This window comes from Flavobacterium silvaticum, assembly GCF_012911565.1.
Taxonomy (GTDB): domain Bacteria; phylum Bacteroidota; class Bacteroidia; order Flavobacteriales; family Flavobacteriaceae; genus Flavobacterium; species Flavobacterium silvaticum.
This window is the reverse complement of the sequence record NZ_JAAMPU010000108.1, coordinates 173,015-288,357: the sequence shown is the minus strand read 5'-3', so window position 1 is coordinate 288,357 and position 115,343 is coordinate 173,015. Positions and strand designations below refer to the sequence as shown.

Below are 115,343 nucleotides of genomic sequence, written 5' to 3'. Positions count from 1 at the left end.
GCAGATATGGAATTTGAGGTTGTTCAAAAATCTGATCGATCATCGCATCAGATTTGAATGCTGCTGTTTTTCCCAGATAAGTAAAGGGTTCATTGTCGGCCAATAAAGGCCTGTATACCGCAGTCTCATCTCCCGGAGTGAGGCCTGCGAGTCCTTTGGCGCCGTTTTTTATGTCGTCTTCAGAATAATTGCCAATGCCTAACGTAAACAATTCCAGCAATTCACGACTCAGGTTTTCGTTGAGTTTGCCGCGGCGATTGTCAGTATTGTCCAGATAATGGACCATAGCATTCGATTTCACTACTTTTTTGGTCAGCTCACGAAAGTTTCCGAATGCATTTTCACGCAACAAGGAATTATATTGAAACAGCCAGTAATTGACCGGTACTTTGGCGGAACTGACCACAAAATGATTCTGCCAGAAACCGACCATTTTTTCCCTAAGCGGATAATCTGCGGCGACCATTTTTTCGAGCCACCACAATTTTACTTCGTTGATTTTGTTAATTTCCCTGAGCAATTCGCGTTTGCGGGTTTCGGGGTCAGATTCCTTGATTTTTTTTCGGAACTCTTTCCATTCCTTTATTGATTTGGGCTGATCCTGTAAAAAATCGGGCAGGCTGTTGTCAAATGATGATGAAAAAGAATCTTCAAGGAATCGCTTCAGGCCAGCCGATTCGATTTTTTTTGCTTCGGCCGATGAGAATCCAAGCCGTAAAGACCACAAAACAGAAAGTTCCATCAATTAATTTTTTTGGTCGGCTTCATAGAAGCAAGGCAAGGTAAATGGTTTAACGGAGTCTTTGGGTTAGAATTGTCTTAAAATATAAAGCCCGCTGTAAAAACGGGCTTCACGATGTTTCTATATTTTCAGGTTATTGATTCAGGTCGTCCGCAGAAAAATCTGTCTTTCTCAAAAGTTGTTTGTAAAAGATACCGCCGAGAATCGCACCCGCAATCGGAGCTACAATAAATAGCCACAACTGTTCAAGTGCCCAGCCTTGTACAAAAATCGCCTGACTGATGCTTCGGGCAGGATTGACCGATGTATTGGTGACAGGAATTGAAATCAGGTGAATCAGCGTCAGGGCAAGGCCAATCACGATACCCGCAAACGCTTCACGGCTGCGGTCTCTTTCAGTCGCCCCAAAAATGACTACTATAAAAATAAACGTCATTACGAATTCGGTTACAAAAGCCGATGTCAGATTGAATCCGCCCGGAGAATGTTCCCCATAACCGTTGGCCGCAAATCCGCCAATGTCGCTTCCGTTTCCTGTCGCAATCACGTAAAGAACGGCTGCTGCTGCAATTCCTCCAAGAATCTGAGCGGCCACATAAGGTAGAATCGTTGAAGCGGGAACACGTCCGCCGGCCCATAAACCAATCGTGACGGCTGGGTTCAAATGAGCTCCTGAAATACGACCGATAGCATAGGCCATAGTCAATACGGTTAAACCGAAGGCCAGGGAAACGCCCACAAGTCCAATCCCGATAAAGGGTTCCGATGTGAAATTAGCCGCAAGTACGGCACTCCCACAACCTCCGAGCACTAGCCAGAAGGTTCCGATGAATTCTGCTGCAAATGTTTTCATGTAGTTTGTTTATTTTGGTTTGACAGGACCGAATGTCCTGATATAAAGCTAGTTATTTTATTGGTTGTCAGGCATAAAAAAACCTGCTTCTTTTGAAAGCAGGTCTGTAAGAAAGATGTAAAAACTTTATTTAATCAGTTGGAAGCTGCGTTTTACAAAGGCTGTGAGTTCTTCTCCTTTTAGCAGGTTCTGAGATAATTTTGCCAGGTCAAGAGCCTGACGAACCAAACCGGTACGAACTTCGGCATCTTGTTCAGCGAGGATATTCGAAGCCAGTTCTGAATTCGAATTCACGACCAGGTTGTACATTTCCGGGAAATTTCCCATGCCAAACATACCGCCGCCGCCCGAAGCGCTCATTTCTTTCATTCGCCTCATGAATTCCGGCTGTGTTATGAGGAATGGAGCCGAATCTGAATCCATCGCTTCAAGCTGTACATTGTAATTTGTAGATGGGACTACTTCCTGGATTGCGGTTTTGAGTTTTTCCTGTTCTTCATCTGACAATTTCGATATCGCCGTTTCATCTTTCTGTATCAGTTTATCAATGTGGTCTGAATCGACACGGACGAATTGCAGGTTTTCATTATCACTTTCCAACTTTTGTATCAGGTGCGAAATAATCGGTGAATCGAGTAACAGCACTTCATAACCTTTTGCTTTTGCCGATTCGATATAACCATGTTGTGCCTCTTTATCCTGGGCATACAGCACGACTAACTTCCCGTCTTTGTCGGTTTGGTTGTCCTTGAATTTTTCTTTCAGTTCTTCGAGTGTGTAGAATTTATCGTCAACTGTCGGATACAAGGTAAATGCACCTGCTTTTTCATAGAATTTAGGTTCAGACAACATTCCGTATTCCAACACGATCTTGATGTCGTTCCACTTTTTCTCGAAATCTTCTCTGTTTTCGTTGAATAAAGATTTAAGCTTGTCCGATACTTTGCGCGTGATATAATTCGAAATTTTCTTCACGTTTCCATCGGCTTGCAAATAGGAACGTGATACGTTGAGCGGAATATCCGGAGAATCGATGACACCGCGAAGCATGGTCAGGAATTCAGGGACGATGCCTTCTACGTTATCGGTTACAAAAACCTGATTTTGGTATAATTGGATTTTGTCTTTCTGGATTTGAAGGTCACGCGACAGTTTCGGGAAGTATAAAATTCCGGTCAGGTTGAACGGATAATCTACGTTGAGGTGGATGTTGAACAACGGATCTTCAAACTGCATCGGATACAATTCGCGGTAGAACGACTCGTAATCTTCGTCTTTGAGTTCCGTCGGTTGTTTGGTCCAGGCCGGGTTTGTATTGTTGATGATATTATCGACCTGAATCTCTTCCATCTTTTCTTCTTCACCAACGCCAAATGCTTTTTGCTCTGTTTTCGTCCCGAATTTAATCGGCACCGGCATAAACTTGTTGTATTTGGTCAGTAACGATGAAATTCTGTGGTCTTCAAGAAATTCTTCGGAATCGTCGGCAATGTGAAGGATGATTTCCGTTCCGCGATCGGTTTTGTCCGATGGCTCCAATGTGAATTCCGGACTTCCGTCGCAAACCCAATGCGCTGCAGGTTCGTCTTTATAAGATTTGGTAATGATCTCGACCTTTTTGGCAACCATGAATGCAGAGTAGAATCCGAGGCCGAAATGCCCGATGATTCCGGTGTCTTTAGCCGAATCTTTGTACTTGTCGAGGAATTCCTCGGCTCCGGAAAAAGCGACCTGGTTGATGTATTTCTCTACTTCGTCCGCAGTCATCCCAAGGCCCTGATCAATAATATGCAGTGTTTTGTTTTCCTTGTCGATTTTAACTTCTATAACCGGATTGCCGTATTCGACAGATGCTTCCCCAATTTGTGTCAGGTGTTTGAGTTTGAGTGTTGCATCGGTGGCATTGGAAACGAGCTCACGCAGGAAAATTTCGTGATCGCTGTAAAGGAATTTTTTGATGAGAGGAAAGATGTTCTCAACCGAAACATTAATTTTTCCTGTTGTCATATGTAGTGATTTTTGTTAAATTTATTTGGGCCTGCGTTTGTCAAATGAAGTACCAATACTGCCGTTTCTGACAAATTGGCGGAATGTTAATTTTACAATAAAAAAGCTGGATTGTAAAGTAAATTGGAATGTCTGGATTGTATTTTTATCTCATAAACCAAAAAGCAAATCAGAATGAAAAAGTTATTTTTATTAGGTGTTTTGGCACTGATGGCAATCGGATGCAAATCCACATCGGCTACCACGACCAAACTCGACAGATCGTCACAGGTCAATATCAAAGGAACATGGACGGTCAGTTCCGTTTCTTATCCGGGATCAGAATATATCAAGGTGAATTCTTTCGGTTTGGCCGATTCCAAATGTTTTGTCGGAAGCAGCTGGAAGTTCATCTCAAACAATAATAAAGGCGATATGTCCTTGAACTCGAGCGGAGATTGTCCGTATTTCAGTTCTCCGATAACCTGGTTCGTCAACAAAGATGGGGAATTTGTCCTCAAGATCCTCAACGCAGGCGAAAAGGCTAAAAAAGTCCGCGACGGATACGTGTTGCGTGTGGCCAACCAGAGCGAAACATCGTTCCAACTCCTTGACAAAATTGACGTTGGCGGAAGCATGACAGATGTCGTTTACCAATTCAACAAAACAAATTAACCCTGAATCATCATGAAAAAAATAAGTAAAATAGCATTGATTTTCGCCATTTCGGGCGGAATTGCACTTGGAAGTTGTGAAGCGGTACAAAATACGAACAAGACCCAACGTGGTGCAGCCATCGGAACTGCTGGAGGCGCCGTAATCGGCGGGATTTTGGGGAATAACATTGGTAAAGGCGGCAATACCGCTTTGGGAGCCATCATAGGTGGTGTCGTTGGTGGGGTTGCCGGTGGCGTAATCGGTAATAAGATGGACAAACAGGCCCGCGAAATCGACAATGCAATTCCCGGAGCCGAAGTGGAAAGAGTAGGCGAAGGCATCAAACTTACGCTGAAGGAAAATGCGGTTCGGTTCGATACGAATAAATCCACTTTAACTGCTCAGGCCCAAGCTAACCTGGATAAGTTGGTTCCGGTTTTTAAAAGCTATCCGGATACCAATATCAAGATCTTTGGGTATACAGACAGTACTGGTTCGCCGGAATATAATCTGACACTTTCCGGGCAAAGAGCTGCTTCCGTCCAGAGTTATCTGTCTTCCAAAGGAATCAGCAGCAGTCGCTTTTCAACTGTCGGAATGGGAATTGCAGATCCGATTGCCACAAACGATACCCCTGAAGGTCGTACCCAAAACCGTCGCGTTGAGTTTGCCATCGTCGCAAATGACAAAATGATCCGGGACGCACAACAAGGAAAGTAAGAATTTGACGAATAAATCGATTTCGTTAAAAAACTTTGAATAATATTTAACAAAACATTCGATTCCTTTTAGGAATTGTAGAAATATCTTTGCCATGTGAATGTTTGTCACCACGCCCGACCGGGCAGTCTTTCATTCGCGAAACATTAGTTTGTTTATTTATTGGTTAGGTTGGCAAGAGCGTTTTCTTTTAGATCACGCTCTTGCTTTTTTTATGAAGTTTCAATTTTTTTGTTCTGATTTTTAACTTTTGTTTTCCAACGGATGTAATGCTGAACCTTACCTTTACGACTCAACTCAACTATCATGGCAGTAAAGAAAAATGTTGCAGGAACCAAAGCGCCGATAACTGAAACGACTATTATCGGGTGGTACGTACAATCGGTACTTGAAAATAACGGCACGCCACAGAATGTATATTCTTTTTGCAAGCAGAACGGAATCGAAGAAACTGATTTCTACAAAATTTTCGGGTCTTTCGACGCATTGAAACAAAGCGTGTGGAATGCATTTTTGAACAACGCGACACAGGCGATGCAAAACGAACCTTCCTACGCCACCTATACACCCAAGAACAAATTACTGTCACTATATTTCACCCTTTTTGAAATCCTGACATTGAACAGAAGCTACATCCTGTATTCGCTCAAAGACAATGGCGAAGGCCTCAAAAATCTTCAGGATTTAAAACAATTCCGCCGCCAGTTCAAGGATTTCGTGACCACATTGGTCCAAAACGCAAGTCCTGTCAGTGAACGCATCCAGAAAATAAAAGAGCCGGTTTATGCCGAAGGCGCGTGGGTTCAATTCCTCTTCATCCTTAAGTTCTGGATAGACGACAATTCGCCTGGCTTTGAAAAGACCGATATCGTCATAGAAAAATCAGTAAATACGGTTGTCGATCTTTTTGACACCAAACCGCTTGAAAACCTGTTCGACCTTGGTAAATTCCTTTGGAAAGAGGCTAAGATGAGATAATCATTTCCTCAAGACATCACCATGAAATCACTCGATAAAATTCCGACGGGTAAAATAGAACGCGCCAGCCAACTTGTAAAAACCGGTATCAAAGTCGGCGGAAATTACATAGCATATTACGGGGAGAAAATCGTCAATCCGTCGCTCAACAAAGACAAGCTCAACGAGAACAATGCCGAAGATATATACGACGGCCTCAAGAATCTCAAAGGTTCCGCCCTTAAAGTCGCCCAAATGCTGAGCATGGACAAAAGCATCATGCCTCAGGCGTATGTCGAGAAATTCTCATTGTCGCAATTTTCGGTTCCGCCTTTGTCCGCGCCACTTGTGAGAAAGACGTTCCGAAAAAGCTTTGGCAAATTCCCCGAAGAGATTTTCGATACGTTCACGGCTGAATCAGTCAACGCCGCAAGCATCGGCCAGGTCCACAAAGCCACGAAAGACGGAAAGAAACTCGCCGTCAAAATCCAATATCCGGGCGTTGCGGACAGCATCAGTTCTGATCTGGCTTTGGTTAAACCGTTTGCTATCCGGATGTTTAATCTCAAAGGCAATGATTCCGACAAATATTTCAAGGAAGTCGAAGATAAATTGCTCGAAGAAACCGATTACAAGCTCGAACTGAAGCAAAGCGAATCTATTGCCGCCGCCTGTTCCAAAATCGAAAACCTGCGTTTCCCCAATTATTACAAGGCGTTTTCATCAGATAAAATCCTTACGATGGATTGGATGTCCGGAGAACATGTCTCAGAATTCGCTGGCCATAATACCGACAGGGCAAAAGGCGACAAACTCGGCCAGGCGCTGTGGGATTTTTATATGTTCCAAATGCACGGATTGAAAGCTGTCCACGCCGATCCGCATCCGGGGAATTTTTTGGTCGATTCAGACGCCAACCTTATTGCGATTGATTTTGGTTGCATCAAGCAGGTTCCGGATGAATTCTATATTCCGTATTTCGAGTTAGCTCGTCCCGAAAATATAGACGATCCCAAAATCTTCCGCGAAAAATTATTCGAACTTGAAATTTTACTGCCAACGGATTCTGCGGAAGAATCGGCTTATTTCTCCAAAATTTTCCACGAATTGCTGAGCCTTTTCACCAAGCCCTTCCATGGAGATTTCTTTGATTTTTCAGATGAGGAATTCTTTGGTGCGATTGCCAATATGGGCGAGAAGTTTTCCAAAGACAACCAATTGAGAAAAATGAACGGCAACCGCGGCTCGAAGCATTTTCTCTATATCAACCGCACGTTTTTCGGATTGTACAATTTGCTTCACGATTTAAAAGCCCGGGTGAATACGAACGATTATCAAAAATATTTGGCCCGATAACCCAATCGGAACTTGTATTTTTGCCGCATGCTTGAAATTCGCGACATCTCATTTTCTTACGATCCGGATAAACCTACTGTAACTGGTTTTTCACTCAACGTCGAAGCCGGAAAACACGTGGCGCTGATTGGTGAAAGCGGCTCCGGAAAAAGCACCATTCTCAAGTTACTTTACGGACATTACGATTTGTCGTCGGGAAGTATTTCATACAAAAGCGATGCGATTACAGGCCCTAAATTCAACCTGATTCCGGGTGATGTACGATTCAAATACCTGGCCCAGGATTTTGGACTGATGCCGTACATTACGGCTGCTGAAAACGTCGGCAACTTTCTGTCGAATATCTACAAAGACAAGAAGAATCAACGGGTTTCCGAATTGTTGGAATTGGTTGAAATGACCGAATTCGCCAATGTCAAACCCAAATTCCTTAGCGGCGGGCAGCAACAGCGTATCGCTCTGGCAAAAACGCTCGCACTTGAACCCGAAGTCGTTTTGCTCGACGAACCGTTCAGCCAGATTGGGGCTTCATTGGCCAGTTCACTCAAACGCGATCTTTTTGGTTATTTCAAACAGAACAATATCAGCTGTATCGTGGCGACGCATGACGGAAACGACGTGCTGGCCTACGCCGATGAAGCCGTGATCATGAAAGACGGAACCATTGTAGAAACCGACAGGCCTAAAGCGATTTATGCCAATCCCGGTTCGAAATACATCGCTTCCTTATTCGGGGAAGCCAATGAAATCGCAATGCGCTTCTTTTCTGCAGGACAAGACGGCACGAGGCTGGTTTATCCGCATCAACTCAAAATTTCGGGTTCCGGAATTCGCGCTATTGTCAAAAAATCATATTTTCAGGGCAGTCATTACCTTATCAAAGCCGAATACGAAGCCGGGACGTTGTTTTTTGAAAACCGTGTCGCCATTATGGAAAATGAAGGCGTGTTCCTGGCCTTGTCAGTCTAATTGGTTTTTCCTTTCAGGTATTTCTCAAGAAACTGATCCTGTTCCCAAAGCAGATGCAGGATGTTTTCACGAGCTACATAACCGTGTGCTTCTTTTGGCAATAAAACCATTCTTGCGGGAGCGCCAAGTCCTTTCAAAGCCTGAAAATAACGTTCGGTTTGGAGGGTGAAAGTCCCCGGATTGTTATCGGCTTCACCATGGACGAGCAGTAAAGGCGTCTTCATTTTTTCGGCATTCATAAAAGGTGACATCTCATTATAAATATTCGGGACTTCCCAATAATTGCGTTGTTCGCTCTGGAACCCGAAAGGTGTCAGTGTCCGGTTGTACGCGCCGCTTCTCGCAATGCCACAGGCAAATAAATTCGAATGCGTCAATAAATTCGCCGTCATAAAAGCGCCATAGGAATGTCCGCCGACAGCCACTTTTTTACGGTCGATATATCCCAGATTGTCCACGGCATCGATCGCCGCCGCCGCATCATCGACCAATTGCGTGATGAACGTATCGTTCGGTTCCGTTGTACCTTCACCGATTATCGGGAATGAGGCATCGTCTAAAACTGCATAACCACGCGTGACCCAATACACGAAAGAGCCATAGTTTGGGAACGTAAAATCATTCGGGTTTTTCTGGCTTTGGCCTGCGCTGGCTTTGTCTTTGAATTCTTCGGGATAGGCCCAGATCAGAAGCGGCAATTTTTCTTTTTTGGTCCTGTCGTAACCTTTCGGAAGATACAATGTACCGGATAAAGCCACGCCATCCTTGCGTTTGTAATGGATGACTTCTTTGTACACATCTTTAATGCTCGCGAACGGATTCTCGACAAACGTAAGTTGCTTCAAATCGTTTTTCTTTTTGTAATTGCGCAGATAGGTATTCGGATAATCGGTGGCCGATTGGATCTGCACCAGCGCAATTCCTTTTTTGAAATCTTCTATCGAATAGATTTCCTCTTTTTTATCGGTGTATTTGGACTGATACAAACGTGTCGATTTTTTTGTCCCAAGGTCGATTTCATCAATAAACGGAAACTGTCCTTTTTCAGTAAACCCATCACCAAGCAGGAATGCGTGGTTGTTTTCCAGCGCCAGCACATATTTTCCATAGGAATTGCGGATGGTTTCAAAATTTCCGGGATCGGAATAGACATCCTGAGAGTTTCGGTCGAACAACAATTTCGGTTGCTTGTTTGGTTCCGACGGATCGATTACGAACGTTTTGGTATTGCGCGTATCGTACCATTCTTCCGACAAAATTGCCGTGTGTTCATCGCCCCAAATGATACGGTCGAAGCGTTGTGCCGTTTTCGCCAATGATACTGCCGTTTTGTTAAACGGCGCGTCCCAACTGAACAATTCATCGCGGAAATCCACTTTATTCGCCGGATCGCCATTGTCAAGTGCGACTACATAAGACAGTGTCGCAGGTTTGTCGTTCCGCCAGTTCATGTAGCGTTTTCCGTTGCGCACGGCCATGAAGCCTTTGGGCATGATTTCGGTCAACGGTACGTCATTGACTTCGGAAACCTGTTTTCCGGTTTTGTCATAGACGACGGTTTTGTTCGGAAAACGATTATATGGAACGATATAGGAAAAGGGTCGCGAAAGGGTTGAAATCAGCACATAATTCCCATCGGGCGAAAAATTTTCACCAACATACAGTCCGGCAGATTTAAACAGGTTTGCCTTGCCCTTAAGGTCTACCAGATAGAGTTCAGATGTCAGGACCGTTTCGAAATTCTGTTCGTCAATTGGGTTTTTGATCATGTCCGGATACGTCCGGTTTTGTGATTTCGTGCCGTCGGCTACAGAAATGGTCGGGCCTTCTGGCAATGCATTTTTAGTGTCGATGAGCTTCCTGCGGTCTTTCGGCAACATTTTCACCAACAGCGACTTACTGTCTGCCGACCAGGAAAACGGACTTCCGGCTACAGCGTTGAGGTTATCTTCTGTAAGTTTTGTGGCTCTCGCAGATGCAACATCCAGTATCCAGAGTTCGACGCCTTTTTCGGTTGTATTCGTGAAACCGATTTTAGACTGATCCGGCGACCATGACAAAAATGCGAGCTGCGGATTTTCCGGAAGACCGCTTACCTCCATTTCCTTTAATGTAGAAATTTTCTTGATTTTGAGATTGTTGACAAACGTAGTCGCACTGGGCATATTCGTAACCGGATTGATACGCAGGCCGCCAAGGCGCAGTTCTTCCTGGTTCAAATCGGCAAGGGTTTTATACGTGGGCCGATAACTGAGCAGCATGTATTCGAGTTTGCTGTCGGTTTGTGCCGATGGCGGGCGTACATAATCGGCAAGGTCCAGAATATTCTTGGGTGGAAGTTGGTATTTTAAATTTTCCTGCGCGAATGCAGGAACACAAATGAAAAGCAGAAACAGGTTGATTACTCTCATAAAATGATTTTTGATGAGCTTACAATATACAAAATCCAAAAGGGAAGTCAATCAAACGTGGTTCTTGTCCGTATTTTTGAAAGTTGCCAAAAACCAGTATCTTGTGCAGGTATTTTTTGCCGATTCGTTAAATGTCGGCTTCATTTTTTTAGAATTCCAGCTATGTACAACTCTCGCATCTCAGGCCTCGGATTTTACGTTCCGGACAATATCGTCACCAACAACGACCTCACCAAAATCATGGAAACCACAGATGAATGGATTGTCGAGCGCACCGGAATCAACGAACGCCGCCACATCACGAAAGGTGAAGATACCACGACTTCGATGGGTGTAAAAGCGGCAAGAGTAGCTATGGAACGTGCCGGTGTTTCTGCCACTGAAATTGATTTTGTAGTGTTCGCAACCCTGAGTCCTGATTATTATTTTCCAGGGCCCGGCGTTTTGGTCCAGCGTGATTTGGGGCTGAACACCGTTGGTGCACTCGATATAAGAAACCAGTGTTCCGGGTTTGTATACGCGTTGAGCATAGCTGATCAGTATGTGCGTTCCGGAATGTATAAAAACATTCTGGTCATTGGCTCTGAAGTGCATTCACAGGGATTGGACATGACAACGAGAGGTCGCGCCGTATCGGTGATTTTCGGCGATGGGGCAGGAGCGGCAATCGTTTCCAGATCTACCGATGATTCCAAAATACTTTCTACCCATTTGCATTCAGAAGGCCAGCACGCCGAAGAACTCGCCGTTACAGCCCCCGGAATGGGCGGACGCTGGGTTACCGATATACTCGCAGAAAACAATCCGGAGGACGTAAGTTTCTATCCGGTCATGAACGGCCAGTTCGTGTTCAAGAATGCGGTCCAGCGATTCTCTGAAGTCATCATGGAAGGATTGAAGCAAAACGGATTGCAGGTGAGCGACATCGATATGCTGATTCCGCATCAGGCGAATTTGCGTATTTCCCAGTTTATCCAGCAGAAATTCGGATTGACCGACGACCAGGTTTTCAATAACATCCAGAAATACGGCAACACGACCGCGGCTTCAATTCCTATCGCATTGACCGAAGCTTGGGAAGCCGGAAAAATCAAGAAGGGCGATGTGGTTGTGCTTGCGGCTTTCGGAAGCGGGTTTACGTGGGCAAGCGCTATCATTAAGTGGTGATTCATTATTTATTCTATCGACCACATAGAGATTTATAAAAGTGAGCGGCTAATGCTGACTTATAAAGGGACCGAACTTTTCAAAAGGTACCGGATTGCGCTTGGCAAGCAACCTATTGGTGCCAAGGAAATCGAAGGCGATAATAAAACGCCCGAAGGCACGTACTTCATCATTTCAAGAAATGCGAATAGCCGTTTTCATAAAAATCTCGGGATTTCCTATCCGAACGAAGACGATTTGGAACGTGCAGCCCAATTAGGTTTACCGGCCGGAGGCGATATAAAGATCCACGGAATCCGCAACGGACAGGGCTGGAAAGGCCGATTCCACAGACTGCGCGACTGGACTGCAGGCTGTATTGCCGTAACAAATGAAGAAATGGATGAATTGTTTGAGATGGTGGCCGATGGGGCGACGGTGATTATATATCCGTGACCAATTAGGTTTTTCGACGACAAAATTTCTACAGAAAAATTTATCTACAGTTGTTGATGGCTTGAGATTCACAACACAGAATGACTACTTTGGCTTTATTGATTATTAGAAAGGCTCATTATGAACTGGAAGATTATCCTGGGTATTTTATTGATTTTTGGAGCTTCCAAAGAAATGATTTCAATTATTGCCGACTATTCTTCAGGGCAACTGGAATTTTGGCCTTTTGGTGCCGATATCGCTTGTATTGCCGTGATTGTATTGGGATTGTTTCTTATTCGGAGCGGACGAAAAAACAAGACATAGATAGTCTCTAACTAAGTTAAATATGGATTTTACGCCGTCTGGGATTCTTTTTATACCGATTGGATGGATGTACTTGTGGATCAGGTATCACAACAAACAGAAAATTGAAAAGGCACTCGTAGATAAATACGAAAGCAGTTATTGCGTTGCCGGAACTATGGTGGTTCTCAAATTGTTTGGAATACTCTTTCTTTGTTTGGTAGTGTCATTGATAATAGCTGCAATCATCGGAATATTCAGGTTTGGAATTTCATAGCTGATCGTATTGCAATAATAAAGGCCAAAAAGCTGCAACTGAAATTTCTGTTGAAACTACTGCCTAGCCCCGATGCGAGCGGCTAGCCCGGAAATACAAAAACCTGCTTTTTGCCAAGAGCCGCAGCGACCAACGGAAGCTCGCGGCACGACGGCTAAAAAGCGGTTTTTATATTGAGGACTAAAAGCGGCAGCGGGAACAGCTTCCCTATATTTCTATAACCGGGTCTGAAATCCAATCCATAAAAAAAGGGCCTCCTCTCACATAGAAGCCCTTTAGGGGAAATAGTTAAAATTAGTTTGGGGTTTTATCGTTTGAGCGAGAAATGCGCCTTGAATTCCTTGCGGGATCCGTTCTCGTCATAGTCTACGGTGAACCAGTAATCTGTTGACGGAAGCGGTTTTCCGTTCAGCGTTCCATCCCAGCCGCTGCCTGCAGGCCTGATCTCGGCGAGGTATTTCCCGTATCTGTCAAAGATTTTGATGATCGATGTTTCCTGCTGGTACAAATCGGTGATGTTCCAGGTGTCGTTGTATCCGTCTCCGTTCGGCGTGAAATAATGCGGATAGTTCACCAACAGTACGTTTATGGTCGCATTGTCACATCCGTTCAGGTCACGAACAGTCACAATATGCACACCTGATCCCATTCCTGCAAAATCAGGACTTGACTGCCAGGCGCCTCCGTCTATGGAATATTCATAGTTTCCGGTTCCGATGGCATGTATCGTCAGGCTTTGGTGTTCGTTGAACGAATCGCTTGTGCTGAATGTCAGCTCGGCAGGTTCAGATCCTGTAACCGTGATTGTAACGGGCAACGATGAACATCCGGTTGCATTGTTAACGGTAAGCAGCATATAATCTCCAGGCAACATAGCTGTGTAAGTGCTTCCGGTTCCGACCAAAGCTCCAGTCGAATCATACCATTCGAAGGTATGTGTCGAGGCACTTAGTCCGCTGTGGATGATATACGGGTTCAAAACCGTCTGCGTTTCCTGGTCGTAACACATGTAGCCATTTACAGCCGTAGGTTCGGGAAGACGATGAACGATCATCTGTATTGGTCTGACAGCATAACAATCCGGAGCAAGTGAATTCACTACCTTGGCATATACGATCGGCTCGTGGCTGATGGTGATTGCATTGGTTCCGGCGTTGGCATCGGCCATTGAATTGTAATACGTCACTGCGAATTCAGAACCTGTCTGTGTTCCGAGAACAGTCGCATTCAATTGTGTGAAATTGAAGTCCATAGCGCCGTCGTTGTTTCCGTCTTCGTCACAAAGCGTAACCAAAGATGGGCTTACGGCGTTAGCAACCGGTTGTGGCACGATGGTCACTTCAAAAGAACTCTCGTCATAACAAGCCGGGTTGAATGGCGATTGTGCATACACATATACAGTCCTTGATGTCGTGATCAATCCTCCGACCGGAAAATGAACTCCCGTTCCAAGTGATGAGGCATAATAGCCGCCAGCCGGAAGTGCCGGAAGCGCATAGCTTGAACACGATACCACGTCTGGCAATTCAGCCACATTGAAAATAGTTATGTCAAGAATGGCCTGATCTGAACAGTTTCCGTTTTCGGCATATATAAAAAGTGTCTGACTTGAGGTAAGGATATCTCCGGCATGCATCAGGGTTCCGGTTTTGTCGGCACCTGTGTAGTAATCGCCGAGTGCCAATACAGGCAATTCATAAGAATCACAAACCTTTACAGGGGCAAAAGCCGGAAGGACAGGTGATGCCGTAATGGTGATGTCGAATGTATTTTCGTCGAAACAATTCAATCGGTCACCAGATTCGGTGTAGACATATAATGTAGTGGTTGCCGTAATAGCATCTCCCGCATGTTTTTGTACGTTTCCTACTGTGGATGGCCCACCAGATAAAGTGTAATAATTTCCGATAGTCAACGCAGGCAATGTATAGGAATCACACTCGCTTACCGGAGCCGGGGCATCTGCCTCGAGCGGGAAAATATCGATAAGGAAACTGTTCTCGGCCGGACAATGTGCCTCATCGCCCGGAGCATAGATGTAAATGGTCTGGGTGGTGTGGATGATGTCACCTGCAAATAAAGCAGTTCCTGTTCCGCCCGGAGCGCTGAAATAATTACCCGCGGCAAGAGGTGTAAGGGTATAAGCGTTACACGGAGCAACGTTTGCACGCGATTCGATTTCGGCCGGTGGTTTCACCGTTACGATGAAATCGCTTTGGTTATAACAATCTACGCCTGCAGCACTGTAGATATAAATGGTTTTGGATTCTATGATAAGATCACCTGCATTCAGGGAGTTTCCTGTACCTTGAGGCCCATCGTAATAATGTCCGTTCGTTAGGGCAGGCAATTGATAGTTCCCACAAACCGTCTGGTCATCGAGTGAATCGATTGGCGGCTGTGCTATGGAGATATTGAAGTTAAGGCTGATGATGCAACCACCATTACCTTCAATGTAAACATATACCGTTTCGTTTCCGGTTATAGGCGTTCCTGCTTCGATTGGGGTTCCTTGTCCGCCCGGCTCGGTAAAATAACCACCGGCAGGAAGTTGCGGAAGTACATATGGCTCGCATTGTACGATATCGGTCGGGTTTTCGAATCCGATGACTACGTTGAAGCTGTCTGAATCGGTACAATTTGGGGTCGATCCTGTTTCTGCATAGACATAGATAGTCTGTGTTTGCGTGATTACGGTTCCGGCCTCTATTTCGCTTCCGGCCCCATTTGCCTGGTCATAATACTTACCGACTGCAAGTGGTGGCAACGTATAGGAAGTACAGTCAAAGATGTTCGGATGAGTACCTACTTCGATTCCCGGAACAATGCTTACCTGGAACGAACTGTCAACAATACAACTCGGTTCCGTATCTGTCTCGAAATAGTAATAAACGGTTTGGGTGGCAGGTATCACGGTTCCGGCATTTATGACAGTTCCGGCACCACCTGGTTCTGTATGGTATTCACCATATTCAAGCGCTGGCAACGGATAGCTTGAACAACGTGTTACATCGCTTGGAGTCATGTCTTCTGGCTTGACAACCGTAACTTTGAAGTTGCTGTTTCCGGCACAATTTGGTTCCGTACCTGTTGAGTTGTAAATGTAGATAGTGGCTGTTTCGGTAATCACATCGCCGGCATGCATTGGGTTTCCACCACCATTCGGTGCCGAAAAGTAATTTCCGTTTACAAGAGGCATCAACGTATAGCTATCGCATACAACCACGTCTTCAAACGAGTCAACAGGAGGAAGCGGTATAAGGTGAAGTGTAAACGAAGAGGTTACATAACAGTTTGTATCGGACGCATTCTGCACGCGGACATAGATTACGGTATTGTTGTTTCCTACGTAGCCTACACTCGACAATGGACTGGTTCCGGATTGTGCATTCGCCAATGAGGTATAATAAGAAACTTGCGTAGTTGCCGACGATTGTCCGTTCAGTATTATTGGTGTCTGGTCGTTAAAAGAGAAGATGCCATTGTGAAGCGTATAAGAGCGTTCACAGGCAGTCATATCCGGAGCTTGGGCAGCAGTAGGTCCTGTAGTGGTGTCCAAAACGAAAGATTTAACGATATAACAACCCGTAGTGGCATTCTTGATACGGACATAAACCGTTGTGCCCGGAGCGGCATTATAGTTCAAAGGTAAATTGCCTGTCCCTAAGTTGGCATTGGCTTCTGAGGCATGATAGGTGACTACCGGCGCAGGTGACAAAGAACCGGAAACGACAGGCGTATTCAAAGCAAGATTATAGGAATACGTTGCAGCTCCTGTACCACAACGGAACAGGTTGACTGGGTTAGGGGTTGTCATCGTCGGATAGTACTGTACCGTGATAAGGTCTGAAACCGGCGGACATCCGTCAGTAGTATTGTCATATATGACTTCATAGGTTCCGCCCTGCGTAATGTCAAGCGTAGATCCTGTCTGGCCGCTGATCAGTACATTGTTGCGTTTCCATGTAAATGTATATGGGCCGGTTAATCCTGTATCCAGCGTGGCGGTTTGCCCGGGGCAGATAGCTCCACCGTTGGCGATTGTCAAATCGTTACCCAAAACATCCTGTCCAATGTTGAAACTGTCAGATGCGATGAATATGGCAGAATCTGATTCATAGTCAGTCCTGTCTGCAATGACCAGCTTGATGTGGTAAGGCACATTTGGTGTAAGTACTGCCGATGCATTCATCAAAACCGTCTGTCCGTTAAAGTTTGTCGCCGATCCTGCTGCATTGGAGCCTCCGTTAAAACTTCCGAAGTACTGTGCATTGGCAGACGGGCAAGAAGAATTGTATAAGAAATCACGAATGGTAACAACAGATATAGGCGAATTACTGCCCGGAACTACTGCAAGGTTTGTGGTTATTCCGGTGTTGACATTGGTCAACAAAAAAGCAAACGCATCTGAAAATTGGCATTGGTAATTTCCGTATTCCTCAGAGGCGAACACGAAATCAAAGCTGAATTGTGCCGACATAGGCGTAAAGTCGAATTCCAGAACCGTTGCATTAACAGAGTTCATCGCAATACCTGAAGCGGCCAATGTGTTTTCCAAGCTGGTATCACCCGGCCAGGAGTTGTTTCCGTCGCTGAGCAAGGTAGTGTTAGGACCCGAAGCATTGGTCGCACTTCCCGTAGAAAGTACAACACCGGACTGAATTGGAAATCCGGCATTGGTATTCTGGAAGAACCCGATACCGTTTGTCGTACCAAAATTACTTCCGGTGCTCCAGGTCACATTCGTTGCTGAAACGCAGGGCGAATTGATAAGGACGCTGTTCACGAGTTGGGGAACCGTGTAGGAATCTGTGCTCACCGTTATAGGTTGAGACAAAACTGGCAAGCAAAACCCGACAGTTAGTAGGAGTAAGAATTTTTTCATAACATCTTGGCGATTTGAGGCGGTGCCGCGTGTTTTAAATTTGATTTATTTTTGACGAGGCAAATATGCGTGCGTAAATCGATTAAATGCAAATAATATCGATGAAATGCATAAAATAAATTAATTCACAAATAAAATTCTTACAATTTAATATTGAGTTAATGTTTGAGAAGGCACTACTGGATTATCAGATTTTCAGAAAGTTGGTATTTTTTTATCAGATTATCTGCTCCCGTTTATTTGTAAAAAAAGCAGCAACCATCCCGATTGTGCTTTTAAGCTTTGTCATGACAATTACGGCTCAGGTCGAGACTTTTAAGGCATTACCTAAGCTTTTACTATTTTCTGTCCAAGTTCTGATTCATACTTAAAATCTTACTGTCTTAAGGATTTTACCTCAAACTTTATGATTTAATATATTTTTCCTGTACCCAGCTTATCTCTGGAACTTGTACATTTCTACTGGGGAGGGGACAATGGTGTTCCCTACAAAATCCCGAATTGCGTCTGTTACATTTTTTATGTACTTTTTGTTAAATCTTTCAAGCTTTTTAAGTACCAGCCTTTTTTCTATTGCTAACAATTCCGAAGTCCGACTTCAAATAAAATTGGTTTGCCTGCATCCCAAGTCTTAACTTTCAAACTTTCCGTCTTTCCCAACTTTGGCTTCGCTCAGCTCCCTTCTTCTCATGTCCAAACTTTCTGAACTTTTCCGACTTTGCTGACTTTCCCGACTTTTCTGACTTCCAAACTCCCGAACTTCCAATCTCCCAACAAATAACCTATCTTTGCACGCTTAAATTTTGGAATCACCATGTCAACCCTTCAGTCGCTGCTGACAGCCAACGTAAAACAGGCCGTTTTGTCCCTGTATGGAATCGAAGTCGAAAGTCTTGAATTCCAAGCAACCAGACGTGATTTCGAAGGTGACATTACGTTAGTGGTTTTTCCGTTGCTCAAAGTGATTAAAGGAAATCCAATGGCAATCGGGCAGGCGATAGGCGATTATCTTGTTACCCATGTGGCCGAAGTGGTTCGCTACAATATGGTGTCAGGCTTTCTGAACATTGTGATTGTGGACAGTTATTATATTTCAGAATTCGGGCAGATTCTGGCCAATCATGAATTCGGTAGAAAACACGCCGATGCTTCTTCCAAAACAATACTCGTGGAATTCGCCTCGCCCAATACCAACAAACCGCTGCATTTGGGACATGTCCGCAATATTCTTCTCGGATATTCAGTGGCAAAAATCCTCGAAGCGGCCGGAAATAAAGTCGTCAAAACCCAAATCATCAACGATCGCGGCATCCATATTTGCAAGTCGATGCTGGCGTGGGAGAAATCCGGAAAGAACGAAACTCCGGAGTCGACCCATTTAAAAGGCGACAAACTTGTCGGCAATTATTATGTGGCTTTCGACAAGGCGTACAAAGCTGAAATCGATCAGCTTAAACTGAACGGATTGTCAGAAGATGATGCGAAGAAAAATGCCCCAATCCTTTTGGAAGCCCAGCAAATGCTGCGTCAATGGGAAGCCGGCGACCCTGAAACGCTCGTGCTCTGGAACAAGATGAACCAATGGGTTTACGATGGTTTTGCCGAAACCTACAAGTCACTTGGCGTTGATTTCGACAGTTATTATTACGAAAGCCAAACGTATCTTCTGGGTAAGGAAACCGTCCAATATGGCCTTGACAAAGGTGTATTTGAAAAAGACCCTGATGGTTCGGTATGGATCGACCTGACAGATGAAGGCCTCGACCGTAAAATCGTACTTCGCTCAGACGGAACTGCTGTTTATATGACCCAGGATATCGGAACCGCAATCCAGCGTTCCAAAGATTATCCAAACACAGGCGGAATGGTTTACACCGTCGGGAATGAACAGGATTATCACTTCAAGGTGTTGTTTCTGATTCTCAAAAAACTAGGTTTCGACTGGGCTGAAAACCTGTATCATCTGTCTTACGGAATGGTCGATTTGCCTTCCGGAAAAATGAAAAGCCGCGAAGGTACTGTGGTTGATGCAGATGACCTGATTGATGAAATGACGCAGACAGCCCAAACGATATCGGAAGAACTCGGCAAGCTTGAAGGTTATTCCGATGCCGAAAAGCAAAAGCTGTATCACGAAATCGGGCTTGGCGCACTCAAATATTACATACTTAAAGTCGATCCAAAAAAGCGTATCCTTTTCAATCCGGAAGAATCGGTGGATTTTGCCGGAAATACCGGGCCTTTCATTCAATATACCTACGCCCGTATCCAATCGATCCTGAGAAAAGCGACTGAGCCACAATCTGCCGGGTCAGCGGTTTTGGAATTGCACGAAAAGGAAAAGGAGCTTCTCAAAATAATCGGACAATATCCACAAATCATACAGGAAGCCGCGGCTGCACATTCACCGGCTCTGGTTGCCAATTATGTCTATGAGCTCGTCAAGGAATACAATTCATTTTATCAGTCGGTACCTATTTTGGGAACCGAAAATGAAAAAATCCGTGATTTCCGCGTGCGTCTTTCGGCAATCGTCGGTCGAGTCATCGAGTCTGGATTCGGATTGTTGGGGATTGAAGTTCCTGAACGGATGTAGGCTCAATTAATAATTAACAATTAATAATTAACAATTGGGGGCATCACCTAAATCATATTTCTTCTCATCTTTCCTGATATTGCTGCTATCCGCGGTGTTTTTCCTTGGGATCAAGCGTGTTTTGCCGGATAAGATTTTCTCGGACAAAGCCGGAACGACCAAGAATGTCCTGATTGACAGTATGCTCATCGATGCCTTTGAAGCGGCGCCGGATTCAATCGATAAGACACCGGAAGCGACTACAGGCGATCCGCTTGACGATCAGCCCGTAACGTATTACGAAACAAATGGGGTCACGTTCCCAGACGAGAAATTCGAAGATTACAAAGGCAATCAGTACCTGATCCCGTTTTTTGAAAAGTTGTACCAACTTGAAAACTCGGGTGAGGGCAATGTCCGGATTGCATATTATGGCGATTCGATGACCGATGGCGATATGATTGTTCAGGATTTCCGCAATGATTTACAGCAAAAATTCGGTGGTGAAGGCGTCGGTTTCGTATCGATTACATCTGAATCTGCGGCCTCTCGAAACTCCATCAAACACGATTATTCCGCAAACTGGAAAATGCAGTCGTACTTGAACGTCAAATATCCGAAGCGTCCTTTCGGCGTCAATGGCCATGTGTTTTTTGCGAACGATACGGCGCATACGGAATGGGTCCGTTACCAGATTGGTCGCGGAAAATTCAACAAAAGTTTAGGCAAAGCGACGCTGTTCTACGGAAGATCGGGCAACGATAAAGCAACGGTTTCCTATGTTTCCGGAAAAGACACCATTTATAAAAAGCTGACGATGTCCGGGCTTTTGAATACCGTCAACCTGCTCTCCGGATCATCGAAAGCCATAAAAGTCAATTTCAACCAGGCCGATTCGATTCCGGTCTACGGTTTTAATTTCGACGACGGAAAAGGCGTACACGTGGATAATTTCTCCCAACGCGGTAATTCCGGAATCCCGATTTCGATGTTCAATGTATCGCTCATGAATGCATTCCAGGCCAAACTCGGATACGATTTGGTCATTCTCCACTACGGAACCAATGTGCTCAATTACGGCACAAAAGATTACAGCTGGTACGAACGCGCAATGACCAAAACTGTCAAAAGATTGCACGACTGTTTTCCAGGAGCTGTGATCCTTGTGGTATCGACTGCCGATAAAGCCAGCAAATACGGAACGGAAATGAAGACCGATTCCGCTGTGGTCCCTTTATCGAATTCACAGAAACGTTTCGCCTTAAAGACACAATCCGGATTCGCTAACCTGTACATGCTCATGGGTGGGAATGGTTCCATGGTCAAATGGGTCGAGGAAGAACCAGCGATGGCCGGAAAAGATTACACACACCCGAATTTCAAAGGCGCTAAAAAAATCGCTTCGTTGTTGTACGGCCAACTGATACAAGCTTACGATCAATATAAAGAGTTGCGTAAAGCGGCCAAACCGGAAGTCGTTAAACCAGAATCGGCAGACACGATTTCAAAAAACACGGCCGATGAATAAGTTGTGTCTGTCACTTTTGCTTTTGTGTTTTGTCCCGATGATGGGCCAGACAGATACTACTTTGGTGGCTGTCGATTCCGTTTCGGTCGATACGACAGCCGTTGAGGTTTTGCCAGCCAATCGTATCCAATTCGCCGATAACATTTCATCGTTCTACGAAAAACTTGCCCAGCTTGAAGCCAGTAAAAACACGAAGGTCAATATTGTCCATATTGGCGATTCGCACATCCAGGCCGATCTGATGACCGATAAAGTCCGCAAAGTCCTTCAATCCCACTTTGGAAATGCCGGCCGTGGCTTCGTTTTTCCACACCGACTTGCCGGAACGAACGGTTCGTCTGACTACAAATTCACATCGAATGCCAACTGGAACGGCTACCGAAACATCAACACGCCTAACGGAAACCCGGTTGGGTTGAGTGGCAATGCGTTGACTACAAAAGCCCGTGATTTCGTAATCGAGTTCGATGCGAAGACTGATATAAATGCATTCAATACGGTCAAAGTGGTCACGCCTGACAACAAAAACCTATTCGATATTGCCGTTGCCAAACGTACCATTGTGCTGGAATCGACTGTTCCGAAAAAAATCACGCACCGCATCAAAAACGGGGAAGTGCTTGGAAGCATCGCTGAGAAATACAACGTCAGCATTTCGGCAATCAAAAAAGCTAACGGCCTTAAGAACGATCGTATCCGCGCCGGAAAAACACTAAAGATCCCGACGAATCAGATGGAAGCCAAAAAGGTCGAACGGTCTGAATTCATTCCACTCGTGATGGAAGCCGCGCCGGATTTCCATTTTTACCACAGCGATCCGGCTTTGGATAAAATTTACCTGCTTCCGGCAACTGGGGCTTCAGATTTCGCTTTGAGCGGATTGGTCCTTGAGAACGATTTGCCCGGACTGATCTATCACAGCATCGGTGTTAACGGGGCCAAGTTTTCAGATTATTCAAAGTATCCGGCATTTTTTGAAGAGCTTAAAGCGTTGCAGCCGGATTTGGTCGTATTGTCGCTCGGCACGAATGAATCGTTCGATAAAATGTCTGCTGCCGACTACATGATCCAGCTCCAGAGCTTTTTGCAAAGTGTCAAAAGCCAGCTGCCACAAGCGGTCTTCCTGATTTCTACGCCGCCGCCATCTTTATTCCGTCGTCGTTATGCCAATACGTTTGCCGAAGATTACGCTAAAAAGATCATCGAAATGGCTGCGACATCTGGTTATGCCGTTTGGGATTTATACGATTTGTTCGGCGGATCCAAAGGCGTGATGCGTAATGCGGCCCGGGGAATCATCGGAGGCGACCGCGTGCATTATACACACAAAGGCTACGACAAACAAGGCACCTTGCTGTCTGAAGCGATTTTAAATGGCTATAACGACTATAAAACCAACAAACCATGATGAGCTGGAATGACATAATGGTTTGGCTGTCGGCACATTACCAGGATTGGTTTGTCTTCAATCCAAAGGAACCGATTTTATTCAACACACCGGTTTTCCTGGGTATGTTCCTTGTTTTCTACCCTATTTATGCCTTGACGTTAAAGTCAAAGACACACGCGTTGCGTAATTTCTATGTCTTTGCTTTCTCGTTGTTCTTCTATTACAAATCGAGCGGATTGTATTTTTTCCTGCTCATTGTTTCAGGTGTCACAGATTACAATCTGGCTAAATTGCTGTATCAGGAAACCCAGCAGGCGTACAGGAAGTTTTACCTGGTTCTCAGTGTTGTCCTCAATCTGTGTTTCCTCGGATACTTCAAATACACCAACTTCCTCATCGAGAATTACAACGGTATTTTTGACGGCAACATCCCGTTCCATAAGATCATTTTGCCGGTCGGAATTTCGTTCTACACATTCCAGTCGATGAGTTACATCATCGACATTTACCGCAAGGAACTCCAACCGACGAAGAACGTTTTGGATTATATGTTCTTTGTGTCTTTCTTTCCGCAATTGGTCGCAGGGCCAATAGTCCGGGCTTCTGAATTTCTGCCGCAGATTTATAAAAAAATTACGCTGTCAAGGGAAGAAGTCAACTATGCTTTGTTCCTGATTATAGGTGGATTGCTTAAAAAGACAGTCATTTCCGATTATATATCGGTCAATTTCGTCGATCGTGTTTTCGATGCACCAAAGTTATATACGGCTTTTGAAAACCTGATGGCGTCGTATGGATACACCATCCAGATTTACTGCGACTTTTCAGGTTATTCAGATATGGCCATTGGTATCGCGATGCTCATGGGTTTCAGGTTGTCGACAAACTTCCGAACACCATACAAATCGGCTTCGGTCACTGAATTCTGGAGAAGATGGCATATATCGTTATCGACATGGCTTCGCGATTACCTGTACATTTCGCTTGGCGGAAACCGGAAAGGAAAATTCCGCACCTATCTGAACCTGTTCCTGACCATGCTTTTGGGAGGATTGTGGCACGGCGCATCCTGGAAATTCGTGATTTGGGGCGTGTTGCACGGGTTGGCCTTGGTCATTGAGCGTTTGTTCAAAGGCATTGTCCGCTGGCCGAAAAATCTGGTTTCACATGCATTTCAGGTTGTCCTTACGTTTCATTTTGTGGTGTTCTGCTGGATATTTTTCCGTGCCAAAGATTTTGCTACGGCCTTTGATGTGATTGGTATGATTGGTAAACTACAGTTCCATCCTGACGAATGGCTCACCGTGATTTCAGGTTACCGGAATGTATTTATTGTGATGCTGATAGGCTATTTATGGCATTTCCTTCCGTCAAAAGTGATCGATTTGATGAAGAATTCGTTTGATAGATTGCCTGTTGTCGGAAAAGCCATTGTGCTCTCATTGACCTATTGGGTTGTCTATGCTACGGCTACAAGCGGGCCTCAGCCGTTTATTTATTTTCAGTTTTAAAGGAGCTGAAAAGTTTGATGTCGGAAGATCGGAAGTCGTATATAAACCGAAAAAAACGGAATAATCTTTTTAACATTTAAGGTGGTTTTTCTGTATCTGACTGATTTCAGGAAGAAGTATCTTGCAACGGGGAGGGGCCGGTGTTGTCCCTACGAAATCCGGAAATAATATAGATACATTTTTTCTGTATCAAATGTTAAATTGAAATTTCAGGAAGAGTTGTAGAAGTCGGAACACGAGCCGAAGACGAACTGAGCGAAGCTATAGTCGGGAAAGTCGGGAAAGTCGGGAAAGTCGGGAAAGTCGGGAAAGTCGGGAAAGTCAGGAAAGTTAACGAGGTAGTTATAGAAAAATTCATAAAGGCGTGAAACAAGTACCGAAAACGAACGAAAGACATCAGACGGAAAAGTTCAATGGCTTTCAAAATCTTGACCTGGACAAATCTGCAATGCGAATCAATCAAATAGAGAATTTCAAGCTTATATTCGGCGTTCTCCCGAGTGAGTACGTATCAATACGTTCTATATTTTCAGTATCGTCCAATCTGTAATATCTGTTGATGACACATCTTGTATTCAAAAGGTTCATGATCGAAATGCCTGCCGATAGCTGACCTTTTCCTGAAAGTTGCCAGATATGCGTAGCTGATAAATTCATCTGGAAATAACTCTGCAACCGCGATGAATTTGGCAATTCGTAAAGTATGGTGCCATTATCGGTGCTTTCTCCAATCGGATATGTTTGTGGCTTGCCGGTAAACCATTTGGCGCCCAAGGCCACTTTAAATTGTTTGCTTTCGTAAATTCCTGCACAAGTGGCTGCATTCGCCAAATGGAAATTGTTCGGGAATTGTTGCGGATTGTACGTCTTGAAAGTATAATCGTTATGGTTTATTGAATAACTGAGCCAGCAACGTATTTTCCCCCATTGGCGTTGTGCGAGTATTTCGGCCCCGATAATATCATAGCGTCCTATAATCTTCTCGAATTCCAATTGATTCTGGAACGATTGTGTCCCGCTGTAAATTCCCGTCACCCGTTTGTAGTAGGATTCAACCGTGAACAGCCAGTTTTCCGGTTCATAAATGAGTCCTACGGAAGCCTGCATGCTTTTTTCAATCGGGATTTCCTGTTGATTCGACATCACCCACCGCCGTTTTTCAAGTCCGAGGAAATCCTGTTGTAAATCGATGATCTGGGCCGCACTCTGGCTTTTGAATTCGCCCATAAGCTCAAGACGCAATTTATTCTGGATTTGGTAGGATGAATTCAACCTCGGTTCCATCCGGAATAATCTGGCCCGACCGAAATAATTAAGTCGAAGTCCCGGACGCACAATCCATTTCCCAGACTCTGAAATCCAATTTGCCTGGCCCGACAACGCTTGTGAACGCATGACCCGTTTTTCATTGCGCTCAAAATCCGGTAGGGTAGTACTGTCATAATTTTCCATCGATGTTTCGGAAAATTCATAAGTAGCTGTTGCCGAAAGCGTTTCGCTGAATCTGTGATTGCCATGGATTTGCACATCGTTGCTCAACACCTCGTTTTGCTGGGAAAGCGATTGGTCGTTCTGGACAGAAGTATTTACCCCGTTCAGTACAAAATGCGAAAGCGCCCATTGTGCCCCGATTTCCGTATTTTCATTAATAGTGTAGGTGTATTTTGCAGCCGTTCCCCAACTCGATTGCTGCAAAACGCTTCTGCCGCTGAGTATGGTTCCATCCTGATAGCGGCGCTGGTCAATGGCGAGTTCGTTTTCAATAAGGATTCCGCTGAGGATAAAATCGTGCTTTTGGGCTATTTTCTGGTGTAGCTGAAGCGACAGGTCGTAAAAATAGAAGTCCTTGTCGGTTTCATAAGTGATGTTTTCGTCGTTTTGCAGATTTGTGACGACGGTATTCTGGAACACACGATCTGAATAACTTTTATAAGCCGGCGAATCGAAAAAATCGGTAAGCGATCGTCTTCCTGAAATCGTCACGGCTCCATTTTTCCACAATTTTGCCCTGACGAATGCCTGTGCCGCAATCATGTTCGCCCCGATTTCGGCCATGTCAGGAGCATTCAAATCGGTCTGGGTGACAATATCCGCGGTTCCTGAAACACTTTCCCCAAGACTGGCGGGTGTTCCGTTTTTATAGACGGTAATTTTTTGGGGAATCGTCGGATTGAAAGCCGAAATCTGTCCGAAGAAATGACCCGTCTGGAACATCCGGATTCCGTTCCATAGAAATAAATTCTGGTCGTGTGTGCCTCCGCGGATATTGATGTTCGAAATGGTTTCGTCAACACTTGTGATTCCGGGAAGTTGCTGCATCGTCTGCAAAACATCGGCCTCCGTAAGACCGGGAAGCAACCCGAATTTTGGAGGTGAAATTACTGTCGCTCCATCTTGTTTTCGACTGATCCCGCTTGTAAGGTATTGATGCACAACGACCTCTTCGAGTTTTTCAATCCGGATGGAATCTTTCTGTTCGGGTGTAAAGACAATTGGTTTGGTGATGGTGATGGATGCCGGCGAACTAAAGTCGAACTCAAGCCCGGTCTGGACGCGCAGCCATTGTATTTTGGCGCCAAGTGATAGTTTTGGATCAGGTGGGATTGCGAAAATTCCGGCAATGGTTTGATCCAGATAACTGAACCGGACCTTATGGTCAATCTCAATTTCAGCAATGATGTCAAGAAGTGGAATTCGTTCCTTGTTGCCGTGTTGGGCATGTAACCCGAATGCGGCAAACAACAGGAAAATCAGCCAGATCCTGAATTCATTCATTCCCCGAAAGTACCACTTTATTTTGAACTGTCCGGGCGTTTAGGTTGTAGGTTTTACAAAGAATCTGAAGTGCTTTTTCGAGATCGTCGGCTGGGAGTGAACCTGTAAAAGGGACGTCCGATTGACGTGAATTATCGGTGATTTCGATACTGTAGATACGCTCCAGTTCAGAGACGATGTCGCGTAATTTGCTTGAATTGAATCTGAGTTCGCCACGCATCCAGGAAGGACTCCCGGCCGAAGTCGGATAGGCGTCGACCTGTTTTCCGTTTTCATAGACCACGATCATTCCTTTGGTAAGTAAAATGCTGTTGTTGCCCGAAGCTACTTTGACTTTTCCTTCAAAACACTCTACTTCCAGTCTGTTGTCGCGTTCCCTTACATTGAATTGTGTTCCGATTACAGAAATAGTTCCGATAGAAGTCACTACATCGAATCGTTTTCCTTTGGCTACTTTAAAGAACGCTTCTCCGTCAAGAGTGAGTTTGCGGTGTTTGTCCCAACTTGCAACATCGTATTTGATTTCAGAACCTGAATTCATTGTGACGACAGAAGCATCGGGCAGGGAAATTTGTTTCTGGTGGCCGTTTGCCGCAATCGCATCGACGGATTTTTCTGTCGGATACAACGCAAAAACGCCCAGGCTAATCACAAGGATTGCGGCCGCAGCGTAGATCCAACGCATCGGGCGAAGTTGGCGGACAGGCGTCTCGATTGTTTTTTCTGACGAATAGATTTCCATCAGCCTTTCATCTTCATTGAAATCCGGCGCTTTTAAATGGGCGCTGGCCTTCGCGATCCTGTCATAGGTTGCATAACCTTCAGATTGCTCGAAAGCCGTACGTTCTGCGTCGGTCATTTCGCCTGAAAGCCATTTGGCAAGGTCGTGTTGTGATTCCATTTTCATATCTGTTTCGAACTTTTAGGGCAAGTTCATTTTATAAATTCTATTTCTCTTCTCAAGGCAACCAAGGCGCCACTGATTCTTTTTTCTACCGCTTTGACCGAGATTTCAAGCATCACCGCTATTTCGTGATACTTTTTTCCATCGATCCGGTTCAGCAAAAAAGCCGTCCGTTGTGCTTCGGTCAAATTCCCGATCGCTCTTTGCAATTTGTCTTCGAACTCAGATTCCTCTAAAATGAAATCCGGACTTTCTGCAACCTTATTCTTCATGGAACTTGATTTTTCAAAGGCAAGTACCACTTTGTCATGCGCAATCTTGTTCAAAGCTGCGTTGTTTGCCACGGTATACAAAAAGGATTTCGCCTTTTCTTTGGGCACATTCGCACAGTTTTCCCATAATTTCAAAAAGGCTTCCTGAGATAAATCATTTGCCTTTTCCTCGTTGCCGAACTTATAAAACAAATAGTTGCGCAACGTGCGTGCATGCGTCCTGAATAAAGACGAAAACACAGATTCTTCGCAAACACCGGTAACGGAACAATGGGCATCCATAAACGGAATTGCTGCTTTTTGTTGGTTATGGAACAGTTGGAAATCAATTTACCCTACCTTTGTGGCAGTTGTTCGTTTGGGCAGCAGTACAAAATTAGCTAATCGCAGTAGGGTTTTTCCATTCCTTTGTGTTTTTAACCAGGAAAAGCCAGCGGGAAAGTATGGGAAAGACAGGTAAAGGCTTCATTTTTAGTTTGATTGCATTGATTTTTCTTTCGTGCCAGGAAGAAGAAACTACTATTGTCGAAGATCCGTCGACACTTCAGCTTACATCCAACCTGACCGATCTGCTTGTCCATGTCACCATGAGCGAGACGTCTGTGGATAACGTGATCGACAGCAGCAATTGTGTCGAAATCCAGCTTCCGTACAGCGTCAGTTTTAACGGACTGCCAATCGAACTTACCAATACCTGGGCCTATTCGGAATTCGATTCGATTCCCTCCGGATTTTACACCGGGCTTGTTTTTCCGGTGACATTGGTTCGACCCGATCATTCAACCCTTATCGTAAACAACCAGCAGGAATTTGATGCCGCAGCTTCTGATTGTTCCGGCATAGACGATTCCGTCGACTGTATCAACCTCAATTATCCGATTACGGTTTATGAATACGACAGCAACAATCAGCTTCTCGATAATTATGCATTCACAAATGACGCGGAATTCTACTCCTATCTGACCAATCTCCAGGAAGGTTTTTATTTTTCGCTTGAGTATCCGATGTCGGCAACATATGGCAACGGAGAAACTATCGAGGTCAATTCCAACGAGGAACTTATAGCCGCAATAAACACGTCAGGTTCGCATTGCGAAGTTTCGCCAGATCCGGAACCATGCATTCCCATATATCTTCGTTCAGGCCTGATTGCATTTTACGGTTTCAGGAACGGAAGCCTTAATGATGAAATAGGCTCCATGGATTTGACAAACAGCGGTTCCGTTGTGTCTGCTCCGGATCGAAACGGGAACCCGGATTGCGCCATGCTGTTCAATTATGTCACGCAAACGTATCTGTCATCATCAAACACAACTGCGCTGGACAACCTCACCGGATTAAGCCTTTCGCTTTGGTATCAGCCGGCTACAGATTTGACCGATTATGAAGCGCTCATAAGCCGGGGCGAAGGATTGCAATGTCCGGACAGGTTCGGGCAATGGTCTGTTGGATTGTATGATAACCGTCGTGCTGTTTTCGGGGCTTACAATTCGGCCTGGTCCAACGTGCTTTCACAACAAAATACGTGGTATTATCTAACAGCAACCTGGACACAGTCAACCGGAAATATGTCCATCTACATCAACGGACAGCTTCAGCAAACGGTTACCGGATTAGCCAATTGCGGTGCTTCACCGGTGACGGTAGAAGATATCGGTAACTTAATTATAGGCAGAAATTATACAGGAAAAATAGACGATGTCGCCATTTACAACCGTGCGCTGATTCCATCTGAAATCCAGGCTTTATACGGATTATCGCCTTGCTGTGGGCAATAAATAAAAAATAAAAGCCGGTCTTACGATCGGCTTTCTTTTTCATTGCTTCGATAAAAATCAAAGGCTTTTAGCAATTTTCCCCGTTCCATTCGTGGCTCCGTTGGTTCCCGTCCTGTCCGATGCCGTTCCTTTGATGGATGAACTGCAGGCGGTAAGTAACGTTATGAATAGTACCACAAAAGTGGTCAGAAGGGCTGTCTTGAGTGTGATTGACGATTTCATGGCCAATGGTTTTTCTGTTCGATGTAAAACTACCTACAACGCGATTGGCTTGCCGTATAGCATTTTACGTAATTCTTACAGGATTCATAGCCATTGATCAATCACTCCAGGACGAAAGTGGCCAAAACAGAAACATTTTCAGCTACTTTACTTTTAACGACCGATGGAATTTCAATGTTAAAATCGGCCGGTTTTATTTTGAAATCGGATGTCAGTTTTGTTTTTCCCGATGCAGATGACAGTTGTACTTTGGTCTTGAGTTTCTTCGTTATGCCATGGATCGTCAAATCGCCTTCAAAGTCGAATAATACAGGAGCCGAGCCAATTTTTGACTTATCGAAATTCTTGATCGTTCCTTTGATCGTCGCCTTGGGGAATTTGTCCGATTCCATATAATTCTCGTTGAAATGCTCTTCCATCAACGGGACTTTGAATTTGAAGCCTTTGATGAGGACAAGTGATGCAAAATTCCCGCTATCGGTTTCCAATACGGCCGATGCGGTGTTGTTCTTCGCCGCAATTTCCTCAAACGCAGGCATGGAAGCCTCAAAATTAACCTGGCCGGAACGTGTACTGATTTTTTGTGCCGATGCAAGGACCGAAAAGCCACAGATCAAAGCAATAATCATATTTTTCATAACTGATATTTTAAGGGTTGAAGCCGGTTTGGGCCCAAATGGTAATAAGGTCAATCTGCGGCTGCGGCAACCGTAAATCCTGAGGCATTCCCTGGCCTGACGGAGCCGCGATCTGGTCGAGCAACCCGTGTTCTTCCACCGCATGCTTTACGTTTTCGTAGGTTTCAAGATTCGGTTCCTGATTGTCCGTTGCGACGCTGTGGCAACTGAGGCAGCTGTTTTCTATGATGGGTCTGACGTTGGCCGAATAGGTGACGACTTCCGGAACTTCCGGGGAAATGTCTTCGTAAGTCGCCGGATCACAACCCATAAATGCCACTATTCCGATTGCTGTAAGTATAATGCTGATTTTTTTCATGGTACGATTTAAAAAACACGGTACATATTGAATCCAAAGAAAATTCCGCCACCGTCGAGTTTGGAAGCCGGATTTGCAAAAACACCCACATCGTTCATGAGCTGCGTATTTGAGAAAACGAGCTGGAACACATGTCCGCCGGTTTCAATATCGATTCCAGCCGTGAGCGGATTGTGTGTGATGGAACAATACGGATTGTCGATTTGCCAGCCGTATTCGAGGTTGATGCTGATGCGTTTGGCGACTTTCCAGCGTCCGCCGGTTCCAATTACGAATTGCTTCTGGTTTTCGATTGTAGGATCATACAGGTTTTTGTAGATGAACATTGGCGCAACTTCAAACGAAAGCTTTTCGCTTACTTTTCGTGAGATCAGCAATTGGGTCGAATAGGCGAACCGTTGGCTCGATTTGAGGTTCGGATACACATCCGTATCGAGTTCGGAATTGATGTCCATAGTATTGTAGCCCACGATCGTTACCGGAAAACCATCAATCTTTTGGCTCGCAAACCGATACTTCACGGCGAGTTCATAAACCTTTCCGGCCGTATGACGAGTCGCTGCAACCGAAAGCCAATCGGTAATCCCATAAATCGCCCCGAGTTTAGTATTGGCATCGTCCAATCCGAAGAAATTATCGAAGCCCTGGGTCAAGTCCCCGAACCGGTGCGAAATGATTACATACCATTCGCCTTTTGCCGTGAGTTTCGTCGATTGCATATTGCCAATCTGCAGTGCTTTGAATGCGGCGATTTCGACTTGCTTTTCAGCCGGTTTCACGGTGTCGAGTTGTTGCAGCAAGTCTTCCTGTGCAAAAGCTGCGAAATTGAATAATAGTAGTATCAGCAGAATCCGGTGCTTCATGGTTGTTGGTTTTCTAGTGCGCATTGGTCAAGTCGTATTTCGTTCATTAAATCGTCATAACCCACCACACGGCCTTTTATGGTTATTTTGGCACCTGTTTTCAGGTTTGGCGCTGTGCTGAAACTGCAGATGACGTTTCCGCCAACAGTTACATCAAGCGTATTGATTGCAGTAATGGTTCCGCTGACGGAAATAGGTTTTTCGAGGTATTTTTTATTGGCTTCATTGGCATTAGTGGTGAATTCGGCCAATAAGGTTTCGGGTGATATGGAATATGCCGATTCTTCGGATGCAATGTCGCGCCGGCCTCCGTTCATCATATAATAATAGCCTGTTGCGCCGGCAAGTACGACAAGCAGTAAGCCAATCAGCAGTAACAATGTTCTTCTATTCATATTATTCGATAAGGATTTTCCTGACGGTTTTATCTGATTCGTTCGAAATCTCAAGAAAATAAAGACCTGGATTCAAACCTGTCAAATCCACGGATTGATTCTCCTGATAGCTTAGGCTTTTTACGAGTTTAGCGTTGATGTCATATACGTTCAGGGCTGAAATTGGCGTCCGTTCATTTTTTGAAATCATAAAAATTCCTGTCGATGGATTCGGGCTGATGGTGACAGAACTTAACAGGTTAAAGTCTTCACCTCCCAAAACATTCGTAAACGGAGCGTTCAGGTTCCCGAAATTATCACCGTGCCCGTTGAGCGTATATCCCGATGTATTGCGGTGTGAAAAAATCAGGTTGATGGATGTCATGGCATAGGTAAAAGTAAAATCGGAAGTTTCTGCCACAAATGGACGGGTAGCAATCACGGTTCTTGTAGTGCCGGAAGTGGTGTTGCTTTGGATAGTCCAGTTATTTACCGCATCTGCCGCAGGGGCGAAATGACCGCCGGGAAGTTTCATATCAGACAAGATTGTGGCGCTTGTCATCACGACACAATCCGTATTGGCCGACATTTGGGTCGCGTTGAAGCCAAGCGCAAAAAACCGATTGGACGGCCCGGTCAAAGTAAGTGTGACCGTAGAAGTAGGTTGGTCCATATCGATTTTTGCGGTCATGGCATTGATCAGGGGTACGACTCCCGTGGTTTTTTGTTGTGCCATCAATAATGTCGGAATAGCGAGGACGATGTTAAGGCAGATCTTTTTCATAGCTGTGTTTTATTGATCGAGCAGAATTATCAGGTCGGTGTTCTTGTTGTATTGGGCGATATCGAGGGCACTTTTTCCGTCTTTGTCCTTGAGGTTTTTATCGGCACCTGATTTTACCAGCAGTTGGGCAATCTCATTTTTGTTGAAGAAAACAGCATACATCAAAGCGGTTTTTCCATGTACGTCGGTAAGATTGAGATTGGCTTTAAGCGAAATCAGTTTTTGGAGAACGGCTATATCTGCAGACATTACGGCTGCCATCACAGCCGTTCCATAACCGCTGTTGTAATCGATGTTTTTGACTTTATCTGCCAAAAACAAAGCGACGGCTGTGTTCCCAAGGTAAGTGGAAAGGATAAGCGGACTCGATTTTTTATCATTTACCGAATTGATGATTTCGGGTGTTTTTTCATATAACGTCCGCATTTGTTCAACGGTGCCTTTTCGGGCAATATCGAATACATCCGTTTGCTGGCTATAACTCCCAAAAAAAGTAAACAGTAGTGTTAAAATGAAAATGATTTTTTTCATGTCTGGCAGATATTCGTGATTTTTTATAATGGAATTTCTTAATTCACGATACTTCTGTTCTGGGTCAGAAAAATCGTTCACCTTGGGTAAAAGTAGAATTCCGCTTACTTGAAATGAGAAGCTATTGAGTAAAACCGCCATATGAATTAGAATTAGGAAACCTCAATCCTATTGCAAACAGCGCTTGATTGCTGCGCCTTCTTTTGTATATTTGCAGCTTCATTTTTATCTTATGTTCGATAATTTATCCGATAAGCTCGATAAAGCATTCCATATCCTTAAAGGCCACGGTAAGATTACCGAGATCAACGTAGCCGAAACCCTTAAAGAAGTCCGTCGTGCGTTGCTCGATGCCGACGTCAACTTCAAGATTGCCAAAGATTTCACGACCCGTGTCAAGGACAAGGCAATAGGTGAGAACGTACTTACCACACTTCAGCCGGGTCAATTGATGGTCAAGCTTGTCAAAGATGAGCTCACGGAACTTATGGGTGGCGACGTAGCCGGAATCAACCTTTCAGGAAACCCGACGGTTATTTTGATGTCCGGTCTGCAAGGTTCAGGTAAGACGACATTTTCCGGAAAACTTGCCAACTACCTCAAGACCAAGAAAAACAAGAAGCCGCTTTTGGTTGCGTGTGACGTGTATCGTCCGGCGGCGATTAACCAGCTGCATGTGGTCGGGGATTCGATTGGTATTGAAGTCTATTCGGAACCGGAGAACAAAAATCCGGTCGAAATTGCACTCAACGGTGTCAAGCACGCAAAGGCAAACGGATTCAATGTCGTGATTGTCGATACGGCCGGCCGTTTGGCTGTCGATGAAGAAATGATGACCGAAATCGCTAACGTCCACAAAGCGTTACAGCCACAGGAAACGTTGTTCGTAGTCGATTCGATGACCGGACAGGATGCTGTCAACACGGCGAAAGCGTTCAATGACAGGCTCAACTTCGACGGTGTCATCCTGACGAAACTCGACGGTGATACGCGTGGTGGTGCGGCCCTGACGATAAAATCCGTAGTCAACAAACCAATCAAATTCGTCGGAACAGGCGAAAAGATGGAGGCCATTGATGTATTCTATCCGTCCCGTATGGCCGACAGGATTCTCGGAATGGGCGACGTAGTTTCGCTTGTGGAACGCGCACAGGAACAATTCGATGAAGAAGAAGCGCGTAAACTCCAGAAGAAAATCGCGAAGAATGAATTCGGGTTCGACGATTTCCTTACCCAGATTCAACAGGTCAAGAAAATGGGTAACATGAAAGACCTCGTCGGCATGATACCCGGCGCTTCTAAAGCCATGAAAGATGTAGAGATCGAAGATGATGCGTTCAAGCATATCGAGGCGATCATTTACGCGATGACACCAAAAGAAAGAAGCAAGCCGTCCATTATAGATGTAAAACGCAAAAACCGTATCGCCAAAGGATCGGGCACCAAAATAGAGCAGGTAAACCAACTCATGAAGCAATTCGACCAGATGAGCAAGATGATGAAGATGATGCAAGGCCCGGGCGGGAAGCAAATGATGAAGATGATGGGTAAGATGCCTGGAATGAGGTAAAGCAGTAAGACGTGTGTGAACGCGTCTTTTTTATTTACAGATTTTAAAAACAAACAACTACATATGAATCTTCTCGACGGAAAAAAAGTCTCCTCTGACATCAAAAACGAAATAGCGGCTGAAGTTGCCAAAATGAAAGCCAACGGTGAAAAAGTGCCGCATCTGGCAGCTGTAATCGTCGGTAATGATGGCGCGAGCCTGACCTATGTAGGAAGCAAAGTGAAGGCCTGTGAAATGGTCGGGTTTGAATCGACGCTGGTCAAGATGCCAAGCACGACTTCCGAGACCGAATTGCTCAAAAAAATCAAGGAACTCAACGAAGATGACAATATAGACGGATTCATCGTGCAATTGCCGCTTCCGGAACAAATCGATACGCAAAAAGTCATCATGGCGATTGATCCGTCTAAGGATGTTGACGGTTTCCATCCGGAGAATTTCGGTAAGATGGCACTTGATATGAGTACGTTTATTCCTGCGACTCCGTTCGGGATATTGGAACTTCTCGAACGTTACGGCGTTGAAACCAAAGGAAAGCATACTGTTGTAATCGGCCGAAGCCATATAGTTGGAAGACCTATGAGTATTCTGATGGGGCGAAAAGGCTTTCCCGGAAACTCGACGGTTACATTGACGCACAGCTATACTAAAAACATTGCTCAGATTACCACTCAGGCCGATATCATTATCTCTGCCCTCGGCGTCCCGAATTACCTCAAAGCCGAAATGGTTAAGGACGATGTAGTCGTAATAGACGTTGGCATCACGCGCGTCGCCGATGAAACTTCGGAAAAAGGCTATAAAATTACCGGCGATGTGGATTTTGAAAACGTGAGTAAAAAAGCGTCTTACATCACGCCGGTTCCGGGTGGCGTCGGACCCATGACAATTGCCATGCTGCTCAAGAACACCTTACTGGCGCGCGAACAGAAACGCGAATTGAAAAAGTAATAGATTAAAGGCCCAATCGGGTCTTTTTTTATATCCTAAAATTTTCGCCTCCCGACCATTGGAAAAGGTAAATTGTTACATTTGCCGCAAAGCAACGCTTTCATTTTTAATGCTATGAATAGAATTCTACTTCCCATTATCCTGTTGGTTTCGGTTATCGGTTTCACGCAAAACCGCAAGGGACAATTTCATTTGCAAAAACCTGATGCCATGCATGATTTGTATGTGGCATTTGAGCCAAGTGATGTACTTTCTGCAGGCACACTGACGCAAACTCTCGTTTACCAGTTTCCGGAACTCGAATCGCTTCAGGCGGAATATCAGTTTACATTTGAAAAAGGTATTGCCATCAATAACCAGAAATTGTCAGAAATGGAAGCCGATGCCAAAAGATTCAAGGGCAATGCATCGGCTGTACACGTATTGAGGGGAATTTATAAAATCCATATGGCCAATGCCGATAATACCGAATTATTGGCACTTGCCGAAAAACTCGAACGCCTGTCAGCCGTAAGATATTGTGAACTGGTATCGAAACAACCCATTGTTCCTCCGGCAGATATCGCTCCGGCAACGCCGGATTTCCGTCCGCTCCAAACGTATTATGAAGCAGATCCTGGCGTCAACATGCAATATGCACACGATATGGGACTGACAGGAACGGGAATCAGGATACGCGATGTGGAATACGGCATGAACAAGCAACACGAGGAATTCGTGGACGTGGCAGCAGTACAGCTCGGACCGGACATGACTATTTCATCTGACGCGACTCCGGCTTACGTAGATCATGGAACTGCCGTAACCGGAATTATGTGTGCCGATAACGGAACCTACGGAATCACCGGATTGTCATACAATGCAGCTGAATTCCTGATGTTTCCGGAATGGCAGGAAACAGGCTATAATCGTGTTTTCGCCATAAGCCAATCGATTGAAAATTCAGTTGCGGGCGACGTTATCATTTTTGAAATGCAGACAGGCGGCCAAACCTCGACGGCTTATGTCCCGGAAGAATTCAATCAGGTTTCCTGGGATTTGGTCAAAGCAGCTACCGACAGTGGAATTACGATTGTAGCCGCCGCAGGAAACGGAAACCAGAACCTCGATGCTACATTTTACCAAAATTATATGAACCGCGGAGACAGCGGAGCCATAATCGTTGGTGGTGGAACGCCTAACACAAGCCACAATAAAATTTCATACAGTACGTACGGCAGCCGCGTCGATGTCCAGGGTTGGGCGAGCAATGTCTACGCGACAGGATACGGTGATGCGGCCGAAATAGGTGGCGATTATAATCAGCAGTATACCATTTTCAGCGGAACCAGTTCTGCGACTCCGGTGGTTTCCGGTTGTGTAGTCGCTTTGCAGCAATATTATTTTGAGCAGACAGGTTCCTATATGCTTCCACAAGATATCCGTACCTTGTTGAAAGACACCGGAATCGCACAGGGAAGTGGCGGAAACGTTGGTCCATTGCCAAATATGGAAGCGGCTATAACGGCATTACAGGAACAATTAGGGTTGAAGTCGGAACACGAAGTCGTGTTTTCGGTCTATCCGAATCCGGCTTACGAAACAGTTAATGTCCACGGTATTTTTTCAGCTTCAGCAAAAGCGGAAATCTTTACGGTTACCGGCCAGAAAGTCATTGAATCGAATCTTGGTTCACAAAATCAAATTGCTATTCCAGGTCTCGCTTCCGGTATGTATATCCTGAAGATTACCAATGGAAACGCGGTTACTTCCAAAAAGATCATCGTCCGTCAGTAATAGATCCACAACAGGATTTTTTTATCAGATGAATCAATGATAGGCTCGAGTCGTTTAAAGAATTTGGTGCTTACCATCGGGCATCCGAAACTTAAATAGACCGGATCCGTATTTTCTTCAGATGGCATGTCTTCATACGCATGCAGTACAATATTGCGGTCGAATGCATTGCTGTTTGTCTCGTCAAGTCCGTGAAGTTTATATGATTTTCCATATTTTCCCACATAGCTTACCCCAACTGAATACTTACCCAGCGATGTACAATGGGAATTGTTTACGTTGCTGAAAACCAAGTCACCATTGTCTTTATGTGATCCGTCTCCATGCGCGACAAGACCTAAATCAACGACTTTTTGCTGTTTAAGATTATACACAAAGAATCGATTTTTACGAATAGGAATTTTCATGTCGATCAAAAAAACCAACGAATCATTGTAGTCTTTTTTTCCGGTCACGAATTTCAAAGCTTTTGCCGCATTGTTTTGTAACCGTTGTTTGGCAACGTCCTCGATTTCGTGTTTTTTCACAGGTTTTTCCGTCAGCCGTAACGAAACAAACGCAACAGCAACAATAATTAAAACAGCCGAAAATTTAAGTAACGTATTCATAGGAAAAGGGTTATATTGGTGCAATAGTGTGTTTTTAGCGACAAGCATAGCTTGTTACTTTTGAGGATTGTCCGTTTCGGGACTATGATATTTAAATGGGATTATTCTTTATAATCGATGCGTACGCCGAGTGTTCCGGTTTGTTTGTTCAGCAATAAGACATAATCGTGTGAAGCCGATGAACCGGATCGGAAATACAGGTTTTCAGCGTTTCGCAAATCCGGATCGGTGAAAAGCGCAGTGGCTTTTTGGGCAGCGCGTTGGTTTAGCTTTAACCGATTCCGCTTTACATATTGGTCCATATCGACCACGGCGGTTGAGATATGGAAAAGGGAAGTCTTTTGCTTTTGCGTATCGTCATAATTGCAGTCACAATCGCGTATGGCCGGAATGTTTATGCGTGCCCTTAATTCGATATGATCGATATTGGCCCATTCGCAACTGCGGTTCGTATATATTTTTTTGGTAAAAGCCCGAAAGCCCATAATTCCGGCGAATCCGAAACTCACAGCTATGGCCGTCGCGCCCAAAGCAATCAGGGCCGTTTTCTTGATGTTCATGTTGGTCAGGTTGATTAACCCATGAACGCGAACTGTCTGTAGGATATTGTCTTACAGCTCGTCTTTGCCTTTGTAACGCGGATCGTCTTTTTTGATGATTTCAAAACGCTTTGGAGTTGTAAAGGTTTTTGGGCGTTGTTCGTCACGGGGTTTTGATTCGTCACGTTTGAATTTCTGGCGGTCATTATCGCCTTCATTGCGGCGAGGCTTACTGTAGTCTTTCGGTGCCGATACATCACGCGGTTTTTCGTCACGGTTGAATTTCGGACGGCTTCCGTCACTATTTTCAGTGCGTTTTGGACGGATGTAATCTTTCGGGGTCGATGCATCCCGAGGCGTGTCGTTTCTTGAAAAATTACGTTTTGGAGCATCGGAATCCGGTTTTTTGAAATCCCGTTTCGCCGGATATTTCTCACGTGGTTCCCGTTTGGTGAATTCTTTTGCCCGAGTCGTTTCCACTTTTGGCAGGCTCGCTTCTTCGGTCATGGAAGATGGCTCGATCAGCGTCTGCAATTCCGTGATTTCAGCGTCGGTCAGTTCGCGATGACGGCCCAATGGCAAGTCAAGTTTGATATTGATGATACGGACACGCTGTAACTTTTCAACTTCGTAATCCAGATATTCACACATTCTGCGGATCTGACGATTCAATCCCTGTGTCAAAATAATGCGGAATACGAATTCACTGATCTGTTCCACCACACATTTACGCGTCACCGTATCCAGGATTGGGATTCCGTTGCCCATTCGCGTAATGAATTTATTCGAAATGGGTTTGTTCACCGTCACGATATATTCCTTCTCGTGGTTGTTGCGCGCGCGAAGGATCTTGTTCACGATATCGCCGTCATCTGTCAGGAAAATCAGGCCTTCGCTGGCTTTGTCGAGACGGCCGATAGGGAAGATACGTTTGGGGTAATTGATATAATCGATGATATTGTTGCGCACATCCTGGTTCGTGGTGCATTCGATTCCGGGTGGTTTGTTGAATGCCAGGTAGATTGGTTTTTCATGACGTTCCTCAACCAGTTTCCCATCAATCCGGATCTCGTCTTCAAAACTCACCTGCATCCCCATTTCTGCAGGTTTTCCGTTTACGGTCACACGACCTTCGGTTATGATTACGTCGGCTTCGCGTCGTGAACAGCGGCCGGTTTCTGCGAGGAATTTATTGAGGCGTTTTTGCATGGGGCAAAGGTAATTAACAATGAACGATTAACAATTAATAATTGGGTTAACAGTTAACGGGTAACAGTTAACAGTTAAAGGTTATTTGGGCACAGAATAAAAAATAAAAATAATAATAAACAATAATTCAGGCCAACTGGCTTCATAATTCCCGAATTTTGTAGCCCTAAAAAGCCCGTCATGAAAACCAAAATAGATAAAGCCACCTGGAACCGAAAAGATCATTTCGATTTTTTCTCCCAATTCGAGGAACCGTTTTTCGGACTGACGTTTACAGTAGATTGCACCATTGCCTATGGAAAAGCCAAGGCTCAGGGCGTTTCGTTCTTTTTGGTGTATCTGCACAAGACTTTGCAGGCTGTGAACGCCATCGAAAATTTCCGATATCGGGTCATAGATGGCGAAGTTTTCCTGTTCGATGTGGTCCGCGCTTCATCTACTATTGCACGACCTGACGGCACTTTCGGTTTTTCCTATATCGACTACTACGAAGAAAGTGGATTGTTCTATGAAAAAGCCCTCAAAGTGATAGATGAGGTTAAGAATTCAACAAACCTGTTGCCTGCGGGCGGAGGTGACGATCCCATACATTTCTCCGCGATTCCGTGGGTCGATTTCACGAGTCTTTCGCACGCCAGGAGTTTTTTGAGAAAAGACAGTTGCCCGAAGATTTCAGTAGGGAAGATGATGGAAAAAGATGGAAAGAAATCCATGCCGGTATCAGTTCATTTGCATCATGGCCTGGCCGACGGCTATCACATTGGGCTGTTCGCAGAAAAATTCCAGCAATTGCTCAATGAGTAATCAGCGGGAATCGATCCGTACCACAAGGCTTACTTGCTTTCTTTGAAGTTCATGGGCAAGTTGATTCGCCGAAAGTGATTTTATATCCGGCAGAGACTTATTTCTGTACACAAACAAATAGTAGCCATTATAAGCTTGCCGCCCAAACCATTCGTTCAGTTCTTTTTTTTCGGAACCGGAAACCACGAAAACCAGCCCTTTTTCAAAAAGTAAAATGCCTGTTTTTCCGTTGGTGTTGTTCACAATGACATCGCCCGATTCCCCATCAAAATAGACTTGCTGTAAATCGCCATACTGATCTTCAACCTGCATCAGGTGATAATTATACAGCAAAAAAAGTGAGGTCAGAAAGGCGAGAATTCCAGAGGCGAAAAAGAGTATCCGCACGTTTTTCATATTGGTCATGACTTAATCAGGTTTACAAAAATCGTTCGTTGATCATTAAGAAATTCAATGCTTCGGTACTTACTTTCAGCATTTGTCTTTTGGACGAATCGGATGGAAATAGCAGAATCTGCTATGTTTTGATGGGTGTAATCGATTTCAGCGGAACCTCTGGACTGATTAGAAACCTCAAATCCGGAATCGTTTGCCATCTCGGTCTTTAAGCTGATGAAATCGGTTTCCGATAACTTTATTTGCGCACTTGAACCGTAATCTCCATGAAAATCCGGATAACTGGAATCTTTTGATATAAAGGCTGCTGATTGGGGTAATTCCCGGTAAGTTATGGTTTTGAATTCCTGTCTGTAAAAATCATCCGATGGAAAGATAGCTTCAAAAATTATAAAGATTTCGAACAATATAATCAAGGAAATATAGATCCTGCCGATTGTCTTACCATTTTCCGAAGTGATTTTTCCCGTCTTTAAAAGCAAGTTCCTTATGGGCAGATAAGGTAAATATAGCAAGAACCCAAAAGCAATGAACAGGCAACCGACGATAAATAGAAAAGCTAGAACTAGTACCATAAAGGATAAAATTTCCATTGCTCACCTGAGATTTAAAATGGCCGGCAAAACAAATTCAGTCATCATCCGGTCAACCTGCGAATGTGCGTAAGGCCTGTTGTAAGCAGTCGCCGTAATCACGACAGTCAAGGGCAGATCCTTAAAGATGAAAATTTTGTTGCCACCATTTCCGGCGCAGTAAGACACTTCGTATTCCTTTCCGTAGACTTTATAGGTTTTATTCCAGAACAGAAATCCGTAGAATTCATTGTCGCGATCCGGAATCTGTAATTGTCGGCTCAGTGATTTTTCAATCCAGTTTTGAGGCACAAGTTGTTTGCTTTTCCAACTGCCTTTGTTTTGATACAGTTGACCGATTTTGGCAAAATCAAGACTGCCCATTTTCAAGCCGCCAGCCGTATTCACCACTTTTTGGGGCGTGTATTCCCATTGGTACTTTGTAATTCCAAGCGGTTTGAACAGTTTCTCTTGTGCATATTTTTCAAGACCTCCCGGAATCGATTTATCGAGGATGTCACCTAGCAAAATGACTCCTGCCGTGAAATAATCCCATTGGCCGCCGTTCACTTTGGTTGCGTCAAGCGGCAAATCGAGCGCGAATTTTACCCAATTTTCGGTCGGGTACATATTTTCCTCGTTTCCGGGCGAGTCGCTTTTTTTATCGGAACCATCGAACGAAGAACTCATTGTCAATAAATCCCGAAGTTTGATATTGGCTTTATTGTCGGAATAATTGGCGAATTGTTTGAGGTCATAAAATTCACCCAATGTCTGGTTTTCGTCTTTTATGAAACCATCTGAAATAGCCATTCCCATCAGGATCGACGTAAACGATTTGCCGACCGATCGCGTGTCGTGGATTGTTTTCCGGTCGGCTCCGTTGAAATATTCCTCGATTAAAAGGTTGTCGTTTTTGATGACGGCGATGCTGGTGATCTGTCGGAATTCATCTGAAATAATCTTCTTATTGAGTTCGCGGATTTTTTTTTTATCGTACCATTCATCTGAAATGCCAAAACCGGATGCTGGTGGAATCGGCTGGATCGCAAGCTGTTTTTCAGTGATTTTCGGGGTTTTGATGACAAGTTCCAACTGACCTTTCGCAATCAAATCACCCACGATTGTTTTTTCACCGAGTTTTAAATATGGCCTGAGTTCGACCCGAAACCGGTGTCTTCCATCGGTCAGCGCTTTCTTTCCGCCATTATCCTTAAATCTGTCAAATAAATAAATAGACCACCAATCGCCACCATTGGTATCGGTAAACGGAACGCGGAAAGTTGTCGTTGTACTTTTTCGCAGACCGCAACCATAATGGATGTTCTCGGAATAAATAGGCTTATCATCTACAAAAAAGGAGAATTGGTAATTGCCGCTCACGTTCAGTTCTTCGGCAGATAGATTTGGCGCGAGCCGATGCTGGTAATTAATGACCGAATTATCCATAAAAACCCGAATGTTGAGGTTGGATTGCTTATTCAGGTCATATGTTTTGAGAAAATCCGTTTCAGACAAACTGTCAAGCGGGATGTTGCGGGAAAGGAACACGATTTTTCCAATGTTGTTTTGGTGGATTGGTGTAAAGATGCCATCGGTCTGGACCAGATCCGGAATTTGTGATACTACTGTGTTCGAAGCCAGCAGCATCAGCATGTATTTTATGATTTTCATGATTGTTTTTTTAGTTGATTTTTTTCAGATGCCACGATCAGCAAGCATCCGATGGTATAACAAAGCAGGTCATTCCACGAAAAGGAAGTTCCAATTACGGTTCGCGCCAAAGGTGATTCCGACAATCCGAGTTTATCGACAATGTTCAGGTATTGCAGGAATTCGACACAAAAAGCAAAGGCTAAAACACAAACGACAGCTGTGATTACTGGAAGTTCGATGAAACTTTTCACAAAGCCGTAAATCAGCATGACGACCAAAACATCGCCCACATACGGCCTGATAAAACCGTCATGGACAAATAGCGCAATACAGGCCTCGATGGCAAAAAGCACCACGAAAATGGCGAAATAGTTTTTACTGAAACTCATGCCCAAAAGTCTTTCATTTTCATGCGTTCTTTCGATAAAGGCGTCACAAAAAAGAACTGGTGCAATTCCCAGAACCAGACGCGTTTTCCAATTCTACTGTACCAACGCATGGCACTTCGAAGCCGTGCATCTCTGTGGAAAAATAACCGGATCAATGCTTTTGGTCGTGTCTGCATAAAGATTTCGATGGCTTTCACGAACAAAATTACGAGCCACGGCTTTACGAATCGCGTCGAAATCACCTGATGTTTGTAATCCCATTTTCGCTGATCGGTCAGGATGATTTCCTTGTCGCGTACTTCCTCGAAATAAGGCGTCCATTTGTGTGGCGTGGCGTATAAAAGCTGCACCTGATCTGGGTCGTAGGACAAAAGTTGCTTCAGGCTGTTGTAGAAATCACGCGGTTTTTCTTCGCCGAAACCTACAACATAAGTCGCCATGGACAAAATATTGTGTTGGCGTAAAAGCTGGATCGCTTCTTTGTCTTTTGAGATTTCGCCGGCTTTCTTGATGTTTTCGAGAATGGCTTCGTCGTAATTCTCAATGCCGAGCAGGAACCGTTCAAAACCTGCCTTTTTGTATAAATGCAGATAGTCGGCATCACGCACGATATTATCGGCGCGGATGGAAGCCACAAGGATCAGTTTCAGGTTCCGGCTGACCAATTCCTGTAAAAATTCGCGCCATGCTTTTGGGTTTGACGATGGGTTTTCATCGGCGAAATTAAAGACGATGACACCCATTTTTTTGTGTAGCATTTCCATTTCGTCTACGAGGGATTTTGCGCTTCGGTGCCGCCATTTTTTCCAGAAAAGGCTTTGCCCGCAGTAGGTGCAAGGATACGGACAGCCTCTTGAAAACTGGATGACAACGGCTTTTCGTTTACCCCAATAGGTGTAATGGTAGCCGTCCATCAATTCCCAGCCGATTCGAAAATCGTCCAGGCTTTTAATGGTAGCTGCAGGTGGCATTTTGATGATTTCACGGCTGTTCCGATAGGCGATTCCACGAATGTCATTAAGTTCCGATTGCTGTTCGATAGCCGATACCAATTTTGTAATGGTTTCTTCGCCTTCGCCACAAACAATATAATCTATTGATTCGTTTTTCTGCAGGATTTCCTTCCAGTGATAGGTCGGGAAAACGCCGCCAATGATGATTTTGAGTTCCGGATTCCGGAGTTTGACCATTCGACTGATGTCTTCTATTACAGGTTGTGCCGATGTAGAGCCCGAATGTCCCATGAGCAGGACTTCAGGATTTACTTCTTTGATTTTTTGAACGACAGATGGAATGCTGTCGTTGAAATAATCGGAATCGAGAAGTGAAACTTCGTGACCGGAATCAATCAAAGGCCCACCAATCGACAACAACCCGAGCGGAGGCAAATGTTCACCGGCCAATCGGCTTCCGATTGAAAGATGAGGCGGATTTACAATCAGGATTTTCATTAGAAATAACTGGTTTCTATTGCCTGTAAATTGGAAATATGGAATTCGGGTTGGCCTTTGGAAACAGGTTGTTTGACCCGACCGAAGTTTTCGTTGAATTTGACCGACATGGCTTTCAGGAATGATCCAAACGTGGGTGTTCCTTGTTTCAAAACCTTTTGATGCCCGAACCAAACCAGGCTTGAAGTCACGAAGTAAAAACAGCGATAGATTTCAAAGCGGATAGGTTTGAGCCAGTTTGGTGTAAGCTGGAAAATGGTGTGCATTCTTTCGGTCTGGAACTCGATGTGGAAGGCTTCATCTATCAAAATGTCCTCGCATATTTGCCTCAATAACTTACAATCGGAACTGTCGTGAAGCGATTGATAGAATAATTGAGCCGAACTTTCTACGGTGATGACGGCAAGCGTCCATAATTCCATGCTGGTGTTGAAGTACCTGATTTTTCGGAATAAGGTATCGCCCCAATCTTTTTCGATTCGTTTTTCGTCAATCAGGTCGAGGTATTTTCCCAGGTTGTTTCCGTGTTTTTGTTCTTCGCGTATGAAAAGTTCTACGGATATGGGATAGATGAAGTCGTTTATTTTGAATGCGTATTTTTTTGAGGCGGCCAGTAAGTGTGCGCCGTCCGAGGTTTCGCCGAGTTGCCACGCTTGGAGCGATTTAAGAATCTGATTTTTTTGGCTGGTTGTCAACTTTGGTCTGAGGCTCCAGTCCACACGGTGGTTTTTGGCATTTTGGGTGAAATGGCTGACCCAGTTTTCGGATGTGTTCATGGGATTGATTTTTTAGGATTTGATGCAGAAAAAATGTACTTGGGGCGTTGGTAGGATGGTTACCTTGCTAGGGTGGGAGGGACAACCTCTTTTTTTTGGCAACGCGTGAAAAAGGAGGCAAATCAACTTTTGACCATGCGCGTGCGTGAAGGATGGCGGGACTGTTGGAGCTCTTTTGACAACCTTCTTTAGGTTGCCAAAAAGCGACTCCCGCCAGCCTGACGGCGGAATAAGATGTGCAAAAGGATCTGGTGTTTATCTAATCTATTTGCTCCATAAAATCCCTAACCGCCGGCACGCCCAAATCATTTAACTGTTATTCGTTACCTGTTAACCATTAACTCAACTCCATTCCATTTTTCTCGAAACCCACATCACGCCTCCAAGTATGGCGAACAATCCGATGCTTCCGAACAAAAGCGCATAATCTTCCAGTTGGATGATGACATAAATGAAGCTATACAACACGGTCAGTGATATTCCGATAAGCGCCGGAAACTTGCGGTTTTTAAGAATCGAGATGGAATACAGCGAAATCATGGCGATTACCGCTGCCGATGCGACAAGATAAGCGAACATAAAACTGCTGTGTTCGGTTATGGAAATGAGCAAGGTGTAGAACATGATGAGTGCGAGGCCAATCATGGTATATTGGAAAATATGGATCTTGATTTTGCTCTGGACCTGAATCAGGAAGAAGATCAGGAATGTCAGGCCAATCATAAGGGAACCGTATTTTGAGGCGCGTTGGTTCTGTTGGTATTCGTCTACGGGAATCACGAATTTGACTCCGAATGCGAACCGCGCCAAATCTGGCAGGCTGCCGAAAGTTTGCTGGCCGAACGGACGGTTTACATGAAGCACTTTCCAGTTGGCGGTAAAACCTTTTTGGGTGATTTTCTTGTCGTCTGCCGGAAGGAAATTTCCGGTAAAGCTCGGATCCGGCCAGTTCGATTGCATGCTTACGGTGGTAGTTTTTCCAATCGGGACAAGCAATAGCTGACAGCTGCCGCGGTAGGTCATTTTGAATTGGAAGGTGCTGGCTGATTTGAGTTGGCGTGCATCAAAATAGCCGGTTTCAAGTGCGTCGACGCTGTCATTTTCGGCATTGTTGAAAACCGGTTCGAATGTCAGGTTTGAATCGCCAAGTTTGAGACGGACTTCATCACGGATGCTTTTAAGGTTTGTAGTTTTGATTACGACCGATGCCTTGTCCCATTGGATGTCTGCATCGGCAATATCACGCGAAGAAAAATCAGGCGCAGAAAATTTCCCTTTAAAGTCCATTCTGGAAGTATAAACGACAGATTCATAATTGCCATAATTGCGTTTATCGGTTTCGACTTTTGAATCGTTCTGCAATTCTTCCGGAAAGAAATAGGCGTATTCAGTGCTTGCGGTGCGGCTTGTTACGGTTTCTTTTGTTTTTTGGTTGACCGATACTGATTCTTCATAAACCGTGTATGGAATCCTGACGATAGGACCATATAAATACACATCTGTTCCCCATTTGTCGCTAATTTCCTTGACGACCTGCTGCTTTCGTTGGGATCTTTCCCATATGAGATTGTCGACGAGAAGCAATGGAATCAGTAAGATCAATGTCAATGCGCCGACCATTAAAAGACGTGCGGTTGTAGATTGCCAGAAAGGAGTTTTCGGCTGAAATTCCTGAGATTGGTTTTGTGGGTTTTCCATGATTATAAAAGGTTAGGGTTGAACAAATAGCAGAAATAAAAGAATGCGACCGGAATATTAGCCAGTACTATCAGCATACGGACAGAGAGCTGTTGCCGAAGCCCGGGTTTTATCCAAGCCAGGAAAAGTAAATGGAGTAAAATCAATGTGTTGGCAAATGCGGCGATTATCACGTAAATAAAACCGGCAATAAGAATGTTGTCGTCGGGAGATAGAATGTAGCCGAGAAAAAAAACAGAACCGATTACAAAAGAAGCAACGGCGACAGCTGTTGAATATTCACCGGAAAATGGCGGATTATATTCCTGTGTTTGAGTGAGTGTTTCCATAAGTATTGGATTTAAAATGTGATTTGATAAAGAAATAAGCCAGGTAAAACAGAAGCCCGAAACCAAGAGTAACACCGACACTTCTGGCAGTTATACAGAGTCGAATGATGTCAAATGCCAGAGAAAACGGATTACTTATCACATCCCAGCTGTTGTATCGTTCGAATCGGCCGAGGTAAATGCCAAAGCCTGATAAAACCGCTGAGAAGAATATCAGTATATCCGCCTGTTTTTTACCGATTCTCGAGTTCAGTATTTGCTGCATCCGAAACAAGGCGACAAGCCCGAAAAGCAATCCACTAATAGCGAAAGCCGACAGCAGCAATACATCGAACCAAGCTGTCATGTTTGCCGTGTGCCTGAAATGCAATAGATCTGTAATGAGATAAGGTGCGTTTGGCAGAAACAGCAGCCAGGTGATAAAAGTCAGTATGAGCTTGATTCCTTTAATGTTGCGTCGGTTTATTAAATAGTTGACAATGACAATCGGCACCCACGCCAGGAACAGATTCCAGATCAAAAAAGCGTAATGATGTGTCATTGTGAAACACATTCGGACAATCAAAAGGAGGAAGCAGAACAAAATCAGCAGTAAAATGCTGTCCCGAGAAGAATCGTTGAATCTGGAATTTATCATATAAAGTACTTTGTATTTCAAAGTTTAAAATCAAAAAAAAAGTTAGCTTTTGCGTATCAGTTTTTCGATAGCATCAATGTGGGCTTCAAATGCTTCCCGACCCGATTTTGTGGCCTTGTAACTGGTATTTGGTTTTCGTCCGATGAATTGTTTTTCCACAACTATGTAATTTTCGACTTCGAGTGCTTTTGCGTGTGAAGCAAGATTGCCGTCGGTCGTTCCCAGTAATTCCTTCAACGTCCCAAAATCGGCAGATTCATTCACCATCAAGATAGACATGATGCCTAATCGTATCCGGTGATCAAACGCTTTGTTTATATTTTGGATGATGTTTTTCACAGGGTCAATTAACAATGAATAATTAATAATTAAAAATTACAATCGATATAAATAAACTTCTGTACCAAGTGTTGTTCATTATTAATTATTAGCTCTCTTAAGATCATATTTATAATACATGATGCTTCCGTAAATGATATGGCATACACCAAAGCCCAGTGCCCAAAAGTATAAACCGTAACCTGAAAATTCGGTGCAGATGAGACCCAAAATAGTAATGCTGAGGCCAAGATAGCGAACATCTCCCATGGTATATTTACTGGCATTCACGCAGGCCAGGCCATAAAAGATCAGCGTAACTGGTGCAATCAAACCGTACACCTGGTGCCGTAGTAACAACAGGCAAAAAATGCCTCCGGTTCCAAGCGGAATCAGGAAGTTGAGCAACAATCGTTTAGAGGATGTGTTCCAGAAACTTTCGTTATTCTTTTTGGCTTTGGAAAAAGTCAGTGCCATGGCTGTGACGATGGAAAGGACAAGTACACCAAGTGCGATAAGTACGATATTACGGAATGTGGTGCTTTCCAGCGTGACGTAATAACCGCGGTGTTCATTGAGGATTTGTTTGGCGACAAAGGCACCAATCAAAGAGTAGCAGCCTGCAAGTATGCCTGCCAATCCGCTTAGGGAAAGGAATTGCGTACTCTGGTTCATCATGCGTCTGATGTCTTTGAGGTCGTCGAGGTACTGATTGTTTTCCATATTAAAGTACTTTGAATTGCAAAGTATGTAAATTTGTTTTGAATGGGCAAATTTTTTGGATTTTTTTTCTGACTGTATTTGTCTCGCGATAAATCAGATTATTTTACCCAAAAGTTACTTCGCGTGCGTGAGGGATGGTGGCATTGTCGGAGCTCTTTTGGCAAGCTCCTTTAGCTTTCCAAAAAGTGACTGCCTCCAGCCCGGCCTTCAGGACACGCCTAAAAAATTATTAATTATTAACTATTAATTATTCATTATTAATTGCTGATTATCTTTGCACCCATTTCCAACCCATCCCTATGTTGTTAATTTTACTCTGCGTTTTCATTGCCGTCGTTTTTATCCAACTCATTTATTACGTGTTGATTTTTGGAAAATTCGCCTATGCAAAGCCCCAGAAAAGTACGCCTAAACGCATCCCGGTTTCAGTGATCGTATGTGCCAAAAATGAAGAAGACCACGTTCGGGAATTCGTGCCGATGCTGGCCACCCAGGATTATCCCGATTTTGAAATTGTATTGATTGATGATGCTTCGAGCGATGGGACACTGGATTTATTCGAAGAATTCGAAAAGCAATATGCAAACGTCAGGCTTGTAAAAGTCGAGAACAACGAAGCGTTCTGGGGAAATAAGAAATTCGCTATGACGCTTGGAATCAAAGCCGCAAAAAAACCATATTTATTGTTTACCGATGCCGATTGCCGTCCGCAGTCGAACCAATGGATCATGGAAATGACATCTCATTTTACGCAGACGAAAACCATTGTCCTGGGTTATGGGGCTTACGATAAACTGCCTGGATTTCTCAATAAACTGATACGTTTCGAGACATTGCTTACAGCAGTCCAATATTTTTCATGGGCTAAAATCGGGAAACCTTACATGGGCGTAGGGAGAAACCTCGCGTATAAAAAGGAGGAATTCTTTAATGTCAACGGATTCATCGACCATATGAAAATACGTTCGGGCGATGACGACTTGTTTATCAACCAGGCGGCAACCGCTGCAAATACCGCGATTTGCTGGGCCAAAGAAGGTGTTACCTATTCCGAACCCAAGAAAACCTGGAAAGAATGGTTCCGTCAAAAGCGTCGGCATGTCTCAACTGCCAAGCACTATAAATCATTCGACAAATTCCAACTCGGGTTGTTTTATACCGTTCAATTATCTTTCTTTCCGTTGTTCGCTGTTTTGCTGGCGTTCCAGTTTCAATGGATTATCGTAGTTTCGATAATTGCTTTCCGATATCTTTTCACTTGGCTGACCATCGGATTAGCTGCGGGCAAACTCAAAGAAAAAGACACGATCTACTTTTTCCCGATTATGGAAATCGTCCTAATTTGGGCACAATTGAATATCTTTATCAGTAATATTTTCTCAAAACCAGTGCATTGGAAATAGGTGAGTACATCGAAAAGGCAAAAACAGGTGACCAGCCGGCCTTTACGTATGTGCTGAATTATTACTGGAACGAGGTGTACGGCTTTATGATCAAGCGCACCGAAAACGAAGCTGATACCGAAGATATCGTCATTGAAACCTTCGCGAAAGCCTTCGACAAAATTTCAACCTACAATCCGGAATTCCAATTCAATACCTGGCTCATCGCCATTGCCAAGAATGTCCATATCGACATGCTGCGCAAACGCAAAGCCCATTTTCTTGACATTGGTAATGACGACGACAATCCGGCTTATGACGTGGCTGATACAGAACCATCGGCCGAGGATCAACTCATCCGCAGCGAAAATCTTTCCAACCTGCTGCATTGCATCAAGCAGCTCAAACCGCATTACCAGGAAGTCATCCAGCTTCGTTATTTCCAGGAACTCAGTTATCAGGAAATCGCCGATGTGCTGGGTGAACCACTTACGAACGTTAAAGTTAAGTTGCTTCGGGCCAAGAAACTGCTGGCTGAGGTTATTGAGAGTAAGAAGTAGGGCGTTGTGTCGGCCTTAACCTTTCTGCTAAAAGGAACTTATGTCTGGCTGCCGCCGGGCTTGTTGGCACTCGCTTTTTTGCATCCGGTCATTTTCTACTTCTTGTAAAAATATCTACAGCCTTTTAACTTTCATCAGCGCAAAAAGAGCTCAGACAAAAATGTCTCAATCCCACACGAGCGATAGCGAACTGGCGAAGCAAACGCGAGCGGCTATTCCGAACCAACCTGATTTTCTAAAAATTTTATCTTTTTCCGTTTGAAATAAATCTGTTAAAATTCAATTCCGTCCCAACCTTTTCCCCAAAAGAAGCATCAATAAAAAATGTGTACTTCAACACAATTTTATGCACCATAATATAGTTGTTAACCTAAATCGATTTCGAACATGTAACACAGCTACTTAACCAATTTAAAACCTGTATCATGTCAAACATCAGTATTTTTGAGAAAAAGTGGATCGACCTTGTTTTTGAAGGCCGCAATCAAGCGTATGGAGCCTATCAGTTGCGGCAGGAAAACGGAAAGACCACTTTAATTGCACTGTTCCTCGGTTCCGGAGGAATTGGAATTGCCGTCGTTCTTCTGTCGCTTTTGAGTTCATTCAAATCTGTTCCGCCTGAAAATGATGGCACAGGGGCAACCCGTGATACTATCGTTGTTTCATCCTACAGATTTCCAGTCGAAAAGCCGAAACCAAATGTAGTACCTCCGTCAAAAAAGGTGGAGCGAACAGATGAAGAAATTCCAAAAGAAAAGCTAAAAAATCCTGAAATTGTAAAGCCGACTGAAAAACCTGTCGATATACAAACCAACAAAGAAGCCGAAAAACCAAAAGCGAACCCGGAAGGCTCTGAAAATGGCACAGAAGCAAAGAATCCGGAAACAGGGATTAACGGAACTGCTAGCCCGGGAACTGAAAAACCCGGTCTTGATCCTGCAATTGGCGTGGATGGTAAAGTGGCATCTGTTCTCTTAGATCGTCAACCACAATTCCCTGGCGGCCTTGGGAAGTTCTACGAAAAAGTCCGCGATAATTTCCATACGCCGGAAATGGACGACAGATCTGGCCAGGTCATGCGGGTAATGGTTCAGTTTGTGGTTGAGAAAGATGGTTCAATCACCGACATCAAAGCCCTGAATAATCCCGGTTACGGATTGGATAAAGAAGCCATCCGTGTTCTAAAAACCATGCGCGTCAAATGGGAGCCGGGAATTTACAAAGGACAAAAAGTACGGACAGCCTATACGCTTCCTATTTCGGTTCAAATACGATAAGAATCCCAAAATTATTAATAAGAAATCCAGCTCACGACGGGCTGGATTTTTTATTTGATCGATAAGTTCAGAGTCATTTTTCCTGCAAATAATTAAACTGTTAACCATTATCTGTCAATCGTTAACCATTATGCTTTCCTGACAAATTCCGTCCGCAATACCATAGCGGTTTTATTGACACGGCAATCTATTTCAGCAGGATCATCGGTCAATTTTATGTTGGTGACTTTTGTCCCGCGTTTGATCACATCTGACGATCCGCGCACTTTGAGATCTTTAATGACTGTCACTGAATCGCCGTCCTTTAAAATTGCACCGTTGCTGTCTTTAACGTCCATTGCTTTTTTTTGCAAAGAACGTAAAATCCGGCAATTGATACTATGGTTTATCGTTATCTTTAGAACCGAACCAAACATACAAAATGCCCGAAAACATCATCCAGACTTCGGGGCTCAATTTTCGGTATTCGAAAAAGCGCCCTGCGATTGAGAATTTGAACCTCAATGTCCCAAAAGGCAGCATTTACGGCTTTCTTGGCCCGAACGGAGCCGGAAAATCCACAACCATGCGACTGCTTACCGGAATTATCCCCGACGACTCCAATGCCATATCGCTATTCGGAAAACTCATCAACGAGCAAATGCCTGATATGTTTTCGCGAATCGGTGCATTGGTCGAAAGCCCGGCTTTATACCTGCATCTGTCCGGAAAAGACAACCTGAAATACATTGCCAGAATCAAAGGCATTTCAGAAAGCCGCATCGACGAAATCCTCAAAATTGTTGAATTGTACGATGCGCGGAACCGAAAGGCAAAAGCCTATTCACTTGGAATGAAACAGCGTCTGGCAATCGCGATGGCATTGCTCAGCGAACCGGAATTACTGCTGCTCGACGAACCCGTAAACGGACTCGATCCGGCCGGAATTGTAGAAATACGAATGCTTTTGGTCAAGCTGAACCAGGAACACGGCGTCAGTATTTTTGTGTCGAGCCATTTGCTCAGCGAAATCGAAAAAATGTGTACGCATATTGGGATCATCGCAAAAGGGAAGTTGCGGTTTGAAGGATCTATGGCGCAATTATCGTCCCAATTCAGCAAATGCCGCGTATCCTTGACGCTTTCAGATGCGGCTGTATGGAAAGACAAACTTTCCGGGACTTATTCAGAAGTCGAAATGATTTCTGCCGATAAACTCTCACTGCTGCTTCCGGATAAAGATTCCATTCCCGGTTTTATGCAGAAACTACTGTCTGAAGGAGCAAAGCTTTACGAAGTCAAAATCCAGGATGGGCTTGAAGAATGGTTTATGGAACTAACATCAGGAAAAATCGACTAATGGGAGCATTTCAGAATTTCGTCACTGCATTCAAAGCAGAACACATCAAGAAAAAAGGAACCGGAATTTATGTGTTAGGGTTGATTTTTGGGGCGATAGCTCCCATAATAGGATTTATTGCCTTGTTTTTCAATCCGCCGCTAAATACCCAAAATACGTTTCCGTTCAATCTGTTCGAAAAATTCATCTCGGAATTTTCACCTGCGTTCACCGGATTTTTCTATCCGTTGGCCATCATCATCTGCGTAAGCCGCATTGCCCAACTCGATCACAGATATGGCGGTTGGCAATTGATGGAAACACAGCCGTTGAACAAGTTTTCGATTTACTTTTCGAAGTTTTCAGTTATCCTCATCCACAACCTGATCACGATATTCAGTTTCCTGCTTGTGGGTTGTGCTCTGGTCGCCATTGGCACATTGTTCAAGGAACTGTCAAAAGGAGCTGAACTATCGGTTCCGGTTGTCTTTATTTTGCAGTTGTCACTCCGGCTTTTTGTGGTCGGATTGTTCTTTTCGGCCGTGCAATACCTGATCGCGGTTTTGGTGCCGAGTTTTATCTGGTCTATTGTCATTGGGTTTTTCGGGTTGCTGCTTTCGTCTGTTTTGGCCGGATTCAATATACGGATGGAGTGGAATCCGTTTACTATAATGGCAAAGACGGGCGATTTTACGCCTGGAAGCCAATTGGGTCATGTGATGCTTTACAGTGAATGGGTCGCCGTTTTATTGGGTTTGGTATTTTGTGCCATCGGTTTTCAATGGTATCGGTACAAATCATTCAAGGCCGCGTTTTTCAAAAAGAACTGTCCTGTTTTTGCGTTGGCCGTAGTCGCGATTGCTTCCGTCGGAATGTATTTTATGCTGAAGCCGTTGCAATACGAAGCGTATCCCAAAACCATCATCGACGGCAAAATTGAATCGGACAGGCAGTTTCGCGTTGCCTTTTTAATGGATCCGTTTACCGGAGATACTTTGGGGAAAAGCCTCGTAAATGACAAAAAGTTCAAGCTTTCCATGGATCGCAATATGCCGCTTGGAACGTATGAATTATACTTCCAGGGCGATATGAGTACGGGAATTCAGTTTGTGATGTCCCAAAACGACAGTTTGTATTTCGATGTCAAATCGTTCGCGAACAACACGGAAAGTACGATTACCGGAACCCGTCTGGCCGAAAACCAGGCCAAAGCACCAGGGGAATTTTCGTGGAGCATGGCCGAATACATGATGACGCAATCCAACGAATATCTGGATAAGCCGGGTGAAGTTGCCGAAACGATAGCATCGGAATGGAAAGAAGCCATAGACGAATCTGCCGGAAATAAAACCCGTGATAACTACATCCCTAAAGATGATTTCCTGTCGCTCGATAAAAAACGCATCCATTTGCGGTACCTCAATCTGTGGAATGCCTACATGGACAAACGAAAGGTAGTTTTTCCAGCGGCTGCAAAAGATAAAGAGCCGAAAGAAATTACCGAAATCAAGAAACAGATGCCGCTCAAAGACCAGACTTTGCTGGCCGACGATTCCTACATGCAATACCTGATTCATGAACTAACGGCAAAAGATACATCTGACACCGATAAAAACACACGTGAACTCAAGGCGATTTCCGCTTTAAAGCCAGATGCTTTCAAAGACCGTCTGTTATTTGCCAAAATGAAGCAGTCGCTTAGGGAAGCTTCAGGCAGTCCGGAACGCGCCGCTTTGATGGCCGATTATTCAAAAGGTATAGCAGATGTCAAATTGGGAACATTACTCACAAGTTTTTACACGGCCCAGGAACGCATTGCGAGAGGTAATCCGGCTCCTGATTTCATTGCGTCTGATCTTGATGGCAAACCCGTGAAGCTTTCAGATTTCAAAGGAAAATACGTTGCCATAGACGTGTGGGCGACATGGTGTGGCCCGTGCCGCATGCAGTCGCCGTTTTTTGAGACCAAGGCCATCAGCAGCAAGAAAAATAAGAACATTGTTTTTGTGGCGCTCAGCGTCGATAAGGACAAAGGAGCGTGGTTCCTTCAGGCAAAAACCAAGTCAAAATCGGTGAAGCAGCTGCATATCGGGCTCGATGATTTGTTTTCGAAAAACTACAGCGTGGAATCGATCCCGCGGTTTATCCTGATCGATCCGAACGGGAATTTCGTGAATTCACAACTGCCACCTCCGAGTGAAGCTGCATTTGGATTATTGCTTGCCAAAGAAACCGAGTCGGCCGTAAAAAGCTAAAATTATCTTTAAAAACGATTGGCTTAACGGGCTTTTCATCGGAAAAAAGTATCTTAATCCGAAACAATTCAACCTGTAATGGATTACCAGATTATCATTTCCCTGATTTCCCTTGTGGCACTCGAAGCCGTTTTGGGGATCGATAACGTCATATTCATTTCGATACTCGCGGCGAAATTGCCACAGGATCAACAAAAAAAAGCACGCCGGCTTGGGTTGATCCTTGCCGGCGTTTTGCGTTTGGTTCTGTTGCTGCTCATATCGTTCATACTCAAGCTTGACGAAGATTTGTTCACCATTGGCGGCAACGGATTTTCCGGTAAAGATTTGGTCTTGCTTTCGGGCGGATTGTTCCTCATCTATAAAAGCGCCAAGGAAATCTATCACAAAATGGAAGGCGAAACCGGCGACCAGACCAAAAATGTGGTTGCCTCGACATTTGGGCAGGTTTTATTTCAGATACTCATTATGGACATGGTTTTTTCGGTCGACTCGATCATCACGGCAATAGGAATGGTAAAAGAAGTCTGGGTGATGTATGTGGCTGTAATCGTGACCGTAATCGTGATGCTTTTTGCTGCCGAACCGATTTCGAATTTCGTCAACAGGCATCCGGCGTTCAAGATGCTGGCATTGTCGTTTTTATTGCTGATTGGGTTTTCGCTGATTTCAGAAGGTTTCGGCCTAGAGATTCCAAAAGGATATATTTACTTTTCTATGGCGTTTGCCTTACTTGTCGATATTTTCCAGATGAAGATGAACAAGAAACCCGAGCCGATCCAACCTCACGAACATTACAAAAAAGAAGAGGAACAGTCAACCGATAAAAAGTTCTGAAAATTAATAAGTAACAAGTAATGATTAACAATTGAATTTCATCTGCTATATAGTCAATTGCTCTTATTAATTGGAATTGTCCGTATCTTTGCACCCATGGAAACCATCCTCGAATCTACGCAACCCATTGCCAAGCCTAAATGGCTTAAGGTAAAGCTGCCGATCGGTAAGAATTACACCGAGTTGCGCGGCCTGGTCGACAAATACAAACTCAATACGATATGTACCTCGGGAAGTTGCCCGAATATGGGTGAATGCTGGGGCGAAGGCACGGCTACGTTCATGATATTAGGTAATATTTGCACACGATCGTGCGGGTTTTGTGGTGTAAAGACAGGTCGTCCGGAAACGGTTGATTGGGACGAACCCGAAAAAGTGGCACGTTCGATCAAGATCATGAAAATCAAGCATGCTGTCGTAACGAGTGTTGATCGTGACGATTTAAAAGACATGGGCTCAATTATTTGGTTTGAAACTGTCCAGGCCATCCGCCGCATGAACCCGAACACGACGCTTGAAACACTGATCCCGGATTTCCAGGGAAACACGAGAATGCTCGACAGGATCGTGGAAGCCAATCCGGAAGTGGTGTCGCATAACATGGAAACCGTCCGCAGATTGACGCGCGAAGTCCGCATCCAGGCCAAATACGACCGAAGCCTTGAAGTGTTGCGTTATTTAAAACAACAAGGAATCCGTCGCACAAAATCCGGCATCATGCTCGGCCTTGGTGAACTGGAAGAAGAAGTGATAGAGACGATGCGTGAATTGCGCGACGCCAATGTAGATATCGTGACCATCGGCCAATATCTGCAACCTTCAAAAAAACACCTGCCCGTAAAAGAATTCATCACGCCTGAGCAATTCAAGAAGTACGAAGAAATAGGGAAAGAAATGGGCTTCCGTCACGTCGAAAGTGGCGCATTGGTGAGAAGTTCGTATCACGCGGAAAAGCATATCCTTTGACGCTTACTTCTTTCTTTGACACGGCTTGCCTCTTAGACGCTCCGTTTTAAATACAGGTAATTGTTAATTATTCATTGTTAATTATTAATTGAATTGACCAGAATTGCCATTAATGGATTCGGGCGCATCGGAAGAACGCTGTTCCGGTTATTGCTCGACCAACCTACAATTGAAGTCGTTGCCATAAACGATATAGCCGATGCAACGACCATGGCGCATCTGCTCAAATACGACAGCATTCACGGTATTCTCGATAAAGAATGTTCATCAGATGAAACCGGAATCATCGTCAACGGCAAACACTATCCGTTTTTCCACGAAAGGACTACCGATAAGCTCGACTGGAAATCACTTGATGTTGATGTATTGGTCGAATCGACTGGAAAATATAAGACGTACGACGAAATTTACGGGCACATTGAAGCAGGGGCGAAGAAGGTGATTCTGTCGGCGCCATCTGAAACAGATAAGATTAAAACCGTCGTTCTCGGAGTCAACGAGTCCATTCTCGACGGGTCTGAGCCCATCGTTTCAAATGCAAGCTGCACGACCAACAACGCAGCACCGATGCTCAAGATAATCGATGACCTGTGCGGAATTGAACAAGCCTATATTACAACCGTCCATTCCTACACGACAGATCAAAGCCTTCACGACCAGCCTCATAAAGATTTGCGTCGGGCGCGTGCCGCTTCGCAATCTATTGTCCCGACAACTACCGGAGCTGCAAAAGCATTGACGCGGATTTTTCCTGAACTCGACGGAAAAATCGGCGGCGGCGGCATACGTGTTCCTGTCCCTGATGGTTCGCTAACAGATATTACGGCCTATGTGCGCCATGAAGTAAGTATCGAAGATTTGAATGCAGAATTCCACCGCGCGTCACAAAATGAGCTTAAAGGAATATTGGCCTATACGAAAGATCCCATTGTATCCGTTGATATCATCGGAAACCGGAATTCGTGCCTTTTTGATTCCCAATTGACTTCGGTAATTGGCAAAATGGTCAAGGTCGTGGGCTGGTACGATAATGAAATGGGATATTCTTCTCGTATTATCGACCTGATTCCCATCGTGTTTCCCAAATAATTTACCTACTTTTAACCCGGAATCGGAACAAATACTGCATGAACAGATTGCTACTGGCATTGCTATGCTTTTTATATTGCCTTTCAGGATCGGCCCAGAACAACGCCAATAAACCTGTTGACAGTACGGCATACTTCATTGAATTGGCCCAGTTCAATTCCAAAATCAACAACTACGCAAATTCGCTTTTTTATACCCAAAAGGCAATCGATTTTGCACACCGGAATAAAGACGCCAAAGCAGAGGCGGAAGCATCTTTATCGCTCGGAATCCTTTATATAGAAGTCGAAAAATACAACGATGCCACAGAAATGCTCACCCGAAGCATTGCCTTGTTCAATACCTTAAAGCCTTCTTCTCAACAAGCCTATGCCTACTATAATTTAGGGCTTTGCTATATGGAAAAGGAGAATTATACCGAAGCCGAAAATACCTTCGATAAAGCCAAGACCATTTACCAAAGCCTCCAGATTCCGGATGCCATTGATCTTTTGAATTTGCAGAAAGGTATCGTTTACAGGGCGAAAGGGAAGAACAAAGAAGCTGTGGAATTATTTAGCAGGCTTATTTCAACCCCTGACAAAGAAGACGACATCAAGATCAAGCCGGAAGCCTTATACCAACTCGGAACTATCGAAAGCGAGAACAGGCGAAGCACGTTGGCACTCAATTACCTGAACCAGTCGCTGAGCCAAAACCTGCAACACGCGTCGAATCTTGAGTTGCGGGCGCGCATTTTCAAAGCACTCAGTGTAGCTTATGAAGATATCGGCGACCTTAAGAAATCACACGATTATCTCAAAAAACACATTGAACTTTACACGGCGAACCAGGTGCGTAACAAGCAAAAGCTCGGTGCCGAGGATTATGCGAAGTTCAAGGAAGGTGAACGTTTGAAAACGATTGAACAACTCGACAAAGAGAACCGGGAAAAGGAAAAAGCCAATAAATTCGCCAAATTGATTACGATCCTGGCGATTGCGCTGATTTCGATTTTGTCTTTGTTGAGCCTGTCTTTGTATAAGAACAATATCATACGGAACCAATCCAACACGATCCTGAAAGACAAAAACAAGGAGCTTCAGATTGCCAAGGATAAAGCGGAAAAAGCCTCGAAAGCACGCGCGGAATTCCTGTCGACGGTAAGCCATGAATTGCGGACGCCATTGAACGCCATCAACGGAATCACCCACCTTTTGCTAGAAGAAAACCCTAAGAAATCCCAACTCAATTACCTGACGTCACTTCAGTTTTCAGGGAATTATCTGCTCACCTTCATCAATGAAATCCTTGAGATCAACCGAATTGAATCGAATAACGTGGTTGCTGAAAACATCAATTTCAACCTGAAATTATTGCTCGAGAACATCCAGAATTCGCTCAAGGAACACGCGACCAAAAACAACAATAAGTACACGATCGAGATTGATCCATCCATTCCGGATATTCTTGTGGGCGACCCGACCAAGCTGTCCCAGATTTTCATGAACCTGATAAACAACGCGTTGAAGTTTACGCAAAACGGAGAAGTCAGGGTCATCGTCTCCCAGTTGGCGCTTGAAAATAGCACGAGCATCATACGGTTTGAAGTGCTCGATACCGGAATTGGTATACCTGAAGACAAACAGGAAACCATTTTCGACAGTTTCGCCCAGGGTTCGATAGAGATCAACCGAAAATACGGCGGAACTGGATTGGGCTTGAATATCGTGAAGAAACTTGTAGATATCCTGGGTGGAAACATTGAACTCGAAAGCCGCATCGGGCAAGGTTCGTCTTTCTTTTTTACGTTGCATTTCAAAGTGAGCTCGGGCCAGCCGATCATGCAGGATGAAGATTATGACGAATCTGTCTTTACCAATAAAAAGGTATTGCTGATCGAGGACAACAAAATCAACCAGATGATTACGGCCAAAATGTGCGAGAACAAATTGATGCTTGTGGAAATCATCGACAATGGCGAAGATGCGATTGAGGCCGTCAAGAACAACTATTATGACCTCGTCCTGATGGATGTGCATTTGCCCGGAATCAATGGAACCATCGCGACCCAGACGATTCGCACATTCGACCAGCATACGAGAATCATTGCACTTACGGCTATTTCACTCAATGAAAATCGTGAGATGCTGTTGTCTTATGGAATGAACGATGTGATTACGAAACCTTTCGACCCGAATGATTTTTATCGGGTCATTGCACAGAATCTGTCGAATTAGCCTTTACGAAATCCAGTATTTTTTTATCGAAAATTTCCTTGTCGCTGAGGAATTCGCTTTTTATTGGGAGGTAGAAAAGATTATCGCTTATAAGTTTTTGCGATAACCTCACGTAATCTTTTTCGGTCGTGACGATAGGTTTTCCGGAGGAAGCCGATTGTATTCTAGCCACATCGGCATCTGAAAAATCATGATGATCGCTAAATTCCAGAATGGTGTCCGATGCATTTTTAAGATGATCGAAAAAGGGTTGCGGCTTTGCAATTCCTGCCACAAGGACTTTTTGTGCCTGAACGATATCTGAAACCAGCAATTCATCTTTTTCGGAATACACTTTTTCATCATAGCCAATTGATGTAAAAAACACCTTTTGCTTTGCCGATACGTTTAGTCTGATACAGATGGCATTCTGTTTTTGGATCGACAAATCCGGCGGACATTTGGTCACGACAATCACATTCGCCCGTTTTGCGCCGCGGCGGCTTTCGCGCAAATTTCCTGTCGGAAGTAAAAAATCGTCTTTGTACAAATCATTGAAAGCGGTCAGAAGAATGTAGAATCCGGCTTTCACACGCCTGTGCTGAAAGGCATCATCGAGCACTATTATTTCTGGTTTTGGTTCCGATTCGAGCAATTTATTGATCCCGTTGACGCGATCGGCATCTACCGCAACAGAAATTTCAGGGAATTTTCTATGGAACTGGAACGGCTCGTCACCAAGTGTTTCAGGTGTCGCAGCTGAATCCGCCAAAACAAAACCCGATGATTTCCGCTTATATCCGCGGCTCAATGTCGCCACCTTATATTGTTTGTGCAACAGCCGTATCAGGTATTCTACCATGGGTGATTTTCCGGTTCCGCCTGTGCTGAGGTTTCCAACGACAATTACAGGAACATGGAATGCGTACGATTTGAAAATACCTTTATCGTAAAAGTAATTCCTCAGACTTGTGATAAAATGATAGATGGCCGTAAACGGGAATAGTATTTTACGCAGTAGAAGCATGGTACTAAAATATAATATTATATTTGAAATCCGCTTAAGTCTGTAATTTATGAAATGGGGTTTTATATCTTTTTTGCTGCTGTTTCCTGTGGTTTTCTTTGCACAGCAAACAGATAAGGCAAGCATTCTTTCGGCAATCCTGTATCAGAATTATAAAAATGAGAAGCCTGTCTACAAAGGCCGCGGAAGCCAATATTTGTTCCTTTATTGCGACAAGACCAACAATAACGAAGAGATTTTCGAGACGGTAAATGCGATGAAATTACCGGCGGAAACGGTTAAGCAACTGCGGCAATCGGTGGCCAAAGATGTAACGGCCGAAACGTGGTCGACGGAACTCGAAACCATCCTCGCATTAGATAAAACCAATCTCAAAATCAAGATAAACGATTGTCTGAGCCTGGAGCAATACCAGGAAAGGCGCGCCCGGTTGAACCTCAATAACCAACGCCTGATGATTATCTACAAACCGCTTTTTTACGATAACGGCAATCACGCCCTGGTGAAAATCGTTTTTTACCGAAGCATCGAACACAACAGCGGAAGCGTGTTGCTTATGGAAAAAACACCAACCGGTTGGCTCATCAAAGACAACTTAAATCCGTGGTCGACGTAATGAAAATAAAGGATTTCCTGCCTTTGCTGGAACAAATGGCGCCTCTTGCTTATGCTGAGGATTTTGACAATGTCGGTTTGCTTACAGGTAATTTGGCCGACGATTTAAAAGGTGTCTTGGTCTGTCACGATGCCTTGGAATCGGTTATTGACGAAGCCATAGCCAAAGATTGCAACCTCGTGGTTTGTTTCCATCCGATACTTTTTTCGGGTCTTAAAAAGATTACGGGTTCGGATTACGTCCAGCGTGCCATTATCAAAGCCATTAAAAACGATATCGCCATTTATGCGGTCCACACGGCTTTGGACAACCATAAAGAAGGTGTGAACAAAATTTTCTGTGATGCATTGGGTATAATCAATCCTCAAATCCTTGTGCCGAAACAAAATTTCATCCGGAAACTGGTTACTTACACGACGCCAGAAAATGCAAATGTCGTTCGTGAAGCTTTGTTTAGCTCGGGTGCCGGAAGTATAGGGAATTATGAAAACTGTAGTTTTAATTCTGTCGGTACCGGAACGTATCAGGGAAATGCCGTCAGTAACCCCAAAGTCGGTGAGCGGGGCGAATTCGTTTCGGCAGATGAAACCCGAATCGAAGTGACATTTGAAAAACAGCTTCAATCCAAAATTCTTAAAGCGCTGTCTGAAGCCCATATCTATGAAGAAGTCGCTTATGAGGTGTACGACCTTAAAAACGAACACCAGAACATCGGTTTGGGTATGATAGGCGAGCTCGAAACGGCACGCAACGGCCAGGATTTTTTGCAGTTGGTCAAAGATAAGATGCAGGCCGAAGGTATAAGGCACTCGGAAATCCCGGATAAAATCATTCGCAAAGTCGCTGTCCTTGGCGGATCCGGAAGTTTTGCGATCAAGGCCGCGATTGCCGCAGGTGCCGACGCTTTTGTGACATCTGACCTAAAATACCATCAGTTTTATGAAGCGGAAGGAAAGCTGCTTTTGCTCGATATCGGGCATTATGAAAGCGAGCGTTTTACAAAAAATTACATAGTTGATTTTCTTATGGAAAAATTACCTAATTTTGCACCTGCCTTTCCAACAGGCAGCATCTTATTATCTGAAGTAAATACAAATCCGGTTAAGTATTTTTAAATATGGCGACTACAGCAAAAGAATTGAATGTTGAAGACAAATTGCGGGCTCTATATGACTTGCAACTCATAGACACTCGCATTGACGAAATCCGTAACGTACGTGGCGAACTGCCGCTTGAAGTGGAAGATCTTGAAGATGAAGTGATCGGATTGAGCACGCGTCTGGACAAACTCAAAAACGAGCTGGAAGTGGTCGAGGACAGCATCCGTAACAAAAAATCGGCTATTGAAGAGCATAAAGAATCTATCAAAAGATACGCGAAGCAGCAGGAATCTGTGCGTAACAATCGTGAATTCAATGCGTTGAGTAAAGAAGTCGAATTCCAGGAATTGGAAATTCAGTTGGCTGAGAAGCAAATCCGCGAAATGAAAGCTTCAATCGAACATAAGAAAGAAGTCATTTCGCAGTCCAAAGAGAAACTCGATACCAAGCATTCTCACCTGAAACACAAAAAGGCTGAGCTTGAAGATATCATGAACGAAACAGCTAAGGAAGAAGGTTTCCTTGCTGAAAAATCGGCTCAATACCGTGAAAACCTTGAAGAGCGTTTGTTGGGGGCTTATGACAGAATCCGTACCAGCGTTCGAAATGGATTGGCTGTGGTAAGCATTGAGCGCGGAGCATCTGCGGGTTCATTCTTCACGATTCCGCCTCAAACACAGGTTGAGATTGCTTCACGCAAAAAAATCATTACGGACGAGCATTCAGGCCGAATCCTTATCGACAACGTTCTTGCACAGGAAGAGCGCGAGAAAATGGATCAGCTGTTTGCAGAATTCAAATAATTATAAGAGTCCCAAAAGGGACTTTTTTTATGGCCGGACTTGATTGTTTTGCTTTTTCAATCGGCCAAAAAGCGGTATTTTTCGTTCCATGAAAAAGGTCAGGTTTTTTCTATTGACAAAATCCTTCGGGCTGTACATAAATGTGCTCAGTCGGTTTTCTCCGGCTAAAGCAAGGGCGTTGTCTTATAAATTGTTCAGTAACCCACGTTATGGGAAACTGGAAGCTGGAGATTTGCCTGAAATACTCAAATCTGTCGAAAAGCAAGATTTGAATCAGGGAGGAAATAAAATCCAGAGCTATGTCTGGCCCGGAAATCAGGAAACCATTTTGCTCGTCCATGGTTGGGAAAGCAATGCATCTCGTTGGGAATTATTGTTGCCTCACCTGAGTCCCTCCGGAAAAACCATTGTTGCCATTGATGCGCCTGCACACGGACTTTCCCAAGGTTCATTCAATATTCCAAGATACGCCGATGCGATTCACGAAGCTGTTTTGAAATTCCATCCGAAATACGTCATAGGCCATTCGATAGGAGGTGCCGCGATTGTCTATTATCAGCACGTGTACAAAAATGAGGCGATTGAAAAAGTGATCTTGCTCGGGTCGCCATCAGATTTCGATACGATTACCGATAATTATATCCGGTTACTTTCTTTAAATGAGCGTTCCAAAGAGTTGTTCGAATCCTATTTCACGCAGAATTTCAATTATCATCCAAAGGATTTTACGGCCCGTGAATTCGGTAAAAGCATGAAAATGAAAGGCATTATTGCCCACGATCAGGATGATGACATCGTGTTGTTTCCCGAATCCAAAAAAATCGCAGGTGCTTGGAAAGATGCCATTTTCATAGAAACCAAAGGTCTTGGCCACAGTATGCACGACGAAAAGTTGTATAAAGAAATTGCAAGGTTCCTGTTTGAAGAATAGTCGGCATTCAATCAACGTCGACTCGCTGTCAAATCACATTCACTTCCGCCTCTATCCCAATCCCGAATTTATCAAAAACCGCCTGTTGCACTTCCCGTGACAGTGCCAATATTTCCTGACCGGTCGCATTTCCATAATTTACAAGAACCAATGCCTGATTCTTGTGAACGCCAGCATCTCCGATTCGTTTTCCTTTATAACCCGCCTGTTCGATAAGCCAGCCCGCCGGAACTTTCACCTCGGTTTCGGAAACTTTGTAATGCGGCATTTCGGGGTAATCGGCTACCGCTTTTTGGTATGTTGAAATAGGAACGATTGGATTCTTGAAAAAACTTCCGCTGTTTCCGAGTTCTTTTGGATCCGGAAGTTTGCTTTTGCGGATGGCAATTACTGCATTGCTGACATCTTTTAAAGTCGGTTCAGAAATGCCTGTTTTTTCCAATTCCTTTTGGATGTCGCCGTAACCGGTGTTGATTTTATGGTTGTGTTTGGTCAGTTTGAAAACGACCGAAATGATGATGTATTTGTCTTTTTCCCTATGCTTGAAAATGCTTTCCCGATACCCGAAATCGCATTCTTCTTTGGTAAATTTTCTACTGTTCCCGGAGGTGATTTCCATAGCTTCACAACTCACGAAAGTGTCTTTGATTTCGGCTCCGTAAGCACCTATATTCTGGATTGGGGTAGTACCGACATTTCCCGGAATCAACGACATATTTTCGATTCCGCCAAAATCCTGATCGATGGTCCAAAGCACAAATTCATGCCAGTTTTCACCCGCCATCGCTTCGATCAAAACATAGTTTTCATCTTCATGAATGATGCGCTTTCCTTTGAGGTTTATGTGGATGACAAGGGCTTCGATATCTTGCGTCAGGAGCATGTTGCTGCCGCCTCCGAGGATGAATTTTTTGGCTGATTTATGTTCGGAAAGTACGTCCCGAAGTTCGTTTTCTGAACTTACAGAGACGAATGATTCGGCAAAGGCAGCTATTCCAAAGGTGTTAAATTCTTTTAAAGGAAAGTTTTTGGTGATGTTCATTAATCTTCTGGGTTTGAGAGCGAACGGCTCAAAAAATCATTAAGAGGTTTTGCTGCTGACAGTTTGTCAGCTATGGTTTTTTCGAAGTTTTTGTCGTCGAAAACAGCGTCAGGTAACGACTGTCTTGCAATGAAAGATTTAAGCTTGAGATGCTCGCTTGCCGGATGGTCTTTTTCGAATCCTTTCGGTGTCGTCTTGAGCGAATCTTCGGTGCTCAGCGGACCGAATTCGGCTTTGAATTTTTTCTCGTTCAGGATTGCTTCGAGGTCTTCGTGAAAGAACTCTATTTCCTTCCTGATCTTCTTCAGCGTTTCCGGAACCGGTTGCCAGATACCAGCGGCAATGAAACTTTTTCCTTTCTCGATATGGACATAATAACCCGGATTCCATTCGTGTTTCTGGCCGGCCATAATCCAGATTCCCATGTGGGTTTTATAAGGCGATTTGTCCTTTGAAAAACGGATATCGCGATTGATGCGGAACATACATTTTTTGGCGTCGACCTGAGCCAGGGATTCGTCCTTCGGAACCAGATATTTTAGAATGCCTTCAATCACTTCAAGATAATTTTTCTTGTAAGCCTCGTATCTTTTTTTGTTTTCCAGGAACCAGTCGCGATTATTGTTTTTGGCAAGGTCGCCCAGAAATTTCAAACTTTCCTTTTCAATCATTTGAGTTGCTTTTTTAAATCTTCTTCAGAAATATATCCGCTGTGTTTCCAGGTCTGCGTTCCTTTGTCGTAAAGTATCAGTGTGGGTAGTTCGGATATTTCGAGTTCTTTCATCATCGTTTTGTGTTCGTCGGCATTTAATCGGACAATCTTAACTTTCGAGGAATCTTTTTCCATTTGGGTCAGATAAGGCGCCATTTTTTTGCAAGGCTCACACCAGGGCGCATAGAAATCGACGAGGATTTTATCTGCAGATGCGAGCATATCTGAATATTCCGTCGGGCAGATGCCATAAATTTTAGCTGTTGCCGCATCACCTGAAAGTCCTTCGGCATTCCATTTCACAATACCGCCTTTCATATCGTAAACCTTTTCAAAACCCATTTCGCTGAGTTTGAGCGCGGCTTTATGCGAACGACTTCCGGCCATACAGTACACAAAGACCGGTTTGGATTTGTCGAGGTTTGCCGTTTTTTTGGAAAACGCATCCTGTTCGTACCAGTCAAGGTTCAGGGCGTTGTCAAGATGCTGTCCGTCGAATTCTTCCGGTGTACGCACGTCGAGAACCTGTGCGTCGGGGCTTTGTTTGATTTTCTGGGCGAAATCTGTCGGGGAAAGAAGTTCTGCGGTTTTAGCAGGTTGGCCGTTGCAACCTACGATCAGCAGGCCGGTCATGATCAGGCAGGCAATTCTATGTTTCAAGGCAGGTTTATTTTGCGGCCTGAAAGTTACAAAATTAACCGTTTGATGCTTCGGAGTATCGGCTTTCTATAAGATGGAAAAGCTTGGCATAAAATTCATCCTTATTGACTGGCTTGATGAGCAACGCATCGGCATAGGTACCTTCAAGATCAGATATTTCAGTATAATTATCGCCCGTAATGGCAATGATAATAGCTTTTTTATTGCGGTTATCATCGGACCGGATCGCCTTGATCAATTCATATCCGGAAACCCCGGATATGTTCAGGTCGATTATGGCTATTGAAAATTCTTCTTCGGCAATATGTTTCATTCCATCAGATACCGTTTTCAGTGTTGTAGCCTCAATCCCCAGGTCAGCGGTCATTTTTTTGATGATTTTGAGCGCAATCGGATCGTCATCTACCGCAAGCAATCTCATTGGGTTTGAAGCGACCAGTTCGGCAATCTTTTTTGGGATATCAGCCTGTGGATCATCGGCTTTGGCCAGCATCATGAAAAAAGAGATCTGTGTGCCTTTGCCCAATTCGCTGGCCACACTGATTTCGCCATCGTATAGGTCTATGATCTCCTTGCACAGGTTCAGTCCCAAACCTGCCCCAAAACTAATTTGTCCTTTGTGATGCTTGCTTTGGTAATGACTGTCGAATATATGGGCGATGTCTTCTTTTGGGATTCCGGCTCCGGTATCGGTTATGCTGACGTCGAACCGCAGTTTTTCGCCTTCGGGCTTGAGTGAACAGGCTACCGTAATTTGTCCTTTGTCCGTGAATTTTATGGCGTTCCCGATGATGTTGTAGAACAGCTGGTGTATTTTTCCGTTATCTGCCAAAACCGGCTGGCTTAACCCCGGCGAAAGTTGCATGACCATCGTAAGGTTTTTGTTTTCGGCCAGTAATTGCAGTGAATTCAAGACATCGCGAAGTTCCTCGTTGAGTTTTACTCTTCCGTTATAAGCTGTTAACGATGAATTTTCTTTTTTGAAGAATTCAAGTATCTGGCCCGCCGTAATCTGTAACGACTTCGAGGTAAAATGCATGAGGTTGATTTGTTTGTCGATGGCCTTGTCCGTATTCTTCGTGATCAGCCTGGCCGATATCGTGCTCAAAATCCGCAACGGCGCACGCAGTTCATGGCTCAGCATTCCCAGAATACGGCTTTTGAATTCCAGGTTTTGCTGCGCTTCGTGTTTTGCTGCTTCGAGTTCGGCTTCTCTTCTGTAACTGTATCTGGCGTAAAACAATAAGATGAACGTCAGCAGGATAAGCGTCGGCATTAAGAAGGTGATGAACATACGCTTGTCTTTCATGTCTTTCGATGCATCGGACAATCGTTCCGTATCAGCCTGTTGTGCATTCTTTAGGTAAAGCGCCAGAAGGTTCTGCGCATTTTTGAGGATAAGCCGGTTGACGACGAGCAGGTCACGGTCTTTTTCCCTCAAATTGGAATAGACGTTCCTGAGTCGGCCGAATTCCCTGTCGTAGAATTGTTGTGTGTTCTTGTAAATATTGGCCATTTGGTCTTCGACCGATCCGCGTTTGCGTCCGTCTTCAAAAACCATGGTCGTATAAATGCGTAGTTCTTCGCGTTTGAAATTGGCTTTTCCACGAATGGCATCGCCAATACGTCCAAGCATATTCTTACGGATAACGCTGTCGTTTATCTGGATGGAATCGTAACGGATCGATTTGAGGACTTTATGGAAATCGACGGCTTTCATATGGTAATCGGCCTCGTTCCATTGGGGTAGCAATATATTGGTCCGGATGTGCAGCAGGCTGTCAAGTTCCTTTCTCAATCGGATGATTTGTTGCGCCGTCTGTTTCTTTTTGCCGATTTCCTTTTTTAGATAACTGTCTTTTTTTGATTCTATTCTAAGGCTGTCCAAACGCAATAACATGCTGTCTAACGATACATTATAGCGGGAAAGCGATGCCGATTTGTAGCCGTTCAGGTATTCCATGAACGAATTCTCGGCCTCAAAGTAATTGTGCATCGAAGCATTGGAAAGGGCAAGCGCCTCGTTGCGGCCGGAATGTTCTTTTGGAAGCCGCTGATCCGAATATCGGCCGTACCACAAAACGAAAACTAAAATCTGGATTAAAATGGCAAGGAAAAAAAGGGCAAAATGGATTTGGCGTCTTCGGTTGAAAGGTAACGTCATTTGAGAAATATAAATGCGGCTGTTTGATTTAAAAAACTGAAACTCATTCCATGGCGATTGGCGTTCAAAAGTAGATATTAAATCGAATTCTCAAATTTGGCGGTTTGTTTTTGCGAAATATAAAATATCGTCTTAAATTCTCTGAAGAAAACACAGTCGAAATCGTAACAGCTATGAGGTGTTTCCAAACTGTAAGAAAAATTGTTGCGGAAAAATTAACAGGAAAAATTCCTATCCGAGCGAAATTATCTTAAAAGGCAGGCCAGTTGAGCGTACAAGTGCCTCAGTCCGTTCGCTATGTGTGTCAGATATAAAGATTTGTCCGAATACATCCTGGTTGACCATTTCAACTATTTTTCCCACGCGGTTTTCATCTAGCTTGTCAAAAATATCGTCGAACAGCAATATGGGCTTTTCTCCCGATTGCCGGCTCACGAATTCAAATTGAGCCAGTTTCAGGGCAATCAGGTAGGATTTCTGCTGGCCTTGCGACCCGAATTTCTTGATCGGATGCCCGTCAATCTCAAAATGAAGGTCATCTTTGTGTACGCCAGTCGATGTATATTGTAAAGCCCGGTCTCGCGTAAGGCTTTCCCTGAGCAGATTCAAAGTCCCGTTGTTTTCCAGATGGCTTTCATATCGCAGTGAAACAGCATCGGCATCTGCTGCAATACGCTGGTGGAAATCATGGAAAATAGGAGTGAAGTCAGAAACGAACTGTTTGCGTTTTTCAAATATCGGCTGCCCGAGCACATCGAGCTGTTCGTCGTAGACTACGAGTGTTTCGGCTTCAAAAGTCCGATTGGCTGCAAAATACTTGAGCAAAGCATTGCGTTGGGTCAGCACCCGATGATAGGAAATAAGCTGCTGGAGATAAGCTGGGTCGAGCTGGGAAATGACACTGTCGAGAAAATTGCGGCGGGTTTCGCTTCCTTCTGAAATCAAATCACGGTCATACGGCGACAGGATCACGAGCGGGATAAAGCCTATGTGTTCCGAAAATTTATCGTAAGCTTTTCCATTACGTTTGAGGATTTTCTTCTGGCCTTTTCGCAAACTGCACACAATGAGTTCGTCGCGGCCTGATTTCTCGAAAAATCCTTCCACTACAAAGAATTCTTCCCCATGTTGAATATTCTGGACGGCGACCGGATTGAAGTAGCTTTTCCCGAAAGCCAGGTGGTAAATCGCGTCGAGCACATTGGTCTTGCCGGCTCCGTTCTTGCCGACGAAACAATTTATGCGGGGGTCAAAATCAAATTGGGCCTGCGTGAAGTTCTTGTAATGGAGTAATGAAATCTTTTGTAAATGCATGATACTGCGGCAGGAGAGAGGAATTTGCGATGTTCGGAATAAGGACGCAAATTATTCAAAAATATACAAACAATTCCCTTTCAAATTTGGATAAAAATTTTATTTTTGCCCCGCATAAATTTTTACTAAATGGCGACTTACAATAAAAGAGGATATAAAGCACCAAAACCTGAGGTTGAAAAAACAGACGATGACGTATTTATCGAAGATGTAAATATCGACGACAAAGACAGTACCACCGCGGGCGTATTCAACTCGCTTGACGAAACCGCGTCTAAAACCGAAGATTGGGTGTTGCGCAACCAGAAAGCGATTTTCGGAATCGTTGGTGCCATCGCTCTTGCTACTGTAGGTTACCTTATGTACGGTAAATTTATCTCAGAGCCGAAAGAAGACAAAGCGTCCGAAGATATGTTCGCGGCACAGCAAAACTTCCAGAAAGCTCTTGACGGACAAAAAGCAGATTCTTTGTTCACACTTTCGCTTAAAGGATCTGAAGGAAAATTCGGGTTTGTTGACATCGCTGACAAATATTCGGGGACAGATGCCGGAAACCTTGCCAATTATTACGCAGGGATTGCTTACCTGAACACAGGTAAATATGACGATGCGATAAAATACCTTGACAAATTCAAGTCTAAAGATCAATTCCTTCCTGTTTTCGCATTGGGCGCAAAAGGAGATGCGTATTCCCAAAAGAATCAGCAAAAAGAAGCACTTGATTTGTATCTTGAAGCATCGAACACGAACAAAAATGATTTCACTACGCCAATGTACCTGCTCAAAGCCGCTAAAGTAGCCATTGCTTTGAACAAGAAAGAAGACGCATTGAAATACCTGAACGATATCAAAGATAATTACCCGTCGTCAAACGAGGCTTCAAACCTCGATGCCTGGTTCGGGTTAGCCCAGTAATATGGCCACAGCAAATAAAAGCCTATCGGAATACGATAAAAATACAATCCCGGATGCGAGTCAGTTCACATTCGGGATCGTTGTTTCTGAATGGAACGACACCGTTACCAACGGACTTTTCCAGGGCGCTTACGATACGCTTATTGATTGCGGTGCCAAGTCTGAGAATATAATCAAATGGGACGTGCCCGGAAGCTTCGAGCTTATATATGGCGCTTCACGTATGTTACAGACCGGAAATTATGATGCGGTGATTACCATCGGATGCGTCATCAAAGGCGAGACCATGCACTTTGAATTCGTCTGCGAAGGCGTAACCCAAGGTATCAAAGACCTGAATGTTAAAGGCGATGTGCCCGTGATTTTCTGTGTCCTGACCGATAACAACATCCAGCAATCGCTTGCGCGTTCAGGTGGCGATCACGGAAATAAAGGTGTCGAGGCTGGGATTACGGCGATTAAGATGGCGGAATTGCGCAGGCTTTCAAAATAATTTTTAAGTATTCGCTTTGGCGGTTGGACTACGACCTCGGGTTGCAAGCCAATACCATAAGGGGTAAGGCTTCCGTCACTCCTTCGCATCCATTGCCCTTAAGATTCGTCTTCAACGGAAACCATCTTTTGTGTGAAGTTTTTTGTGGGTGTCTTTTTTCACACAACAAAATTCACACGTTTCTTTGTTTGTGTCTTTCGGTACTAAAAAGTTGTCACACAAAGAAAAAACATAAATCCGTATCAATTCCGAAATACATCTTATACGTATTCATCCGGTTCACAGATACTCTATTGTTATCGGCTAAGCTAGCCGTTGTCCCCTTGTTGAAATCCCGCCTTTTTTGTGCAAAACTTTCACATTTCCAAAGCACTTCCGAACCTGATATTTCCGTTAATTGTACGTAATTTTGATTCCCTTTCAAACATGCTATGTCCGGTATAATCCAGCTACTTCCCGACCATGTCGCCAACCAGATCGCAGCCGGTGAAGTCGTGCAGCGTCCGGCTTCGGTCGTCAAGGAACTTCTTGAGAATTCGGTAGATGCCGGAGCGACAGAAATCCGGCTTGTCATCAAGGAAGCCGGAAAATCATTGATCCAGGTCATCGATAACGGAAGCGGTATGAATGCCTTCGACGCCAAAGCCTGTTTCCAGCGCCATGCCACTTCCAAAATCAAAATCGCCGAAGACCTTTTTGCTTTGCATACCAAAGGTTTCCGCGGGGAAGCCTTGGCATCTATTGCAGCAATCGCCCATGTAGAGCTTCGTACCTGTATGGAACACGATGAAGTAGGAACACAACTGACCATAGAAGGCGGCAAATTCATGTCCGAAGAGCCTGTCGTGGCTCCAGTCGGAACATCGATAGCTGTCAAAAACCTTTTTTTCAACATTCCGGCCCGACGCAATTTCCTAAAATCGGATCAGGTCGAGTTCCGTCATGTCATAGATGAATTCCAACGTGTTGCTTTGGCCCATCCGGATATTTCGTTCAGTATGTACCACAACGGGAGCGAGGCGTTCCAGTTGCCTGCGGCGAACCTGCGACAGCGAATAGTCGGTATACTTGGCGGAAAATCGAATGAAAAATTGGTCCCGATCCATGAAGAAACCGGAATAGCCCGTATCTACGGTTTTATCGGAAAGCCAGAATTCGCCAAAAAAGGCAGGGGTGAACAATTCTTTTTTGTCAACGACAGATTCATCCGCAATGGCTACCTGCATCATGCCGTCATTGCGGCTTATGAAGGGTTGCTACGCGATGGCAGCCAGCCGTCGTATTTTATTTACCTTGATGTAGCTCCGGGTTCCATCGACATCAACATACATCCGACCAAAACCGAAGTCAAATTCGACGACGAGCAATCGCTTTACGCCATACTGAGAGCTTCTGCAAAACACAGTCTCGGCCAGTTCAGTGTGGCTCCGGTGCTTGATTTCAGCCAGCAAGAGAATTATGATACACCGTATTCGTATAAAGACCGCGATGCCGTAATGCCTGCGGTTGAAGTCGATGAAGGGTTCAATCCGTTTGGTAATGCGGCGGTAAAGTCATCAGGGGCATCACATACATCATCCTATCGCAAAACCGAAACGGCTTCATGGGAAAGCCTGTATGCCGGTCTGGCATCGGAAGAAATTTCAATGCCGGCGCGCGAGATGGAATTTGAAAGCGATCCGCATCTGCCGTCATTATTTGAGGAAGCAGAAGAAGTCCAGGAGCAGAAAACCTATCAGATACATCGTAAATACATTGTCAATCCCATAAAGTCAGGAATGGTCATCGTGGATCAGCAACGCGCACACCAACGCATTTTGTACGAGCAATTCCTCGGGAACATGACCGTCCAACAGGGTTCAAGCCAGCAATTACTGTTTCCGCTGGAGCTGTTTTTCTCGGTATCTGAAATGTCGTCGCTGACCCAACTATTACCGGTTCTTGAAGCTACGGGATTTGCTTTTTCCAATATCGGACCTGACCATATTGTCATTGATGGCATTCCGGTCACGATGTCTGAAAGCGAAACCTCGATTGTGCTTGAAACGCTTATCAGTGATTTGCAGGACGGTTTTGGCAACAGCTTCAGTCAGAACGACGCAATCGCCAGGTCTATGGCCAAAAGTCTCGCCGTAAAAACAGGCACACTGCTAAGTAACACCGAACAACAACAATTACTCAATTCCCTTTTTGCCTGCCGTGAGCCGTTGGTTTCCCCATCGGGAAAGCCTACTTATATCACGATGCGGGTTGAGGATATCGATAAAAAATTTACTGCATGATCCAGATTACGCCAACGGTAAAGCAACTGTTGATTATAAATGTTTTGTTTTACATCGGCTCCCAGATTGTAGGTCCACCGGCTTATGATTTGCTTTCGATGTATTATCCGGAAAATCCGAAGTTTCATTTCTGGCAGATTTTCACGCATATGTTCATGCATGCGCCACCTCCAAATTACATGCACATCGTTTTCAATATGTTTGCCTTGTATTCTTTCGGTTCGGCTTTGGAGCAATTCTGGGGCGGAAAGAAATTTTTGTTCTTCTATATTTCGTGCGGACTGGGATCGGCTTTGCTGTATAACCTGTTCAATTTTTGGGAAATCCATCAGGGAATTCAGGAAATGATGAAGGCGAACATTCCTCATTCCGACATTGTGAATTTCATGACCAAAGGACAAACGGTAGGTAAGTACAGCCAGGAAATTCTGGGAAGCATTTCGATGGAAAAGGTTCAAAACATGGCTATTGCGTATAATGGTCAAATGTTAGGTGCGTCGGGCGCCATTTATGGTTTGCTCGTCGCGTTTGGTTTCATGTTCCCGAATGCCGAAATGTTCCTTATGTTTATACCGATTCCCATCAAGGCAAAATACCTGATTTCGGGAGTTTTGATCCTTGACCTGGTGCTTGGCCTTTACGGGAGTTCATTTTTTGGACCCGGAGGAACAGGAGTCGCCCACTTTGCTCACTTAGGCGGAGCACTCATTGGTTTTTTGATGATGTGGTATTGGAAAAAAAATCAGTTCAACGGAAAACGCTGGAATTGACATGGCAACTTTGTTAGACGATATCAAAAGAGGTTACCGCACCGGCGGGCCGGAAATGAGACTCATTTATATGAATGTGGCTGCTTTTGTGCTGTCGCTTGTTTTCTTCTATCAATGGAAATCGGCCTATTTTGACTATCCGGATTGGTTGGCTTTGAGTTCAGATTTTGCCGTTTCCTTCACGCATCCATGGACATACATTACGTATGCCTTTCTGCACGCGAGCTTTTTCCATTTGTTCTTCAACATGCTCGTGCTTCAATTTGCCGGGGTTTTGTTTGGGACCTTTTTCAATCCGAAACAATTTTACGGGTTGTATTTGCTTAGTGCCATATTTTCCGGATTGGTCTATAATATTTCGTTTTTGGTTCTCGGCCATTCCAATATTATGGTTGGAGCATCGGCGGCGATCATGTCGATTCTCGTCGCCACGGCCACTTACAGTCCCAATATGAGGATCAGCCTGTTTTTTATCGGCCAGGTGAAACTTTGGATTTTTGCAAGTGTACTGTTGTTTATTGATTTCCTGTATTTATTTGCGGACAATACAGGCGGTCATATTGCACATTTGGCCGGAGCCATTTTTGGTTTTGTGTATGTGAAAATGCTGAAATCGGGAACAGATTTAAGCCGCCCAATAACCTGGCTTTTTGATTTTATCGCCAACGGATTCCGTCCGCAGCAAAAAGCGAAATTCAAAAAGGTGCATCGGAACCCGAAACCTGAACCGCGTCCACAATCGTCGGAACCAAAAGACAAGACACAGCAGCAGATCGATGAGATTCTGGATAAGATCAGCCGTTCCGGTTATGACAGCCTGAGCAAAGAAGAACGCGACTTTTTGTTTCGCGCCGGAAATGACAAATGAAGAAATTATCGTGGTTTAACCGGATTGTTTTTGGGTTCAATATCCTCATTACGATATTGACCGTGATGGCGTATGCGTTGCCGTTCCTCGCCCCAAAACTGTTTCCGTTCTTCTCGGTGTTTACCTTATTCCTCCCTTTTTTCCTGATTCTTAACGGTCTTTTTTTCTGCTATTGGGCGTTGTTGTTAAAGAAACAGATTTTACTTTCGGCCTTGGTGCTTCTGGCTGGGATTACATTCATCAATAAATTCTATAAATTTTCGTCGACCAATCTGCCCGAAACCGAAAAAGATTTTACGGTGATGAGCTACAACGTCCGGCTGTTCAATCTTTTTAAATGGCTGCCCGATGATGCGGCAGGAAATATCCGCAGTTTCATTAACGAACAGAATCCCGACATCCTTTGTATCCAGGAATATTCCAACGGCGCAGGCATCGACCTTAAAGTGTATCCGCATAATTATGTGATGACGCAGGGCGATCATGTCAAGACGGGGCAGGCAATCTATTCCAAATTCCCTATCGTGAACAAAGGAAAGCTCGAGCTTCCGAATTCAGATAACAATGTTGTTTTTGCAGATATCCGGATGGGAAAAGATACCGTCCGTTTGTATAGCATGCACCTGCAATCGGTACGCATTACGCCCGATGTAGATGAAATCAATAACGACCGCATCGACAATATCGACCAGAAAAAGCGCAGTATCATCTTCAAAAGAATCAGTGAAGCATTTAAGCGCCAACAACAACAGGCCGAAATCATCGCCGATCATAAAAAGCAATGTCATTATCCCATTATCATTTGCGGCGATATGAACAACAGCGCGTTTTCATACGTCTATCGTCATATCAAGGGAAATCTCAACGATTGTTTTGAGGAGGCCGGAAGCGGATTCGGGCAGACGTACCGCTTCAAATATTATCCGGCGCGCATCGACTACATTTTTGCCGATCCGAAATTCCGGGTATTATCATTCCGCAACTTTCCGGATTTTAAGAACAGTGATCATTATCCGGTGATGACGCGGTTGGAGATGAAGTGAATTGCTGGTTAACAATTAACGCATAACAGTTAACAGTTGTCTTTTGCTTTTGGGGTGATGAATATATTATTGTGTTTAGCGTTGGATCTGCTGTCTTTTAAGATAATCCAAAGCATGCCTTCCTTCATTGAATAGTAAATCCAATATGCTCAAGTTGTTCAAAAAGCCATGTTTTTCATGAAAGACCTGATGGTAAGGCTCACATTCAAAGGTGTCTTTCTTTCCATTTGCCAAGTGACGTAAGTCTTGGTAATCGCTGACTTCGTGAAAGTATTCTTCGGTTTTTGAAAACTCAAACGGCAATCCAAGACATTTGTATACGATTTCCAATGCCTGGAAGTTAAGGTCCATCAAAAACGGTTGTTTCTTGAAATAAATAGGTGCGATGGCATCTTCGAAATATTCAAAATAGGGAGAACTGCGGTAAGCGGCCTCGAGAGATTTGAAATGGAGTTTTTGCCAGTCGAAATTCTTTTCTATACGGATGTCCTTGGTTTTCTGGTGTCCGTCACTTGAATGTTTGACAGGAATGTTGAGCAGCTGCCGACCGTTTGGGCTGTATATGTACATACGGTTCCGGTTGGTCTGCTTCTGGAAATTGTCTTCAGTTTCAAATGTTATGGAACCAGCTTGCACCATTTGGGCAAATTGGGAAATGGATGGGAAATAGGTTGGATAAACCAGGATGCTCATACGATTGATTTATGCGTCTGCTTTGGCTTTCTTTTTCTTCCAAAACGAATTACCCACAAAATAAACCGCCAGCAATATCAGGAAGTACTTAAAGTAAGAAACCGGTTCGCCATCGCCTCCAACTGTAGTGAACATTCTTTCCCAGCGGATTTTAGATAGCCCGGATTTATTTGGATCGAGGCTGAGCCAGATGAATACGGGTTTACCTACCACGTGGTTTTCCGGAACGAATCCCCAATAACGGCTGTCTTCGGAGTTGTGTCTGTTATCACCCATCATCCAGTAATAATTCTGGCCGAAAGTGTAAGAGGTAACTACTTTTCCGTCAATTCGGATTTCATTGCCTGCCGTTTTTAAATCGTGCCCTTCATATTCGGTAATGATACGCCTGTAAAAAGGTAATGAAGCGGTTGTAAGGGCCACTGTTTTTCCTTGTTCCGGAATATAGATGGGCCCGAAATTATCGATGCTCCAATTGGTATAGCCCGGACATGAGCCACAGTTCTTAGGGAATGTTTCGCTCGGACGGTGTTTTGGCATATCGAGTCTTGTAACCGAAGCGATCCCGGGAATTTTTTTAAGTTCTTCGGCACCGGCAATCGTAACGGCTTTTAATAAGACCGTATCTCGCGTCGCGCCCCAGAAATTTCCACCATCGGTTACATTGAGACGGCTCATGACCGCATTGAAATCTACTGGTGTTTTACCATCTACCGTAACTTTGTAGGCGTATTGAGGTTTGGCACGTTCGGGTAATATTAATTCTTTCCCACCTATGTAAACGATTCCGTCCTTGATGGAAAGACTGTCACCAGGAACTCCCACACAGCGTTTCACATAATTCGATTTCTTGTCTATCGGCTTATCTACGCGGTCTCCAGCTACAAAAAACTGAGTCACCGTATCTACCGGCCAGTTAAAAACCACAATGTCATTGCGCTCAATCTTTTGGAAACCCGGGAAACGGAAGCTTGGCAATTGCGGCCAGTTCGAATAGGATTTCTTTTTGGTCAGAGGAATCGTGTCGTGAACCATCGGCAAAGCAACCGTAGTCATTGGCGTGCGCGCGCCGTAATGGAATTTGCTTACGAAAAGGAAATCCCCAATCAGCAAAGATTTTTCAAGTGACGATGTCGGAATCGTAAACGGCTGCATTACGTACGTATGTACGACTGTGGCGACCACAACAGCGAATAACAGCGAACTTACCGTATCGCCAACCTTGGTGTGTGCCATGAGGTCACGGTCCGGAATGTGGTTCAGCGGTTGGGTATAATTGACATAAAAAATATAGAAACCGAGCGTGAAAAGCACCAGCAACGTATCTGTAGTGGAATTTTTTCCAAAGCTTCTTAGGGTTTCGACCCAAACGACGGGAATCATGATCAGGTTCACGATCGGGATGAACAACAACAGTGTCCACCAGGGCGAACGGTTGATGATTTTCATCAAAACCACTGCATTATAAACCGGAATCGCGGCTTCCCACCGTTTTCTTCCTGCAGCTTCATACATTTTCCATGTTCCCGCAAAGTGCACGACCTGCACGATCAGGAAGAATACAAACCATTGAATAAGCGTCATATCTGTTCCGTTTTTGGCGTAAGTCGCGATTTATGTCCGACGTTACAATTCAACTTTCCTCTTTGTTGTTATATTTTTCTTAATGGAACCGGATTCATTCGAGTTCCAGTACATCTTTCATCGTGTAAACACCGGTTTTCCCCACGAGCCATTCTGCTGCGATCACAGCTCCGAAAGCAAATCCTTCGCGACTATGGGCCGTATGTTTTATCTCAATCGAATCTACTTGGGAATCATAAAAAACCGTGTGCGTTCCCGGGACATTTTCTTCGCGTATGGCATCGATCTGAATCTCGTCTTCTCTTTCAGCTTTGAGCGCCCAACTTGAATAATCGGAACTTTCGATGATATCTTTTGCCAGTGAAATAGCTGTTCCGCTTGGTGCATCAAGTTTCTGTGTGTGATGCACTTCTTCCATGCGCACTTTATATTGCGGGAATTTTGACATCATTCTTGCCAGATAGGTATTAAGACTGAAAAAAAGGTTGACCCCAAGGCTGAAGTTGCTTCCATAAATAAAGGCCCCTTTTTTATCCTCGCACAATTTCGCCATTTGGGCGTAGTGTTCGAGCCAGCCGGTCGTTCCTGAAACTACAGGTATTTCTCCATTCAGACAGGCCGATATATTCCCCACAGCAGCATCAGGCACACTGAAATCAATCGCGACATCGGCTTTTTCCAATCCGTCGAAACTATCGGAACTGCGTTTTTGAAGCACGATTTCATGGCCGCGTTCCAAAGCGATACGTTCGATCACTTTGCCCATTTTGCCGTATCCGAGTAATGCGATCTTCATCTAGAATTTGTAGCTTAAAGTTAGGCCGACGTTGGGCTTGGAATAGATATCGGTCTGATATACGTCGGGTGCGACAGACAAATCGTCGCTTACATTGAACTGTTTCAAATGCGCGTCAATATTAGCTTCGACAATCTGAAGCACATAAAACAACCCGATGAAAAGTGCCGAATATTCCCTGTTTTTGCGATATAATTTCTGGACGTTTATCAATCGGTCGTCATCGAGATACGCCAGATCCGGATCGCCATAACCTGAATAACGCGCTTTGAGTTCATTGCGGTAAATCCTGTATTTCTTGTCGCTGTCGAGATAAAAATAAAGGCTGGTTCCGATGGCGCCATACACGAGCGGCACTTTCCAATACCGTTTGTTATAGACTTGTCCCATTCCCGGAAGGATGGCGGAGTAAAAGGCAGCTTTGGCCGGACGCAACGGATCGATTACCTTGCTTTTGGTGGTATCGGCTTTGACAAGTTCTTCCGCCGGCAGGACTTTTTGACCAGATGCCGTAAGGAAACACGCCGTAAAGGCTATGGCAATCAGGAATCTCACTGAAGCAATTTGATGATCCGGTTGAAATCTTCTTCGGAATGGAACGGGATCGTGATTTTCCCTTTTCCGTTTGCGGCAACTTTTACATCGGTCTTGGCACCGAAGAAACCTGAAATCGCTTTTTTGTCATCGGCACCTACCTCGAATCCGGACGTTTTGGAAATTTTTCCGGTCGATGGCGTGCCTTCATGGTATTGTTTCACCAACGCTTCGGTTTCGCGTACCGACAGGTTCTGGCTGACGATTTTCTGGTAGATCGAAGTCTGTGCGTCGTGGTCGTCTATGTTGATGATGGCGCGTCCGTGGCCCATGGAGATGAATCCGTCGCGGATTCCCGTCTGGATTATCGGATCGAGCTTTAGCAGACGCAGGTAGTTGGCGATTGTGGAACGTTTCTTCCCGACACGGTCACTCATTTGTTCCTGCGTCAGGTTGATTTCGTCTATGAGGCGCTGGTATGACAGGGCGATTTCAATAGGGTCAAGGTCGTGTCGCTGGATATTTTCGACAAGCGCCATCGTCAGTGATTCCTGATCGTCGGCAATCCGGATGTAAGCTGGAATTACCGTCAATCCGGCAATTTTTGACGCACGCAGACGGCGCTCGCCTGAAATCAGCTGGTATTTGTTGAAATCGGTCTTGCGGACGGTAATCGGTTGGATTACACCCAGTTCTCGGATTGAAGTAGCGAGTTCCTGAAGCGATTCTTCGTTGAAATTGCTTCTCGGCTGGAACGGGTTGATTTCAATCGCATTGATTTCAAGCTCGATGATGTTCCCTACAAGTTTTTCGGCTCCTTTATCGGCCACCGATTGTATATTGTTTTCAGGATCTTTGAGCAAGGCTGATAATCCTCTTCCCAACGCCTGTTTTTTAGCTGCCTGTGCCATTCCGTCTTATTCTTTTCTAGCTGTTCTTTTTTATGATTTCCTGTGCAAGGTGCAGGTAATTCGTTGCGCCTTTGCTGGTTGCATCGTAATTGATGATACTTTCGCCAAAACTTGGTGCTTCACTCAATTTGACGTTGCGTTGTATGATGGTTTCGAAGACCATATCGTGGAAATGTTTCTGTACTTCTTCCACAACCTGGTTCGATAACCGTAAGCGCGAATCGTACATCGTCAATAACAACCCTTCGATATCGAGGCTTGCGTTGTGTATCTTCTGGACACTTTTAATGGTGTTTAATAATTTTCCAAGACCTTCCAGGGCGAAATATTCACATTGGATAGGTATGACTACAGAATCTGCTGCCGTTAGGGCATTCAATGTCAATAACCCTAGAGAAGGCGCACAATCGATCAAAATATAATCATATTGTTCGCGGATTTCCTCAAGTGCCTGTTTGAGCATGTATTCACGATTCTCCTTATCGACGAGCTCTATCTCAATGGCGACCAAGTCGATGTGTGCGGGAATTACGGAAACATTCGGGGCCGAACTTTCAATGACAGCATCTTGGGCCGAAACACTATGCTCCAGCAACTGATACGTTCCGGCAGAAATGTTTTCTACATCAATGCCAAGGCCTGAACTTGCATTGGCCTGAGGGTCGGCATCGATAAGCAGCACTTTTTTTTCCAATACGCCCAAAGATGCGGCCAGGTTGACCGTTGTAGTTGTTTTTCCCACACCGCCTTTCTGGTTGGCGATGGCTATGATTTTGCCCATTCCCGTATTTAAAATTTGAGTGGTAAAAATACGATTATTTACGGGGGAGGCAAGGGGATTTTGTTAACATTGGGAGGATTTGAAAAGAGGGTAAAATCAACTGAAAAATCTTTTGGGAAATATCTTATTGTAAGATTTTTTTGCGGGAAATTTCAATGTATCCAATTGCAATAGGATGTGACAAAAATCCATTTGCCGTTTTCGTATTTATATAAATCCATTTGGCCGCCGGCGCACAAGTATCCGCAATGATAGGAGCTGTAAAACAAACAGCGCGAATTGTTCCTGAAGAATATTGGGCAGGAATACACATGGTATCCGGAACCAATGGCTTTTTTGAATTCCTTCCATGGATCGCCTTTTCTTTTTTTGAAGATACGTTCAATTAATTTGCCTTCTACCAGTCGGGCTTTGGGAAAATATGCAGTTGTCCATTTCCCGACCCGATTCGTTTTTAATCCATTCTGTATCTGGATCAATTCTTCTTTTGTAAACATTGTGGTATCATTCACATGTTCAAAACCGCATAATTGGGAATCAGAAAATTCGGCGGGTGAATCGGAAATGATCAGCGAATCTTTTTGCCGGAGACTTATATCCGACAGGAATTCCGAAACCCGTGTTTGGTAACCCTGTGATACGGATGGATTTTTTGATGGGATATATATGCAGAGTAAAATCGAAGATATAAGTAATGAAATAGTCCTCATTTGATGCTGGAGAATTACAGATAAAAACGTTAGATGCTAAATTATCGATTTTCTTACGGCTCGCAGTTTTTTGTGAGGCCTTCATTTCCTATTGATTAAACCTGGGAACAAGGTCTTTATATGTTATTCCGCATCATTTGCCACATTCCTTCGGAACCTGCCCGGTCAAATTGAAGCGCATGAAAATTGTTTTGCTATACGTCGTGTAAATTTCCATATTGGTAATTAATGTGTCGCATCAATTCGGTATAATTTTCATAACAATCTGAAGAGATGACTAATACCTGGCCATTTTTATAAGTAATGGAACTTACCGGATATCCATCATTGATATAGCCACCTTTGGATTGACTGCGTGTTATGCTTAATTCAATTTTTGTAATTTCACAATAGGGCAAAACAGTGGTTTTTTCTAAAAGAACAGTTTTATTTTCGATTGCTTCAGGCGTTAATCTGATTCTTGCCAACAGAAATAATTGGTGTAAGCCTGTCAGAAAGAAGAACATTGTTACGATTCCCACAAAGAAAGCAGTTCCTCTGTAATTGATTTTTCCATCTTCAAAAGCATTCACAATGCAAATCACAAGCATCAGTATAGCTAAACCAAATCCAAGTATATTTTTTGTAATTACTGCAGTTCTGAATTTCGAATGTACTATCATATTCTGAATTGTGGAGGATGTTTCGGAACAATGGTTTTTATCCCTTACCTCGCATCATCTCCAGCATATCCCACAATTCTTTCGGAACCTGCCCGAGCAAATTGAACTGGCCTGCGCCCTGAAGCCATTCTCCACCGTCAATGGTAATGACTTCGCCATTTACATAAGAGGAAAAGTCAGATACCAGGTAAGCCGCGAGGTTCGCAAGTTCCTGATGTTCGCCCAATCTCCTGAGCGGAACTTTTTTGGACAGATCGAATTTTTCTTTCAGATCACCGGGAAGCAATCTGTCCCACGCGCCTTTGGTCGGGAATGGCCCGGGAGCAATCGCATTCTGGCGGATACCGTATTTTGCCCATTCTACGGCAAGGCTTCTGGTCATGGCCAATACGCCAGCTTTTGCGGTCGCACTTGGAACCACATAAGCCGAACCCGTCCATGCATATGTCGTGACGATATTGAGGATCACGTTGTCCTTCTGGCCCGAATCGATCCAATGTTTGCCCAACGCCAGCGTACAGTTTTTGGAGCCTTTGAGTACGATGTCGATGATGGTATCGAACGCATTCGCCGATAATCTTTCGGTGGGCGATATGAAATTCCCGGCAGCGTTATTGACCAAAGTATCGACACTTCCGAATTCAGAAAGTACTTCGCCGAGCATCGCTTCCACCTGATCGTAATGACGCACATCACAGGCAACCGGAAAGCATTTTCCAGTTACGTCTTGCGAAAGTTCTGCGGCTGTGGCTTTGAGTTTTTCCAGATCGCGGGACGTTATGGCAACGTTTGCCCCGAGTTCGAGAAAATAGCGTGTCATGGCTTTTCCAAGGCCGCTTCCGCCTCCGGTTACAATGATGTTTTTTCCGAGAAGCGCATCGTCACGCAGCATTTTTTTGGTAAGATCAGCCATGATGGTTTTTATTTTTGAGAGAGGATTTCGAGGATTTTTATGGCGGCTTCGGCTATTTTAGATCCTGGTCCGAACACGGCTGCCGCGCCTGAATCAAACAGGAACTGATAATCCTGGGCCGGAATTACGCCACCTACGACTACCAATATATCTTCGCGCCCGTATTTTTTGAGTTCTTCGATAACCTGGGGAACCAGTGTCTTGTGTCCGGCCGCCAAAGACGATACGCCTAAAATATGTACGTCGTTTTCAACGGCTTGTTTTGCGGCTTCGGCCGGTGTCTGGAATAACGGCCCGATGTCAACGTCGAATCCTACGTCGGCATAACCTGTGGCCACGACTTTGGCACCGCGGTCGTGTCCGTCCTGTCCCATTTTGGCAATCATGATGCGGGGCCTGCGTCCTTCGGATACGGCGAACTCGTCGGCCATCTGCCTTGCTTTTTCAAAGAACTCGTCGTTCCGTATCTCTTTGCCATACACGCCGCTGAATGTTTTGATTTGTGCTTTATACCTGCCGAAGGATTTTTCCATGGCATCTGAAATTTCGCCTAAGGTAGCCCTGTTCCGTGCTGCTTCTATGGCAAGTTCGAGTAAATTTCCGGTTCCGTTTTTTGCAGCTTCGGCCAGTTTTTCAAGTGATTGTGAGACGGCGTCTGGGTTACGGTCGGCTTTTATCCGGACCAAACGCTCTACCTGCTGCCGACGCACCATCTCATTGTCCACATCGAGAATCTGCAACGGATCTTCCTGCTTTAGTCTGTATTTGTTGACTCCGACGATAATATCCTGTCCGCTGTCAATACGCGCCTGTTTCTTTGCCGCGGCTTCTTCGATACGCAATTTAGGGATTCCGGCTTCAATGGCCTTGGTCATTCCACCCAGTTCTTCGACTTCTTCTATCAATGCCCAGGCTTTGTCCATGAGTTCCTGAGTCAATGCTTCCACATAATGGCTGCCGCCCCACGGATCGACCGTTCTGGTAATTCCGGTTTCCTGTTGCAGGAATATCTGGGTGTTGCGTGCGATTCGGGCAGAAAAATCGGTAGGCAAGGCAATGGCTTCGTCGAGTGCGTTGGTGTGCAGCGATTGTGTTCCGCCAAAAGCCGCCGCAGCCGCCTCGATACAGGTTCGCGCCACATTGTTGAACGGATCCTGTTCGGTCAGGCTCCAACCCGAAGTCTGGCAATGGGTTCGCAGCGCGAGAGATTTTTCGTCTTTCGGATTGAATTGTGAAACGAGTTTAGACCAAAGTACACGTGCGGCCCGCATCTTGGCAATTTCTGTAAAATGATCCATCCCGATAGCCCAGAAAAAGGAAAGCCTTGGCGCAAAATCGTCTATCTGCATTCCGGCGGCGATTCCCGTACGGATGTATTCCAATCCGTCAGCCAATGTATAAGCGAGTTCGAGTTCTGCCGTGGCTCCGGCTTCCTGCATATGGTAACCCGATATGGAAATCGAATTGAATTTGGGCATATTCTTACTCGCGTAAGCAAAAATATCGGCTATGATTTTCATCGATGGCGCAGGCGGATAGATATAGGTGTTCCGAACCATGAACTCCTTCAGGATGTCGTTTTGGATGGTTCCCGAAAGTGCTTTTGGAGAGACACCCTGTTCTTCTGCAGCTACGATATAAAAAGCCATGATTGGTAGGACAGCACCGTTCATAGTCATCGAAACCGACATTTCATCGAGAGGGATCTGATCGAATAATATCTTCATGTCTTCGACTGAATCTATCGCCACGCCGGCTTTCCCTACATCGCCGACTACCCGTTCGTGGTCTGAATCATAGCCACGGTGCGTCGCCAAATCAAAAGCCACCGATAATCCTTTTTGACCTGCCGCAAGATTGCGCCGGTAAAATGCATTGCTGTCTTCGGCCGTGGAAAAACCTGCGTATTGGCGGATTGTCCATGGGCGTCGGACGAACATGGTGGTGTATGGGCCGCGCAGGAAAGGAGGGAAGCCTGACGAGAATTCAAGGTTTTCGACCGGGCTTTTTTGAGGATCGGTTCCTGCTTCCGGCAATTCGAGTTTTGAAAGGTCTTTGCGGCTCATGGGTTCAGGGTTTCGGATTCTTCTTTTTCAAGACGGGTCATTTCGGATTCTTCTGCCAATCGCTTTTCGATGATGGGAATCACAAGTGTCTTGCGGCCTTTTTTCTTGACGAACGGATAGAGTTCCAAATTCTCTTTCATTCGGTTTGAAGCGTCCGGATATTTGTTTGTCCCGACCAGTATGGTTTTGCCCGAGTCGAAATCCTGTTGCTGCAAATCGGCTTGTTTTTTTATGTTTTTCTGGATGATGCCTTTTTTGAGAAGTGCAAGGAAACCGCCTTCCGCTTCAATTTCTTTTACCAGAACCAACGCTTTTTCGGCCAGTTGCTGGGTCAGGTTTTCGATAAAATAACTGCCTTTTGCCGCATTTGATGCCTGGCTGAAATGACTTTCGTTCTTTAAAATAAGCAGTTGGTTGCGCGCAATACGTTCCCCAAATTCATTGCTTTTGTGGTAGATGAAATCATACGGTAAATTACTCACCGTGTCTGAGCCGCCAATTATCGCGCTCATGCTTTCGGTTGTAGTGCGCAGCATATTGACATTATAGTCGTATAGTGTTTTGTTTCTTAAACCTGGAGACGCATAGATATGGCAACCGGCGGGATGTCCGAAGGCTTTGGCAACCGTTTCAAAAACCAGTCGCAGTGCACGGATTTTGGCAATTTCAAAAAAGTAGTCCGGCCCGATCGCCAATTCAAAAACTACAGGCTTTGGTGTTTTGAATTGGTTCAGGTATTCTGCCGAATGCGCCACGGCATAAGCGATTTGCTGTACAAGATTGGCTCCGGCATTAGCATACAATGAAACATTGATGCTCATAAAACCAGCATCGGGATATTCGCGCTGAAGACATTCAAGCATTTTGAAATTATCGCCTCCGTTGAGCCAGTTTCCTTCTTTGGCGAGCCGGTGGATTGGATCAATGAGGAAAAAAACTTCGGCTTCCTTACCTGCAAGTTTGTCCTTTACAGACCGTACGAAATCGATTGAAAAAAAAGAGATGTCAAAAAAAAGGCGACGGTTTTCGAGCGGGATTCCGTTCAAAAGGGCTGTGATATCTGTTTCAGGATTACTGATGCGCAACCGAAGGCAATCTGCTCCGCGTTTAATGCTGGAGTTGGAACGGCGAACGGTTTTTTCTACATCATGTACAAAAATGTCCTGGCAAATCTGGAAGCTGTCATGTTGCAGGGCAGGAACTTCAATTTGCGGAGATTGGCTGTAAATGGGGTTGACGCGGATGCCTTCCGGCGAATCCCAAACGAGCGCCTGGAAGTAATCTTCGCCCTTTAGTTCATATTGTACGCGCTGTTTCCATTGCTGAGCGCTTACCTGAGGGAAATCCTGAAAAGGAGTGGGGTTTTCGGCCACGGTTTAAAAATTGAGACGCAAATATAGTGAACCCGATTTGAAGGCTGGTTAATTAGGAATGAAGGACGTCGAATCTTTCTTTTCGCCTTCGTATTCGATGATGTAAATATCTTCGGAGTCGCGTTTCATGTAGTATTTTTCACGCGCGTATCGTTCCACCTGATCCGAATCACGCAGCTGTTTGATATGCTGCATGTCTTTGTTTATTTCTCCCTGATAATACCTTTTGTTGGTTTCGAGTTCGTCTATTTCGGTATCGAGCCTGCGGTGGACGAGCCACGAATAATTGTCGAGGAACAACATCCATACGGCGAAAAAGACCAGTGAAAGCACATACCTGTTGCCGAAATAGCGCAGCCACCACGATCTTTTTTTAGGTTCTTTTGGTTCGTTTTCGTGTTCTGATGGTTCCATGTTCACTGTTTTTCCATTTGTGGGACGCGGCCCTGGCCCGGATGTAAGCGTAAAGCTCTTTGAAAAAGACCGCTTGTTTTTGCCCGTTTTGCGGCAGCGACAAACGGAAGCTCGCCGGAAGCGGTGTAAAAACGGCGGGATTTGAAAAGACTTGCAGCGTGCAGCCGGATTAAGCCCCTAAAGTATAAAAAAGTTGGTGTTGCAGATTGTGGATTTTAGGAATTGAGGTAGAAAAAATGTAGTTGGGGTGTTTTGGAAAGGCTTACCTTGTAAGGGTGGGAGGGGCAACCTCTTTTTTTGTTGATATATTCAAAAAATATTCCCGTCTCAAACGATTCTCTGGTGAATCACAGCCCGCACCACATCTATCGCTACCGTATTGTATTTGTCGTTCGGGATAATGATGTCCGCGTGTGCTTTTGTAGGTTCGATGAATTGCTCATGCATGGGCTTTAGGGTTTTTTGATACCGCAACAGCACTTCTTCCATATCGCGCCCACGTTCGGCGATGTCGCGTTTGAGGCGGCGGATAAGGCGTTCGTCCGAATCGGCATGGACAAAAATCTTGATGTCGAACAAATCCCGCAGCTCCGGATTGGCCAGAATCAGGATGCCTTCTACAATCATGACCTGGCGCGGATGCGTAACGATGGTGTCGTCCGTCCGGTTGTGGGTCACGAATGAGTAGACAGGCTGCTCGATGGTTTTTCCGGCTTTAAGCTCTTTCAGGTGAGAGACGAGCAATTCAAAATCGATGGCGCGCGGATGGTCGAAATTGATCAGGGCTCGTTCGTCGTAAGTCAAATGATGGTTGTCCCTGTAATAGGAGTCCTGTGAAATGATGCCGACACCTTCGTCCGGTATTTCGTTCATGATCTGACGGACCACGGTTGTTTTTCCGCTACCAGTTCCTCCGGCTATACCAATGATGAGCATATAAATTTCAATTTTCTGGGTTCACTTTGGCTTTTGCCTCGTGTGGGCCAAAAGTAGTGATTATTCGTATTATGGACTCGCTAAAAAACGATGCTGTGAATTTCAGACTTTTTAAAATTTCAAGGCTATATTCCGAACTTCGTAAATGTTAAGAAAAGTTTAATTTTTATGTTGTCCGGTAGTATTTTTTTTACGTATCCTTGCGGCCTAACTCCAAAAGAATAACCAAAATGAAAAAGCTAATTAAGTCCATCGGACTCATGGCATTTGCCGGTCTTTCACTTGTTTCTTGTAGCAGCGACGATGACGGGTTTTCGTTCTCAGAAGACCAAATCACTGGACAATGGGCATACAGCAAACAACGTTATGCGATCAACGGCGTCTGGTCTGAAGAAATGGATTATGAAGGGAACGAATCAGCTACATGCCCAGACTTCTGGCAACTGAATGCAGACCATACCACGCTTGAAAGAGACTATTGGTCTTCTGAATGCGATTATTATGATGATACGGCAACGTGGTCCAAATCCGGAAATACCATAACTATTGCCGATGGTGATCTTTCAGGATCCTATAACGTAATCAGCCTGAGCTCTACGTCACTGGTTATCGAAGAAACATATTCAGAAGAAGGATTTACGTATATAGACCAATATACATTCGTAAAAGCAAACTAATCTGGTTACATTGTGTTATTAAGAAAGCCGGTCGTATGATCGGCTTTTTTATTTGGTAAATCAAAATCAGATTCGGATTTTTTCCATGTTTAAAATAAGGAAATTTACCACTATTTTTTTATATTTGCCTCATGCACGACCACTTACCTATAGAGACACAGCGTTTCAAACAACTTAGGCAGGAATTCAACCTGACACAAATAGCGTTTTCAGAAGCGCTCAACATCAAAGGAAGCCTGGCCGACATCGAACGCGGCAAAACAAGGCTTTCCGGTGCGACAATAGCCAAATTGCTCCAGGTGTATCATGTGAATCCGTTGTGGATGTTCGGCGAAAGCCAGCAGAAATTTCTATACGAATCAGAATCGGTACTTCCCAAAGTCATCACACTCGACAGCGACAAAAACGAAAATATCGCCTTGGTCAACGTAAAAGCTTCGGCAGGATATGCCCACAACCTGCAGGACACCGAATGGTACGAATCGCTTCCCGCTTTCAGCTTGCCGCTTCCCGAATACCGCAATGCGAGTTTCCGGGCATTCCAGGTTCAGGGTGATAGCATGCTCCCATCCCTTCAACCTGGCGAATGGGTGATCGCGCGTGCCGAGGAAAAATTGGCCCATGTAACCAACGGCCATATCTATGTAGTGGTACTGGCCGATACGGTAGTGGTCAAGAAAGTGGTCAAAACAACAAAAGGAGTGCAGCTCATTTCGCTAAACACCATCTATCCGGTTATAGAAACCACGTCGGCGGAAGTAATGGAAATCTGGAAAGTCACGGCTAAGATCACATCACACTTAGACCAACCGGCCGGATCTATAGAAGACCTGACACGTGAAATGCGTGAAGGTTTCGTGAGCCTGAAGTCTTTGCTTTCGTCAACGAATAAATAAATGATTAAGAATAAATAATCAGTAGCTAATCCCGCTGCCCGCTCCAAGATTTTCGGTTCAAGTCTTTTGTCGCTTTGGCAATACAGGAGCTTCTGAAGTCGCTCTGTAAAGCCGGCGCCAAATAGACTTAACCCATCAAATGCTTTTGCTCGCATCGGGGCTAGGCATTCTTCATTTGATCGCCACGATTGTCTCCGCAGGTTCCTTTATCCGTATCTGAACCAAATCATAGTGCCATTTCCCATTGACCTTGTGGGCGTTGACATCCATCTTGGCCTTTCGTTTTTCACCTGCAACCCGAACCGTAACTGCCACAGAATCTTTATGGGCCGAATATTTCGTATTGCCTTCAAAGATTGCCATTTTATCTAAAGGGTTCAATTTTCCGGTTTTCTGTAAAACATCGGGATTAGCGTTTGCTTTCTGAAGTGCATTTTCGTACAAATCATTTTCTGTATAAGCCATAGCGGCATCAGAAAATTCGGAGCTTCTGATTCCGGATACAATGACAAAAGTTACCAGGAAAAATAGCGGAACAAGCCAGATCAAAGATCTTCTGAACCAGCTTTTGCGAAGAATCAAATCATCCATAATAGTCAATCAGGGAATCAAATACCAGAAAATACCAAAAAAGTGAAAGGCGCTTCCGCCCAAAACGAATATATGCCATATGGCGTGATGGTATTTCTTTTTATCGTTGGCGTAAAAGTAGATGCCCAGGGTGTAGCATAATCCGCCGGCCAGTATCAATAGCAAAGCATTATGGTCTACATTTTCCAATAAAGGTTTTATGGCAATGACGGCCATCCATCCCATGATTCCATATAATGCAAGCGACAGTTTTTCTGATTTTCGCAACATAGAAAACTTAAACACAAATCCAAGAACAGCAAATCCCCACGCAAGCCCGAACAAAACCCAGCCCCATGTGCCTCGCAATCCGAGCAAAGCCACGGGCGTATAGGTTCCGGCAATGAGTATGTAAATGCACAAATGGTCAAGGCGCTTGAAAATCCGTTTGTATCTCAATGAAGAAATCGCGTGGTAAATGGTAGAAGCCGAATACAACAAAATCAGGCTGAATCCAAAAATGGATGCGGCGACAATTTCCATCGCACTTCCGCGTAGAGCCGCAATAGCAATTAGCACTGAAGCCGCGGCTATCGATAGTATTGCTCCGGTTCCGTGTGTGAGAACATTGAAAAATTCTTCTCGTGGTCTGTTGAGTTTGGTCATCGGTAGCCGTTTTATTTGTCTGCACATTTCTGTGATTGGTAAAAATAGCAAGGACGGCTTTTTAAAGTTTTAAGGAAATGATAAATGTTAGGGAGTTTCGGCATATTTTGTTTTGGGACTGTCAATTGGCTTTATGTTGTCTGTTTTTGTAGGTTTTGAACCGCCGTAGGTTTGAAGGTAGTAGCTGTATTTGAAGACAATGAAATACGGTTCAAGTGAGTTCGGCAGGATTATCTCGGCTGCGCTGCGGCTATCCTCTTTGGGGTTGCGACAAAGAAAATCTTCCGATGGTTTGCAGACGTCAGGGTATTTGTCGGGAGGCGGTTTAAAGTTGGGGCAGGATTACCTTCGCTTCGCTACGGTGATCCTCAATAGGGTGAAGACAAAGAAATCCCTTCCAACGCTTTGCTGGGATCGTGATATTTGTTTAAGAATGGGTGCAGTAGAACTTGGCAGGATTACCTTCGCTGCGCTTCGGTGATCCTCGGTTGGGTGACGACAAAGAAATCCTTTCCAACGTCCTTTGGACGTTGCGGTCTTTTTTGTTTAGGGCGAAAGCTCAAGCGAGCTTGGCTTTCGTCCTAAACAAAAAATCCCTCCACACTTTGTGTGGAAGGATTTCTTTGTCGGGGTGGCAGGATTCGAACCTGCGACCTCCTGGTCCCAAACCAGGCGCGATGACCGGGCTACGCTACACCCCGAAACTTCAAACAGACAGAGCCGTATTGAAATCAGGCTGCAAATATAGTATTAATTTCAAAGGTTGCAAGTAGCATCGGCAGAAACTTGCGCAAAAAAATAACGGGGCGTAAACCCCGTTATTTCCACTAACCCAAAAAAACACTTCTAAACAAATTTTATTTTGCCAAAGGTGTAAATCGTATGGCCGTTCCGCCTCCCGCAGCGAGAGAAAGGTTCAGCGTTGTATTCTTGTCGACAGTCTTTTTACTGATGGTTACCGGATACGGATTCGTCTTGAAATCGGCTCCGGGGCCATCGGCATAAATCTCGGCCGTGTATGTTTTTCCAGCGTCGAGGAAATCAAGTTTGACGGTAAGGTCACGCTTTTGGGAATCAGTGACACTTCCCAAATACCAATTTTGTCCTTCACGGTCTTTGCGGGCGATGGTTACAAATTCACCAATCTTCGCATCGAGTACATGGCTTTCAGACCAATTCGCAGGCACATCTTTGATAAACTGGAATTCAGGTTTTCCTACATAATTCTCTGGTAAATCAGAAGCCATCTGCAACGGACTGAAAATAACAACATAAAGCGCCAATTGATTCGTCAATGTACTTTTTACGGTTGCGCCCGAAGGTACTTTATAGTTAAAGTCAAAATTTCCCGGAGTATAGTCGAATGGCCCGGAAAGCATCCGCGTGAATGGCAGTGCCGCCGTGTGTTCCGGTGTGTTCCCGCCATCCACAGACCAGGCGTTGTATTCCTGTCCGCGGCCTCCTTCCTGAGACATCAGGTTCGGATAGGTGCGCTGCAAGCCTGTGCCTTTGACGGGCTCGTGATTGTCGATCATGATTTGATATTTGGCCGCTGTTTCTACAACTTTTCGGTAATGGCGCACACCGTACTGGCTGTCATGCCATTCTTTTTTGTCCAGATATTTATTGACATATCCGGTTTTTACGGTATGCACGCCGATTTTCTGATATAAGCGGAACGCATCTTCCAACTGGCTTTCATAATGCCTGGTGGCGCCGGCCGTTTCATGATGCCCGATAAGCTGCACGTGTTTCTTTGCGGCATAATCGCCCAATGCCACAAGATCGAAATCCGGATATGGCTTTACAAAGCTGAACGCACTTCCATCGGCAGTCCAATCTCCGTCCCAACCCCAGTTCCAACCTTCTACAAGAACGCCGTTGAAACCATTTTCGGCGGCAAAATCAATGTATCTTTTGGTGTTTTCGGTAGTAGCTCCGTGTTTGTCTCCCTGTCCCCACGAATATTTTTCAAGATGCATGCCCCACCAGATCCCAATGTATTTTGACGGTTGGATCCATGAAATATCTTTGATTTTACAAGGTTCGTTGAGGTTTAGCATCAAAGTCGATTCGGCCAAGTCACCAGGTTTATCTGCAATGATGACGGTTCTCCACGGACTGACGAATGGAGCAGAAGCGTAGACTTTTACACCGTCACGCCACGGAACGAGCTCGCTTTTGTATTGGTTCTGTCCACTTTTACGCAATGTCATCGAAGCAAAATCGGTTAGGTTGGCTTCGTGTATCGCCAGATATTTTCCGGTTTTGGTTTCAAAAGTAGCAGGCGTGTTAATCGTGTCGGTGGCGCTGATAGCGGTCTTTCTGTAGAAACTTTCGTAATAGCTGTTGTCTGAATGCACCGGAATCCACCACACATTCTCATCGTTCGAAAATGTAAATTGGGTGACTTCGTTCGCTATTTTGACCGATTTTAAATTCGGTTGTTCCGGAAACGAATATCGGAAACCGAGTCCGTCATGGAACAGGCGAAAGGCAATATCCATTTTGCGTTTTTTCCCGGATAGTTCCTGTAAATGTACGATAAGTTCGTTGTGTTCGTCACGGACGGTTTTCACTTCGCCCCATGGCTGTTCCCAGGTTTCATTCTTTTTATTGGTGTCAGATGAAACGATTTTAAAACCCGAAACCATCGGTTCATTATCCTGGAATTCAAAACCGAGCATCGATTTCTCCAGTACCGATTTTGAATCGGAAGTCAATGAATACCAGGGCTCGCCTTTATCGGTCAGCCCAAAAGTAAGGCGATGCTCTTTTTTGGGTGACTCCAGGCTCAATTGTTTTTGGGCGTTTCCGACGGAGAATAGCAGTAGTATGGCCGGAATGATAAACCGGTTGTTGAAGTAGATTTTCATGATGTAGGTTTGGACGTTATTCGATTCCGTCGAGTTCTAGAATGGCTTTGTCAGGTTGCATGGAAGCAAAGTATTTGGAAGCTTTTGTCAGTTTTTGCTGAATGGTGCTGTTGCCGCTGTATTGTTTGCGATACTCGAACAATCGGCCAATGTCTTCAAAAACATTCCCGGTATTCTGTACGCCGGCGAACGTCTTGATCTGGTTTACATAATCGTATCCGAATTCCACGGTCGGCTCGAGCATGGTTCCTTCGCCAAAGTCATTCCACGTGACCAATTGCAGCATATCGACGCCGGCTGTCTGCGCCATTTGCAATGTGGTTTGCAATGTTGTACCATGAGGAATTGTCCATCCGATCACCGTCGATGTGCCACCTTCCTGATAGAAGTCATTGAAACCGGGATAAGCCGATCCCATGGCAACGTCAAGTGTCGGCATACGGTTCTGGTAAAAATTCTGGAGGTTCGTGTTGTTTTCATAAACCCACGCAAATTCTCCGGATGCGTTGTTTCCGGCCGCCGTATTATTCCAAAGGGTCAGGAATGTCGGTTTAGGATCGAGGTTGGAAAAGGCGGTTGTCCATTCGGTTTCCGTCATCAATGTGATAGGCCCGAAATTGAGCAATAAGGGTTTTCCGTTTACGGCGATGTAATTGTCCTGTGAAAAGAAATTGTTTTTTAAATAGGTCATATCGGTCCGTGCGCCAATGGCTCTTGTCCCTGCCAATCCGGCATTGACGATATCGTTGAGAAAACGGTCTTCATAGACAATGGCATATTCGAGCCCGATTTCGGCACAAACGGCGACAATCTGTTCCGTGTTTTGTTTGAGTGCCGCAAAGTCATTGATGTTATAAGTTCCGTACCAGTCGATAAGAATTCCGTCTATTCCCGAATATTTCATCAGCAGCAAATGGTTTTCGATCACATCATGATCGCCCGAATGATACGGCCCGATAAGCGGATAGTAATGAGCCGCAATCTGACGTTGCCCGTTCGGGTTGATGATGTCCGGATTCTGGTTGGCCATTGTCCAGTGATAGCCCCACTGATTGTTCCCGCTGCTTTCCTTTGTCTCGAACCACGGCATATAATGGGCATACAGTTTCATGCTGTTGGTCTTTGTCGCCGGAACAGGATCGAGGTTTTCAGGCTCAGGCGTGGTTCCGCCCGAATCTTTGCTGTCACAGCCAAAAAGAAGTGTTATCGAGAAAAGCAGCATCAGGGCACTGCCGATAATTTTTTTCATGTCAAATAAAATAACCGGTCGCAGCTACTCCTGCGACCGGTGGGTTGTGTTTGGTTTTTAATAGCCCGGATTCTGGCTCAGGTTCGTATTGGCCTGTAACACGGTTGACGGAATCGGGAATATCGCTTTGAAAGGTTCGGTCGCCGGTTGGTTCCAGTTGGGCTGGAAGAACGTTCCGAGACGGATGTTATCGGTACGCCTGTGGCCTTCGAACGTAAATTCACGAAGCAATTCCTTGTTGATGAAATCAAGGTCGATGGTCGCCGGCATGTCGACACCGGCACGCGTTGCGATTTGCTGGACCAGAGGCGTGGCAAGGTCAGGCGAACCTAGTCTTACGTAACATTCGGCCTGCATCATCAGGATTTCGGCATAACGCACCAATACCAGATCGTGATCGCGTTCCCAGGTTTCACCGGCTTTCATTTCGTATTTGCCTAATCGGACACCTTCATTTTGAAGCGCGTTCGTGAAATCACCAATTTCTTCGGTATAGGTCAGCGGTTGTCCGCTGTCCATGACGATTACAGATCCGGTCGCAAGGCTGATCTGGTCGCCGATGAGCATGCATTCGCGACGGCGGTCTGTTTCTGTAAAAGAGGAATAAACGCCCGGTTCAGCCGACATTCCATTCGCGCTCCACGGATAATCTCCAGTAGCCGATAGCGTGAACCGATGCATATAATGGGCACTCATGGAAGACATGTAGTTTCCTAAAGTTCCTGCCTTTGAATCGTAAGGGATGGAAAGGATAATTTCCGGTGATGTCTGGTTTTCCGTAGCAAAGTTCTGGAAGAAATCCGGTGCCAACGTATATCCGCTCACATTCTGGCACATATTGAGGCAATCCTGCCATCTGGCAACGCCAACGAACGCTTGTGAATTCAGGTATAGACGTGCGAGAAGTGAATACACTACATTCTTGGTGAATTTCGAATATACGACTCCTGAAGCCAGGTACGGCAACGCATTTTGCCATTCGCTTTCCACAAAATTATAGACTTCCTGACGGCTTGATGTGCTTGGCAACGTCAGGTCGTTGAAATCTGTTACAAGCGGCACGTTTCCGAACATATCCAGAAGCATGTAATAGTAATAGGCACGGATCGCTTTGAGTTCTGCGTAGATTGGCAAACGTGCCTCTTCACTCAGGCCGGAACGTTCGACCTGGTAGATAATCGAGTTGATCTTTGCGATTCCCTGATAGCAGTAACGCCATGCCGAAAGTATCTTCGGATTGTCCGCACGGAAATCATGCATCTGCAATTGCTGATAGACGCCACCGTCATACCAGTCTGTTCCTCTTGTCGGGATGACGCATTCATCCGAAGAAACTTCATTGAGGAAAAACACGAATTCAGATGTCGGGTAGGATATAGTGATACCGTCGTTGAAACCTCTCAAAGAGGAATAGGCGCCACCCACCAAAGCCTGGACTTCTGCCGGTGTATTCCCGAATTCGGTATCGGGAACTCTGTCGTATAGGTCTTCGTCCAGATCCGTACAAGAGAATAGGAACAGGGCGCTTACAAAAAGCGTGGCCGTTAATTTTATCTTCATCATTTTCATTTTTTTGGACTTAGTCGTTTAGCGTGATGTTCAATCCGAAGGAAACCGTAGTCGGTCTTGGATAATTGTTGTAACGGTCGATGCCTGGAGCAGAAAGACCGGTATTGTCAACTTCAGGGTCAGTTCCCTGATAACCGGTAAGTACGGCAAGGTTCTCACCCATCAGGTACAGGCGGATTTTGCTTTGTTTCAGGTTCATGGTATATCCCAGCGTCATGTTCTGCAATCGGAAGAACGAACCGTCCTGAACCCAATAGCTGGAATAGGTAGGAGGAGAAGTGATTCCGGATGAAAGGAAAGCGTCAGGGACATTGTAAGACGGAAGGCGGTTCGGATCGTTGATCATCATGCCTGTCGCGTTGAGTACTTTTTGTCCGAACATGCCATAACCGGAAATACCCAAATCCCATTTTTTATAGGTGAAGTTCATGGTAGCGCCCAATGTAAAATCTGGCTGTGCGCTTCCAAGATCGCCTTTGATCACGTCTCCGTTTTCGTCGGTAGGGATAATGAACGCCCCGTTTTCATCAAGGCCGCTTGTTGTCGGGCCCCAGAACGTTCCGACCGGATAACCTTCGGCTATGATTTGGGAATATTGGTTCGAGAAGCCTGACAATCCGTGCAGAGAACCGCTTGGAATGGCATCGGTACGATACAGGTCGTTCGACAATTTTTCGATTTTCTGCTTGTTTTTGGCAAATACCACACTGGCATCCCACGTAAAATCGTCACCTTTTATGATGTTGGCATTAAGGCTGACCTCGATTCCTTTGTTGGAAATCTCACCAACGTTGGCAAGCATAGTTCCTACCAGAAATGGCGGTTGTGGAACTTCATACGTGTATAGCAAATCCTTAGTCTGTTTGTTGTAATAATCGATGCTTCCCGTTACGCGGTCGAATAATGTAAAGTCGATACCAATGTTCGTCTGGGCCGTAGATTCCCATTTCAGATCCGGGTTCGGGTTCTGGACAGGCGAGTAGGCAAGACTCCAGCTTTGGGTCGCCGGATCGTAATAACTGTCCGATCCTACTCCCAAAATCGAAAGCGATTTGTATTCGCCAATTCCATCCTGGTTACCCGTAACGCCGTATCCGACGCGGAGTTTCAAAGAAGAAACCACATCTTTGACTCCGGTCATGAACGATTCGCTCGACAATTTCCAGGCAACCGAAGCAGACGGGAACGTTCCCCATTTGTGATTCGCCCCGAATCGGCTTGATCCGTCACGACGCAAGGTTCCGGTTACGAAATACTTGTCGTCGAACGAATAATTCAAACGGCCGTAAAACGATACCAACCGTGATTTCCCTTTATACGAATACACGTCGCCCAAACGATAATCCTGTCCGGCGCCAAGGTTGTTGTACGTGAACAAATCGGTCCCGAAACCACTTCGCTGCGCACCGAAACCTTCGTATACATTCTCCAGGAACGAATAACCGGCAACGGCTCCAATGCTGTGCTTGTCGAACGTTTTGTTGTACGTGAAATACGTTTCCATTTGGGAATTCGTGTAGTCGCCGTAAATTTTCTGGGCATAACCGTTTTCCGTCATCCCTTCCATCATGGCATAGGATGGTTTGTACGTGCTGCCTTTCATGGCATTGTGCTCTAGTGAAAAGTTTCCAACTGCTTTCAATCCGTCGATGATCTGGATTTCAGTCTTGAAATAGCCGAGCAATCTGTGGCGCTCATTATCGGCGATGCGATTGGTCATGATTTCCACCGGGTTTTCGTTCAGCGTTCCGCCAACCTGGGTAAAGTTGCCGTTCTGGTCATAAACCGGAATGGTCGGATTCAGGTTGAAGGCGCGTTCGAAAATGCGGTAATCGAGCGGATGCCATTTGTCGACGTTGGCGAAAATCCCAACATCAAAACGGAATCTTTTCTCCAAAGCGTACTGATACATGCTCAGGTTTCCGGCCAAACGCTCCATTCCTGTCGTCTTGATGATACCTTCGTTGTCAAAGTAATTGATCGAGGCACGCACGCCGCTGAGTTCTTTTCCGGAATTCAGGCTCAGTGTATGGTTGTGTGAGAATGCGGTCTGTTCGAGTTCTTTTTGCCAGTTCGTATTTGCACCGTAATCTACGGCATCCTGAAGGTTGTTGTCGCGAACGTAACCACGCCATTGATCGCCGGATAGCAGATCTACATGGTTCTGTGCGAATCCAACGCCAGTCAAACCGGAGTAGTTTACCGTAAGCCCTTTGGTGTTTCCTTTTGTGGTGATGATGATGACACCATTTGCTCCACGGGATCCGTAAATAGCTGTGGCCGATGCATCTTTGAGTACGTCAATCGATTTGATGTCAGATGGCTGGACGGTGTTCATATCGACACCCGGAATCCCATCTACGACAATCAACGGATTGTTGCTGGCAGAAAGCGATGTTCCGCCACGAAGACGAAGTGAAGCACCGCTGCTCGGATCGCCTGTTCCTCTTACCAACGTCAAACCGGCTACTTTTCCTTGAAGTACGAGTTCGGTCGAGGTAAGGTTGCCTTTGTTGAGGTCTTTGGCACTTACAGATGACACCGCTCCGGTCAAATCGGAACGTTTTTGTGTTCCGTAACCTACTGCCACGACTTCCACATCTTTGAGCATCATGGCGTCTTCTTTAAGGTTGACGGTGATTTCAGCTGTATTGGCATCTACGGTAACCTGTTGTGTAACGAAACCCACGAAACTTATTTCGAGGACTTTTCCGGTTTCTGTTTCAATGGCGAATTTTCCCTCGGCATCAGAAAGCGTCGATTTGTTTCCGCCTTGTTCGCTAACGGTAGCTCCGGGCAGTGACTGACCCGAAGAGTCGTTGATGCGGCCCGTGACAATCTTTTTTGCCTGTCCGAACGAAGCCACACCAAGCAGCAGCATGAGCAACATCAGGACAAAAGACATCCTGTGGCCCAAAGGCCGTTGTGTATGAATGTGATTGATCATTTGTATTTGTTTATTGGTTTGGTTTTAGTCCAGCGTTTTTAGCGGAATGGTCGCTTCTGAAATTGTCCGGTTGGTATTGTCTTTCACCAGAACATGGATTTCCGTAGCTGTTGAATTCTGTAAAGCCGACGGAAGGTTTATGAATCCTTTGATTTCAGCCGTTCCTCCGGTAAATGAACCTTCGACTGTTGTCGTCCCGGCTGTGACCGTGTACAATAAGGTGTTGATTCCGGGTTCGTTGTTGTTTCGGATGATGCCGAGGAAATCCTTTTTGGAAACCTGCATCGGAAAATAACGAAAAACCGGTGGCGGTGGCGGAACAAAATCACCCGCATAAATCACAAGATCCGGAGATGGGGTCGTACCTGCCCAATTGTCCTTGACAAAAATGAACGTGATGTTTTCCATGACAAAACCATCGGGAATGTTGTTGTAATACTGGCTTGGGATCAAATCCATTTTCCAGAAACCGTTACCCATATTCTTGAGTGCCGTCTTTTCAACAATTTCCGGTAACCATGCCTGATATTCCTGAAGTACGGACCACGTATTCATGCCTGAATGCATGTGAACGCTTGTCGCGTCGGCAAAACCCGGAGCGAGATTGGCGTTGAAAAGGATGCTGATTGGAGAATCGATAAGCGGATGTTCCGGATACGAACGCATAATTTCACCCGCTGTAAAAAACGAAGTGTATTCGGCGTTGTACGGAAAGTTTGCTACTTCCGATTGTTTTGTACCTGCATCATCTTTCAACCGGAACCAGAAGCCTGCGCTCGCTGCAATTTCTTCTGGTGTCCTGTTGAAATAAACGGTCGGAGTCAGCGTGAATGTCCAGATAAAATCATGTGACCATGTAAGTTTGGCAAAGTCCGATGAATTTTCCCAGTTTCCGGCATCGGGTTCAGATGGCGACCAGATCCAGATATATACGTCTTCTCCCTGGGCGAACGTTGTTCCTGATAAATCGAAATTCCAAGTGACTTCTTCATCGTATTGATAAATCACAGGGAAAGACCACATATTGGCAATGGTTCCGGCTGCTTCCTGAGCTTTTGCAACGGGCAGGAACGCCACGATTGCGAGTATGGTGTAAAGTATTTTTTTCATGTCGATCAGTTAGCGGTTAGTTTGAATGCATAGCTCACGAACGGAACGCCGCCTGAAGTACGTACCAGCTGTAATTCCATTTCGCCTGTGCTACCGGGAACTGCCGTTACGCGTAATTCACCTGTTTTGGCTGTCAATGCGGCATCTGAATACAAATAGATTTTAAGCGGATTGGTGGCCATTGGCTGATAATCGCTGCTCAGTTTGTAGTAGCCGTTAGCTTCGAACAAAGGCGGCACGTTTCCGCTGACTTCATACGTAGTCGGCTGCATCTTTTCATCTACGTTGAACGAAATCTGCATCTGGTCGTAATTGAACTGTGTGGTCAGGTTCTGCTCAAAGACAGGTGCGCCTCCAGCCTTGGCAACTTCATCTGTCATTTTAACATTTGTGGCGCTCCAGCTTCCTGCGATCTTCTCATAAAGGGTGATTCCGTCCACGTGATTTCCATCGTCGGTTTCGTTACACCCGAAGGCCAGCAGGATGGCGCAGCACATCCAATAGATCTTTCGGTTTTTCATTGTTTAAGTTGGTTTAGTTAATTGATTTTGATTTATCTGATAAAAGATTCGACGAAGCTACCGGATATGTTTCCAGACAAAAAAATGTTGGTAAAAAATCAAGTGCGAAAACGATTGAAAAATGAATTAAATAATTGTAATTCAGTTATTTGAAAATGTTAAGTTTTTGTAAAAATCAAGTCGTTTCTTCAAAAAATCAAGTCAAAATTTCAATCGTTTTCGTGAAATTTCGCAATTTTGCGCCCGATTAATTTTGAGATTGACGGGAATTGATGGTTTAAATTATCCGATGTGGAATTTTCGGCTATCTTTAGCACCCGATAGCTTCCAAAAAAGGTTGCATCACCCTTAAAACAAAACGAATTTATGCTTCGGTACTTCCTGATTTTTGTATCTGTGATTTCTTTCGGATATGGCGCGCCGGCTAAATCGGGTTCGCTAAAGGAACTGGAATCGGAATTGGGGCAGAAGGAAAAATACATCCGCCAGAAATATGCCCGCATACATGAACTCAAACAAACGGTAGATAAATTCACGCTCCAGAAAAACCAACGCGGTCTTTATGATAACTATCTCAAACTTTTTGACGAGTACAAGACCTTCAAATATGATTCGGCGTATTATTTCCTGGAATTGGCAAAGACACAGTCGTTTGGGCTAAAAGATCCGGAACTTATTGCAAAAGCCCGCATCAGGGAAGGCTTTGTGCTGCTATCATCCGGCTTGTTCAAGGAAGCTATCGATACGCTCAATATCATCGACGTTCCCAAATTGAACAATCGGTTGCAGTTTGAATATTATTCGGTAAAGGCACGTGCTTACTATGATTTAGCCGATTATAACAAAGATCAGCGCTACAACATCCATTATCTGCAGCAGGGAAACGTGTATCTTGAAAAAGCACTCGCTTTAGTCCATAAGAATACCAATGAGTATTGGGCGACCGAAAGCCTCAAGCGAATGAAGCAGCACGATTTGAAAGGGGCACAACAGGCCTTCAGCTATTGGATTTCGCATTTTAAGCTGCCTCCGGAATATTACGGAATTGCAACGTCTAGCCTCGGCTATATTTATTCGGAAGAAGGAAATTCGGAAATGGCCATAAAGTATCTTGCGATGGCCGCGATTGCAGATGTCCGGAACGCGACCAAAGAAACGGTGGCACTTCGGAATCTTGCGAATGAATTGTATAAAAAAGGCGACCTCGATACGGCGAACCGATACATCAGCCTGGCGATGGACGATGCGACTTTTTATGACGCACGCCACCGCAAGATCGAAATTTCGTCCATTCTTCCTATCATCGAAAAAGCCCAGCTCAATAAGGTAAAGGCCCAGAACGATATGCTGGAAAAAATCGTAATCCTGCTGACGGTGCTGGCACTTATCATCATCTTGTTCCTCTTTATCATCTTCCGTCAGCTTAAAGAGCGGAATGCGTCGCGAAAGGCAATGGCCGAATCGTATCATAAGCTTGAGGAAATGAACAAAAGCCTTTCCGAAGCCAATACGATCAAGCAGGAATATATTGCCTATTTCATCAAGGCGACATCAGATTTCATCAATAAAATCGACCACATCCAGAAAAGCACGATACAGAAAGTCATCGCGAAAAAGACGGACGATTTGATTTCGGGCCTCAAAAAATACAATGTCAAGGAAGAACGCGAAAACCTGTTCCATCAGTTCGACGAGATTTTCCTCAAGCTTTTCCCGACGTTCGTATCTGAATTCAATGCGCTTTTTCCAGATGGCAACAGTCCCCTCATCAAGAAAGGGGAGTTGCTCAATACCGAACTTCGTATTTACGCCTTGCATCGGCTTGGAATCCAGGATGCACACCAAATTGCCGATTTTCTTGAACTTTCGGTTTCTACGGTTTACACCTATAAAACCCGAATCCGCAGCCGAAGTGATTTCAAGGATAATTTTGAGGAGAGAATTATGGCGATCGAAACCATCTGACACTTTCCAACTATATGATTTTTTGAGAATTTCGCCGTACTTTTGCATCCTAAACTACAAACAATACCATGTCTGAAACCATAGAAAAAATAAAATGCCTGATCATTGGGTCAGGGCCTGCGGGATATACCGCCGCTATTTATGCCGCGAGAGCCGATATGCATCCGGTGATGTATACAGGAATGGAACCTGGCGGACAACTTACTACGACTACGGAAGTCGACAACTTTCCCGGTTATCCGGAAGGTATTGACGGACCGACCATGATGGTCCAACTGCAACAGCAGGCGGAACGATTCGGGACGGAAGTACGTATCGGGATGGCGACCATGGTACAATTCCATCATGAAATTGGCGGTTGGCACAAAGTAATCATCGACGGCATCAAGGAAATCCATGCGCGTACGGTGATTATCGCAACCGGAGCTACGGCAAAATATCTTGGTCTTCCGAGTGAGCAGAAATTGCGCGGTGGCGGTGTTTCTGCCTGCGCGGTTTGTGACGGATTCTTTTACAGAGGCCAGGATGTAGCTATAGTTGGAGCAGGCGATACGGCTGCCGAAGAGGCGACTTACTTGGCGAACATCTGTAAATCGGTGACCATGCTGGTACGTAAAGACCAGATGCGTGCGTCAAAGGCCATGCAGCACCGTGTCAATAATACGCCGAACATCAATGTGCTTTACAATTCGGAAATCGATGAGGTTTTGGGCGATATGGTCGTTACCGGAATCCGCGTTTATAATAATGCGACGACGGAAAAACACGAAGTCCCTGTAACCGGATTGTTCATTGCCATTGGCCACAAACCGAACACAGACATTTTCAAAGGACAACTAACTATGGATGAAACCGGTTATCTTATTACCGAAGGCAAATCGACCAAAACCAATATTCCAGGTGTCTTTGCATGCGGAGACGTTCAGGACAATATCTATCGTCAGGCCGTGACTGCAGCCGGAACCGGCTGTATGGCGGCTCTTGATGCGGAAAGGTATCTTGTTGAAATCGAAGATGTCGTTTCAGTCGAAAACTAATACAAATCAAGTCATAAAAATCCCGGTCCTAACGATCGGGATTTTTTTATGGGATTGGTGTTGTAAAATTTCTGTTGTAAATTTTTTACAACGGAAATTTTACAACAAAAAATATAAATTGATTCCAAATGCATATCAGTTACACAACTGGTGAAAATTGCGTGGATAGGATACACATCGGACAAAATATCCGTTACCGCTCCGTTTAAAAATAAAAAGATCCTGATTCCATTTAGAGTCAGGATTTTTTATTCGGTATTATTTTCTATCCAGTCTTGCTTCTGGCACGGCAACGATCTGAAATTTACTTCACCTTATTGTTCTTCTTTGAAATCACAGCCGAATCACTGAATTTATTGATTTCGATTTTCTGTTCACCGTACAATTCAATCGACGATTTCCCACTCGCGGAAATTATGGCTTTTTCAAGCACTTCGACAGCTGTTTCACTGTAGCCTTCCGTCGTAAGTTCGACTTGTTTTCCTGTCATGTTCTTTCCGGTGAATTTGGCGTTGTTGTCCATGCGCAGGCGGATTGAATTCGAGTCGCCTTCTATGACGGCCACAGCTTTCTGATACATATCGAACGTAAGTTTTTCAGAAGAAATCAACGCTTTCATGTTGGCGTTTCCCGTCATTTCGATGGTGCTATCGCTTCCGCTGATGTTGAGTTCCGATTTGCTTTTCCCATCGGCGTTGAAAACCAGTTTATCACATTTTATATTCCCATATAGTTTGCCGTTGTCCTGGATTTTTACTTCGAGGTTGGGCAACTGGATGTCATTCATTGCAGTAACCTTCGCGTCTCCTTTGATGGTGATTTTTTTGAGATCGGGCGTATACGTCAGTTTGAGGCTGAATTGCCTGAAGCTTGCGACAGGTTCAGAGGCAGAAATATACAACGTTCCCGCGCTGACCGATGTCTTGATGATTTCGTGAAGGTTGTCATCGGCTTCTATTTCGGCAGATGCATCGGTGCCTAACGTCAGGAAAAGATCGATGTTATCGGTAATTTCGATCGCATCATATGCCTCGATTTCAACAGGTAAGACCGTTACGTTTTTGGAGCCTTTGAGTTTTTGGGCAGAAACTGAAATAGCAGCGGCCAAAAAGAGGAAAAGAAAAGTTTGTTTCATTGTTGTTCGGTGATGAAGCAAATATAAATCTTAGGAATCAGCGGAAATACTATTCCCGGAATTTTTTATGTTGAAGCAAAAAAAATCCCACATTTCTGCGGGACTTATTTTGAACAGTTATTTTTTGGAAACCGAACCACCGCTCGACGTATCTTGTTTAAAGCTTTTTGGTTCATTGTTGTATTGGACAGATCCGCCGCTTGAAGCTTTCCCGATGAGTTCGATAACCGGATGCACAACCATTGAGCTTCCGCTGCTTGCCTCGGCCCTGACTTCATTGGCAATAAGTTCGCCCGATTCGATATGGCTTCCGCTTGAAGACGAAGCATCGTATTTGATTGCTTTGCCGCTGAGTTCCATATTAGAACCGCTTGACGAATCTGCTGTGAGGTCGTCGGCTTCAAATTCACCTTTGAGGGTTGATCCGCTTGACGATTCAAGATCTAAATCTTCTGACCTCAAACTTCCCATTGTTGTCAGCATGACGCCACTTTCAGAGGACAAGCCTTCTATCTTCGGCATTTTTACGGTGATTTTTTTGGCACCTACGTTAATGAAAGAATTGTATTCGCAAAAGATTTCAAGCGTGTTGCCTTTGACCTCTGTTTTGATGTGAGGCTGCAGGTTATCATCGGCTTCCACCACAACCGAAACTACATCTGATTGGACAATCACGACATCCAGGCCATTTTTAGCAACGACTTTGGTAAACTGTCCGCCCACATTGCGGGTTTCTGAAACTATTTTGCCACTACCCGTGATTTCTTTGATGTTCAGGTTACACGAGGCCATGAACAGGCATACAATGGCAGTAACGATAATTTTTGTGATGGAAATGATGATCCGTAACATATTATTCTGATTTGATGATTACTCCGTTTTCGTTAATTTTCAGTTCTTTCAGCCGTTGTGGTTTATCTGTATTATGGCTTTGGCCTTTGATGACGATACTGTCTCCGTCTTCATCCACGATGACACCTGAGATTTTTACACTTCCGACAGACAAGGTGTCGAGATCCTCATGGTCATTTTCATCGGCCGGGCAATCCAGGCATCGCACTTTATCTGAATCCACACGGTATGAATACTGTCCCGAGAAATGCAGGTTGAAGAACGAATCGTCTGACCAATCCCAATTTTCGAGGCTCTTGTCTGGTTTGATGAACATTCCTTTTGGAACAAAAATGTAGATGGACACTTCTTGCTTGCGGAATTTCATCTCGCTGTCTGTCAGGAAATAATTGTCTAAAGTTACGTGATTTCCTTCCAGGTTGTAAGTGTAGACTATTTTTTCTGCACGTTTTTTAGCTTCACCAACAGATTTTCCCCTGGCTTCGCGCTCTATCTGGATGTACGGTTGTTTTTCATCGGTCGGAAGGAATTCAAGATGGACTTCGTTTGAAAAGATCAGGTTTTTGCCTTGCTCGTCCTGAACGAAGCGCATTTCGTTTCGGTTATATAAATCCTTGGCGTAGTAGTCGTTGTATCGGAACTTGACATGCAACGTATCTCCGGCAGCGGCATTGATCATTTCCTTTTTGACCGTTTTTCCATCCAGAGCCACTTCAGAAGCTTGTTTGACACCGAATGCAATCAGGATCCCAATCGACACCAGCCAGATTCCAAGCAGTGCATATTTGGCGAAATTCCCAATCGACCTCAGGTTTTCCACAAGCAATTTCAATCCTAAAATAAACAGGAAGAACAACGGGATGGCCACGGCAAAAAACACAAGTAACGCAAGCGCCCAGATTGGCATGTCGGAATAATTGAACGCATCTCCATACGCTTCAAGCGGATAGCCGAACATAGTCGTAGAACCCAACGTAACCAGAGCGATTACAGAACCCGTGAGCATACAAGCAGCAAATACTGCGATGATAGCACCGATGATTTTTGCGATTACCTTAAAAATCTTTCCGAAAACATCGAGAACATTGCTGGCGACACGTTCGGCTCCGGTCTGGAACTGACGGCCCATTTTGTCGTAATCGGCATTTTTGAATTTTTCCGAAACCATGTCGAACTCCTCACGCACTTTTCGTTCGATATTGGAAATGTTGACGGGTTCGCCTGTCATCTCAAGTTTTTCAGATGTGGTCAGTGCGGCAGGCGTAACGATCCAGAGTATCAGGTAAACCAGAATCCCGGTTCCGAAACTGATGATGGCGATAATGATGAGAAGGATTTTTATCCAGACGGCATCGATTCCGGTATAGTGTCCTAAACCTGTGGCCACACCGCCAATCATGCCTTTTTCTGTATCGCGATAGAGCTTGCGTCGTTTTTTAGGTCCGTCAAAAGAGGAATACGCTTGGTTTGCAGTTGGTTCTTCATCTTCAATCCGGTAATCTTCCGGCTGGCCCATGATTGAAATTACATGTTCCACATCGCGCATCCCGACAACGTGTTTATCGGTTTCGTTGCGCTCCAGCAGGAGTTCCGCGATCCGCATTTCGATATCTTTCATGATCTCGTCCTTACCGGTTGAATTGGAAAGCGAACGTTTGATCGCATCGAAGTAGCGGTTCATTTTCTGGTATGCATCTTCATCTATGTGAAAGAACATTCCTCCTAAGTTGATGTTTACCGTCTTGTTCATGATTTTGTTTTTTGAGTGGTGATAATGTTTACGGCATCAGACAATTCCGTCCAGGTTCCGTTGAGTTCGTTGAGGAATGTTTTCCCGATTTCGGTCAGCCCGTAGTATTTTCGTGGCGGGCCGGAGGTGGATTCTTCCCAGCGATAGGTTAGCAATCCGTCGTTTTTGAGCCTGGTCAGCAGCGGATAAACCGTTCCTTCCACCACGAGCAGCTTGGCGCTTTTGAGTGTGTCCAGAATTTCGGACGTATACGCCTCGCTCTCGCGCAACACGCTCAGAATGCAGAATTCGAGTACGCCTTTCCGCATTTGGGCTTTTGTGTTTTCAATATTCATAATTCAGTTTCTATTTAAATTAAACGGCTTGGGGAAACCGTTGTTCCGTTTAGTTTGCGAATACCACACGCGCTTCCGGTTGCATTTGCGGTTTGCGGTCGATTGGTTTTCCGGAAGACGTCAGGCGGCTTTCCGGATCAAGTTGTGCCGTGATCTGTCCCGAAACATTGGAGCGGACGTTGGCAGTTCCTTCTGTGGTTATGGTTGCCCGTTCTGTTCTCATGGCAATTGCGTTTACGGTCGAGTTGCTTTTTGCGGTCAGGTCGGTTGATTTTACATTTCCCGCAAACCGTGCCCGGACATCTTTCCCGATCATTGCCACAAAATCTTTTGAATCCAGCGTTGCGTTTACCACCGAACCGTTATCGGCATATATACTGACAGACGGACTTTTCAATTTTCCCGAGAAGACAGCTTTTTCGCCCAATTCTATTTTTATAGGTTCCGATTGTTCCAGTTTCTGGATCGACAAGAGCGCGTATTTCTGCAATTTGACTTCTGATATTTCCATTACGTGGACTTCGGCGCGGATACGATTTTTTTGATTGGCAGAAAGCTTTAGTGTCCCGTTTTCAATGGTGACGATTCCGTCTGATGTAATAGGCTGTCCGTTGTAGAAACAATCTACTTTGTTGGTGTTGTCCTGAATGATGGCGAGTTCCACGTTACTTCCGGCTTCGATCCGGTTGAATGTTCCAGATGCTGTTGTTGATTCCTGTGCGAGTACCGTGATGAGCAGTGAACTCAGCGTTGCGATGATTTTTAACATGTCGTTTTTTGATTTTTTCCGCGGCTATCCAGTTGATTAGGCTGAGCGTTGGCTGATTGATGATTGAAACTATTTAGTAAGGTGAATCCGGAGGGCTTATCTCAACTGTCTGTGCCAATGGTTCTTCCGGCAAATATTTGAGAAAGACTATGGTTGCGGGATACTGATACACTTTTGCGTCGACGGCTTTGAGTGCGGCAATAAGGCTCAGGAAAAAGGAGACGGCGTACATCACGATAATCAATAAGACGCATAAAAAAGCAATAATGTTGATTCCGGTTATATTTTCTGGTGATATGTCTGAAACCATATGGAATGATCCGTCCCAGTAACTATTTATAGGAATGTGTTTCAAGACACCGAACAAAAGAACCGGAATGGCAAACGCGGCAAGGATGACTGTGTAAACCAAAATACTGATTTGGAAATTTAGTACACGGCGCCCGTGGTTGTCCAGATAGGCCGAATCGTCTTTTACCATGCTCCAGAGAACCATCGGCACAACAAAATTCCCAAATGGAAAGATGTACTGGCAAAGGCCTCCCAAATGAAGGAGCATCGCTTTGATATTTGTAGATTTTGATTCCATGATTGATTAGCCTAGTAATTTCTTATGCAAATATATATTCAAAAACAGGTAGTTTGTTTTGCATAGTACTAATATTTAAGAAAATATTAACAAATGTATACGCCTGAAAAAAACTACTATCTTTATCCAAATTCCCGAATATGTCTTTAAATACAAGCACTCTGAATAAATTATTACTATTCAAACTTCCATCGGCATACCTCTGTGGCGTACGGGCTAAAGTGCTGGAAGAAAATCAATGCGTGACGTCTGTAACTCATAAATGGATCAACCAGAATCCGTTCAAATCCATGTATTTTGCCGTTCAGGCAATGGCGGCTGAATTGTCCACCGGCGCCCTCGTCATGTATCATATAGATAAAAGCAAAGCCAATGTTTCAATGCTCGTGGCCAGTTGTCAATGCAGTTTTTCCAAAAAAGCAACCGGAAAGGTAAGCTTCAAATGTGTGCAGGGAACAGAAGTGGAGCAGGCCATACAAAAAGCAATGGAAACGGGTGAAGGAATTCTGTGCAGCCTGATTTCTATTGGAACAGACGAAGCCGGTGATGAAGTTTCACGCATGGTTTTCGAATGGACATTCAAACGGCGCAAGCAATGATATGAAGTTAAAGCAACCTTAATTAACAAAAGGTTTCAGCCCGAATCGCCTCGCGGGCCGTATCTTTAAGAAAAGCTATATCATGAAGATTCTGATTACCGGCGCTACAGGCCTGGTTGGAACGGCACTTACAAACCGACTTTTGGAAAGCGGGCACAATGTCAATTATCTGACTACCGGAGATAAATTTCCTTCGTCAATGAAGGGCGCACACGGATTTCATTGGAATCCGGAAAAGGAAGTATTTGACGATGCAGCGCTCGAAAATGTCGATTCCATAGTCCATTTGGCCGGAGCAAACCTGAATCACAGATGGACTTCTGCCTATAAAAAGAAAATCATTGAAAGCCGTGTCCTTACGGCTAATTTAATTTACCAAAGGCTGCAATCGTTAGTTGACAAACCCAAGCAATTCATCACAGCATCTGGTGTGGCTATCTATCGCGACAGTCTCACTGATATTTATACAGAAAAAAGCAACGAAACAGATCCTTCTTTCCTTGGGCATGTAGTCCAAAAATGGGAGTCGGCGGCAGACAGGTTCGCCCAATTGGGAATATCCGTCTGCAAATTGAGGACAGGACCTGTTCTTGCTAAAGAAGCCGGAATGCTGAAAGAATTGGAAACTCCGGTAAAATTTGGTTTGGGTGCTGCATTAGGTGATGGTAAGCAGTGGCAATCCTGGATACACATAAATGACTTGGTCTCGATGTATCAACAGGCAATCGAAAAAAACTGGAGCGGGATTTACAACGCTACTGCACCGATTGCTGTAACCAATGAAGCCTTGATGCAAGCTCTCGCGAAACAGGCCGGTAAACCCATAATCATCAAAAAAATCCCAAAGTTCCTGCTCAAAATCATATTTGGGGAAATGCACCAGATGCTCTTATCAAGCCAACACGTTAGGCCCGAAAAACCAAATGAAAAGGATTTCCATTTTTCGTTTCCAACGCTTGAGAAAGCGCTCGGTGATTTGATGCCAAAATAAAAAAAGCTCCGTTTATCGCGGAGCTTTTTCTATTCAAAAGGTGTGAATTAATAACTAAGCTTCAAGGATTGAAGTATTACTTACTATGGTTGTAACAAACATAGCCAAACCGAAATCGAAATAGTCACAAAAAAATATTAAAATTGTTTTGGGCGATGTAAATCGATTCCTTTTTTCTTTCTGACAATTTGACATTTTTTCATAAAAGGGCAATACTTTTGCCAACCGCGAAGCGCAAATGAAAAAATACGACTATGTCTGCCGAAAATAATAAAGAATACAACGAAGAAACGAACGAATTAGACAACGCAACGCTTGAGGCAAATGCGAACGGAGAACAATTGGTAGTCGATGAACAGGCTGTTGAAGAGCAACTTCGTGACGAGATAGGAAAAGAGAAAGAAAAATTCCTTCGTCTTTTTGCCGAATTCGAGAACTTCAAAAAACGGAATGCCAAAGAACGCATCGAGCTTTTCAAAACCGCCAATCAGGAAGTTTTGTCAGCGCTTTTGCCAGTTCTGGACGATTTTGACCGGGCCATCACAGAGATTGGCAAAAACGGTGACGAAGCACTTTTAAAAGGTGTTTCGTTAATCCACGATAAATTCAAAAATACGCTAACTTCCAAAGGACTTGAAGA

General features: G+C 44.7%; 106 protein-coding genes, 1 tRNA gene and 1 pseudogene (2 of these 108 running past the window's edge). 43 read left to right on the top strand and 65 right to left on the bottom strand.

What is annotated here, in order from left to right:
• The 3 genes from G6047_RS15445 to htpG all read right to left on the bottom strand — a co-directional run.
• Nucleotides 1-742, bottom strand: partial view of a DUF1800 domain-containing protein gene (locus tag G6047_RS15445; RefSeq protein WP_169528525.1) — the 5' portion only. 626 nt of this gene lie to the left of the window's left edge; the window shows 742 of its 1,368 coding nt (coding positions 1-742); the start codon lies at nt 740-742; the stop codon falls past the left edge of the window.
• A 133-nt stretch (nt 743-875) separates the two neighbouring features.
• Nucleotides 876-1,595, bottom strand: a complete 720-nt coding sequence (gene aqpZ / locus G6047_RS15440) for an aquaporin Z (protein WP_169528524.1) — start codon at nt 1,593-1,595, stop codon at nt 876-878.
• A 126-nt stretch (nt 1,596-1,721) separates the two neighbouring features.
• Entirely contained in the window at nt 1,722-3,602 is a 1,881-nt protein-coding gene (htpG, locus tag G6047_RS15435; RefSeq protein WP_169528523.1) for a molecular chaperone HtpG, read from the bottom strand.
• Nucleotides 3,603-3,776: 174 nt separating this feature from the next.
• Here htpG and G6047_RS15430 point away from each other — a divergent pair, with 174 nt between their 5' ends.
• The 5 genes from G6047_RS15430 (at nt 3,777) to G6047_RS15410 (ending at nt 8,240) form a co-directional block, all read left to right on the top strand.
• Nucleotides 3,777-4,256, top strand: coding sequence for a lipocalin family protein (locus tag G6047_RS15430; RefSeq protein WP_169528522.1), 480 nt, complete (start codon nt 3,777-3,779; stop codon nt 4,254-4,256).
• Nucleotides 4,257-4,268: 12 nt separating this feature from the next.
• Nucleotides 4,269-4,958, top strand: coding sequence for an OmpA family protein (locus tag G6047_RS15425; RefSeq protein WP_169528521.1), 690 nt, complete (start codon nt 4,269-4,271; stop codon nt 4,956-4,958).
• Between the two features lie 306 nt (nt 4,959-5,264).
• Nucleotides 5,265-5,936, top strand: coding sequence for a TetR family transcriptional regulator C-terminal domain-containing protein (locus tag G6047_RS15420; protein ID WP_169528520.1), 672 nt, complete (start codon nt 5,265-5,267; stop codon nt 5,934-5,936).
• Nucleotides 5,937-5,957: 21 nt separating this feature from the next.
• The gene (locus tag G6047_RS15415; RefSeq protein WP_169528519.1) at nt 5,958-7,271 is read left to right on the top strand and encodes an ABC1 kinase family protein; all 1,314 of its coding nucleotides are present in this window, start codon (nt 5,958-5,960) and stop codon (nt 7,269-7,271) included.
• A 27-nt stretch (nt 7,272-7,298) separates the two neighbouring features.
• Nucleotides 7,299-8,240, top strand: a complete 942-nt coding sequence (locus tag G6047_RS15410; RefSeq protein WP_169528518.1) for an ABC transporter ATP-binding protein — start codon at nt 7,299-7,301, stop codon at nt 8,238-8,240.
• On the opposite strand, the gene G6047_RS15405 is transcribed toward G6047_RS15410, so the two are convergent.
• Entirely contained in the window at nt 8,237-10,651 is a 2,415-nt protein-coding gene (locus G6047_RS15405) for an alpha/beta hydrolase family protein (RefSeq protein ID WP_169528517.1), read from the bottom strand. The genes G6047_RS15410 and G6047_RS15405 overlap by 4 nt on opposite strands.
• 162 nt (nt 10,652-10,813) lie before the next feature.
• Between G6047_RS15405 and G6047_RS15400 the strand changes: the two genes are divergently transcribed.
• The 3 genes from G6047_RS15400 to G6047_RS15390 all read left to right on the top strand — a co-directional run bounded on the left by G6047_RS15400 (nt 10,814) and on the right by G6047_RS15390 (nt 12,559).
• Nucleotides 10,814-11,818: a 3-oxoacyl-ACP synthase III family protein gene (locus G6047_RS15400; RefSeq protein ID WP_169528516.1), complete on the top strand. Its 1,005-nt coding sequence runs from the start codon at nt 10,814-10,816 to the stop codon at nt 11,816-11,818.
• Between the two features lie 3 nt (nt 11,819-11,821).
• Nucleotides 11,822-12,253, top strand: a complete 432-nt coding sequence (locus G6047_RS15395; RefSeq protein ID WP_317168299.1) for a L,D-transpeptidase family protein — start codon at nt 11,822-11,824, stop codon at nt 12,251-12,253.
• Between the two features lie 120 nt (nt 12,254-12,373).
• Nucleotides 12,374-12,559: a hypothetical protein gene (locus tag G6047_RS15390; RefSeq protein WP_169528514.1), complete on the top strand. Its 186-nt coding sequence runs from the start codon at nt 12,374-12,376 to the stop codon at nt 12,557-12,559.
• 563 nt (nt 12,560-13,122) lie between these two features.
• Here the strand turns inward: G6047_RS15390 and G6047_RS15385 are convergent.
• Nucleotides 13,123-17,634 carry a T9SS type B sorting domain-containing protein gene (locus G6047_RS15385; protein ID WP_169528513.1) on the bottom strand — a complete coding sequence of 1,504 codons (4,512 nt, stop codon included), beginning with the start codon at nt 17,632-17,634 and terminating at the stop codon, nt 13,123-13,125.
• Nucleotides 17,635-18,514: 880 nt separating this feature from the next.
• Between G6047_RS15385 and argS the strand changes: the two genes are divergently transcribed.
• From argS to G6047_RS15365, 4 genes are read left to right on the top strand one after another with little or no spacing between them, the layout of a single operon-like run.
• Complete coding sequence (gene argS / locus G6047_RS15380) at nt 18,515-20,296, top strand: arginine--tRNA ligase (protein ID WP_169528512.1); 1,782 nt, start codon at nt 18,515-18,517, stop codon at nt 20,294-20,296.
• Nucleotides 20,297-20,330: 34 nt separating this feature from the next.
• A complete protein-coding gene (locus tag G6047_RS15375; protein WP_211165465.1) occupies nt 20,331-21,803 on the top strand; it encodes an SGNH/GDSL hydrolase family protein in 1,473 nt (490 codons plus the stop codon).
• The gene (locus G6047_RS15370; protein WP_169528511.1) at nt 21,796-23,211 is read left to right on the top strand and encodes a GDSL-type esterase/lipase family protein; all 1,416 of its coding nucleotides are present in this window, start codon (nt 21,796-21,798) and stop codon (nt 23,209-23,211) included. The genes G6047_RS15375 and G6047_RS15370 overlap by 8 nt, the downstream gene beginning before the upstream one ends.
• The gene (locus G6047_RS15365) at nt 23,211-24,704 is read left to right on the top strand and encodes an MBOAT family O-acyltransferase (protein WP_169528766.1); all 1,494 of its coding nucleotides are present in this window, start codon (nt 23,211-23,213) and stop codon (nt 24,702-24,704) included. The genes G6047_RS15370 and G6047_RS15365 overlap by 1 nt, the downstream gene beginning before the upstream one ends.
• Nucleotides 24,705-24,900: 196 nt before the next feature.
• On the opposite strand, the gene G6047_RS15360 is transcribed toward G6047_RS15365, so the two are convergent.
• From G6047_RS15360 to G6047_RS15345, 4 genes are all read right to left on the bottom strand, one after another.
• Nucleotides 24,901-25,062 (bottom strand): hypothetical protein, encoded by a 162-nt coding sequence (locus tag G6047_RS15360; protein ID WP_169528510.1) that lies wholly within the window; start codon nt 25,060-25,062, stop codon nt 24,901-24,903.
• A gap of 101 nt (nt 25,063-25,163) precedes the next feature.
• Nucleotides 25,164-27,479 (bottom strand): TonB-dependent receptor plug domain-containing protein, encoded by a 2,316-nt coding sequence (locus G6047_RS15355; protein WP_169528509.1) that lies wholly within the window; start codon nt 27,477-27,479, stop codon nt 25,164-25,166.
• Entirely contained in the window at nt 27,472-28,380 is a 909-nt protein-coding gene (locus G6047_RS15350) for a FecR family protein (protein ID WP_169528508.1), read from the bottom strand. Before G6047_RS15350 ends, G6047_RS15355 begins: the two co-directional genes overlap by 8 nt.
• A gap of 32 nt (nt 28,381-28,412) precedes the next feature.
• Nucleotides 28,413-28,937 (bottom strand): RNA polymerase sigma factor, encoded by a 525-nt coding sequence (locus G6047_RS15345; RefSeq protein ID WP_169528507.1) that lies wholly within the window; start codon nt 28,935-28,937, stop codon nt 28,413-28,415.
• 161 nt (nt 28,938-29,098) lie between these two features.
• On the opposite strand from G6047_RS15345, the gene G6047_RS15340 reads away from it, so the two are divergent.
• Nucleotides 29,099-30,433, top strand: a complete 1,335-nt coding sequence (locus G6047_RS15340) for a LamG domain-containing protein (protein ID WP_169528506.1) — start codon at nt 29,099-29,101, stop codon at nt 30,431-30,433.
• 57 nt (nt 30,434-30,490) lie between these two features.
• Here G6047_RS15340 and G6047_RS15335 read toward each other — a convergent pair whose 3' ends face one another.
• From G6047_RS15335 to G6047_RS15305, 7 genes are all read right to left on the bottom strand, one after another.
• A complete protein-coding gene (locus G6047_RS15335; RefSeq protein WP_169528505.1) occupies nt 30,491-30,655 on the bottom strand; it encodes a hypothetical protein in 165 nt (54 codons plus the stop codon).
• A gap of 101 nt (nt 30,656-30,756) precedes the next feature.
• The gene (locus G6047_RS15330) at nt 30,757-31,293 is read right to left on the bottom strand and encodes a YceI family protein (protein ID WP_169528504.1); all 537 of its coding nucleotides are present in this window, start codon (nt 31,291-31,293) and stop codon (nt 30,757-30,759) included.
• A gap of 10 nt (nt 31,294-31,303) precedes the next feature.
• Complete coding sequence (locus tag G6047_RS15325; protein ID WP_169528503.1) at nt 31,304-31,651, bottom strand: hypothetical protein; 348 nt, start codon at nt 31,649-31,651, stop codon at nt 31,304-31,306.
• A gap of 8 nt (nt 31,652-31,659) precedes the next feature.
• Nucleotides 31,660-32,514 carry a DUF5777 family beta-barrel protein gene (locus G6047_RS15320; protein WP_169528502.1) on the bottom strand — a complete coding sequence of 285 codons (855 nt, stop codon included), beginning with the start codon at nt 32,512-32,514 and terminating at the stop codon, nt 31,660-31,662.
• Nucleotides 32,511-32,909 carry an OB-fold protein gene (locus tag G6047_RS15315; RefSeq protein WP_169528501.1) on the bottom strand — a complete coding sequence of 133 codons (399 nt, stop codon included), beginning with the start codon at nt 32,907-32,909 and terminating at the stop codon, nt 32,511-32,513. Before G6047_RS15315 ends, G6047_RS15320 begins: the two co-directional genes overlap by 4 nt.
• 1 nt (nt 32,910) lies before the next feature.
• The gene (locus tag G6047_RS15310) at nt 32,911-33,672 is read right to left on the bottom strand and encodes a T9SS type A sorting domain-containing protein (protein WP_169528500.1); all 762 of its coding nucleotides are present in this window, start codon (nt 33,670-33,672) and stop codon (nt 32,911-32,913) included.
• 9 nt (nt 33,673-33,681) lie between these two features.
• Entirely contained in the window at nt 33,682-34,203 is a 522-nt protein-coding gene (locus G6047_RS15305; RefSeq protein WP_169528499.1) for an ankyrin repeat domain-containing protein, read from the bottom strand.
• A gap of 232 nt (nt 34,204-34,435) precedes the next feature.
• Between G6047_RS15305 and ffh the strand changes: the two genes are divergently transcribed.
• The 3 genes from ffh to G6047_RS15290 all read left to right on the top strand — a co-directional run bounded on the left by ffh (nt 34,436) and on the right by G6047_RS15290 (nt 38,500).
• Entirely contained in the window at nt 34,436-35,773 is a 1,338-nt protein-coding gene (gene ffh, locus G6047_RS15300) for a signal recognition particle protein (protein WP_169528498.1), read from the top strand.
• Nucleotides 35,774-35,836: 63 nt separating this feature from the next.
• A complete protein-coding gene (locus tag G6047_RS15295; protein WP_169528497.1) occupies nt 35,837-36,724 on the top strand; it encodes a bifunctional 5,10-methylenetetrahydrofolate dehydrogenase/5,10-methenyltetrahydrofolate cyclohydrolase in 888 nt (295 codons plus the stop codon).
• A 114-nt stretch (nt 36,725-36,838) separates the two neighbouring features.
• The gene (locus G6047_RS15290; protein WP_169528496.1) at nt 36,839-38,500 is read left to right on the top strand and encodes a S8 family peptidase; all 1,662 of its coding nucleotides are present in this window, start codon (nt 36,839-36,841) and stop codon (nt 38,498-38,500) included.
• Here the strand turns inward: G6047_RS15290 and G6047_RS15285 are convergent.
• From G6047_RS15285 to rluF, 3 genes and pseudogenes are all read right to left on the bottom strand, one after another.
• Nucleotides 38,494-39,027 carry a murein L,D-transpeptidase catalytic domain-containing protein gene (locus tag G6047_RS15285; protein ID WP_317168296.1) on the bottom strand — a complete coding sequence of 178 codons (534 nt, stop codon included), beginning with the start codon at nt 39,025-39,027 and terminating at the stop codon, nt 38,494-38,496. The two genes, G6047_RS15290 and G6047_RS15285, sit on opposite strands and share 7 nt — an antisense overlap.
• 182 nt (nt 39,028-39,209) lie before the next feature.
• Nucleotides 39,210-39,668: a hypothetical protein gene (locus G6047_RS15280; protein WP_169528494.1), complete on the bottom strand. Its 459-nt coding sequence runs from the start codon at nt 39,666-39,668 to the stop codon at nt 39,210-39,212.
• A gap of 420 nt (nt 39,669-40,088) precedes the next feature.
• A pseudogene (gene rluF, locus G6047_RS15275) lies at nt 40,089-40,856 on the bottom strand (23S rRNA pseudouridine(2604) synthase RluF); the annotation flags it as partial.
• Nucleotides 40,857-41,036: 180 nt separating this feature from the next.
• Here rluF and G6047_RS15270 point away from each other — a divergent pair.
• Entirely contained in the window at nt 41,037-41,660 is a 624-nt protein-coding gene (locus tag G6047_RS15270) for a chloramphenicol acetyltransferase (protein ID WP_169528492.1), read from the top strand.
• Here the strand turns inward: G6047_RS15270 and G6047_RS15265 are convergent, their stop codons facing one another.
• The 11 genes from G6047_RS15265 to G6047_RS15215 all read right to left on the bottom strand — a co-directional run bounded on the left by G6047_RS15265 (nt 41,661) and on the right by G6047_RS15215 (nt 50,605).
• Nucleotides 41,661-42,065, bottom strand: a complete 405-nt coding sequence (locus G6047_RS15265) for a hypothetical protein (protein WP_169528491.1) — start codon at nt 42,063-42,065, stop codon at nt 41,661-41,663. It lies immediately after the preceding gene.
• On the bottom strand, nt 42,062-42,631 hold the full coding sequence (locus G6047_RS15260; protein ID WP_169528490.1) for a hypothetical protein: 570 nt from the start codon (nt 42,629-42,631) through the stop codon (nt 42,062-42,064). The genes G6047_RS15265 and G6047_RS15260 overlap by 4 nt, the downstream gene beginning before the upstream one ends.
• A gap of 21 nt (nt 42,632-42,652) precedes the next feature.
• Nucleotides 42,653-44,302 (bottom strand): serine hydrolase domain-containing protein, encoded by a 1,650-nt coding sequence (locus G6047_RS15255; RefSeq protein ID WP_169528489.1) that lies wholly within the window; start codon nt 44,300-44,302, stop codon nt 42,653-42,655.
• The gene (locus G6047_RS15250; RefSeq protein WP_169528488.1) at nt 44,299-44,673 is read right to left on the bottom strand and encodes a ribosomal maturation YjgA family protein; all 375 of its coding nucleotides are present in this window, start codon (nt 44,671-44,673) and stop codon (nt 44,299-44,301) included. Before G6047_RS15250 ends, G6047_RS15255 begins: the two co-directional genes overlap by 4 nt.
• Nucleotides 44,670-46,124, bottom strand: a complete 1,455-nt coding sequence (gene bchE / locus G6047_RS15245; protein WP_169528487.1) for a magnesium-protoporphyrin IX monomethyl ester anaerobic oxidative cyclase — start codon at nt 46,122-46,124, stop codon at nt 44,670-44,672. Before bchE ends, G6047_RS15250 begins: the two co-directional genes overlap by 4 nt.
• The gene (locus G6047_RS15240; RefSeq protein ID WP_169528486.1) at nt 46,124-46,900 is read right to left on the bottom strand and encodes a ferritin-like domain-containing protein; all 777 of its coding nucleotides are present in this window, start codon (nt 46,898-46,900) and stop codon (nt 46,124-46,126) included. Before G6047_RS15240 ends, bchE begins: the two co-directional genes overlap by 1 nt.
• A gap of 342 nt (nt 46,901-47,242) precedes the next feature.
• Complete coding sequence (gene creD / locus G6047_RS15235) at nt 47,243-48,598, bottom strand: cell envelope integrity protein CreD (protein WP_169528485.1); 1,356 nt, start codon at nt 48,596-48,598, stop codon at nt 47,243-47,245.
• Between the two features lie 2 nt (nt 48,599-48,600).
• Nucleotides 48,601-48,927 (bottom strand): hypothetical protein, encoded by a 327-nt coding sequence (locus G6047_RS15230; RefSeq protein ID WP_169528484.1) that lies wholly within the window; start codon nt 48,925-48,927, stop codon nt 48,601-48,603.
• The gene (locus G6047_RS15225; RefSeq protein WP_169528483.1) at nt 48,896-49,468 is read right to left on the bottom strand and encodes a DUF1361 domain-containing protein; all 573 of its coding nucleotides are present in this window, start codon (nt 49,466-49,468) and stop codon (nt 48,896-48,898) included. The genes G6047_RS15230 and G6047_RS15225 overlap by 32 nt, the downstream gene beginning before the upstream one ends.
• 138 nt (nt 49,469-49,606) lie before the next feature.
• Nucleotides 49,607-49,903 carry a winged helix-turn-helix domain-containing protein gene (locus G6047_RS15220; protein ID WP_169528482.1) on the bottom strand — a complete coding sequence of 99 codons (297 nt, stop codon included), beginning with the start codon at nt 49,901-49,903 and terminating at the stop codon, nt 49,607-49,609.
• Between the two features lie 81 nt (nt 49,904-49,984).
• On the bottom strand, nt 49,985-50,605 hold the full coding sequence (locus G6047_RS15215; RefSeq protein ID WP_169528481.1) for a hypothetical protein: 621 nt from the start codon (nt 50,603-50,605) through the stop codon (nt 49,985-49,987).
• 299 nt (nt 50,606-50,904) lie between these two features.
• Between G6047_RS15215 and G6047_RS15210 the strand changes: the two genes are divergently transcribed.
• The 3 genes from G6047_RS15210 to G6047_RS15200 all read left to right on the top strand — a co-directional run bounded on the left by G6047_RS15210 (nt 50,905) and on the right by G6047_RS15200 (nt 53,824).
• Nucleotides 50,905-52,008 (top strand): glycosyltransferase, encoded by a 1,104-nt coding sequence (locus G6047_RS15210; RefSeq protein ID WP_169528480.1) that lies wholly within the window; start codon nt 50,905-50,907, stop codon nt 52,006-52,008.
• Complete coding sequence (locus tag G6047_RS15205; protein WP_169528479.1) at nt 51,999-52,547, top strand: RNA polymerase sigma factor; 549 nt, start codon at nt 51,999-52,001, stop codon at nt 52,545-52,547. The genes G6047_RS15210 and G6047_RS15205 overlap by 10 nt, the downstream gene beginning before the upstream one ends.
• A 425-nt stretch (nt 52,548-52,972) precedes the next feature.
• A complete protein-coding gene (locus G6047_RS15200) occupies nt 52,973-53,824 on the top strand; it encodes an energy transducer TonB (RefSeq protein WP_169528478.1) in 852 nt (283 codons plus the stop codon).
• Between the two features lie 128 nt (nt 53,825-53,952).
• Here the strand turns inward: G6047_RS15200 and G6047_RS15195 are convergent, their stop codons facing one another.
• Entirely contained in the window at nt 53,953-54,162 is a 210-nt protein-coding gene (locus tag G6047_RS15195) for a zinc ribbon domain-containing protein YjdM (RefSeq protein WP_169528477.1), read from the bottom strand.
• Between the two features lie 83 nt (nt 54,163-54,245).
• Here G6047_RS15195 and G6047_RS15190 point away from each other — a divergent pair, with 83 nt between their 5' ends.
• The 6 genes from G6047_RS15190 to G6047_RS15165 all read left to right on the top strand — a co-directional run bounded on the left by G6047_RS15190 (nt 54,246) and on the right by G6047_RS15165 (nt 62,508).
• Nucleotides 54,246-55,163 carry an ATP-binding cassette domain-containing protein gene (locus G6047_RS15190; protein WP_169528476.1) on the top strand — a complete coding sequence of 306 codons (918 nt, stop codon included), beginning with the start codon at nt 54,246-54,248 and terminating at the stop codon, nt 55,161-55,163.
• Nucleotides 55,163-57,397: a redoxin family protein gene (locus tag G6047_RS15185; RefSeq protein WP_169528475.1), complete on the top strand. Its 2,235-nt coding sequence runs from the start codon at nt 55,163-55,165 to the stop codon at nt 57,395-57,397. Before G6047_RS15190 ends, G6047_RS15185 begins: the two co-directional genes overlap by 1 nt.
• A 78-nt stretch (nt 57,398-57,475) precedes the next feature.
• Nucleotides 57,476-58,234 (top strand): TerC family protein, encoded by a 759-nt coding sequence (locus G6047_RS15180; RefSeq protein ID WP_169528474.1) that lies wholly within the window; start codon nt 57,476-57,478, stop codon nt 58,232-58,234.
• A gap of 96 nt (nt 58,235-58,330) precedes the next feature.
• A complete protein-coding gene (gene lipA, locus G6047_RS15175; protein WP_169528473.1) occupies nt 58,331-59,200 on the top strand; it encodes a lipoyl synthase in 870 nt (289 codons plus the stop codon).
• A gap of 87 nt (nt 59,201-59,287) precedes the next feature.
• A complete protein-coding gene (gene gap, locus G6047_RS15170; protein WP_169528765.1) occupies nt 59,288-60,289 on the top strand; it encodes a type I glyceraldehyde-3-phosphate dehydrogenase in 1,002 nt (333 codons plus the stop codon).
• A 38-nt stretch (nt 60,290-60,327) separates the two neighbouring features.
• Nucleotides 60,328-62,508, top strand: coding sequence for a tetratricopeptide repeat-containing hybrid sensor histidine kinase/response regulator (locus G6047_RS15165; protein ID WP_169528472.1), 2,181 nt, complete (start codon nt 60,328-60,330; stop codon nt 62,506-62,508).
• On the opposite strand, the gene lpxK is transcribed toward G6047_RS15165, so the two are convergent.
• Nucleotides 62,483-63,514 carry a tetraacyldisaccharide 4'-kinase gene (lpxK, locus tag G6047_RS15160; RefSeq protein ID WP_169528471.1) on the bottom strand — a complete coding sequence of 344 codons (1,032 nt, stop codon included), beginning with the start codon at nt 63,512-63,514 and terminating at the stop codon, nt 62,483-62,485. The genes G6047_RS15165 and lpxK overlap by 26 nt on opposite strands.
• 49 nt (nt 63,515-63,563) lie before the next feature.
• On the opposite strand from lpxK, the gene G6047_RS15155 reads away from it, so the two are divergent.
• The 4 genes from G6047_RS15155 (at nt 63,564) to G6047_RS15140 (ending at nt 66,964) form a co-directional block, all read left to right on the top strand.
• Nucleotides 63,564-64,130 (top strand): hypothetical protein, encoded by a 567-nt coding sequence (locus tag G6047_RS15155; RefSeq protein WP_169528470.1) that lies wholly within the window; start codon nt 63,564-63,566, stop codon nt 64,128-64,130.
• A complete protein-coding gene (locus tag G6047_RS15150; protein WP_169528469.1) occupies nt 64,130-65,245 on the top strand; it encodes a Nif3-like dinuclear metal center hexameric protein in 1,116 nt (371 codons plus the stop codon). Before G6047_RS15155 ends, G6047_RS15150 begins: the two co-directional genes overlap by 1 nt.
• Nucleotides 65,246-65,247: 2 nt before the next feature.
• Nucleotides 65,248-66,033 (top strand): zinc ribbon domain-containing protein, encoded by a 786-nt coding sequence (locus tag G6047_RS15145; protein WP_169528468.1) that lies wholly within the window; start codon nt 65,248-65,250, stop codon nt 66,031-66,033.
• Between the two features lie 88 nt (nt 66,034-66,121).
• Entirely contained in the window at nt 66,122-66,964 is an 843-nt protein-coding gene (locus G6047_RS15140; RefSeq protein WP_169528467.1) for an alpha/beta fold hydrolase, read from the top strand.
• A gap of 28 nt (nt 66,965-66,992) precedes the next feature.
• Here G6047_RS15140 and murB read toward each other — a convergent pair whose 3' ends face one another.
• The 5 genes from murB to recF all read right to left on the bottom strand — a co-directional run bounded on the left by murB (nt 66,993) and on the right by recF (nt 72,856).
• On the bottom strand, nt 66,993-68,006 hold the full coding sequence (murB, locus tag G6047_RS15135; protein ID WP_169528466.1) for a UDP-N-acetylmuramate dehydrogenase: 1,014 nt from the start codon (nt 68,004-68,006) through the stop codon (nt 66,993-66,995).
• A complete protein-coding gene (locus G6047_RS15130) occupies nt 68,006-68,677 on the bottom strand; it encodes a DUF2461 domain-containing protein (RefSeq protein ID WP_169528465.1) in 672 nt (223 codons plus the stop codon). The genes murB and G6047_RS15130 overlap by 1 nt, the downstream gene beginning before the upstream one ends.
• Nucleotides 68,674-69,378, bottom strand: coding sequence for a thioredoxin domain-containing protein (locus G6047_RS15125; protein WP_235946570.1), 705 nt, complete (start codon nt 69,376-69,378; stop codon nt 68,674-68,676). The genes G6047_RS15130 and G6047_RS15125 overlap by 4 nt, the downstream gene beginning before the upstream one ends.
• A 34-nt stretch (nt 69,379-69,412) precedes the next feature.
• Nucleotides 69,413-71,542, bottom strand: coding sequence for an ATP-binding response regulator (locus G6047_RS15120; protein ID WP_169528464.1), 2,130 nt, complete (start codon nt 71,540-71,542; stop codon nt 69,413-69,415).
• A gap of 231 nt (nt 71,543-71,773) precedes the next feature.
• Nucleotides 71,774-72,856, bottom strand: a complete 1,083-nt coding sequence (gene recF / locus G6047_RS15115; RefSeq protein WP_169528463.1) for a DNA replication/repair protein RecF — start codon at nt 72,854-72,856, stop codon at nt 71,774-71,776.
• Between the two features lie 129 nt (nt 72,857-72,985).
• On the opposite strand from recF, the gene G6047_RS15110 reads away from it, so the two are divergent.
• The 6 genes from G6047_RS15110 to G6047_RS15085 all read left to right on the top strand — a co-directional run bounded on the left by G6047_RS15110 (nt 72,986) and on the right by G6047_RS15085 (nt 79,227).
• Complete coding sequence (locus G6047_RS15110; protein ID WP_169528462.1) at nt 72,986-73,771, top strand: tetratricopeptide repeat protein; 786 nt, start codon at nt 72,986-72,988, stop codon at nt 73,769-73,771.
• A 1-nt stretch (nt 73,772) separates the two neighbouring features.
• Complete coding sequence (gene ribH / locus G6047_RS15105; protein ID WP_169528461.1) at nt 73,773-74,264, top strand: 6,7-dimethyl-8-ribityllumazine synthase; 492 nt, start codon at nt 73,773-73,775, stop codon at nt 74,262-74,264.
• Between the two features lie 431 nt (nt 74,265-74,695).
• On the top strand, nt 74,696-76,546 hold the full coding sequence (mutL, locus tag G6047_RS15100; RefSeq protein ID WP_169528460.1) for a DNA mismatch repair endonuclease MutL: 1,851 nt from the start codon (nt 74,696-74,698) through the stop codon (nt 76,544-76,546).
• Nucleotides 76,543-77,316: a rhomboid family intramembrane serine protease gene (locus tag G6047_RS15095; RefSeq protein ID WP_169528459.1), complete on the top strand. Its 774-nt coding sequence runs from the start codon at nt 76,543-76,545 to the stop codon at nt 77,314-77,316. Before mutL ends, G6047_RS15095 begins: the two co-directional genes overlap by 4 nt.
• Nucleotide 77,317: 1 nt before the next feature.
• Nucleotides 77,318-78,184 (top strand): rhomboid family protein, encoded by an 867-nt coding sequence (locus G6047_RS15090; protein ID WP_169528458.1) that lies wholly within the window; start codon nt 77,318-77,320, stop codon nt 78,182-78,184.
• On the top strand, nt 78,181-79,227 hold the full coding sequence (locus tag G6047_RS15085; protein WP_169528457.1) for an endonuclease/exonuclease/phosphatase family protein: 1,047 nt from the start codon (nt 78,181-78,183) through the stop codon (nt 79,225-79,227). The genes G6047_RS15090 and G6047_RS15085 overlap by 4 nt, the downstream gene beginning before the upstream one ends.
• A 75-nt stretch (nt 79,228-79,302) precedes the next feature.
• Here G6047_RS15085 and G6047_RS15080 read toward each other — a convergent pair whose 3' ends face one another.
• From G6047_RS15080 to udk, 13 genes are all read right to left on the bottom strand, one after another.
• Nucleotides 79,303-79,920, bottom strand: coding sequence for a WbqC family protein (locus G6047_RS15080; RefSeq protein ID WP_169528456.1), 618 nt, complete (start codon nt 79,918-79,920; stop codon nt 79,303-79,305).
• Nucleotides 79,921-79,929: 9 nt separating this feature from the next.
• Nucleotides 79,930-81,504: a signal peptidase I gene (gene lepB / locus G6047_RS15075; RefSeq protein ID WP_169528455.1), complete on the bottom strand. Its 1,575-nt coding sequence runs from the start codon at nt 81,502-81,504 to the stop codon at nt 79,930-79,932.
• 94 nt (nt 81,505-81,598) lie between these two features.
• Nucleotides 81,599-82,300, bottom strand: coding sequence for a 4-hydroxy-tetrahydrodipicolinate reductase (dapB, locus tag G6047_RS15070; RefSeq protein ID WP_169528454.1), 702 nt, complete (start codon nt 82,298-82,300; stop codon nt 81,599-81,601).
• The gene (locus G6047_RS15065) at nt 82,301-82,855 is read right to left on the bottom strand and encodes a DUF5683 domain-containing protein (RefSeq protein WP_317168294.1); all 555 of its coding nucleotides are present in this window, start codon (nt 82,853-82,855) and stop codon (nt 82,301-82,303) included. It abuts the gene before it with no gap.
• A complete protein-coding gene (locus G6047_RS15060) occupies nt 82,852-83,745 on the bottom strand; it encodes a ParB/RepB/Spo0J family partition protein (protein ID WP_169528453.1) in 894 nt (297 codons plus the stop codon). Before G6047_RS15060 ends, G6047_RS15065 begins: the two co-directional genes overlap by 4 nt.
• Before the next feature lie 16 nt (nt 83,746-83,761).
• Nucleotides 83,762-84,526: a ParA family protein gene (locus G6047_RS15055; protein ID WP_169528452.1), complete on the bottom strand. Its 765-nt coding sequence runs from the start codon at nt 84,524-84,526 to the stop codon at nt 83,762-83,764.
• 152 nt (nt 84,527-84,678) lie between these two features.
• On the bottom strand, nt 84,679-85,236 hold the full coding sequence (locus G6047_RS15050) for a hypothetical protein (RefSeq protein ID WP_169528451.1): 558 nt from the start codon (nt 85,234-85,236) through the stop codon (nt 84,679-84,681).
• Between the two features lie 194 nt (nt 85,237-85,430).
• Nucleotides 85,431-85,898: a hypothetical protein gene (locus tag G6047_RS15045; RefSeq protein WP_169528450.1), complete on the bottom strand. Its 468-nt coding sequence runs from the start codon at nt 85,896-85,898 to the stop codon at nt 85,431-85,433.
• Nucleotides 85,899-85,935: 37 nt separating this feature from the next.
• Complete coding sequence (locus tag G6047_RS15040; RefSeq protein WP_169528449.1) at nt 85,936-86,811, bottom strand: SDR family oxidoreductase; 876 nt, start codon at nt 86,809-86,811, stop codon at nt 85,936-85,938.
• Between the two features lie 8 nt (nt 86,812-86,819).
• Entirely contained in the window at nt 86,820-88,877 is a 2,058-nt protein-coding gene (gene scpA, locus G6047_RS15035; protein ID WP_169528448.1) for a methylmalonyl-CoA mutase, read from the bottom strand.
• Nucleotides 88,874-90,250, bottom strand: coding sequence for a methylmalonyl-CoA mutase subunit beta (locus G6047_RS15030; protein WP_169528447.1), 1,377 nt, complete (start codon nt 90,248-90,250; stop codon nt 88,874-88,876). Before G6047_RS15030 ends, scpA begins: the two co-directional genes overlap by 4 nt.
• A 48-nt stretch (nt 90,251-90,298) precedes the next feature.
• A complete protein-coding gene (locus G6047_RS15025) occupies nt 90,299-90,664 on the bottom strand; it encodes an FtsB family cell division protein (RefSeq protein WP_169528446.1) in 366 nt (121 codons plus the stop codon).
• 327 nt (nt 90,665-90,991) lie between these two features.
• Nucleotides 90,992-91,600 (bottom strand): uridine kinase, encoded by a 609-nt coding sequence (udk, locus tag G6047_RS15020; RefSeq protein WP_169528445.1) that lies wholly within the window; start codon nt 91,598-91,600, stop codon nt 90,992-90,994.
• Nucleotides 91,601-91,830: 230 nt separating this feature from the next.
• Here udk and G6047_RS15015 point away from each other — a divergent pair, with 230 nt between their 5' ends.
• Complete coding sequence (locus G6047_RS15015; RefSeq protein WP_169528444.1) at nt 91,831-92,277, top strand: lipocalin family protein; 447 nt, start codon at nt 91,831-91,833, stop codon at nt 92,275-92,277.
• A 131-nt stretch (nt 92,278-92,408) separates the two neighbouring features.
• Nucleotides 92,409-93,173, top strand: coding sequence for a LexA family transcriptional regulator (locus G6047_RS15010; protein WP_169528443.1), 765 nt, complete (start codon nt 92,409-92,411; stop codon nt 93,171-93,173).
• Between the two features lie 171 nt (nt 93,174-93,344).
• On the opposite strand, the gene G6047_RS15005 is transcribed toward G6047_RS15010, so the two are convergent.
• The 9 genes from G6047_RS15005 to G6047_RS14965 all read right to left on the bottom strand — a co-directional run bounded on the left by G6047_RS15005 (nt 93,345) and on the right by G6047_RS14965 (nt 104,681).
• Nucleotides 93,345-93,764, bottom strand: a complete 420-nt coding sequence (locus G6047_RS15005) for a cytochrome c oxidase assembly factor Coa1 family protein (RefSeq protein ID WP_169528442.1) — start codon at nt 93,762-93,764, stop codon at nt 93,345-93,347.
• Between the two features lie 9 nt (nt 93,765-93,773).
• On the bottom strand, nt 93,774-94,409 hold the full coding sequence (trhA, locus tag G6047_RS15000; RefSeq protein ID WP_169528441.1) for a PAQR family membrane homeostasis protein TrhA: 636 nt from the start codon (nt 94,407-94,409) through the stop codon (nt 93,774-93,776).
• Nucleotides 94,410-95,035: 626 nt separating this feature from the next.
• Nucleotides 95,036-95,110: transfer RNA gene (locus tag G6047_RS14995), tRNA-Pro, on the bottom strand.
• A 156-nt stretch (nt 95,111-95,266) separates the two neighbouring features.
• Nucleotides 95,267-97,285, bottom strand: coding sequence for a glycoside hydrolase family 97 protein (locus tag G6047_RS14990; RefSeq protein WP_169528440.1), 2,019 nt, complete (start codon nt 97,283-97,285; stop codon nt 95,267-95,269).
• Between the two features lie 16 nt (nt 97,286-97,301).
• Nucleotides 97,302-98,534 (bottom strand): glycoside hydrolase family 71/99-like protein, encoded by a 1,233-nt coding sequence (locus G6047_RS14985; RefSeq protein WP_169528439.1) that lies wholly within the window; start codon nt 98,532-98,534, stop codon nt 97,302-97,304.
• Between the two features lie 57 nt (nt 98,535-98,591).
• Entirely contained in the window at nt 98,592-100,097 is a 1,506-nt protein-coding gene (locus tag G6047_RS14980) for a RagB/SusD family nutrient uptake outer membrane protein (protein ID WP_235946569.1), read from the bottom strand.
• A 16-nt stretch (nt 100,098-100,113) separates the two neighbouring features.
• The gene (locus tag G6047_RS14975) at nt 100,114-103,050 is read right to left on the bottom strand and encodes a SusC/RagA family TonB-linked outer membrane protein (protein WP_211165463.1); all 2,937 of its coding nucleotides are present in this window, start codon (nt 103,048-103,050) and stop codon (nt 100,114-100,116) included.
• A 24-nt stretch (nt 103,051-103,074) separates the two neighbouring features.
• A complete protein-coding gene (locus G6047_RS14970) occupies nt 103,075-104,160 on the bottom strand; it encodes a hypothetical protein (protein ID WP_169528438.1) in 1,086 nt (361 codons plus the stop codon).
• 5 nt (nt 104,161-104,165) lie between these two features.
• Nucleotides 104,166-104,681, bottom strand: a complete 516-nt coding sequence (locus tag G6047_RS14965; RefSeq protein ID WP_169528437.1) for a DUF5004 domain-containing protein — start codon at nt 104,679-104,681, stop codon at nt 104,166-104,168.
• A 366-nt stretch (nt 104,682-105,047) separates the two neighbouring features.
• Here G6047_RS14965 and G6047_RS14960 point away from each other — a divergent pair, with 366 nt between their 5' ends.
• Nucleotides 105,048-106,646: a DUF6377 domain-containing protein gene (locus tag G6047_RS14960; RefSeq protein ID WP_169528436.1), complete on the top strand. Its 1,599-nt coding sequence runs from the start codon at nt 105,048-105,050 to the stop codon at nt 106,644-106,646.
• A gap of 68 nt (nt 106,647-106,714) precedes the next feature.
• Nucleotides 106,715-107,683, top strand: a complete 969-nt coding sequence (gene trxB, locus G6047_RS14955; protein ID WP_169528435.1) for a thioredoxin-disulfide reductase — start codon at nt 106,715-106,717, stop codon at nt 107,681-107,683.
• A 304-nt stretch (nt 107,684-107,987) separates the two neighbouring features.
• Here the strand turns inward: trxB and G6047_RS14950 are convergent, their stop codons facing one another.
• The 6 genes from G6047_RS14950 to G6047_RS14925 all read right to left on the bottom strand — a co-directional run bounded on the left by G6047_RS14950 (nt 107,988) and on the right by G6047_RS14925 (nt 113,113).
• Nucleotides 107,988-108,818, bottom strand: coding sequence for a GIN domain-containing protein (locus G6047_RS14950; RefSeq protein WP_169528434.1), 831 nt, complete (start codon nt 108,816-108,818; stop codon nt 107,988-107,990).
• 117 nt (nt 108,819-108,935) lie between these two features.
• Entirely contained in the window at nt 108,936-109,670 is a 735-nt protein-coding gene (locus G6047_RS14945) for a GIN domain-containing protein (RefSeq protein ID WP_169528433.1), read from the bottom strand.
• A gap of 1 nt (nt 109,671) precedes the next feature.
• Nucleotides 109,672-111,420, bottom strand: coding sequence for a PspC domain-containing protein (locus G6047_RS14940; RefSeq protein ID WP_169528432.1), 1,749 nt, complete (start codon nt 111,418-111,420; stop codon nt 109,672-109,674).
• Entirely contained in the window at nt 111,417-111,755 is a 339-nt protein-coding gene (locus G6047_RS14935; RefSeq protein WP_169528431.1) for a PadR family transcriptional regulator, read from the bottom strand. The genes G6047_RS14940 and G6047_RS14935 overlap by 4 nt, the downstream gene beginning before the upstream one ends.
• A 49-nt stretch (nt 111,756-111,804) precedes the next feature.
• Complete coding sequence (locus G6047_RS14930) at nt 111,805-112,524, bottom strand: GIN domain-containing protein (protein WP_169528430.1); 720 nt, start codon at nt 112,522-112,524, stop codon at nt 111,805-111,807.
• 73 nt (nt 112,525-112,597) lie between these two features.
• Nucleotides 112,598-113,113 carry a DUF4870 domain-containing protein gene (locus tag G6047_RS14925; protein ID WP_169528429.1) on the bottom strand — a complete coding sequence of 172 codons (516 nt, stop codon included), beginning with the start codon at nt 113,111-113,113 and terminating at the stop codon, nt 112,598-112,600.
• A 140-nt stretch (nt 113,114-113,253) separates the two neighbouring features.
• Here G6047_RS14925 and G6047_RS14920 point away from each other — a divergent pair, with 140 nt between their 5' ends.
• From G6047_RS14920 to G6047_RS14910, 3 genes are all read left to right on the top strand, one after another.
• The gene (locus tag G6047_RS14920) at nt 113,254-113,712 is read left to right on the top strand and encodes a DUF4442 domain-containing protein (protein WP_169528428.1); all 459 of its coding nucleotides are present in this window, start codon (nt 113,254-113,256) and stop codon (nt 113,710-113,712) included.
• Nucleotides 113,713-113,794: 82 nt separating this feature from the next.
• Nucleotides 113,795-114,703, top strand: a complete 909-nt coding sequence (locus G6047_RS14915) for a TIGR01777 family oxidoreductase (RefSeq protein WP_169528427.1) — start codon at nt 113,795-113,797, stop codon at nt 114,701-114,703.
• Between the two features lie 254 nt (nt 114,704-114,957).
• Nucleotides 114,958-115,343, top strand: partial view of a nucleotide exchange factor GrpE gene (locus G6047_RS14910; protein WP_169528426.1) — the 5' portion only. 169 nt of this gene lie beyond the right edge of the window; the window shows 386 of its 555 coding nt (coding positions 1-386); it begins with the start codon at nt 114,958-114,960; the stop codon falls past the right edge of the window.

Coding starts and splice junctions, on each gene's coding strand:
- G6047_RS15330 (WP_169528504.1), bottom strand. CDS start 31,293: ATGAAAAATATGATTATTGCTTTGATCTGTGGCTTTTCGGTCCTTGCA.
- G6047_RS14920 (WP_169528428.1), top strand. CDS start 113,254: ATGTCTTTAAATACAAGCACTCTGAATAAATTATTACTATTCAAACTT.
- G6047_RS14980 (WP_235946569.1), bottom strand. CDS start 100,097: ATGATGAAGATAAAATTAACGGCCACGCTTTTTGTAAGCGCCCTGTTC.
- G6047_RS15335 (WP_169528505.1), bottom strand. CDS start 30,655: ATGAAATCGTCAATCACACTCAAGACAGCCCTTCTGACCACTTTTGTG.
- G6047_RS15320 (WP_169528502.1), bottom strand. CDS start 32,514: ATGAAGCACCGGATTCTGCTGATACTACTATTATTCAATTTCGCAGCT.
- G6047_RS15250 (WP_169528488.1), bottom strand. CDS start 44,673: ATGAGTTTCAGTAAAAACTATTTCGCCATTTTCGTGGTGCTTTTTGCC.
- aqpZ (WP_169528524.1), bottom strand. CDS start 1,595: ATGAAAACATTTGCAGCAGAATTCATCGGAACCTTCTGGCTAGTGCTC.
- G6047_RS15420 (WP_169528520.1), top strand. CDS start 5,265: ATGGCAGTAAAGAAAAATGTTGCAGGAACCAAAGCGCCGATAACTGAA.
- G6047_RS15015 (WP_169528444.1), top strand. CDS start 91,831: ATGAAAAAGCTAATTAAGTCCATCGGACTCATGGCATTTGCCGGTCTT.
- G6047_RS15255 (WP_169528489.1), bottom strand. CDS start 44,302: ATGAAAATCATAAAATACATGCTGATGCTGCTGGCTTCGAACACAGTA.
- G6047_RS15345 (WP_169528507.1), bottom strand. CDS start 28,937: ATGGATGCCCATTGTTCCGTTACCGGTGTTTGCGAAGAATCTGTGTTT.
- trxB (WP_169528435.1), top strand. CDS start 106,715: ATGTCTGAAACCATAGAAAAAATAAAATGCCTGATCATTGGGTCAGGG.
- lepB (WP_169528455.1), bottom strand. CDS start 81,504: ATGACGCTTATTCAATGGTTTGTATTCTTCCTGATCGTGCAGGTCGTG.
- G6047_RS14930 (WP_169528430.1), bottom strand. CDS start 112,524: ATGTTAAAAATCATCGCAACGCTGAGTTCACTGCTCATCACGGTACTC.
- G6047_RS15305 (WP_169528499.1), bottom strand. CDS start 34,203: ATGAAAAAAATCATTTTCATTTTAACACTACTGTTTACTTTTTTTGGG.
- G6047_RS15295 (WP_169528497.1), top strand. CDS start 35,837: ATGAATCTTCTCGACGGAAAAAAAGTCTCCTCTGACATCAAAAACGAA.
- G6047_RS14990 (WP_169528440.1), bottom strand. CDS start 97,285: ATGAAAATCTACTTCAACAACCGGTTTATCATTCCGGCCATACTACTG.
- htpG (WP_169528523.1), bottom strand. CDS start 3,602: ATGACAACAGGAAAAATTAATGTTTCGGTTGAGAACATCTTTCCTCTC.
- G6047_RS14965 (WP_169528437.1), bottom strand. CDS start 104,681: ATGAAAAACCGAAAGATCTATTGGATGTGCTGCGCCATCCTGCTGGCC.
- mutL (WP_169528460.1), top strand. CDS start 74,696: ATGTCCGGTATAATCCAGCTACTTCCCGACCATGTCGCCAACCAGATC.
- G6047_RS15400 (WP_169528516.1), top strand. CDS start 10,814: ATGTACAACTCTCGCATCTCAGGCCTCGGATTTTACGTTCCGGACAAT.
- G6047_RS15180 (WP_169528474.1), top strand. CDS start 57,476: ATGGATTACCAGATTATCATTTCCCTGATTTCCCTTGTGGCACTCGAA.
- G6047_RS15085 (WP_169528457.1), top strand. CDS start 78,181: ATGAAGAAATTATCGTGGTTTAACCGGATTGTTTTTGGGTTCAATATC.
- G6047_RS15260 (WP_169528490.1), bottom strand. CDS start 42,631: ATGGTACTAGTTCTAGCTTTTCTATTTATCGTCGGTTGCCTGTTCATT.
- G6047_RS15350 (WP_169528508.1), bottom strand. CDS start 28,380: ATGGAATCACAACACGACCTTGCCAAATGGCTTTCAGGCGAAATGACC.
- G6047_RS15025 (WP_169528446.1), bottom strand. CDS start 90,664: ATGGAACCATCAGAACACGAAAACGAACCAAAAGAACCTAAAAAAAGA.
- G6047_RS15410 (WP_169528518.1), top strand. CDS start 7,299: ATGCTTGAAATTCGCGACATCTCATTTTCTTACGATCCGGATAAACCT.
- G6047_RS15165 (WP_169528472.1), top strand. CDS start 60,328: ATGAACAGATTGCTACTGGCATTGCTATGCTTTTTATATTGCCTTTCA.
- G6047_RS15280 (WP_169528494.1), bottom strand. CDS start 39,668: ATGAACATCAAGAAAACGGCCCTGATTGCTTTGGGCGCGACGGCCATA.
- G6047_RS15190 (WP_169528476.1), top strand. CDS start 54,246: ATGCCCGAAAACATCATCCAGACTTCGGGGCTCAATTTTCGGTATTCG.
- G6047_RS15055 (WP_169528452.1), bottom strand. CDS start 84,526: ATGGGCAAAATCATAGCCATCGCCAACCAGAAAGGCGGTGTGGGAAAA.
- lipA (WP_169528473.1), top strand. CDS start 58,331: ATGGAAACCATCCTCGAATCTACGCAACCCATTGCCAAGCCTAAATGG.
- trhA (WP_169528441.1), bottom strand. CDS start 94,409: ATGACCAAACTCAACAGACCACGAGAAGAATTTTTCAATGTTCTCACA.
- G6047_RS15130 (WP_169528465.1), bottom strand. CDS start 68,677: ATGATTGAAAAGGAAAGTTTGAAATTTCTGGGCGACCTTGCCAAAAAC.
- G6047_RS15430 (WP_169528522.1), top strand. CDS start 3,777: ATGAAAAAGTTATTTTTATTAGGTGTTTTGGCACTGATGGCAATCGGA.
- G6047_RS15050 (WP_169528451.1), bottom strand. CDS start 85,236: ATGAGGACTATTTCATTACTTATATCTTCGATTTTACTCTGCATATAT.
- recF (WP_169528463.1), bottom strand. CDS start 72,856: ATGCATTTACAAAAGATTTCATTACTCCATTACAAGAACTTCACGCAG.
- G6047_RS15270 (WP_169528492.1), top strand. CDS start 41,037: ATGAAAACCAAAATAGATAAAGCCACCTGGAACCGAAAAGATCATTTC.
- G6047_RS15365 (WP_169528766.1), top strand. CDS start 23,211: ATGAGCTGGAATGACATAATGGTTTGGCTGTCGGCACATTACCAGGAT.
- G6047_RS14935 (WP_169528431.1), bottom strand. CDS start 111,755: ATGAATATTGAAAACACAAAAGCCCAAATGCGGAAAGGCGTACTCGAA.
- G6047_RS15005 (WP_169528442.1), bottom strand. CDS start 93,764: ATGGATGATTTGATTCTTCGCAAAAGCTGGTTCAGAAGATCTTTGATC.
- ffh (WP_169528498.1), top strand. CDS start 34,436: ATGTTCGATAATTTATCCGATAAGCTCGATAAAGCATTCCATATCCTT.
- G6047_RS15425 (WP_169528521.1), top strand. CDS start 4,269: ATGAAAAAAATAAGTAAAATAGCATTGATTTTCGCCATTTCGGGCGGA.
- G6047_RS14945 (WP_169528433.1), bottom strand. CDS start 109,670: ATGTTACGGATCATCATTTCCATCACAAAAATTATCGTTACTGCCATT.
- G6047_RS15185 (WP_169528475.1), top strand. CDS start 55,163: ATGGGAGCATTTCAGAATTTCGTCACTGCATTCAAAGCAGAACACATC.
- creD (WP_169528485.1), bottom strand. CDS start 48,598: ATGGAAAACCCACAAAACCAATCTCAGGAATTTCAGCCGAAAACTCCT.
- G6047_RS15010 (WP_169528443.1), top strand. CDS start 92,409: ATGCACGACCACTTACCTATAGAGACACAGCGTTTCAAACAACTTAGG.
- G6047_RS14925 (WP_169528429.1), bottom strand. CDS start 113,113: ATGGAATCAAAATCTACAAATATCAAAGCGATGCTCCTTCATTTGGGA.
- G6047_RS15240 (WP_169528486.1), bottom strand. CDS start 46,900: ATGAACACATCCGAAAACTGGGTCAGCCATTTCACCCAAAATGCCAAA.
- G6047_RS15140 (WP_169528467.1), top strand. CDS start 66,122: ATGAAAAAGGTCAGGTTTTTTCTATTGACAAAATCCTTCGGGCTGTAC.
- G6047_RS15315 (WP_169528501.1), bottom strand. CDS start 32,909: ATGAATAGAAGAACATTGTTACTGCTGATTGGCTTACTGCTTGTCGTA.
- scpA (WP_169528448.1), bottom strand. CDS start 88,877: ATGAGCCGCAAAGACCTTTCAAAACTCGAATTGCCGGAAGCAGGAACC.
- G6047_RS15150 (WP_169528469.1), top strand. CDS start 64,130: ATGAAAATAAAGGATTTCCTGCCTTTGCTGGAACAAATGGCGCCTCTT.
- G6047_RS15195 (WP_169528477.1), bottom strand. CDS start 54,162: ATGGACGTTAAAGACAGCAACGGTGCAATTTTAAAGGACGGCGATTCA.
- G6047_RS15360 (WP_169528510.1), bottom strand. CDS start 25,062: ATGAATTTTTCTATAACTACCTCGTTAACTTTCCTGACTTTCCCGACT.
- murB (WP_169528466.1), bottom strand. CDS start 68,006: ATGAACATCACCAAAAACTTTCCTTTAAAAGAATTTAACACCTTTGGA.
- G6047_RS14940 (WP_169528432.1), bottom strand. CDS start 111,420: ATGAACAAGACGGTAAACATCAACTTAGGAGGAATGTTCTTTCACATA.
- G6047_RS15215 (WP_169528481.1), bottom strand. CDS start 50,605: ATGGAAAACAATCAGTACCTCGACGACCTCAAAGACATCAGACGCATG.
- G6047_RS14985 (WP_169528439.1), bottom strand. CDS start 98,534: ATGAAAAAAATTATCGGCAGTGCCCTGATGCTGCTTTTCTCGATAACA.
- G6047_RS15370 (WP_169528511.1), top strand. CDS start 21,796: ATGAATAAGTTGTGTCTGTCACTTTTGCTTTTGTGTTTTGTCCCGATG.
- udk (WP_169528445.1), bottom strand. CDS start 91,600: ATGCTCATCATTGGTATAGCCGGAGGAACTGGTAGCGGAAAAACAACC.
- G6047_RS15210 (WP_169528480.1), top strand. CDS start 50,905: ATGTTGTTAATTTTACTCTGCGTTTTCATTGCCGTCGTTTTTATCCAA.
- G6047_RS15040 (WP_169528449.1), bottom strand. CDS start 86,811: ATGGCTGATCTTACCAAAAAAATGCTGCGTGACGATGCGCTTCTCGGA.
- G6047_RS14975 (WP_211165463.1), bottom strand. CDS start 103,050: ATGATCAATCACATTCATACACAACGGCCTTTGGGCCACAGGATGTCT.
- ribH (WP_169528461.1), top strand. CDS start 73,773: ATGGCCACAGCAAATAAAAGCCTATCGGAATACGATAAAAATACAATC.
- G6047_RS15120 (WP_169528464.1), bottom strand. CDS start 71,542: ATGACGTTACCTTTCAACCGAAGACGCCAAATCCATTTTGCCCTTTTT.
- G6047_RS15090 (WP_169528458.1), top strand. CDS start 77,318: ATGGCAACTTTGTTAGACGATATCAAAAGAGGTTACCGCACCGGCGGG.
- G6047_RS15200 (WP_169528478.1), top strand. CDS start 52,973: ATGTCAAACATCAGTATTTTTGAGAAAAAGTGGATCGACCTTGTTTTT.
- G6047_RS15325 (WP_169528503.1), bottom strand. CDS start 31,651: ATGAAAAAAATCAGCATTATACTTACAGCAATCGGAATAGTGGCATTT.
- G6047_RS15095 (WP_169528459.1), top strand. CDS start 76,543: ATGATCCAGATTACGCCAACGGTAAAGCAACTGTTGATTATAAATGTT.
- G6047_RS15290 (WP_169528496.1), top strand. CDS start 36,839: ATGAATAGAATTCTACTTCCCATTATCCTGTTGGTTTCGGTTATCGGT.
- G6047_RS15310 (WP_169528500.1), bottom strand. CDS start 33,672: ATGAAAAAGATCTGCCTTAACATCGTCCTCGCTATTCCGACATTATTG.
- G6047_RS14960 (WP_169528436.1), top strand. CDS start 105,048: ATGCTTCGGTACTTCCTGATTTTTGTATCTGTGATTTCTTTCGGATAT.
- G6047_RS15405 (WP_169528517.1), bottom strand. CDS start 10,651: ATGAGAGTAATCAACCTGTTTCTGCTTTTCATTTGTGTTCCTGCATTC.
- G6047_RS15060 (WP_169528453.1), bottom strand. CDS start 83,745: ATGGCACAGGCAGCTAAAAAACAGGCGTTGGGAAGAGGATTATCAGCC.
- G6047_RS15355 (WP_169528509.1), bottom strand. CDS start 27,479: ATGAATGAATTCAGGATCTGGCTGATTTTCCTGTTGTTTGCCGCATTC.
- bchE (WP_169528487.1), bottom strand. CDS start 46,124: ATGAAAATCCTGATTGTAAATCCGCCTCATCTTTCAATCGGAAGCCGA.
- dapB (WP_169528454.1), bottom strand. CDS start 82,300: ATGAAGATCGCATTACTCGGATACGGCAAAATGGGCAAAGTGATCGAA.
- G6047_RS15080 (WP_169528456.1), bottom strand. CDS start 79,920: ATGAGCATCCTGGTTTATCCAACCTATTTCCCATCCATTTCCCAATTT.
- G6047_RS15110 (WP_169528462.1), top strand. CDS start 72,986: ATGGCGACTTACAATAAAAGAGGATATAAAGCACCAAAACCTGAGGTT.
- G6047_RS15045 (WP_169528450.1), bottom strand. CDS start 85,898: ATGATAGTACATTCGAAATTCAGAACTGCAGTAATTACAAAAAATATA.
- G6047_RS15390 (WP_169528514.1), top strand. CDS start 12,374: ATGAACTGGAAGATTATCCTGGGTATTTTATTGATTTTTGGAGCTTCC.
- G6047_RS15265 (WP_169528491.1), bottom strand. CDS start 42,065: ATGACCAATATGAAAAACGTGCGGATACTCTTTTTCGCCTCTGGAATT.
- G6047_RS15230 (WP_169528484.1), bottom strand. CDS start 48,927: ATGGAAACACTCACTCAAACACAGGAATATAATCCGCCATTTTCCGGT.
- G6047_RS14915 (WP_169528427.1), top strand. CDS start 113,795: ATGAAGATTCTGATTACCGGCGCTACAGGCCTGGTTGGAACGGCACTT.
- G6047_RS15340 (WP_169528506.1), top strand. CDS start 29,099: ATGGGAAAGACAGGTAAAGGCTTCATTTTTAGTTTGATTGCATTGATT.
- G6047_RS14950 (WP_169528434.1), bottom strand. CDS start 108,818: ATGAAACAAACTTTTCTTTTCCTCTTTTTGGCCGCTGCTATTTCAGTT.
- lpxK (WP_169528471.1), bottom strand. CDS start 63,514: ATGCTTCTACTGCGTAAAATACTATTCCCGTTTACGGCCATCTATCAT.
- argS (WP_169528512.1), top strand. CDS start 18,515: ATGTCAACCCTTCAGTCGCTGCTGACAGCCAACGTAAAACAGGCCGTT.
- G6047_RS15145 (WP_169528468.1), top strand. CDS start 65,248: ATGGCGACTACAGCAAAAGAATTGAATGTTGAAGACAAATTGCGGGCT.
- G6047_RS15225 (WP_169528483.1), bottom strand. CDS start 49,468: ATGACACATCATTACGCTTTTTTGATCTGGAATCTGTTCCTGGCGTGG.
- G6047_RS15155 (WP_169528470.1), top strand. CDS start 63,564: ATGAAATGGGGTTTTATATCTTTTTTGCTGCTGTTTCCTGTGGTTTTC.
- G6047_RS15415 (WP_169528519.1), top strand. CDS start 5,958: ATGAAATCACTCGATAAAATTCCGACGGGTAAAATAGAACGCGCCAGC.
- G6047_RS14970 (WP_169528438.1), bottom strand. CDS start 104,160: ATGAAAAAAATACTTTACACCATACTCGCAATCGTGGCGTTCCTGCCC.